Below are 114,262 nucleotides of genomic sequence, written 5' to 3'. Positions count from 1 at the left end.
CGAAGGGCTGCTGCGTCTGTCGGTCGGCATCGAGGCCGAGCGCGACCTGCTGGCCGATCTCGGTGCCGCGCTGCAGCGCGCCGAAGTCGTGATCGATGCGGCCGCACGCCGCAAACAGGTGGTGGATGCATGAGCGCACTCGCTGCTGAAATTCCGGCGCTGGGCGCGGGACGCCTGGCGCTGCTCGGTACTGGCACAGTCGGCTCGGCCTTCGTGCAGCGCTACCAGACGCTGCGGGCTCGCGGGCTGGAACTGCCGAGCGTGCAATGGCTGGCCAACTCGCGCACTGCGCTGGAGATCGATCGTGACCTGGCGTTGCCGCTGGAACTGGCGCGACGTGCGCCACGCGATGGCCAGAGTTCGCCGGCGTGGGCCAGCACCGAAGGGCTGGAGCGTGGCGATGTGGTGGTCGATGCCACCGCCAGCGAAGACGTGGCCGCACGTCACGTGCAGTGGCTGGCGCGCGGCGTGCATGTGGTGACAGCCAACAAGCTGGGCCGTGGTGCGCAGCTGTCACGCGCGCAGGCCATTGCAGACAGCTGTGCCGACAGTGGTGCGCGCTATGGTGACAGCGCCACCGTCGGTGCCGGGCTGCCGCTGCTGAGCAGCCTGCGCGCACTGGTGGCCGGTGGTGATCACATCCATGCCATCGAGGGCGTGCTGTCCGGTTCGCTGGCGTGGCTGTTCCATCGCTATGACGGCAAGTCGCCGTTCTCGGCGGCGGTGCGCGAGGCGCTGGCGGCCGGCTACACCGAGCCGGATCCGCGACTTGACCTGTCCGGCGAGGACGTGCGCCGCAAGCTGCTGATCCTGGCCCGCAGCAGCGGGCTGGCGCTGGATGCTTCGCAGGTGCAGGTGGACTCACTGGTACCTGAAACGCTGGCCGCGTTGCCGCTGGAGGTCGCAGTGGCTGCGCTGGAGCAGCTGGATGCGCCGCTGCAGGCGCGTTGGCAGCGGGCACGCGAAAACGGCCGCGTGTTGCGTTTCGTCGGCCGTGTTGACGGTGGGGGTGCGCAGGTGGGCCTGCGCGAGCTGCCGGCCGATCACCCGTTGGCGCAGGGTGCGGGGACCGACAATCGCGTCGCCATCCACAGTGATCGCTACCGTCGCCAGCCGCTGTTGATCCAGGGCCCGGGTGCGGGCGCGGAAGTCACCGCCGCCGCGTTGCTGGATGACGTGCTGCGCATCGTCGGCTGATCGCACAGTTCTTGTAGAGCCGAGCCCATGCTCGGCTGCTCCTGGCGAGATCCCCTCCTGCTGGATAAGCCGAGCATGGGCTCGGCTCTACACGAGCACGCTAGCTGATCAGCGGGATTTCAACGCCTTCAACAAGGCGCTGTTGAACTGCTTCGGGTCCTGCACCTGCGGCGAATGGCCCAGTTCGGCGAACTCGACCAGCGTCGCGCCGGAAATCGCTGCGGCCGCCGCCTTGCCGAGCGCTGGATAGTTGCCCAGCGTCGCCTTCACCGAAGCCGGCGCCAGGTCGCGGCCGATCGCGGTGCGGTCCTTCTGGCCGATGAACAGCGTGGTCGGCACCTGCAGGTTCTTCAGTTCGTAGACCACCGGCTGGTTGAACACCATGTCCGAGGCCAGCGCCTGGCTCCATGCGACGGCCTGCTTGCCGGGCCCTTCGTACATGCCTGACTGCATCCGCGCCCAGGGTTCGTAGGCCGGCTTCCATTTGCCGTCGTAGTACACATCCAGCTGGTAGCGGCGGATGCTGTCGTAGCTGATGTTCATTTCACCGGCATACCACGCGTCGACGCCGCGCCAGGGCACGCCCAGCGCCTTCCAGTCTTCCAGTCCGATCGGGTTGACCAGCGACAGGCTGCGCAGGTCCTGCGGGTACATCAGCGCGTAGCGCACGGCCAGCATGCCGCCCATCGAATGCCCGACCAGGTGCACCGGCACGTCGCCCAGTTGCAGCTGCTGCAGCAGGGCATGGGTATTGGCTGCCAGCTGTGCGAACGTGTACTGATAGCGCTCGGGCTTGCTGGATTTGCAGAAGCCGACCTGGTCCGGAGCGATCACCCGATAGCCGGCGGCAACCAGTGGCTTGATCGATTCCTTCCAGGTGGCGGCGCAGAAGTTCTTGCCGTGCAGCAGCACCACCACACCGATGGGCGCCTTCTTCGGCGCGATGTCCAGGTAGGCCATTTCCAGCGGCTGCCGCTGCGATTCCAGTGCGAAGGTCTTGACCGGATAGCCGTAGTCGAAGCCCTCAAGCCGCGGCCCGTAGGTGGGGGCGGCCAGGGCGGTCAGCGGAAGGCAGGCAAGCAGGGCGGCAGCGATCACGCGCATGGGGCAATCCGGGGTGGGGGAGCCCCGAGCCTAACCGGAACGCGGTGACGGTGTCGTCCGACCGGCCAGGGACAACGGGGTAGAGTCGACTGTCAGTCGACTGCTCTTCGATCAGACCGCGAAAATCCCGCGCTGCACGCGATAGTCGACCAGCGGTCGACTCTACCCAGGGTCATCAGCACTCGATGACGTTCACCGCCAGGCCACCGCGGCTGGTTTCCTTGTACTTGTCCTGCATGTCGCGGCCGGTATCGCGCATGGTCTTGATCACCTTGTCCAGCGACACCTTGTGCTTGCCGTCGCCACGCATCGCCATGCGCGAGGCATTGATCGCCTTCACCGCGCCCATCGCGTTGCGTTCGATGCAGGGAATCTGCACCAGGCCACCGATCGGGTCGCAGGTCAGGCCCAGGTTGTGTTCCATGCCGATTTCCGCGGCGTTCTCGATCTGGCTGGGGTTGCCGCCCAGTGCCGCGACCAGGCCACCGGCCGCCATCGAGCAGGCCACGCCAACCTCGCCCTGGCAGCCCACTTCGGCGCCGGAAATCGAGGCGTTTTCCTTGTAGAGGATGCCGATCGCCGCCGAGGTCAGCAGGAAGTCGAACACGCGCTGTTCGTTCGCGCCCGGGCAGAAGCGATCGAAGTAGTGCAGCACCGCCGGCAGCACACCGGCCGCACCGTTGGTCGGCGCAGTCACTACGCGGCCACCGGCAGCGTTCTCCTCGTTCACTGCCAGTGCGTACAGGTTGACCCAGTCCAGCGTGGTCAGCGGGTCGCGCATCGCCGCTTCCGGCTTCGACGACAGTTCGCGGTACAACGCCGGCGCACGACGGCCCACCTTCAGGCCACCCGGCAGCACGCCTTCCTCGCGGATGCCGCGCGCCACGCACGACTGCATCGCACTCCAGATCTCGCGCAGCCGCGCGCGGATCTCGTCTTCGCTGCGCCAGCACTTCTCGTTCTCGAACATCAGCTGGGCAATGCTCAGGCCGCTGCGCGCGGTCTGCGCCAGCAGCTCGTCGCCGCTCTTGAACGGGTAGGGCAGCGGGGTCTCGTCGGGCACGATGCGATCATCGGCCGCGTCGTCCTGGTTGACCACGAAGCCGCCGCCGACCGAATAATAGTCGCGGGTGGCGATCACTTCGTCGTCGGCGTTGTAGGCAGTGAAGCGCATGCCGTTGGTGTGGTAGGGCAGCTTCTGGCGCTTGTTCATGCCGAGGTCGCGCTTCTCGTCGAAGGCGATCTCGTGCTGGCCCATCAGCTGGATGCGCTTGCTGCTGCGGATGCGCTCCAGCGTGGCCGGAATGATGTCCGGATCGATCAGGTTCGGCCGCTGGCCTTCCAGGCCCAGCAGGATCGCCTTGTCGGTGCCGTGGCCGCGGCCGGTCAGTGCCAGCGAGCCATAGACATCGGCGCGGATGCGCGCGACCTCGTGCAGGCGGCCCGGGTCGAGCAGCCAGCGATGGATGAATCGCTCGGCGGCCTTCATCGGCCCGACGGTGTGCGAGGAACTCGGGCCAATGCCGATCTTGAAAACGTCGAACGTGCTGACAGCCATGGTTGCCGTACTGCGGGTACCGGAAGAGATCGCTATTCTAGCGGTTCACGCCGCACTTCCATGGCTGCGGCGCAGCATTTCCGCCACGGGAGCCCGGCCGGTGTTGACCCTTATCCAACGTGACGATTGCCACCTGTGCGACATGGCCCTGGCCGAGCTGGCCAGGGCACGGGCGCCGGAGTTCGAATCGGTGTTCCTGGACGACCAGCCGGCGCTGGAAGCGCGCTATGGCACGCGGGTGCCGGTGCTGCGTGACGAGCGCGGCGACCGCGAGCTGGACTGGCCGTTCGACGCGGCCACGGTTCAGGCGTGGTTGGCCGTCGATCGGTAGTGCCGGCCGCTGGCCGGCAACCCCTCTGTTCCCGGTGATGCCGGCCAGCGGCCGGCACTACCAGATGCGGTTTATTTCGCGTCGAACTTCACGATCGTGCTGATCGCGGTTTCGTCCGGGATGGTCTTGGTGTCGGCCCAGTCACCGCCGCCGACGCCAAAGTCCAGGCGCTTGACCGTGGCCTTGCCGGTCAGCACCGGCTGGGTGCCCGGCTTCCAGGTGAAGGTCAGCGTGACCGGCTTGCTGACACCACGAAGCTCCAGGGTGCCATCGGCGGCGAACTGGTCATTGCCCATGGCGCGGAAGCCCTTGGCGGTGTAGCGCGCGGTGGCGAACTTGCCGACGTTGAAGAAGTCGGCGCCCTGCAGGGTCGAGTCACGATCGCTGTTGCCGCTCTTGGCGCCTGCCAGCGGAATCACCACATCCAGCGAACCGGCAGCCGGGTTGGCCGGGTCGAAGCTGAGCTTGGTCGCGAAGCCAGGGAAGCTGCCGGTGAACACTTCGCCGTCGTACTTGGTGGCGAACACCAGGATCGAACCGGCGCCGGGAGCCTGCGCGTAATCGACAGCGAGTGCCGGAGCGGTGGCCAGCATGCCGGCCAGGGCGGCGGCCACGGCGGCCGGAGTGGTCAGTTTCAGGTTCATCGGTCAGTCCTTCTGAGGGGAGGCGAGCCAGCCACGCGGCAACATGCGGGACAGCGTTGCATCGCGCTGGAACAGGTGGTGGTAGAAGGCAGCGCCGGCATGGGCCAGCACCACCGCGATCAACAGCCAGAAGCCGTATTCGTGGAGGGCATGGGACACCGCGACGACCTGCGGGTCGGGGCCGCTCAGCTTGGGCACGTCGACCAGGCCGAACCAACGGAACGGGCGCAGGCCACTGGCCGAATCGTACAGCCAGCCCGACAGCGGGATGGCGAACATCAGCACATACAGCAGCACGTGGGTGGCGCTGGCAATGCGCTCCTGCCAGCTGGGCACGCCCGGCACCGGCTTCGGTGCCCCGGCGTACAGGCGCCAGCCCAGGCGGAACAGCACCAGCGCCAGCACGGTGATGCCGATCGACTTGTGCGCGGTGTAGACCCAGAAGTACTTGGGCGTCTTGGGCAGTTCGTCCATGGTCAGGCCGACCACGCCCAGGGCGAGGATCAGCAGTGCGATCAACCAGTGCAGGATCTGGCTGACGCTCCCCCAGGCGGCGGGGGTGTTCTTGGCGGTCATGAGGGGTCCTCTAGCGGGCCGTCTTGGGGTCGGAGTGTGGAAGGGGAGCGGGAGTTCCCGGGGCGTCGCTGCGGTCGAGGGTGGCTTCCGCCTCGATCCTCAGCTGTACTGCATCACCGATGACGCCCGGCCAGGCGGTGATGCCGAACGCGCGCCGGCTCAGCGTGGTGCTGCCGGAAAAACCGGCGGTGCGTCGGAACGGGGGAAGCGGATAGCGCTTGATGGCGTTGAGGGTCACATCCAGCGTGATTTCCTGGCTGACCCCGCGCAGGGTCAGCGTGCCGATCACGTGGGCGCGCCTGGCATCGATCGGTTCGACTTTGGTGGAGACGAACCGCGCGGTCGGGAAGCGCTCGCCGTCGAGCAGGCTGCGGGCCAAGGTGGCCTGGTTCCACTTGGCATCACCAAGGTCCAGCCGCGACACCGGAATATCCACTTCCACGGTGGCGTCGCGCCAGTTGTCGGGATCGAACCGCACGCGCCCCTCGCTGCCCGATACCGTGCCCATGGCCTGCGAGTAGCCTGCGTGGTCGATCGAGAACAGCACCCGCGTGTGCACCGGATCGAGGCGATAGGTGTCAGCGGCCGCCCAGGCAGGGGCGGTGGCGAGCAGCATCGGCAGCAGGGCCAGGCAGGGACGCATCGATGGCGGGCTCCGGAAGGGGACGCTGCGATCATACGCACAGCCCCCTGCCAACGTTGCGTGCATGGGTGCAACAGTTCGTGGTGGTGCCGCCGCTGGAAACAGGCTGTTGCAGCCATGACCCCGGCCCTGTGTGACAATCGGCGCAGGACAGGGGGTTCAGGATGACGAGCGGCTGGCGCCTGTGGTGCCGTGGCATCGCAGGTATGGGACTGCTGCTGGTGGCGATGGCCACGGCGGCTGCGACCCTGGACATGGCAGAAACACCACGCCTGCGCCGCTTCGGTGCCGCCGAAGGCTTGCCGTCTCGCATGGTGGTGGCGCTGGCCGAGGATCGCCAGGGCCACGTCTGGGCCGCCACCGATGGTGGACTCGCCCGCTATGACGGCAACAGCCTGCGGGTCTGGGAGCACGACCCGGAACAGCCGGGCTCGTTGCCTGGCAACGAGATCGAGACCCTGCTGATCGACCCGCTGGACCGGGTCTGGGTGGGCATCAATGGCAAGGGCGTGGCACGCCTGGATGCCGACCGCGAGCGCTTCCAGACCTTCGATACGGTCAATTCCACCTGCCAGGGGCAGTTCTGGGCACTGGCCTATGTCGACGACGCCTTGTGGATCGGGACCAACAACCATGGCGTCTGCCGTTTCGGCGAAGACGGCAGCGTGCGCCTCTACACCCATGATCCCGCGCGCCCGGGTGGCCTGCCCAGCAACAGCATCTTCACCAGCCTGGTCGACGCGCGGGGCCGCCTGTGGGTCGGCACCGAAGCCGGTGTGGCGCGTTGGAACGGCAGCGGCTTCGAGCCGGTGGCCGCGCGGGAACTGGGGAGGCTGAGCGTGCTCCGGTTGAGCCGTGATGCAGACGGTTCGATCTGGGTAGGCAGCCAGAACGATGGCCTCTACCGCATCGATGGGCAGGACCGGGTCAGTCGCCCGCGATGGGCCGACAGTGCCCAGCTGCGGTCGGCCCTGGTCCTGGCCGATCGCCAGGGGGGCTACTGGGCGGGTACCTCCGATGGCCTGTTGCGAGGGGATGCGGCGGCGTTGCGCCGGCTGGAGGGGGACCGCGGCAGCGGCTTCCTGACCGCGCACAGCGGTGTGCTTGACCTGCTGCAGGACCACGAGGGCGGACTGTGGGTGGCGTTGCTGACCCAGGGCCTGGCCTATCTGCCACCGGACTGGCGGCGCTTCTCAATCTGGAACCAGCTCGACGGCAAGCCGCTGGACAGCCAGTACCTGTTGAGCGCGGCCAGCGACGGGAAGAACTACTACGTCGGCTCGGCGCGAGGGGTGTACCAGCTTGATGCGCAGGGCACCCTGCGCCTGCTGGCCAGCGACCGGCAGCTCGGCAACGGCGTGGTGTGGTCGGTGCTGCCGCGCCCGGATGGTCGCCTGTGGCTGGGACGCGGCGGCCGCATCAGCGTCTACGATCCGGCCACCGGCGCATTGCGTGATCTGCGGATCGATGGCAGTGCCGACCTGCGCCAGCGCATCGACCTGATGCGGCAGGCCCCTGATGGCACGGTGTGGGTGTCGGTGATGGGCCTGGACCTGCAGCAGCGCGATGCAGAGGGCCGGCTGCTGCACAGTCATCCGCTGGAACATTTCCGCGGGACGGCCGATGCGCCGATCGAGCAGATCCGCTTCGACGCCCACGGCCGGCCCTGGGTGATGGGCGACATGGGCATCTGGCGTGAGCAGGCCGGACGCTTCGAGGCAGTGCCCGGCGTTTCGCGCGGCCCGATCTACGATCTGGCATGGATCGATCCGCAGCAGTTGTGGCTGGCGCGCCAAGGCGCCTTCGAGCGCTACCAGTGGGATGGCATGAGCCTGCGCCTGATCCAGCGCATCGACGGCAGTGCGGGCGTGCCGCCGGTGACCATGGGGGGGCTGGCGCTGGCCGACAATGGCCAGCTGTGGGCCACGACGCCGCGCGGCCTGCTGCGGTGGGACCCGAAGACGCGGCGCCTGCAACAGTTCAACGAACGCGATGGCCTGTCCGATGCCGAGTTCACCGGTCGGCCACCTGCGGTGAACGCCGATGGCCGCGTGTTGGCGGTTACCCAGACCGGCCTGGTCGCCTTTGATGTGAATGCCGACGACACCGTGCTGCCGCCTTCATCGCTGGTGATCGCCGAAGTGCGGGTGCGGCGCGACGACGCACGCGGCTGGCAACCGCTGCCGCTCACCGGCACCCTGCTGCTGGGACCGGACGACCGCGATCTGCAGATCGATGCGCGGCTGCTTTCCTATGCCAGCCCGCAGGGCAACCGGTATCGCTTCCGCGTGCAGGGTTACGACCAGGACTGGGTGGAGCAGGGGGGCGATGGCCAGCGCACCCTGTCGCGGCTGCCGACCGGCCGCTATGTCATCGAGGTGCAGGCCGCGACTGCCCGGGGCGCGTGGACACCTTCGCAGCAGTTGCAGGTGAAGGTGCTGCCGCCGTGGTGGCGCAGCGGCATGGCGATATTCGGCTACATCCTGCTGGGGTCGTTGCTGCTGGTGGTTCTGGTCTGGTCGATCCGCGCGCGGCTGCGCCGCCGCCAGCAATGGCAGCTGACGGTGCACAAGCAGCAGTTGGCCGAGCAGGCCTCGCAGGCCAAGAGCCGTTTCCTGGCTACGCTGGGCCACGAAGTCCGCACGCCAATGACTGGCGTGCTGGGCATGAGCGAACTGCTGCTGGCGACTCCGCTGGATCCGGTGCAGCGCGGCTACGCCGGGTCCATCCAGCAGGCCGGCAGCCATCTGCTGCGGCTGGTCAACGATGCCCTGGACCTGGCCCGGATCGAAGCCGGGCGGCTGGAGCTGGACCTGCGCCCGTTCGATCTGGGGGAGCTGCTGGACCAGGTGCAGGGCCTGATGCAGCCGATCGCGCAGCAACGCCAGCTGGTGTTCCAGCGCGGCGAAGACCCGCCCGGGCCGATCAGTGTCAGTGGCGACGAGATGCGCGTGCGCCAGATCCTGCTGAATCTGCTCGGCAACGCGATCAAATTCACCGAGCGCGGCCACGTCGGCCTGGCCGTACGCCTGGAAGAAAAGGGCGGCCTGTGTTTCGAAGTGCATGACAGCGGCCCGGGCATCAATGCCGAGCAGCAGCAGCGCCTGTTCCATCGTTTCGAACAGGCCGACGGCCCGCGTACCGCGTCGCGCTACGGCGGCAGTGGTCTGGGGCTGGCGATCTGCCAGGAACTGGCGGTGGCGATGGGGGGGCGCATCGAAGTGGACAGCCAGCCTGGCAAGGGCGCGCGGTTCCGCGTGCGCCTGCCCCTGCCCTGGACGCGCCAGGCCGCCAGCGAAGCGGGCGACGTGGCGGCCCTGCCGGAACTGCCGCCGCTGCGCATCCTGCTGGTCGAGGACGATGCCACGGTGGCCGAGGTCATCGCCGGCCTGCTGCGCGTGCGCGGGCATGAGGTGGTCCACGTGCTGCATGGCCTGGGCGCGCTGTCGGAGATCGCCACCGATGGTTTCGACGTCGGCCTGCTCGATCTCGATCTGCCCGCGCTGGACGGTACGGCCATCGCCCGCCAGCTGCGCACCATGGGCTATGAACTGCCGCTGGTGGCGGTGACCGCCCGTTCCGATGCCTATGCCGAAACCCAGGTGCTGGCCGCAGGCTTCGATGGCTTCCTGCGCAAGCCGGTGACCGGCGACCTGCTGGTGACGGCCATCGCCCAGGCGCGTGCGAAACGACAGGCGACTGCGTGACGACGCCGACGCCGGGCGTGAACGGCGCGACTTTCGGTTTACCATGCCGACGCCCGCAGCGCGGGAATCATCAGGACCAGCGTGAGGAGGCAATCGGTGGTGTATCTGCGGGCGGCGATGCTGCTGCTGGTCCTCCTGTGCTGCGCGTTGCCCGCTGCGGCACAGCCGGTGCCTCCGAGCCCGCGGCAGGTGACGGTGTTCGATGGCCTGCCGTCCAATACCGTCAACCGCATGGCCGAGGATCGCTACGGTTACCTGTGGATCGCCACCAACGATGGCCTGGCCCGCTATGACGGCCGCACCTACCGCGTGTGGCGTTCCGAGGATGGACTGCGTGACAACCGCATCTGGACGGTGCTGGTCGATGCCCGCAACCAGTTGTGGATAGGCACCGAGAACGCCGGCCTGGTGCGCATGTCGGCCGACCGCCGCCAGTTGCACTTCTACGACCGCAGCAGCCAGCCGTTGATGGGTACCAACACGGTCTGGAGCCTGGCCAGCACGCCTGATGGCTCGATCTGGTTCGGTACCCACGAAGGCGGCCTGTACCGCCTGGACAGCCAGGATCGCCTGCAGCGCTTCCTGCCCGAGCCGAACAATCCGCGCAGCCTGCCTTCGTCGTCGGTGCCCTACCTGGCCACGCTGGCCGATGGCAGCCTGTGGATCGGCACCAAGCATGGCGTGGCGCGCTGGACCGGGACCGACTTCGAGCGTGTCGGTACGGACATCATCCCCAGCCTTCTGATCAACGGACTGACCGCCGAACCGGATGGCAGCCTGTGGATCAGCACGATGGCCGGCGCCACCGTGCGCCGCCCGGATGGCCGCTTCGAAGCCCCCCCGTGGAAGCTGCCGCCGGGCGAGCAGGTGCTGGGCATGATGCTGCGCGACGAGCAGGGCGGGCACTGGCTGGATACACGCACCGGGCTGGGGCGTGCGGTCGATGGCCAGTACCAGACCGTGCCGCTGTACAGCGCGATCGCGCGCGGTCCGGTACGGCCGAACTGGACCGGTGCCTACGAGGACCGCGAAGGTGGCATCTGGTTGGCCAGCACCAATGCCGGGCTGTGGCACCTGCTGCCACGCTGGTGGCAGTTCTCGGTGCTGTCGCGCCTGGAGGACGACCCCAGCTCGCTGCGCAATGCGCTCGTGCTGGGTACCAGCCCCTCCAGCAACGGCGGCGTCTGGACGGTGGGCAGCCATGGCGCGCTGGACCGCTTCGATCCGAAGACCGGCAGGATCGAGCAGCATCGCACCTGGGTCAACGGCATGCACTGGTTGACCTCGGTGCGTGAGGACCGGCGTGGCCAGGTCTGGATTGGATCGACCGATGCGCTGGTGCGCTACGACCCGCAACGGCGCGAACTGCGTCGTTGGGGCCGTGATGCCGGTGCAGATGCGGCGATGGAAGGGGTGGTCGAAGCGATGATGACCTGCGACGGCGACAGCCTCTGGTTGATGCTGCCCGCAGGCGTGCAGCAGCGCGATCTCGACGGCCACGTGCGGCGCCAGCTGGACAATGGCCAGCGCGGCCTGCAGCAGGGCCAGCTCAACCTCGATGTGGAATGCGGTCCGCAGGACCACATCTGGCTGGCCAGCAGCCGTGGCCTGTTGCAGTGGCTGCCGGAAAGCGAGCGCTTCCAGCCGGTGCCGGGTGCGCCGGCAACGGCGATCCATGCGTTGCATGTGGGCCGTGACGGCCAGGTCTGGTTGTCCGAGGATGGTCGCCTGTCCCGTTACCGCTGGAGCCAGGGACGCCTGGAACGGCAGGCGGTGGTCGGTGCCGAACAGGGCTATCCGGCGATCTCCGCCTCCGGCCTGGTGGTGGATGCGCAGGGCGTGGCCTGGGCGACCAGCGCACGCGGCCTGGTACGTGTCAGTGCCGATGGGCAGAGCGTGCGCCTGTACGGCGTGCACGACGGCCTGCCAAGCCAGGAATTCCGCGAGCACACCTTGATCGCAGCGGCCGATGGCCATCTGGTGGCCGGAACGGCAGCGGGCGCGGTGGTGTTCGACCCGGAGCAGGTACGGCCTTCGGTCCGTCGCGCCCCGCTGGTGATCGAGCGGGTGGAAGTGCGCCGCAATGAGCAGGTGCTGGACATGACCCACGATGCGCCGTTGCAGATCGCCGATGGCGACCGCGACCTGCGCATCGTCGCGCGATTGCTGTCCTTCGCCGACTCGGCGTCCAATACGTACCGCTACCGCCTGGCCGGCTACGACCCCGATTGGGTCGAAGTCGGCCCGGCCGGCGAGCGCCTGTTCTCGCGCCTGGCGCCGGGCAGCTACCGGCTGGAAGTACAGGCCCGGTCGGCCGACCATGTGTGGTCGCGGGTGCAGAGCCTGGAATTCCGCGTGCAGCCGCCGTGGTGGCGCAGCCTGTCCGGCCTGCTGGTGCTGGCGTCGGTCGGGTTGCTGCTGACCAGCTGGTTTGCCTGGCTGTACCGACGCCGCCTGCAGCGGCGGCACGCCTACCAGCTGGCGCTGCACAAGCAGGAACTGGCCGAGCAGGCGTCGGCGGCCAAGACCCGCTTCCTGGCCAACCTTGGCCATGAGATCCGCACGCCGATGACCGGCGTGCTGGGCATGAGCGAGCTGCTGCTTGCCTCGCCACTGGACCCGCAGCAGCGTGGCTACACGCAGTCGATCCGGCATGCTGGCGAGCACCTGCTGCACCTGGTCAACGATGCGCTGGACCTGGCGCGGATCGAGTCCGGGCGCCTGGAACTGCAGTCGCGGTCGTTTGCGTTGAATGGCCTGTTGCAGGATCTGGCGGCGCTGATGGGCCCGCTGGCTGCACAGAAGGGCCTGCGCTTCGTCCTCGACAACCAGCTGCCTGCGGGCCTGCAGGCGACCGGTGATGCCATGCGCGTGCGGCAGATCCTGCTCAACCTGCTGTCGAACGCAGTGAAATTCACCAGCCGCGGCACTATCACCCTGCATGCACGTTGCGATGGCGAGCTGCGTGCGCTGCACTTCGAGGTGCGCGATACCGGCCCGGGCATCAGCCAGGAACAACAGCAGCGCCTGTTCCGCCGCTTCGAGCAGGCCGATGGTGCACGAACCGCCGCGCAGTACGGTGGCAGTGGCCTCGGTCTGGCGATCTGCCGCGAGCTGGCGCATGCGATGCAGGGGCGGATCCAGGTGGAGAGCCAGCTGGGTCGGGGCACCTGTTTCGGCGTGACCTTGCCGTTGCCGCTGGTGGTGAACAGCGATGCCGAGGCATCGGCCGAGGGGCATCGCGACGAAGCGGCGAACATGCCGCCGCTGCGGGTGCTGCTGGTCGAGGACGATGCCACCGTGGCCGACGTGGTGCGTGGCCTGTTGAGCGCACGCGGCCACGAGGTGGTGCATGCCGGCCATGCGCTGGCGGCGCTGCGCGAGATCAGTGCCGGCGATTTCGACGTCGGCCTGCTGGATCTGGACCTGCCGGGCCTGAGTGGTTTCGAGCTGGCCCAGCACCTGCGCAACCAGGGCTACATGCTGCCGCTGCTGGCAGTGACGGCGCGGACCGATCCGGACCTGCAGCAGCAGGTGGAAGCAGCCGGCATTGGCGGCTTCCTGCGCAAGCCGGTGACTGGTGAGCTGTTGGTGGAAGCGATCGCCAGGGCCACGGGTAGGTAGGTTCTGCAGGGCCTGTGGACCCACCCCGCCTTCGACAGAATTCTGCGAGCTGTTGAAATGGCGTGGGGTCAGATCCGTTTCCCGTAGGAAAACGGATCTGACCCCAGATCGATTTCGATATCTGACAGATGTGTCGACCAAGGTCGACACCTACCAAGAGCCGCCGGAATCCGTCAGAGGTGGGGCGGTGTCGCAGTGCGGGGTGTCAGCCGCATGGATGCGGCTGACAAGCCTACAGGGACGTACTTGCGGCGTCCCCGCACTGCGACACCGCCCCGCCAACCCACGGAATGCCGCTTTGGCTGTTGCTGTTGCCGGCCAGCGGCCGGCACTACCGCGGGTGCAGGGCCGCAGGCCCTGCCGAACCATCCTCACTCCGCGACGTGCTCGACCTGCCGCGGTTCGGGCTTGGTGTCAGGCAGCTGCCAGAAGATCATCGTCGAGGTCAGGGTGATCGCGCCCACGCACAGGAATGTGGCATGCAGCGCGGCGGTCGCGCTGTTGCTGTCCAGGTGATTGCCGAACGCGGCCAGCAGGCTGCCGGCCGCCGCAGCGCCGAAACCGGCGGCCAGCATCATCACCATCGACAGCAGGCTGTTGCCGGAACTGGCGAATTCGCGGTCAAGGTCGCGCAGCGTCACGGTGTTCATCACGGTGAACTGCAGTGAATTGACCGCGCCGAAGAACGCAAGCTGCACCAGGCGCCAGGCCAGGTGCTGGCCAGGTGTCATCAGGATGAAGCTGGCCATTGCCAGCCCCACCAGCACGGTGTTGGTCATCAGCACGCGGCGGTAGCCGTAACGTTCGACCAGCTTCACTGCCAGTTTCTTCGACACCATGCCAGCCGCCGCTACGGGCACCATCATCAGGCCGGCGTTCATCGGGCCGAGGCCGAGGCCGACCTGCAGCAGCAGCGGGATCAGCATCGGCATGGCACTGCTGCCGATGCGTGAGAACAGGTTGCCGAGGATGCCGATGCGGTAGCTGGGTACGCGGAACAGGGCCAGCGAGAACAAGGGTGCGGTGGAATTGGCGGCATGCAGCCAGTAGCCCACCAGCGCAGCCAGGCCCGCGACCGTCATCAGCATCACCAGCGCGTGTGGGGTGCCGAGTCCGGAGATGCCGTCCAAGGCCAGCGACAGCACCACCATCGCAAAGGCCAGCATGATGTAGCCGCGCAGGTCGAAACGGGTGCGATGGCTGGCGTAATGGTCGGGCATGATCTTCATCGCGGCGATGAAACCGATCACGCCGATCGGCAGGTTGATCAGGAACACCCAGTGCCATGAGGCGATCTCGACCAGCCAGCCGCCCAGCGTCGGGCCGATCAGCGGGCCGACCAGCGCGGGGATGGCGATGAAGCTCATCGCGCGCAGGAAATCCTCGCGCGGCACCGAGCGCATCACCGCCAGCCGACCGACCGGCAGCAGCATCGCACCGCCGATGCCCTGCAGCACGCGCGCGCCGACCAGCTGGTGCAGGTGCTGGGCCAACGCGCAGGCCAGCGAGCCGAGGGTGAACAGGATGATCGCCACCAGGAAGGTGCGCCGGGTGCCATAGCGGTCGGCGATCCAGCCCGAGGCGGGAATGAAGGTGGCGACCGCCAGCGCATAGCTGAACACCACCGACTGCATCTGCAGCGGGCTCTCGCCCAGGCTGGCCGCCATCGCTGGCAGCGCCGTGTTGACGATGGTCGAGTCCAGCATCTGCATGAAGATCGCCAGGGACACCAGCCACAGCAGGGGACGCTGGCGGTTGTAGGTCGATGGCGATGTGGACATGGGGTGTGGCCGGTGCAGCGTGGGGGCCGCCATGATCGCGCACTGCGGGTCACGGCGCGATCAACATCGCGCCGTGATGGCATGCGGAATGCTCAGCGTTGGCTGTGCGCGTGCACCGCGTCGACCAGGACCTGCACATGCGCCGGGTCCATGTCCGGCGACATGCCGTGGCCGAGGTTGAACACATGGCCTTCGCGCGAGCCGCCGTTGCCGGCGGCATAGGTGTCGAGCACGCGCGCTGCGGCCGTGGCGATCGCATCCGGCGAGGCGTACAGCGTGGTCGGGTCGAGGTTGCCCTGCAGCGCGACGCGACCACCGGTGCGGCGCATTGCTTCGTCCAGGTCCAGCGTCCAGTCCAGGCCAAGTGCATCGGCGCCGGTCTGCGACAGTGCTTCCAGGTGCAGGCCGGTGCCCTTGCCGAACAGGATCAGCGGCGTGCGCTCGCTGCCTTCGCCGCGATCCAGGCCCTGTGCAATCCGCTGCAGGTAACGCAGCGAGAACTCGCGGTACATCGCCGGGGACAGCACGCCACCCCAGGTGTCGAACACCTGCAGCGCCTGCGCACCGGCCGCGCGTTGCGCACCGAGGTAGGCGATCACCGCTTCGGTGGTGACCTCCAGCAGGCGGTGCAGCGCCTGCGGATGGTTCAGCGCCATCGCCTTGATGCGTGCGAAATCCTTGCTGCCGCCGCCTTCCACCATGTAGCAGGCCAGCGTCCAGGGGCTGCCGGAGAAGCCGATCAGCGGCACCTGGCCGTCCAGCTCGCGGCGGATCAGGCGTACCGCATCCATCACGTAGCCCAGGTCCTGCTCCATGTCCGGCACCGCCAGCTTGGCGATGGCCGCTTCATCACGCACCGGATGGCGGAACTTCGGGCCTTCGCCTTCGACGAAGTACAGCTCCAGGCCCATCGCATCGGGAATGGTGAGGATGTCCGAGAACAGGATGGCTGCGTCCAGGGGGAACCGGCGCAGCGGCTGCAGGGTGACTTCGCAGGCGATCTCCGGGGTCTTGGCCATGGCCAGGAAGCTACCGGCCTTGGCCCGGGTCGCGCGGTATTCCGGCAGGTAGCGGCCGGCCTGGCGCATCAGCCAGACGGGGGTGCAGTCCACCGGTTCGCGGCGCAGGGCGCGCAGCAGGCGATCGTTGCGGAGAGGGCTGGTCACGATGGGCATTCCTTGGACGGGAGGAGCAGCGGCGTCAGTCGCCGTGCGAAAGGATCTGGAAGCCGCGATGCAGTTCGGCATCGCGGGCCTTCTCGAAGGCGTGGCGGGCGTCGTCGGCCTGCAGGAACAGCTCGCGCCGCAGCTGCGAGCGGCTGCCGACGCGGCCGCTCTCGCGCAGCAGCTCCCAGCCGCCGAACAGGTCCGGCTGCAGGCTCAGGCGCAGGAAACGCGGTGCCTGCGCACCGGCGTCGGGATGTTGCAGGTAGACGTGCATGGCGCCGATTGTAGCGGGGCAGGGGTGACCCCTGCCGCAACGTGGTAGTGCCGGCCGCTGGCCGGCAACTTCATGCGTGGAGGAGCCGGCCAGCGGCCGGCTCTACCTGGCTGACAGCACCTTCAGTACCGCCGCCTCATCGACGTCCGGCACCACTTCGGCGCGGCCCATGCCGCGCCACAGCACCAGGCGCAGGCGGCCGGCCACGTTCTTCTTGTCCAGGCGCATGCGGCCGAGCAGGGCCTGCGGGTCCAGCCCGGCCGGGATCGCCACCGGCAGGCCGAGGCGTTCCAACAGTGCCTGCAGGCGAGCGCGGTCGGCATCGTCGGCCAGGCCGAGGTCGGTGGACAGCTTCGCCGCCAGCACCATGCCCACCGCCACCGCCTCGCCATGGTTCAGCGCATCGCGGCCTGGAGCCGAGTAGCCCTGCTCGGTTTCGATGGCATGGCCGAAGGTATGCCCGAGGTTGAGCAGGGCACGTTCGCCCTTCTCGAACGGATCGCGCTCGACGATGGCGGCCTTGTGCCGGCAGCTGCGCGCGATGGCTTCGGAAAGCACGTGGTCTTCACCGGCGACCAGCGCATCGACATGCTGCTGCAGCCATTCGAAGAACACCGCGTCGCCCAGCGCACCGTACTTCACCACTTCGGCCAGGCCTGCACGCAGTTCGCGCGGCGGCAGGGTGGCCAGCACGCGGGTATCTGCGATGACCGCACGCGGCGGATGGAAGGCGCCGACCAGGTTCTTGCCGGCCGGGATGTCGACGGCGGTCTTGCCGCCCACCGACGAATCGACCATCGCCAGCAGGGTGGTCGGCAGCTGCACGCAGTCCACGCCGCGCATCCAGCAGGCGGCGGCAAATCCGGCAAGGTCACCGACCACGCCGCCGCCGAGGGCGAAGACACAGGCGTCGCGCGTGGCGCCGAGCGCCGCAAGCGCTTCGATCGCGCGGCCGAATTCGGCCAGCGTCTTGGAGGCCTCACCGGCGGCCAGCACGTGCTCGCCGATGATCAGGTCGGGGCGCGCGGCCAGCAGGGTCTGCTTCACCGGTGCCAGATAGCGCGGGGCGACTTCGCTGTCGCTGAGCAGCAGCACGTGGCGGCCGCGAACGTGCGCGGCCAGTGCAGCGCCATCGGCCTGGACACCGGCGCCGATGGTGATGGTGTAGGGGCGGTCGCCGCCAACGGCGACCTGCAGCAGGGCGGGGGAAGTCATGCAGTCAGGTCCTGGCGCTGCCATTGCGTGGCCAGCTTGACCACCAGCTGGGCAGTCGCATCGGCAGCGGTGTACGGGTCGGTATCGAGGGTGAGGTCGGCCAGTTCGCGGTATAGCGGGTCGCGGTGTGCGGCCAGGTCGTGCAGCACCTGCTCGCGGTCCGGGCGTTGCAGCAGCGGCCGGCCCTTGTCGCGGGCCAGGCGTTCCAGCTGCGCGGTCACGCTGACCCGCAGGTAGACCACGAAGCCGCGGCGGGCGATCAGTGCACGGTTGTCGGGGTCCAGCACCGCGCCGCCGCCGGTGGAGACCAGCTGGCCGCGGCCTTCCAGCACACGGGCCAGGGCCTCGCGTTCATGGTTGCGGAAACCGGCTTCGCCGGCGTGCTCGAAGATGGTCGGGATGCTGGCACCGGCGGCATCGACGATGGCCTGGTCGACATCGACGAAGTCCAGCGTGAAGCGCTCGGCCAAGCGGCGGCCGATGCAGGTTTTGCCGGCGCCCATCGGGCCGATCAGGATCAGGTTCGGAGCAGGATTCATGCCCTCTGATGCTAACACCTCCGTGCCCTGGCCTTTACGTTCTTCACGTCAGGGTAGGCGTTCCAGCGGGGTCTCCCGCGCCAGCCGGAGTACAGGCCATGACGGTCGCCAAGGTCATCGAAATCACCGCCTCCTCGCCGAAGAGCGTGGAGGACGCCGTGCGCAGTGGGCTGAAGAAGGTCTCCGAGACGGTCAAGGGCATCCAGGGCGCCTGGGTGAACGAGACCAAGGTGGTCACCAATGGCAGCGGCGAGATCACCGAATGGCGGGTCAACCTGCGGGTGACCTTCCTGGTGGAATAGGCGTGCTCAGCGCACGTCCTGCACTTGGCGCTGGCCGTCCAGTACCACCACGTGGTCGGCGAGGGCGGGCAGGGTGTGCAGTGCCTGCCGACTGACCCGCTCGTAGTACTGCACGAAGCGCTCCAGCTGTGGCCGGCTCATGCCGTGCCGGCCCGGCTGCGCGGCTTGCAGGTTCTGCTCCTGCTGCCAGCGCCAGCGCGGTACCACCGAAAAATCCGGCGGATGAAGGAACCATAGCCGGTCGCAGCGCTGCCACAGCGCCGGGTAGTCGCGGGCCAGCGCCTGGTTGCACCAGCGCCGCCAGCGGCCATCGGCGTCGGCCTCGCGCTCCAGCGCGTTCAACGGGCTGTCCAGCGCGTTGTCATCCTGCGCGGGCGTGCCCAGAAACCAGCCTTCGAACACCAGCAGGTCCAGCGGTTGGTGCAGGCGCGGCCATTGCGCTTCGGGCAGGCGTTCGTCGGCCAGCTTGTCGAAACGCGGCATCGCGAAGGGCTGGCGCGCGGCCACCGCATCCAGCACTGCGTGGGCCAGCGGCAGGTCATGGGTTCCCGGCGGGCCCCGGGTGATCAGCAGTGGATGCACCTGGCGGGCCAGCCGCTGCCGCTGTGCGCGGGTCAGGTAGACATCATCAATGGACAGCGTGGCGGCGTTCAGGCCGCGTGCCTGGGCGCGGGCCACGACCTGCGCGGCCAGCGTCGATTTGCCGCTCCCCTGCAGGCCGCTGATCGCCAATACTGGAACCGCTGCGCCACTGCCCAGTGCGTCGTCCAGCACCTGTTCGGCCAATGTTTCGGGGAATCCTTTCACCTGGGGCATATACGCAGCAGCGGCCATGCAGCCACAATAGCCCAATCCGTGTGAGAAGAACGCAATCATGAGCGACCTGTACGCCGAAGCCCTGTCCACGTTTGCCAGCCTGTTCGAAGAGGCCAGGCAGAGCCGCGAGGTCGAGCCGAACGCCATGACCGTGGCCACCGCCGATACGCACGGCCGTCCGTCGGCGCGCACCGTGCTGCTGAAGGCGTTCGATGAGCGTGGCTTCGTGTTCTACACCCACCTGGACAGCCACAAGGGCCGGGAGCTGCAGGCCAATCCGCAGGCTGCACTGCTGTTCCTGTGGCGCAGCCTGCGCGAGGCCGGCATCCAGGTGCGCATCGAGGGTCGCGTCGAGCAGGTGGCCGATGCCGAGGCCGACGCCTATTTCGCCAGCCGCCCGCGGATGAGCCAGATCGGCGCCTGGGCTTCGCAGCAGTCGAAGACGCTGGCCACGCGCGAGGAATTCGACGCGCGCGTGGCCGAGGTCGAAGCCCGCTTCGAGGGCCAGGACGTGCCGCGCCCGGACGGCTGGAGCGGCCTGCGCGTGGTGCCTGACCGCATCGAGTTCTGGTACGGCGCGCAGTTCCGCCTGCACGAGCGCTGGTGCTATGAAGCCGGTGCTGAAGGGCGCTGGAGCAAGCGACTGCTGTATCCGTAAGTCAGGGCGGTGCCGGGGCTGCTGTAGAGCCGAGCCCATGCTCGGCTGTTGTCCCTGCAGAAGCAGCCGAGCATGGGCTCGGCTCTACAGACCCTCCGCGCGCAGCCAGCGCCATAGCGTGGTGCGTGATACGCCCAGCGCCTGTGCCATGCCCTCGCGGTCATTGCGATGTTCCTGCAGCAATGCTTCCAGCTGCGCACGCGGCGGGCGTTTGCCGTTGCTTTCCAGCGGCAGTGCCGCCGCGCCTTCGCTTGCCAGCTCGGGCGCAAGCTGCAGCAGTCGCGAAGCATCAATAGGCCCTTCAGCCGGCTGCCAGTGGATGCGTAGTCGATCCACCAGATTGCGCAGTTCGCGCACGTTTCCCGGCCACTCGGCCGCGCTCAGCAACGCCAGTGCATCCTCATCCAATGGCGCGTCGATGCCACGCAGCTGGCGGAAGAAGTGCTGTGCCAGCAGCGGGATGTCACTGCGCCGCGCACGCAGCGGGGGCAGGGCGATGCGTAGCGCGGCCAGCCGGTAATACAGGTCGCGACGGAAGCTGCCGGTCGCCGCGCGCTGCTCCAGCGACTGCAGGGTGGCGGCCACCACGCGCAGGTCGACTGCGGTCGGTTCGGTAGCGCCGACACGCAGCACCTCGCGTTCTTCCAGCACGCGCAGCAGGCGGGTCTGCAACGGCAGCGGCAGTTCGCCGATCTCATCCAGGAACAACGTACCGCCATCGGCGGCCTCGACCAGGCCCACGCGACCACCGCGCCGTGCACCAGTGAAGGCACCATCGCTGTAGCCAAACAGTTCGGCTTCCAGCAGTGATTCGCTGATGGCGCCGCAATTCAGCGCCACGAAGCGCCCGCGACGGCCGCTGGCGGCGTGCAGTTGACGCGCTACCAGTTCCTTGCCGGTGCCGGTTTCGCCGGTGACCAGCACCGTGCTGTCGTGCGGTGCGTAGAGCGCGATCTGTGCGCGCACCTGGGCCATCGCTTGGCTGTCGCCGAGCAGTTCATGCGTGTCGGCACGCGCTGCCGGGCGCCGGCGCGGGGCGGCTCGGTTGCCGCTGGAGCGGGCCAGCGCCTGGGTCAGCTCCAGCGCATGTTCAAACGCCTGCCGCACCGAGTCGGCCGAATAGAGCAGTACCCCCGGCAGGCCGGCCTGCTCGGCATGGTCGATGGCCATGCCGGTGCCGACGATGACCTCGATGCCGTTGGCGCGCAGGTCGGCGATGCAGTCGCGCGCATCCTCGCGGGTGACGAAGCGGCGGTGCTCGATATCCAGGCCGAAACTCTGCTGGAAGTTGCTGAACGCCGGTACGTCGCTGGCGTGGGTGACCAGGCCGATGCGGCTGGCGATGCGGCGGGCACGGGCCAACGCTTCCATCAGGTCGAAGCCATTGGCCTGGATCGGCACCAGTGGCAGCTCCAGCCGACCGCGCAGCCAGGCCGCGTTGGAGCCGCCGGCGATGACCACGTCGCAATGCTCGCGGCGCAGGCGTTGACCGATCACATCCACCGCTTCCTCGAAACCTAGGTTGATCTGCTCGATGCGCGCGCGTCGATCGAATTCGGGAATGACATCGCCGAGCAGGCCGGTCAGGCGCGAGACGCTGACCGTCCAAATCACCGGGCGACCGGGGTCGGTGTCGGCGTGGCGCAGGGGTGAGCGGGGCAGGTACATGGCGGCTGGAGGTCGACGTGATGTTTCATGATACATCCGTTTCAGTGTTTCATACGTTTCACTATTGCGTGGCGGTCATCCCCGTGAAATCAACGGCTTGCAGCTTGGCATGGTGCTTGCGCCTACCTATCCGTTCTCCAACCTGGATTGCCGCATGACCGCTTCCGCCCCTTTCTCCGCCGGTGCCCGCTTCCGTGAGGCGCTTGCTGCCGAATCGCCGCTGCAGGTGATCGGCGCCATCAACGCCAACCACGCCCTGCTGGCCAAGCGCGCCGGCTTCCGCGCCATCTATCTGTCCGGCGGCGGTGTTGCCGCGGGCTCGCTGGGCCTGCCGGACCTGGGCATCAACACCCTGGAAGACGTGCTGGTGGACGTGCGCCGCATCACCGATGTCTGCGACCTGCCGCTGATGGTGGACATCGATACCGGCTTCGGGCCGAGTGCGTTCAACATCGCGCGCACCGTGAAATCGCTGATCAAGGCCGGCGCGGCCGCCTGCCACATCGAAGACCAGGTTGGCGCCAAGCGCTGCGGTCACCGTCCGGGCAAGGAGATCGTCTCGCAGGGTGAAATGGTCGACCGCGTGAAGGCTGCCGCCGATGCCAAGACCGATCCGGACTTCTTCCTGATCGCGCGTACCGACGCCATCCAGGTGGACGGCGTGGACAAGGCCATCGAGCGCGCCATTGCCTGTGTCGAGGCCGGTGCCGACGGTATCTTCGCCGAGGCGGCCTACGACCTGGACACCTACCGTCGCTTCGTCGACGCGGTGAAGGTGCCGGTGCTGGCCAACATCACCGAATTCGGTGCCACCCCGCTGTTCAGCCGCGATGAACTGGCTTCGGCCGGTGTTGCGATCCAGCTGTTCCCGCTGTCGGCGTTCCGCGCGGCCAACAAGGCGGCCGAGAACGTCTACCAGGCGGTGCGCCGCGATGGCCACCAGCGCAACGTGGTGGAAACCATGCAGACCCGCGAAGAACTCTACGACCGCATCGGCTACCACGCCTTCGAGCAGCAGCTCGATGCGCTGTTCGCCGCCAAGAAATAAGCAGTACCCTGCACCATCAAGTTTCGGAGGGAAACATGAACGATACGACCGCAACCCCGACCTTCAAGCCGAAGAAGTCCGTCGCCCTGTCCGGCACCGCCGCCGGCAACACCGCGCTGTGCAGCGTGGGCCGCAGTGGCAACGACCTGCATTACCGTGGCTACGACATCCTGGACCTGGCCAACACCAGCGAGTTCGAGGAAATCGCCTACCTGCTGGTGCACGGCAAGCTGCCAACCCGCGCCGAGCTGGTTTCGTACAAGGCCAAGCTGAAGTCGCTGCGTGGCATCCCGGCCGCGGTGAAGGCCGCACTGGAAGAACTGCCGCCGTCGGCACACCCGATGGACGTGATGCGCACCGGTGTGTCCGTGCTCGGCTGCGTGGCGCCGGAGAAGGATGACCACAATCATCCGGGCGCGCGCGACATTGCCGACAAGCTGATGGCCTGCCTCGGCTCGATGCTGCTGTACTGGTACCACTGGAGCCACAACGGCCGTGCCATCGACGTGGAAACCGACGATGACTCGATCGGTGGCCACTTCCTGCACCTGCTGCACGGCGAGAAGCCGCAGGACTCGTGGGTGAAGGCGATGCACACCTCGCTGATCCTGTACGCAGAACACGAGTTCAACGCCTCGACCTTCACCTGTCGTGTCATCGCCGGTACCGGCAGCGACATGTACAGCGCGATCTGCGGTGGCATCGGCGCACTGCGTGGCCCGAAGCACGGCGGCGCCAATGAAGTGGCGTTCGAAGTGCAGAAGCGCTACGACAATCCGGATGAGGCCGAGGAAGACATCAAGGCCCGCGTCGAGCGCAAGGAAGTGGTGATCGGCTTCGGCCATCCGGTCTATACCGTCTCCGATCCGCGCAACAAGGTGATCAAGGACGTGGCCCGCGAGCTGTCCGAAGAACAGTCGAGCATGAAGATGTACGACATCGCCGAGCGCCTGGAATCGGTGATGTGGGACATCAAGAAGATGTTCCCGAACCTGGACTGGTTCAGCGCCGTCAGCTACCACATGATGGGCGTGCCGACCGCGATGTTCACCCCGCTGTTCGTGATCGCGCGCACCGCCGGCTGGAGCGCGCACATCATCGAGCAGCGCATCGACGGCAAGATCATCCGCCCGAGCGCCAATTACATCGGTCCGGAAGACCGCGACTTCGTCGCCATCGACAAGCGCGTCTGATCCACCTGCTGTCCCCATCCGGCCGGCCGCGTGCCGGCCGGATGCTTTCGCCGCCGCACCGCCGGCACCCGGCCCGCCCCAAGCATTCCGCCAGCCCATGAATACCGATTACCGCAAGAACCTCCCCGGCAGCGCGCTGGACTATTTCGACGCGCGCGCCGCCGTCGATGCAATCCAGCCCGGCGCCTATGCCACCCTGCCGTACACCTCGCGCGTGCTGGCCGAGAACCTGGTGCGCCGCTGCGATCCGGCCACGCTCGCCGATTCGCTGAAGCAGCTGATCGAGCGCCGCCGTGACCTGGATTTCCCGTGGTTCCCGGCGCGCGTTGTGTGCCACGACATCCTCGGCCAGACCGCACTGGTCGACCTGGCTGGCCTGCGTGATGCGATCGCCGACAAGGGCGGCGACCCGGCCAAGGTGAATCCGGTGGTGCCGGTGCAGCTGATCGTCGATCACTCGCTGGCGGTGGAGTGTGGTGGTTTCGATCCGCAGGCGTTCGAGAAGAACCGCGCGATCGAGGATCGCCGCAACGAAGACCGCTTCCACTTCATCGACTGGACCAAGCTGGCGTTCGAGAACGTGGACGTGATTCCGCCGGGCAACGGCATCATGCACCAGATCAACCTGGAGAAGATGTCGCCGGTGATCTACGTGCAGGACGGCGTAGCCTTCCCCGACACCTGCGTGGGCACCGACAGCCACACCCCGCACGTGGATGCGCTGGGCGTGATCGCCATTGGTGTGGGCGGCCTGGAAGCCGAGAACGTGATGCTCGGTCGTGCCTCGTGGATGCGACTGCCGGATATCATCGGCGTCGAGCTGACCGGCAGGCCGCAGCCGGGCATCACCGCCACCGACGTGGTGCTGGCGCTGACCGAATTCCTGCGCAAGGAGCGCGTGGTCGGCGCGTACCTTGAATTCTTCGGCGAGGGAGCGGCGGCACTGACCATCGGTGACCGCGCCACCATCTCCAACATGTGCCCCGAATACGGCGCCACCGCCGCGATGTTCTACATCGACGGGCAGACCATCGATTACCTGCGCCTGACCGGGCGCGAGGAATCGCAGGTGGCGCTGGTGGAAAACTATGCGCGCACCACCGGCCTGTGGGCTGACGACCTGGCCACCGCACAGTATGAGCGCGTGCTGCGCTTCGACCTGTCCAGCGTGGTGCGCAACATGGCCGGCCCGTCCAACCCGCACAAGCGCGTGGCGACCGCCGAGCTGGCCGAGCGCGGCATCGCCGACGAGGCCAAGCTGGCAGCGGGCAAGGCCGAGCAGGCACAGGGGCTGATGCCGGATGGCGCGGTGATCATCGCCGCCATCACCAGCTGCACCAACACCTCCAACCCGCGCAACGTGATCGCTGCCGGCCTGCTGGCACGCAAGGCCAATGAGCGCGGCCTGCTGCGCAAGCCGTGGGTGAAGTCATCGTTGGCGCCCGGCTCGAAGGCGGTGCAGCTGTACCTGGAAGAGGCCGGCCTGCTGCCGGACCTGGAAAAGCTGGGCTTCGGCATCGTCGCCTTCGCCTGCACCACCTGCAACGGCATGAGCGGCGCGCTCGATCCGGCCATCCAGCAGGAGATCATCGACCGTGACCTGTACGCCACGGCTGTGCTGTCGGGCAACCGCAACTTCGATGGCCGCATCCACCCGTATGCGAAGCAGGCCTTCCTGGCGTCGCCGCCGCTGGTGATCGCCTATGCCATCGCCGGCACCGTACGCTTTGACATCGAGAAGGACGTGCTGGGCGTGGACGCCGACGGCAACGAGGTGCGCCTGAAGGACATCTGGCCGAGCGACGCCGAGATCGACGCCGTGGTCAAGGCCTCGGTCAAGCCGGAGCAGTTCCGCCGCGTCTACAACCCGATGTTCAATGTGCGCGTGGAGCACGGCGCGACGGTCAGCCCGCTGTACGACTGGCGCCCGCAGAGCACCTATATCCGTCGCCCGCCGTACTGGGAGGGCGCACTGGCCGGTGAGCGCACGCTGTCGGGCATGCGCCCGCTGGCGGTGCTGCCGGACAACATCACCACCGACCACCTGTCGCCGTCCAACGCGATCCTGGCCTCCAGTGCCGCCGGTGAGTATCTGGCGAAGATGGGCCTGCCCGAAGAGGACTTCAATTCCTACGCGACCCACCGCGGCGACCACCTGACCGCGCAGCGCGCCACCTTCGCCAACCCGAAGCTGTTCAACGAGATGGTGCGCAACGACGACGGCAGCGTGAAGCAGGGTTCGCTGGCGCGCGTGGAGCCGGAAGGCAAGGTGATGCGCATGTGGGAAGCCATCGAGACCTACATGGAGCGCAAGCAGCCGCTGATCATCATTGCCGGTGCCGACTACGGCCAGGGCAGCTCGCGTGACTGGGCCGCCAAGGGCGTGCGCCTGGCTGGCGTGGAGGCGATCGTGGCCGAGGGCTTCGAGCGGATTCACCGTACCAACCTGATCGGCATGGGCGTGCTGCCGCTGGAGTTCAAGCCGGGCACCACCCGCCTGACCCTGGGCATCGATGGCACCGAGACCTTCGACGTGGTCGGCGAGCGCACCCCGCGCGCCGAGCTGACGCTGGTCATCCACCGCCGCGACGGCCAGGACGTGATCGTGCCGGTCACCTGCCGCCTGGACAGCGACGAGGAAGTGGCGATCTACGAGGCCGGTGGCGTGTTGCAGCGCTTCGCGCAGGACTTCCTGGAAGGCGCCAAGGTGGCGTGATACCGGCCTGAATGCCTGCCCCCGGAGGCCGGGGGCGGGCTTGTCCGACACCTGGGCAGGGCGCACACTGACTTGGCAAAAACTGCCAATGGAGAGTCTCATGGCCACCATGAACATTTCGCTGACTGATCCGCTCAAGCAGTTCGTGGACGAAGAAGTGCGCGAAGGCGGCTACTCCAGCACGTCGGACTATGTGCGCGACCTGATCCGCCAGCGCCAGCGCAGCAAGGCCGAAGAACTGCTCAAGCAGCTGATTGCCGAGGGGCTGTCTTCTGGTCCTTCGGCGCCTCTGGCGCCGGATCACTTCGACAAGCTCCGTGAGCGTGCTCGGAACCGCAAGTGAGACCTTCGCACTGGTCTCCTGCAGCGGTTCTAGATCTCGACCAGGCAGCAGCCTGGTATGCAGATCAGGGCGGAGAAGTGCTGGAAGTCGGCTTCATCGATGCGGTGGAGTCCGTCGTCAAGCTGGTCGAGGCTCACCCGGGTGCTGGTTCCACATTGCATGCGGATCTGTTGCCCTCGCTGCCAGCGCCGTTGCGTTTTCATCCGGTTCGTCGCTTCGACGGCTACCTGGTCTACTACGTGGAGCTACTTGCGCACGTTTCCATCGTGCGCATCTGGAATGCTTCGCGGGGTATGGAAGCACTGCTCGAAGACGAGGAGCTCAACCCCGATATTGGTTCGTCGCACCCAGGATACTGATCCATGACTTTCCTCCCGCAACTCCGTATTCCCGCCACCTACATGCGCGGTGGCACCAGCAAGGGCGTGTTCTTCCGCCTGCAGGACCTGCCCGACGCCGCGCAGGTGCCGGGCGCCGCACGCGATGCGCTGCTGATGCGCGTGATCGGCTCGCCCGATCCGTATGGCAAGCAGACCGACGGCATGGGCGGCGCCACCTCCAGCACCAGTAAATGCGTGATCATTTCCACCGCGTCGGTGCCGGACCACGATGTGGACTACCTGTACGGCCAGGTCTCGATCGACACCGCCTTCGTCGACTGGAGCGGCAACTGCGGCAACCTCAGCACTGCGGTGGGTCCGTTCGCGATCGCCAACGGCCTGATCGATCCGTCCCGCGTGCCACGCGACGGCCTGTGCACCGTGCGCATCTGGCAGGCCAACATCGGCAAGACCATCATCGCCCACGTGCCGATGCGCGATGGCGAAGTGCAGGAGACCGGTGATTTCGAGCTGGATGGCGTGACCTTCCCGGCCGCCGAGATCCAGCTGGAGTTCATCGATCCGTCCGATGACGGCGATGCGGGCGCGATGTTCCCGACCGGCAACCTGGTCGACACCCTGGACGTGCCGGGCGTGGGCAGTTTCGAGGTGACCATGATCACCGCCGGCATTCCGACCATCTTCCTCAATGCGGCCGACCTGGGCTACACCGGCACCGAACTGCAGCCTGCGATCAACGAGGACAAGGGGGCGCTGGAGCGCTTCGAGAAGATCCGCGCCTACGGCGCCTTGCGCATGGGGCTGATCAAGAACCTGGAAGATGCGGCGACCCGCCAGCACACGCCGAAGGTGGCCTTCGTGGCACCGGCGCAGGACTACGTGTCGTCCAGTGGCAAGGTCATTCCGGCCTCGGCGATCGACCTGCATGCGCGTGCGTTGTCGATGGGAAAGCTGCACCACGCGATGATGGGTACCGCTGCCGTGGCGATCGGCACCGCGGCAGCGATTCCGGGCACGCTGGTCAATCGCGCTGCTGGAGGCAGCGAACGCGAAGCGGTGACCTTCGGCCATCCCTCCGGCACGTTGCGCGTGGGTGCGCAGGCCGGTCTCGTTGACGGCCAATGGACGGTGACCAAGGCCATCATGAGCCGCAGCGCCCGCGTGCTGATGGAAGGCAAGGTGCGGGTACCGGTCGAGTGATGCGTTGGTGAACGCCAACCAAGGTTGGCGACTACCGGGCCGCAGAGACAGATTGCTTTGGTAGATGCCAACCTTGGTTGGCATGGTGCACGGGCGACCGTGCACCGCAACGAGGAGATCGATGATGTCCGACAGCCACACCCCATCCAACGAGCGTGCAGCGTGGGATGCGCTGCTGGTGGGCATCGTCGACTACGTGCGCGACGCGCGCATCGACTCACCGCTGGCGTTCCAGACCGCGCACCACTGCCTGCTCGACACGCTGGGCTGCGGCCTGGAAGCGCTGTCGTTCCCGGCCTGCAGCAAACTGCTTGGTCCACTGGTGCCGGGCATCAGCGTGGTCAACGGCGCGCGCGTTCCGGGTACGCATTACGTGCTGGACCCGGTGCAGGCCGCCTTCAACATCGGCGCGATGGTGCGCTGGCTGGATTTCAACGATACCTGGCTGGCGGCCGAATGGGGGCACCCTTCGGACAACCTGGGTGGCATCCTTGCCATCTGCGACTGGCTGGGGCGCAACGCGCAGGCTCTGCGGCGCCCACCTCCGACCGTGCGCGACGTGCTGCTGGCAATGATCAAGGCGCACGAGATCCAGGGCGTGCTGGCGCTGGAGAATTCCTTCAACCGGGTCGGGCTGGACCACGTGGTGCTGGTCAAAGTGGCCACCACCGCTGTGGTTGCGCAGCTGCTCGGCCTGGATCGCGAGCGCATGCTCAATGCGTTGTCGCTGGCCTGGGTCGATGGTCAGTCCCTGCGCACCTACCGGCACGCACCCAACACCGGCTCGCGCAAGAGCTGGGCAGCTGGCGATGCGACCAGCCGTGGCGTGCGCCTGGCGCTGATGGCGGCCAGTGGCGAGATGGGCTACCCCAGCGTGCTCAGCGCGCCGACCTGGGGCTTTGAAGCGGTGTCGATGCATGGCAAGGCACTGACGCTGGGGCGACCGCTGGGCAGCTACGTGATGGAGAACGTGCTGTTCAAGATCAGCTACCCGGCCGAGTTCCATGGCCAGACCGCAGTGGAGGCGGCCATCATGCTGCACCAGCAGTTGCGTGCGATGGGGCGGCGGGTCGAGGACATCGCGCATATCGCGATCCGGACCCAGGAAGCCTGCATCCGCATCATCGACAAGCAGGGCCCGCTGCATAACCCGGCCGACCGCGACCATTGCGTGCAGTACATGGTCGCCATCGCGCTGCTGCACGGGCGGCTGGTGGCCGAGGATTACGAGGACGACGTTGCCGCTGATCCACGCATCGATGCCCTGCGGGCGAAGATGGCCTGCCATGAGGATCCGCAACTCAGCGCCGACTACCTGGACCCGGACAAGCGCAGCATTGCCAACGGCCTGGGCGTGCGCTTCAGCGACGGTACTGAGCTGCCCGAGGTACTGGTGGAATACCCGCTCGGCCATGCCCGACGCCGGGAGGAAGGCATTCCGCTGCTGATGGACAAGTTCCGCCGGCACCTGGCCCACCGCTTCCCGACAGTCCAGCAGCAGCGCATCCTGGCGGCATCACTGGATCCGGTGGCGCTGGCGGCAATGCCGGTGACCGACTATGTGGACCTGTACCAGCCGGGGTGAGGCCGCTCTGGTAGATGCCAACCTTGGTTGGCATGTGGGGGGGCGCCAGCCAAGGTTGGCGGCTAGCGGGTCCCGGGCGGAACCGGGTTTCCGACCGCCGGGGCGCCAACGCCTTGACGCGGCCTGCCTATAATGGCCACCTCGATCAAGGAGTGACGACATGAGCGGTCCGGCACGGCGGAAGCGGTGGGGATGGGCGGCGGCGGTACTGGCAGGAGGCCTGTTGCTGGGCCTGGCCGGCTGCCGCAACGACAGCGGGCAGCTGCCCAAGGCCAGTGGCGAGGCGATCACCACCAAGGCCGAGCAGGTGAAGGAATTCACCCTGCTGCGGGCCTACCCGGACCAGAAGAATGACGGCCTGTCGCTGGCGCTGGAGTTCTCGCGCCCGCTGGTCGGCACCCAGGATTTCGACACGCTGGTGCGCTTCGAGGAGAAGGTCGGCACCGAGGACAGCAGCTGGACGCTGTCCGATGACGGCCTGACCCTGCGCTACCCGTTTGTCGAGGCCGGCAAGGAGTTCAGCCTGGTGGTCTCGCCGGACCTGCTGGCCGCCGATGGCAGCCGCCTGGGCAAGGAACTGAAGCAGAAGGTGTTCAGCGGCGAGCTGAAGCCGGTGGTTGGCTTCGCCTCGCAGGGCAGCGTGCTGCCTGCCAAGGACAGCCGTGGCCTGCCGGTGGTCTCGGTGAACGTGCCGGAAGTCGACGTCGAATTCCTGCGCGTGCGCGAGAAGGATCTTCCGACCTTCTTCAGCCAGTACCAGCGCGGCGGCCGCCGTGGCAGCTGGGAGCTGAGCAGCGACTACGAGCGCAGCCCGATCAACAAGCTGGCCGAGCCGGTCTACGTCAACCGCTTCATCCTTGGCGGCAAGCAGAACGAGCGGGTGCTGACCTACCTGCCGACCCAGGACATCAAGGAACTGCAGGAGCCGGGCCTGTACTTCGCCCTGCTCAAGCGTACCGGTGACTACGAAGGCGAGTTCGACACCGCGTTCTTCTCGGTCAGCGACATCGGCCTGCATACCCGCGCCTACAAGGACAAGCTGTTCGTGCACACCGCCGGCCTCAAGGACGGCGCGCCACTGAAGGGCATCGACCTGCGCGTGCTCGACGCCAAGGGCGAGGTGGTGCTGAAGGGCAGCACCGACGGCAATGGTAATGCGCTGCTGAACTACACCCTGGATGCCACCCACGTGCTGGTTGCCAGCAGTGGCAAGGACACCAGCTTCCTGCCGTTCAACCAGCCGGCGCTGGACCTGAGCGAATTCGCCGTGGCTGGCCGTGACAACGCCTGGTTCGATGTCTATGCCTGGTCCGGGCGCGACCTGTACCGGCCCGGCGAGACCGTGCGGCTGTCCGCGCTGCTGCGCGACAACGACGGCAAGCCGGTCAAGGCGCAACCGGTGTTCCTGCGGCTGAAACAGCCCGACGGCAAGACCTTCCGCGAGACCCGCCTGCAGCCAGGCGACCAGGGCTACATCAATTTCGAGCAGGTGATCCCCGCCGAGGCGCCGACCGGGCGCTGGCAGGTCGAGTTCCGCACCGACCCGGCCAGCAAGGAGGCGATCCAGGGCATGACCCTGCGCATCGAGGAGTTCCTGCCCGAACGCATGAAGCTGGACCTGGACAGTGCGCAGAAGACGCTGAAGCCGGGTGAGGACCTGCGCCTGCAGGCCAATGGTGCCTACCTGTATGGCGCACCGGCCGATGGCAACCGCTTCACCGCACGCATGGCGGTGGCTGCCGAACAGAAGCCGGTGGACGGCCTGCCGGGCTATTTCTTCGGTGACCCGACCCTGCAGCTGCCGCGCGAGGCCAAGGACGTGATCGATACCACGCTGCCGGCCAATGGCCAGCTGCGTGAGGATGTGGCGTTGCCGGAAGAGGCGGCCAAGGCCAAGGCACCGATCGCCGTGGTGCTGTCCGGCAGCCTGTATGAAACCGGCGGCCGCACAGTCACCCGCACCCTGAAGCGGGTGATGTGGCCGGCCAATGCGCTGGTCGGCGTGCGGCCGCTGTTCAATCCCGAAGACGGCGCCGATTCCAACGGCAATGCGCGCTTCGAGCTGATGCGCGTGGATGCTGCCGGTACGCCGCAGCCGGCCAAGGGCCTGAAGATCACCCTGGTGCGCGAGCTGCGCGACTACCACTGGACCTTCAACGACAACCGCTGGGATTACGATTTCACCCGCCGTTTCGAGAACAAGGAAACCCGCACCGTCGATGCCGGCAACAGCGCGGTCGCCTTTGATTTCCCGGTGGAGTGGGGCGAGTACCGGGTGGACGTGTTCGATCCGTCCACCGGCCTGACCAGCCGCTATCCGTTCCGTGCCGGCTGGAGCTGGGGCGATGACAACCGTGGCCTGGATGCGCGCCCGGACAAGGTCAAGCTGGGCCTGGACAAGACCGGTTACAAGGCCGGTGACACCCTGGAGGTGACGGTGACCCCGCCGCACGCCGGCAAGGGCATCCTGATGGTCGAGACCGACCGCATGCTGTATGTGCAGGACATCGAGGCCAAGCCGGGTTCGACCTTCAAGATCCCGGTCACCGCCGACTGGGAGCGCCACGACGTCTACATCACCGCGCTGGTGTTCCGTGGCGGCAGTGCGCCGAGCAAGATCACCCCGGCCCGTGCCGTGGGCGTGGTGCACGTGCCGATGGACCGCAAGGGCCGCACCGTGGCCGTCGGCCTGGTCGCGCCCAAGCAGATGCGCCCGGAGCAGGACCTGCCGGTAACCGTCAGTGCGCCGCAGCTGGCCGGCAAGACCGCGCACGTCACCGTTTCGGCGGTGGACGTGGGCATCCTCAACATCACCCGTTTCCCGGTGCCCGATGCCGGTGCACACTTCTTTGCCCAGCGTCGCCTCGGTATCGATGCCTACGACATCTACAGCCGGGTGATCGAGAGCTTCGATGGTGGCAGCGGCAAGCTGAAGTTCGGCGGCGACATGGCGCTGCAGGCATTGCCGCAGGCCAAGCGCCCGACCGCGCGCGTGCAGACCGTGGACCTGTTCTCCGGCCCGGTACAGCTCGATGCCAAGGGCAATGCCCGCATCCGGCTGAAAGTGCCGGACTTCAACGGCACCCTGCGCGTGTCGGCGCTGGTCTACAGCGATGACCAGTACGGCAAGCGCGACGTGGAAACCATAGTGCGCGCACCGATCCTGGCCGAAGCCAGCATGCCGCGCGTGCTGGCCCCGGGCGACCGCAGCACCGTGACCCTGGACGTGCAGAACTTCACCGGCAAGCCGGGGCAGTTCAACGTGAAGGTGGAGAGCGAAGGCCCGTTGAACCTGGGCGAGGGCAGCCGCAGCGTGCAGTTGAATGCCGACGCCAAGACCACGCTGAGCTTCCCATTGTCGGCTCGCGAGGGCCACAGCGTGGCCAAGGTGCGGGTGCGGGTGGACGGCAACGGCTTCAAGGCTGATCGCCGCTACGACCTGCCGGTGCGTGCGGCGTGGCCGCAGGTGCTGCGTTCGCAGGTGCGCACGCTCGATCCGCTGGCCGCGGTCAGCCTCGACAACAGCCTGACCGAGGGCCTGATGTCCGAGTCGGTGAATGCCCGCCTGCTGGTCAGCCCGCTGCCGCCGATCCCGTTCGCCAGTGCACTGCAGGGCGCGCTGAACTATCCATATGGCTGTGCCGAGCAGACCACCAGCAAGGGTTACGCCGCGCTGATCCTGGACCAGGCCACCTCGTCGATGCTCGGCGCCGATGGCCTGGATGCCAAAACCCGTAGAGAGCGCATGGAAGGTGCGTTCGGTCGCCTGGCGTCGATGCAGGTGGCCAATGGCAACTTCTCGATGTGGGGTGACGATGGCTACGTGAACCCATGGCTGACCCCGTACATCACCGAGTTCCTGCTTGATGCCAAGGACGCCGGCTTCGCCGTGCCCGACAACGTGCTGCAGAAGGCGCTCAACCGGCTCAGCGAGGATCTGCTGTCCGGCGGCAATCAGTTCTATGGCCAGGAGGATCGCGAGAAGCTGAAGTTCGCCAACCAGGCGTATTCGGGCTACGTGCTGGCCCGGGTCAATCGTGCACCGCTGGGTACCCTGCGCACGCTGTACGACAACGAACGCAGCAAGGCGGTCGGTGGCCTGTCGCTGGTCCACCTGGGCGTGGCGCTGTCGCTGCAGGGTGATGCCAAGCGTGGCCAGGCCGCGCTGGCGGCGGCCTTCGCCAAGTCCAGCAGCGAACGTCCGTCGTACTTCGGCGACTACGGCAGTGCGATCCGCGATGATGCACTGATGATCGCGCTGACCCACGAGAACAAGCTGGCCAAGCCCGCCTGGGATGCGCGTGCGGTGGATCTTGGCCGTGGCCTGGATGCGCGCCGCAATGCCGGCTGGATGTGGCTGAGCACGCAGGAACAGGTGGCGATTGCCCGCCTCGGCAAGGCCCTGGCCGCCAACCAGAAGGCGCTGGTGGCCGGTGAGCTGGTGATCGGTGGCAGCACCGAAGCCATCGGCGAGCGCAAGCTGTTCGGCCGCAACTTCAGCGCCAGCGAGCTGGCCAGCGGCGTGCGCTTCACCCCGCAGGGGCAGCCGCCGATGTTCGCCAGCATTGATGTGGCCGGCATCCCGCGCAGTGCGCCCGCACCGGACAACAGCGTAGTGGGTATTGAACGTAGCTACTTCGGTACCGATGGCAAGCCGTGGTCGCCGCGCCCGCTGAAGGAAGGCGAAGCGCTGATCGTGCGCGTCACCGTCACCGCCGACACCACGATGCCCGATGCACTGCTGACCGACCTGCTGCCGGCGGGCCTGGAGATCGAGAACTTCAACCTGGGCGATGCCAAGCAGTGGGCCGACGTGGTGGTCGATGGCATCACCATCAGCGACCGTGGTGAGGCCGCCGATACCAAGCACGAGGAGTTCCGCGACGACCGCTACGTGGCCGCGCTGAAGCTCTCGCGTGGCAGCAAGGCCAACGTGTTCTACCTGGTCCGCGCGGTGACGCCGGGAACCTACTCGGTGCCGCCGCCGCTGGTGGAGGACATGTACCGGCCGCAGCTGCGCGGCGTCGGCCGCAGCAACCCGACCACGATCACGGTGGTACAGCCGTGACCGCGCGGACGGGCCGCGACGGCGCGGCCCGTCCTGCTGGCAACCCGCAATGAAGAACACGATGACGAACCGGCTGGCGGCCCTGCGCCGCCGGTGGCGGCCGCTGTGGCCATGGCTGCGCTGGGGCATGGCCGCTACGCTGGCGCTGCTGCTGGTGCTGGATTTCGCCTTCCCGCCGCCGCTGCCGAAGCAGCGTGATACCAGCACCCTGGTGGTGGCTGCCGACGGCACGCCATTGCGCGCGTTTGCCGATGCCGAGGGCGTGTGGCGCTATCCAGCCTCGATCGACAGCGTCTCACCGCTGTACCTGCAGGCGTTGCTGACCTATGAAGACCGCTGGTTCTGGCGCCATCCGGGCATCAACCCGCTGGCGATCCTGCGGGCCAGCGGCCAGCTGCTGCGCGGCGGCCGCATCGTGTCCGGCGGTTCGACCCTGACCATGCAGGTCGCGCGCATTCTCGATCCGCACTCACGCACCCCGTGGGGCAAGCTGAAGCAGATGCTGCGTGCGGTGCAGCTTGAGGTGCACCTGAGCAAGCAGCAGATCCTGGCCCTGTACCTGGAGCGTGCACCCTACGGCGGCACCATCGAAGGCGTGGAAGCGGCCAGCTGGGCCTATCTGGGCAAGCCGGCGGCGCAGCTGTCGCATGCCGAGGCTGCGCTGCTGGCGGTGCTGCCACAGGCGCCCAGCCGGCTGCGCCCGGACCGCCATCCGGAAGCTGCGCAGAAGGCGCGCGACAAGGTGCTGTCACGCATGGCCGAGCTGGGCGCGTGGACACCGGAAGAAGTGGAGGATGCGCGCGTCGAGAACGTGGTGGCGCGTTCGCTACGCCCTCCCTTGCACGCCGCGCTGCTGGCGCAGCGCCTGCACTCGGCGCATCCGGGCCAGGCACGCATCCAGAGCAGCATCGACATCGGCCTGCAGCGCACGCTGGAAGAGCGCGTGGCCAGCTATTTCTCGACGCTGCCCGAGCGTACCTCGGCGGCCCTGCTGGTGGTCGACAACCGGACCCTGCAGGCACGCGCCTATGTCGGTACATTGTCCTTCGGTGACCGCCAGCGGCTGGGTCACGTGGACATGGTGCAGGCCTGGCGTTCGCCAGGCTCCACGCTCAAGCCGTTCCTGTACGCGATGGCGCTGGACGATGGCCTGATCCATTCGGAAAGCCTGCTGGTCGATGCACCGCAGAGTTTCGGCAGCTACCGCCCCGGCAACTTCGACATGGCCTTCAATGGGCCCATCGGTGCCTCCAGCGCATTGCGGCTGTCGCTCAACGTTCCGTCGGTGGACCTGCTGCAGCGGGTCGGCGCCGCGCGCTTCGCTGCCCGGCTGTCGCACGCCGGGATCCAGCTGCGCTTCCCGCCGGGCAGTACGCCCAACCTGTCGCTGATCCTGGGCGGCACCGGCGCGCGCCTGGAAGACCTGGTCGGCGCCTTCGCCGCGCTCAACCGGAGCGGTATCGCCGGCCGCGTGCGTTATACCGACGACGAGCCCATGATCGAGCGGCGCCTGGCCTCGCCGGGCGCCAGCTGGATCGTGCGCGAGATGCTCGAATCAAACCCGCGCCCGGGATACAGCGCCGGGACGTTCGATGTCGGTGGCCGCCCGCGCGTGGCGTGGAAGACCGGCACCAGTTACGGGTACCGCGATGCGTGGGCGATCGGCAGTACCCGCCACTACACGGTGGGCGTGTGGGTGGGCCGGCCGGACGGTACTCCGTTGCCGGGCCAGTACGGCGCGGTCACCGCGCTGCCGCTGATGTTCGAAGTGGTGGACAGCCTGCCGCGCCAGCGTGGTGATTCGGCGGCCGCGCCGATGCCGGCCAGTGTCAGCCAGGAAGACATCTGCTGGCCCACTGGCGAACGTGCCGAGGGGCTGCCGGCGGCACTGTGCCAGCGCAGGATGCCAGCCTACCTGCTCGATGGCGCCGCACCGCCGACCTTCCCGGAGCGCGAGGCGCGGCGCTGGCAGCCGGGGCGGCAGCGTTACCTGGCCGATGCGCGGACCGGTCTGCGTGTCTCCGCTGATTGCCGTTTGCCGCATGAGGAAGTCGCGCGTGAGATCGCGCGCTGGCCGGCGCTGTTGTCGCCGTGGCTGCCCAAGGCCACGCGCGACGCCTCGCAGCTGCCGGCGCTGTCGCCGGACTGCCGTGATGATGGCCGGGAGGCCAGCGTCGCGCTGCACATCGATGGCCTCAATGATGGCGCCGCACTGGCGCGTGCGCCCAACGCCGAACATGGCGTACGCCTGCAGCTGCGCGCGCTGGGCAGCGAGCAGGCGGTGGACTGGTTGCTGGATGGACGCTGGATCGCGCAGACCCGCGGCGCACAGTTGATGCAGCGCGAGTTCGCCGATCCCGGGGCGCATACCCTGACCGCCTTGGCCGCGGACGGCGCGTGGACGCAGGTGCGGTTCACTGTCCTCCGGTAGGTGCCGGGCCATGCGCGGCGGGATGGCATTGCTCCGCTTTGGTGGGTGCCAACCTTGGTTGGCACGCGAACGGCAAAGCGCCCACCAAGGTGGGCATCTACCAGAGCATCCGCAGCGCAATCATTCCCCGATCCACCCATCCAGCAGATCGGCGAACTCGTCGGCGTGTTCCTCTTCCTGCGCCAGGATCTCTTCGAGGATGCGCTTGGTGGTGGTATCGCGGTCGCCGATGAAGTTGATCATCTCGCGGTAGCTGTCGATGGCGATGCGTTCGGCCACCAGGTTCTCGCGGACCATGTCGCGCAGGTCGCTGCCTTCCTTGTATTCGGCATGCGAGCGCGCGGTCAGCGTATCCGGGTTGAAGTCGGGCTCGCCGCCGAGCTGCACGATGCGCTCGGCCAGCTTGCCGGCATGCGCCTGTTCCTGCTGTGCATGTTCAAGGAATTCGGCTTTCACCGCGTCGGCCAGCATGCCCTTGGCCATGAAGTAGTGCCGGTAGTAGCGCAACACGCACACGTACTCGGTGGCCAGTGCGTCGTTGAGCAGCTTGATCACCACCTTGCGGTCGGCGCTGTAGCTGTCGGTGATCGCACCATCCTCGATGTTGCGCCGGGCGCGCTCGCGCAGGGCCGTGCGCTCGCTGATGCCGGGAATCTGCGCGGTGGGCTTGGGGGCTTTGGCTGGCTTGCTGGACATGGCTGGCCGTTTCCTCTTGCGGTGGGAGATCAGGTGGGCAGGTGCTCCAGCACGTAGTCGGCCGAAGACACTTCGAATTGACCGGGCTGTTCAACCCAGGCGGCGCGGACCACGCCGTCGACCACGAACAGGGCGAAACGGCGCGAGCGGATGCCCATGCCCGAGGCACTGGCGTCGAGCTCCAGGCCGAGCGCACGGGTCAGTTCGGCATTGCCGTCGGACAGCATCAGCAGGCCGTCGGGCACGTGCTGATCGGCGGCCCAGGCCTTCATCACGAACGGGTCGTTGACGGCCATGCAGTAGACATCGATGCCGCGCTGGCGGAAGGCCTCGAATTTCTCGACGTAGCCGGGCAGGTGGCGGGCCGAGCACGTCGGCGTGAACGCGCCGGGCACAGCGAACAGCACCACCTTGCGCGCGTCGAACAGCGAATGCGTATCGAGCGTTTCAATGCCCTCGCGGATGCGCTTGAGGGTGACTTCCGGAATGCGGTCGCCGACATGGATGGTCATGGGGAACTCCTTGCTGGGGCAGCGTAGTGGGCCGGATGGGACAGGGACGTCAAGACATTGGAAAACCGGCGTGCAGGGCCCATCTTCAGGCTTTGCGGAGCGGGCTTCCAGCCATAGCCTGGGGCAGGGCGATGGCAACCGCATTGCGCAGGATCAGTCGGCCTCACCGGGGCCGCACGAGCGACGGCGTAGCATCGCCGGCGCGTAGAATGAACCCGGGGCGGCGCCACCGGCGCGGCCGAAGCAGATCGAGGTAGCTGGATGGAATTCAAGGATTACTACGCCACCCTGGGGGTGGAACCGAGCGCGGGCGAGGCGGAGATCAAGACCGCCTACCGCCGGCTGGCACGCAAGTACCACCCGGACGTCAGCAAGGAGGCCGGGGCCGAAGACAAGTTCAAGGCGGTCAACGAGGCCTACGAGGCGCTGCGCGACCCGGAAAAGCGTGCAGCCTACGACCAGCTGCGCGCGCAGGGCTATCGCCCGGGCGAGGAGTTCAACGTGCCGCCGAACTACGGCGGCGCCGGTGGTTTCAACTTTGAGGAAGTGTTCGGGGGTGGTGGCGCCAACGGCGGCTTCAGCGACTTCTTCGAAAGCCTGTTCGCGCGCCAGCGCGGCGGTGCCGGCCCTGGCCCGGGATTCAGCAGCCAGGGCCATGCGCCCAACCGCGACACCCGCGCCAAGCTGTCGGTACCGCTGGAAGCGGCCTACAGCGGCGACAGCCTGCGCATCACCGTCAACGGCAAGCAGCTGGACGTGCGCGTGCCCAAGGGCATCCGTCCGGGCCAGGTGATCCGCCTGGCGGGGCAGGGCAACCATGGCGGCAACCTGCTGCTGGAAGTGGAGTACGCCGCACACCCGCAGTTCGAGGTCGATGGCCGCAACATCCTCTACACCCTGCCGGTCACGCCGTGGCAGGCCGCGCTGGGCACCAGCATCAGCGTGCCGACCCTGGGCGGCGCGGTGGAACTGAAGATCCCGGCCGACTCCGATGCCGGGCGCAAGCTGCGCCTGCGCGGGCGTGGCCTGCCGGGCAATCCGGATGGCGACCAGATCGTCGAGATCGAGATCGTGGCCCCGGCCGCGACCGACGAGGCGCAGAAGAAGGCCTACCGGAACCTGGCCAAGGCGTTTGGCGAGACGATCTGAGCACGCCTTCCGGTAGTGCCGGCCGCTGGCCGGCAATCACACATCATTGCCGGCCAGCGGCCGGCACTACCGCGCGCGTCTCAGCCCTGCCCGGCGAACACGCGCTCCAGCACTTCGGACAGCTCGTCTTCCGAGAACGGCTTGGTGATGTAGGCCTTGGCGCCTTGGCGCATGCCCCACATGCGGTCGGTATCCTGGTCCTTGGTGGTCACCAGGATCACGGGAATATGCCGGGTTGCCTCGTCGCGGGCGAGGGTGCGGGTGGCCTGGAAGCCGTTGAGATTGGGCATCACCACGTCCATCAGGACCAGGTCGGGCAGCTCGGCCTTGGCGGTTTCGACCCCGGCGGCGCCATCGGTGGCGGTCAGGATCTGGTGCCCGAGCTTCTCGACGATGCGCTGTATCCCCAACAGCTGCGACGGTGAGTCGTCGACGATCAGAATGCGTGCCATGTTGTTCCCCATGTAATGCCCGCAGTGTAGTGCGGGCTCATTACCGGCGGGAGGGGCGCATCTGCCGTCCGTCGCCTGCCTGCTACGTTCAGTCGATCCGCACCACGGTGCGGCCCAGCGAGCCGCCCGCCAGCATCCGCTCGAACACGGCCGGCAGGCCATCAAGGCCAACCTCGGCGGTACAGATGCGGTCCAGGTGCTGCGGTTTCCATTCGTTGCCCAGCCGCGCCCAGACATCCTCGCGCAGCCCGCGTGGCGCATTGGCCGAGGACACGCCCAGCAGCGACACGCCACGCAGGATGAACGGCATCACGGTCATGTCCAGCGCCGGGCTGGCCGCCAGGCCGGCACTGACCACGCTGCCGTAGGGCGCGGTCTGCGCCAGCAGGCTGGCGAGCATGGCGCCGCCGGCATTGTCCAGGCCCCCACCGAAACGCGCCGATTGCAGTGGGCCGGTGTCGGCCAGGGCCTCACGCGGCAGCACCTCGGTGGCGCCGATGGCGTGCAGGAAACCGGTCTGGTCGGGTTTGCCGCTGATCGCATGCACCGTGTAGCCGGCGCGGCTGAAGATCGACAGTGCCAGCGCGCCGACGCCGCCACTGGCGCCGGTGACCGCCAGCGGTCCAAGTTCCGGGCTCTGCCGGTTGTCCTGCATGCGCAGCAGCGCCAACGCCGCGGTGAAGCCGGCGGTGCCCAGCACCATCGCCTCGCGTGGGCTCAGCCCGGCCGGCTGGGCGATCACCGCACGCGATTCCAGCCGCACATACTGGCTGTAGCCGCCGTCGCGGGTCTCGCTGAGGCCGCAGCCGGTGGCCAGCACCGCGTCGCCTTCACGCCATTCCGGATCGGTGCTGGCGACCACGGTGCCGGCTACGTCGATGCCCCCCACCAGCGGGAAGCGGCGCAGGATCTTTCCCTTGCCGGTGCCGGCCAGGGCGTCCTTGTAGTTGACCGAGGACCAGCTGGCGCGGATCAGAACCTGGCCGGGGCTGAGGTCTTCGACCTTGAGCTGGGCCAGGCCGCTGCGGTAACCGGCGTCGTCGTTTTCGATGCGGAAGGCGGTGAACGGGGTGGTGGGGGCCATCGGCATTGCCTGACTTCGAGGAAAACGCCACCTTACCCCGTTGCCCCCCTTTCGATCCTGCCGATCCGCCCCATCTTGTATGATCGGTAATGGTTTCACGGCTGGCGCCGCGGGAAGGGCCCGCGCCGCAGCCCACATCTTGATGGAGCGTGCATGGCCTGGAATACACCCGGCGGCAACAAGGGCGGACAAGGCCCCGAGGACAATCGACGCGGGCCGTTCGGGTCACGCGGCGGTGGCAATGGTGGTGGCTGGGGCGGTTTGCCCGGGCCGCTGAAGGACCTGTTCGACGGCGGCATCGTGCGTTGGGTGGTGGCGGCCGTGGTGCTGCTGGTGCTGTTCTCCAGCTTCCAGTTGATCGGCGAACAGCAGCGTGGCGTGGTCCTGCGCTTCGGCCAGTTCTCGCGCATCCTGCAGCCCGGTCCGAACTTCAAGCTGCCGTGGCCGATCGAATCGGTCACCAAGGTCAACGCCACCGAGATCAAGACGTTCTCGATCCAGGTGCCGGTGCTGACCCGCGACGAGAACATCGTCAACGTCTCGCTGAACGTCCAGTACCGCATCGACGACCCGCAGCAGTACCTGTTCGGCACCGTCGATGCCAACCAGGTGCTGGAGCAGTCGGCGCAGAGCGCGGTGCGCGAGGAAGTCGGCCGTGCCGACCTCAACGCCGTGCTGAACAACCGTGGCCCGCTGGCCGTGGCCGCCGAGGAGCGCCTGCAGGCACTGCTGAAGGCGTTCAAGACCGGCCTGACCGTGACCGGCCTGACCCTGCAGGACGCCCGTCCGCCGGAAGAAGTGAAGCCGGCCTTTGACGAGGTCAACGGTGCCCAGCAGGTCAAGGAACGCCTGATCAACGAGGCCCAGGCCTACGCTGCCAAGGTCGTGCCGGAAGCCCGGGGCCAGGCCTCGCGCGCCCGTACCACCGCCGAAGGCTACAAGCAGGCCGTGGTGTCCAAGGCCGAGGGTGACGCGCAGCGCTTCAGCCTGTTGCAGGCCCAGTACAAGGACGCCCCGGAAGTGACCCGCAAGCGCCTGTGGCTGGAGACCGTGCAGCAGGTGCTGAGCGAGAACCGCAAGGTGATCGGCGGCGATGGCCGCCAGCTGATCTACGTGCCGATGACCGGCGATACCCGTCCCACCACCTCGGCCCCGGCCGCAGTGGCGAACCCGGACGTGGTGATGCCGTCGCTGCCGGGTGCAGCGGTGGAAGCTTCCCGTGATCCGGGCCGGCCGGTGGGCCGCCCGACCGGGCGACCGAGCGGCCGTGAGGAGGGCAGCCGATGAAGAGTCCTATCTGGATCGCCGTGATCGTGGCGGTGGTGCTGGGCCTGCTCGGCTCGGTGTACGTGGTCCGTGAGGACCAGACCGCCATGGTGCTGAACCTGGGCAAGGTGGTGCGTTCGGACATCAAGCCGGGCCTGCATTTCAAGGTGCCGGTGGTGGAAACGGTGAAGGTCTTCGACCGCCGCTTCCAGGTGCTCGACACCGCGCCGGCGCGCTACTTCACCGCCGAGCAGAAGGACGTCAGCGTCGACTTCTTCGCCATCGGCTACATCTCCAACGTAGGTGACTACTTCCGTGCCACCGGCGGCGATCCGCGCATCGCCAATGCCCGCCTGGCACCGATCATCACCGACTCGCTGCGCAACCAGATCAACTCGCGCACCCTGCAGCAGCTGGTGTCCGGCGACCGCAGCGAGCTGATCGCCGAGCAGCTGAAGGGGATCAACGAGGCGGTGGCCGGCCTCGGCATGCAGATGATCGACCTGCGCATCAAGCAGGTGGACCTGCCGACTGACAGCCAGGTGATCAACGACGTGTACGAGCGCATGCGCGCCCAGCGCAAGCAGGAAGCGGCCAAGCTGCGTGCGGAGGGCGAGGAGCAGTCGCTGACCATCCGTGCCCAGGCCGACCGCGACAGCACCGTGCTGATCGCCGAGGCCGAGCGTGATGCACAGCGCCTGCGCGGTGAAGGCGATGCCGAGGCGGCCCGCATCTACGGCAAGGCTGGCTCGGCTGATCCGTCGTTCTATGCGTTCTACCGCAGCCTGGAGGCCTACCGTGGCTCCATGACCGACGGCAATGGCGTGATCGTGCTCGACAAGAACGACCCGTTCCTGCAGTACCTGAAGAACGACCGCTGAGGTCGCAGGGCACTACCCCACGGGGCCCGGCCAGACGCCGGGCCCCGTGCTTTTTCCGGAGTCCCCCATGAAAGATCTGTTCGCCGCCGTCTGCCTGGTCGCGGTGCTGGAAGGCCTGTTCCTGTTCGTGGCGCCGTTCGCCTGGAAGCGCACGGCCGAGCGCCTGCTGGACCTGCCCAGCCCGGCCCTGCGCAGCTTCGGCGGGCTGGTGCTGCTGGCCGGCCTGAGCCTGCTGTGGTGGGCGCGCCACTAGCAGGGTAGTGCCGGCCGCTGGCCGGCAACCTGGGATGCCGGCCAGCGGCCGGCACCACCGGGCGGGACGGCTGACCGGTGGGTGAAGCCGTCCGTCGGAAAGGTGGCAGCGGACCCCGGAAACCCGGATAATGCACAAAAGCCGGACGGGCCTCCCCGTTCGGCTTTTTCCGTGTCTGGGCCTTCCATCGCCGGCCGCTCCCCGTCTGGAGCCGCCCTCCAGGTGCTGGCCAGCCCCGCCACGGTTTACCCGTCCGCGGCCCCGATGGCCGCAACAAATCGAGGAGCCCGTCATGGGTCAGTCTGTCGTAGTGTTGGGTGCCCAGTGGGGCGATGAAGGCAAGGGCAAGATCGTCGATCTGCTCACTGAGGAAATCGGCGCCGTCGTGCGCTTCCAGGGTGGCCACAATGCCGGCCACACCCTGGTCATCAACGGCAAGAAGACCGTCCTGCACCTGATCCCGTCGGGCATCCTGCGTGACGACGCGCTGTGCCTGATCGGCAACGGCGTGGTGATCTCGCCGGCCGCGCTGCAGAAGGAAATCGCCGAGCTGGAAGCCTCCGGCGTGGAAGTACGTTCGCGCCTGAAGATCTCCCCGGCCGCGCCGCTGATCATGCCGTACCACATCGCCCTGGACCAGGCGCGCGAATGCGCTGCCGGTGGCAAGGCGATCGGCACCACCGGCCGTGGCATCGGCCCGGCCTACGAAGACAAGGTGGCGCGTCGCGGCATCCGCATCGCCGACCTGCATTACCCGAAGCAGCTGGAAGAACTGCTGCGCACCGCGCTGGATTACCACAACTTCGTGCTGACCAAGTATCTGAACACCGATGCGGTCGACTTCCAGAAGACCTTCGACGAAGCGCTGGCCTTCGGCGAATACGTGCAGCCGATGAAGTCCGACGTGGCCGGCATCCTGCACGACCTGCGCAAGCAGGGTAAGCGCGTGCTGTTCGAAGGCGCGCAGGGCGCGCTGCTGGACATCGACCACGGCACCTACCCGTACGTCACCAGCTCCAACACCACCGTCGGTGGTGCGCTGGCCGGTTCCGGCGTCGGCGCCGATTCGATCGACTACGTGCTGGGCATCGCCAAGGCCTACGCCACCCGCGTCGGCGGCGGCCCGTTCCCGACCGAACTGGACGACGAAGTCGGCCAGGGCATCCGTGACCGTGGCGCTGAGTACGGTGCCTCGACCGGCCGCCCGCGTCGTTGCGGCTGGATGGACATCGTCGCACTGAAGCGCGCCGTGGCCATCAACGGCATCAGCGGCCTGTGCATCACCAAGCTGGACGTGCTCGATGGCATGGAAAAGCTGAAGGTCTGCATCGCCTACGAATACAACGGCAAGCGCACCGAATATGCTCCGCTGGATGCGCAGGGCTGGGAAGAGTGCACCCCGGTGTACCTGGAGTTCCCGGGCTGGAGCGAGAACACCCACGGCATCACCCAGTGGGACGAGCTGCCGCCGGCGGCACGCGCCTACCTGCGTTCGCTGGAAGAACTGGCCGGCTGCCCGATCAGCATCGTTTCGACCGGCCCGGACCGCGACCACACCATGGTCCTGCAGGATCCGTTTGCCTGAGTGAGAGACCGGTAGCGCTGGGCCCTGCCTGGTGTTGCTGAAGGAAAAGCCCCGCGCAAGCGGGGCTTTTTCGTTTTCGGTACTGTGGCGGCACAGCCGGCAGGGCAGCGCAGCGATGACGGAGACTTCGGTATGAAGGGCGAGACGGTCGCACGGGTGACTCTGTGGCTGCTGTGGAGCCTGTGGGCGCTGGCCTGCATCGTGCTGGTGCTGGGCGCGCTCGCCAATTACCTGGCTTCGCGCACGCAGACCCTGCCGCTGGTGCTGCAGCCGGGCGCGACCGCCGAGATCACGGTGTACCGCTTCATCGACGACCCGCTGCGACTGCGTCTGCGTTATGCGGATGACGGCGCCGATCCGGCGGTCGATCCCGAGCTGCGCCTGCGCGCGGAAACCCCAACCGATCGCACCGAGTTCCGCGCGGAGAGCCGCTCGGCGGTGACCGATCCGGAGATCCATCGCGCACTGGAATCGGTCGAGCGAGACCGGGTCGCCGCCTCGTACTTCGGCTACGGCCGCAGTGACGCACTGCCGCGAGGCCGTTCCTCGCTGCGGCTGACCGTGCTGGAGGTCGATCCGGCGTTGGCCGGCCGTGCGGCCTCGGTGGACCTGCTGCCGCCGATGGACGTGCTGAAGCTGACCGACCTCGACTACCTCTGGCTGTGGCCGTTCTTCTTCTGGAAGATGGCGGCGCTGTTGCTGATGATTCCAGGAGCTGCGTTGGCCGTCTTTACTGTGGCATTGCGACGCTGGCAGCGCCGGGCATCATCGCTGCCGACTTCAGCAGTGGATAGGGATTGATCGACTCTCCCTTCCACCACTGCTTCTCTGGCCCCAGCACATGCACCTCGAAATGCAGGTGCGGGGCATGGGCGCTGGCGTTGCCCGTGCTGCCGACGTAGCCGATCACCTCGCCGCGCCTGATCACCTGCTTTTCGGCCAGGCCATCGGCATAGCGCTGCAGATGCGCGTAGTAGTAGCACCAGCGTCCACCGGGCTCGAACTGGTAGATCGTCAGTCCACCGCGCTCGCTGTCGAACAGTTTTTCCACCGTGCCATCCGCCACCGCCAGTACCGGCGTTCCTGCATCGGCCATGATGTCGATGGCATCGTGTACGCGGCCCTCGCTGCGTGCATCGGTGAAGGTATCGCGCAGCTGCGAGGGCAGGATGCCCTGCACCGGCAGCAGCAGGCCGGACGGGGCATCCGGAGCCTGCGCGGCCGGCGGCGCAGTGGAGGCGGGTGGGGCTGTTGCACCTGGCGCTACCGGTTCCGTCACCGGCGCGGCGGCCACCGTCGATGGCGCTTCCGGCAGCGCGTCGGCCACAGGCTCATCCATATCGCGGTGCAGCCACCAACCTGCACCCAATCCCAGCAGAACACCGAGCACAATCAGTTGCGGAAGACGCATCGACTCACTCCTGCATCACGACAGGCACCGAGGTGTCCACTGCGTCGGCCACGCGCAGTGCATCCCAATTGGTCATGCGTACGCAGCCATGCGACTCGGTCTTGCCCACGTGGCCGGGTTCAGGCGTGCCATGCAAGCCGTAATGCGGCTTGGACAGATCGATCCAGACCCGGCCGACCGGATTGTTCGGGCCGGGCGGCAGCGTGGCTTTCTTTTCCCCCTTGCGGGCATCCCAGAACAGCTTGGGGTTGTAGTGGAACGGCGGGTCGCGGTACACGCCCAGGATTTTCCATTCACCGATCGGCAACGGGTCGTGCTGGCTGCCGGATGACACCGGCACCTGCGCGATCAGCTTGCCCTGCGCGTCCAGTAGCTGCAGCGTGGAGTCGGATTTGTCGACCACGATCCTGGCGGCCTTCGGCAATGCGGCCGGGGCGATGTTGGGGACCTGGATGCGGCTGCCAGCCCTGGTCAGATCCACGCCGGGATTGAGCATCTTCATCAGCTCTGGGGACGCGTGGAAGCGCTCGCCCAGGGCTTCTTCCACACTGCTGTAGCCCAGCGATTTCAGCTTGGCCTGGTCGGCGGGTCCTTTCGCTATCGGCTGGAACGGGCCGGCGACATCCTCAGAAGTCAGCGTGTAGCTGGCCAGCGGCGTGATCGTATCGGCCTGCAGAGCCTTCCAGGTGGCGTCGTCCAGCTCACCCGTTACGGTCAGGCCGTGTGCCGCCTGGAAGCCTGACACCGCCCGCCGCTGGTTGCTGCCTACCTCACCATCAATCTGGCCCGGAGAGAAGTTCGCACGATCCAGCAGCACCTGGGCATGCAGTGCGGAGCGCACTGCGGTGTCCGGGCCAGCCTTCTCGGCAATGGGGGCGGGCAGGTTGGGCGGCGGCGCCTGCGCGAAGGCCGGCGACGCCAGCAGCGAGATTGCGAGCAGGGTGGATCGAGACACAGATGAGCGCATTGGGATCTCCAGCAGGTACGCCGCCACCTTGCCCGCAGGCGGCGCCGAGCCGCCGTGAAAGGGATCTGATGCCCGCATGAGCAGGCATGTCATTGCGGCCGGTTGCCAGCGGCAGGTGCCGCTGGGGACGGGGGCTCACCAAGGTGAACGGTGGCCGACGCCGTCGATGGGCGGCGATCAAGATTGCCTGCCGTGCCGCCGATAAGCCCACATCCCCCCGTTTTGGATACCCCCATGAACTACTTGAGGAACGTCAGGGTTGCCTGGCGTCTTGGGCTGGGCTTTGGCCTGTTGCTGCTGCTGGTTGCCGCCGTAGTGGCCACCGGCGCCACCGCCAGCGTCGTGCAGAAGCGCGCGATGCAGCAGGTGGTCGACGTCAGCGTGGCCAAGGTGCGCCTGTTGTCGCAGATGCTCGACGCCAACAACCAGATGATGGTGGTGCGCCGCGAGATGCTGATCCGCCAGGGCGAAGACCGCGGCAGCGATGAGAAGCGCATTGCCGATCTGGTCAAGCGCTATGAGGCCAGCTGGGCCGCCTACCAGGCGCTGCCAGGCGATGCGGAGGGCAAGGCCATCGCGGAAACCATCGCGGCCAAGCGTGCCATCGCGCGCCCGCTCAACAAGCAGACCAGCGAACTGATGGAGCAGGGCGACTACCCGGGCGCCGTGGCGCTGACCTTGGGTCCGGTGCAGGAAGCCGCCAACGGCTGGAACAAGGCGCTGTCCGATGGCGTGGACTTCGAGGAGAAGGAAAGCCGTGAGGCTGCCGCCGAGGCGATCCGCCTGGGCGAGCGCAGCCTGCTGCAGCTGCTGGTGCTGGGCGGCGTCGCGTTGCTGGTGGGCATCGGTGCCTCGGTGATGATCGGCCGCAGCCTGACCGGTCCGCTGGCGCGCGCGGTGAACCTGGCCGAGCGCCTGTCCAAGGGACAGCTGGACCAGGAGTTCCGCCTCGGTGGCCGCGACGAGCTGACCCAGCTGGGCGAGGCGATGGCCAGCGTGCGCCAGAGTGTGCAGGCGGCGATCGGCGCGCAGTTGCAGATGGCCGAGCAGCACGAGGCCGGCGCAATCCGCTATCGCATGGACGCCAGCGCGTTCCCCGGTGATTTCGGCCGCATGGTGCAGGCCACCAACAGCCTGGTCGAATCGCACGTGCAGGTGGAACTGCTGATGGCCGAGGTGATGCAGCGTTACGCCATGGGTGACCTCAGCCGCGACCTGCCGGACTACCCGGGTGAGAAGGGCACGCTGACCCGCACCCTGGCGGCGGTGAAGCAGAGCCTGATGGCGATCAACGCGCAGATCGATGAACTGGCCCGCGCCGCACGCGCCGGCGATTTCAGCATGCGTGGCGATGCCGCTGCGTTCCAGTACCAGTTCAAGACGATGGTCGAGCACCTCAACGGCATGATGGCCAGTTCGCAGGCCAGCATCGCCGATGTTTCCGACGTGCTGCGCGCGATCTCGCATGGCGACCTGACCGCACGCATGGAGGGCGAGTACGACGGCGTGTTTGCGCGCATGCGCGACGATGCCAACACCACCACCGCGCAGCTGACCGGCATTGTCCGCGGCATCCAGGTGGCTGCCGACAGCATCAACAACGCGGCCCAGGAACTGGCCGCCGGCAACAACGACCTGTCGCGCCGCACCGAGCAGCAGGCCGCGAATCTGGAAGAAGCGGCCGCGTCGATGGAGGAGCTGACCTCCACCGTACGCCAGAACGCCGAACTGGCGCGTCAGGCCGACAGCGAAGCGCATGCCGCCGGTGCCGCCGTGCGCGAGACCGAGCAGGCGATGGCACAGATGGCATCGGTGATGGGCGAAATCGATCAGTCCTCGGCGCGCATCTCGGAAATCTCCACGGTGATCGACGGCATCGCGTTCCAGACCAACATCCTGGCGCTGAATGCCGCAGTGGAAGCTGCGCGTGCAGGCGAGCAGGGCCGTGGCTTTGCCGTGGTCGCCAGCGAAGTGCGCACACTCGCGCAGCGTGCCGGTGTCGCCGCCAAGGAGATCAAGGAACTGATCGAGGACGCCGCTTCCAAGGTGAAGAGTGGCCTGGCGGTGACCGTTGAATCGGAAGCCGCGATCGCACGCGTGGCGCAGGCCAGTTCGCGCACCACCCAGCTGATGAGCGACATCGCAGCGGCCAGCAAGGAGCAGGCCGCCGGCATCGAGCAGGTCAACCAGGTGGTGGTGCAGATGGACCAGGTGACCCAGCAGAACGCCGCGCTTGTGGAAGAAGCCACTGCCGCGAGCCGCGCGCTGGAAGAACAGGCGCATGCACTGACCACGTCAGTGGCGGTATTCCAGCTGGAGCAGGGGCCGCGCATGCCGGTCATGCCGGCGCGGGCGGCGTAAGCGACCTGTAACTGGATACTGGAAGGCGCCCTGCCTGCGATGTCCCGCATGCAGGGCGTCGATGCACCCACCGGAACGATGCCGCGGGCTAGCGCCCGCGCGCTGAGCGTTCGATCAGCCAGCCGGCGGCGTACAGCAACAGCAGTGTTGGCGGAACCAGCACTGCATATGCGGTCGACCAGGGTTTGCCACGCAGCAGGCCGCCTGCGCCGATGGCATCGAGTGCGGCGGACTGCAGGGTGATGGGGAGCGCCATCAGGATATAGGTACCCTTCGGGTCCCCTTCCGACTGCGCGCCGTGAACCAGCCATGCGGTCAACAGCAGGTAGACCACGCAAAGCGCAAGACCGGTCCAGCTCAGGAGTCGCCGCATCTTCATCCGCATGCCCCGGTTCAACGGACGTCGAAGCGGGCCTGCAGCGGCAGGCTCACCTTCCGCAGCAGATCCCGGACCACCACCTGCGCAGTCCACGTGCCTTTGGGATCACCGGCCTCGGCGACGAACTTCAGGTGCAGGTTGGTCATGTACAGCAGGTTTGGCGGGCCGGTCAGGGCGGCGGTGAAACAGGGAACATCGCGTTCGTCGATACTGGTACTGCCGTCCGGGCGCAGCATGCGCAGATCGCAGTGCACCTTGGGTACGCGGTTCTCGTCCAGTTGCGGGTTGGAGAGGAATGTCAGCAGGAACAACTCACCGCCCAGGTGGACTTCGTTGGCCTCGTTGAAGCCGGGAGTGGTCTCCGGCGGGGTCTCCCACTTGGCCCGCCAGTCGGCATCGGAAGTGACCAGCAGCGATGCCGCGAAGCCGCCGCTGGATTTCATGGCATCGGTCTCCGTCAACGCCTTGCCATCCCCATTTATCCAACCATCGCTGGCGGAGCTGTTCAGTGGCAGCATCATGGCCATCATGGCCAGCGCGCAGGTCCATCGCATCAACGGCTCTCCCGGGTAGCCGCGTCCCGCGGCAGAGCGGGTAGTATTGCCCAACATTGGCCGGCAAAGCAGCAGGACAGCCGGAGCAGGGGTTCCGTTGCCTGCCGATGTGGGTGATGCTTGCCGGCAAAGGAGGTGGCATGGGAATCGGGAGCGAGGAAACGCCGATCTGTTTCCCTGCATCGGCCGCGCCGCAGCACGTGCTGATGCTGCCCGGTCTGGATGGCTCCAGCAGGCTGTCGCCCCCGTTCCTGTCGGCACTCCAGGCTTACGGTCTGACAACGCAGGCGATCACGCTGCCCGCGCAGGGACCGCAGGATCACGCCACGCTTGCCCAACGGCTGTGGTCGCAGCTGCCCAGTCGTCCCTTCATCCTGCTCGCCGAGTCTTTCTCGGGCCCGTTGGCTGTTGAACTGGCCACGCGCCATCCCACCGGGCTGCGCGGACTGGTGCTTGCAGCGACCTTTGCGCGTCGGCCGGTGCCACTGCCGGCAGTCAGCGCAGCCCTGCTGTCGCCGGCCTGGCCGCTGCCTCCCGTGGCATTGCTGGCGCGCCTGTTGCTGGGGCCGTGGTACACCCGCGGGCACACGTCGATGCTGCGCGATGCGTTGGCCAGGACTCCGACGAGCACGTTGCGGCAACGCGCCGCAGCGACCCTGCGGGTCGACGTGCGTGCATTGCTGCCAGCAATCCAGGTGCCGACGCTGTGCCTGCACGCGTGCCACGACCGCCTGCTGTGGCCGCCCAGCGTGGCCGAGCTGCAGGCCCTGTTGCCCGATGCCCGCCATGTGTCGTTGGAGGGGCCACATCTGCTGCTGCAGGCGCGTGCCGACGCAGCTGCAGCCGAAGTGGCCGCGTGGATGAGGACGTTGCCGCGTTGAGCGATGCGCTCAGCTGCGGGCGCGGGTACGTGCCGCTTTCCTGGCCGCCACCTTGCGCACGGTCTTCTTCGCCGCACGGGTCTTGGCCGCCTTCTTCGCTGCAGCACTGCGCGAGGCGGCTGTACCGGCCTTCTTGACCGCTGTCTTCTTTGCGGCCTTCTTGGTGGCGGTCTTACGAGCCGGTGCCTTCTTTGCCGCCGCCTTCTTCGCAGGCGCCTTCTTCGCGGCCGTCGCCTTGGTCGTGGCCTTCTTTGCGGCTGACTTCCTGGCAGGCGCCTTGCTGGCCGCCTTCTTGCTCGCCGCCTTCTTCGTGCCCTTGCGTGCGCTGCCGCTACGTTTGCCGCCACCGTCCTGCTTGTTCACGGTGGCCCAGGCGATGCGCTCGGCGGTGCCTTCACTCGCGCCGCGCTCGCGCTCGCTGTCCTCGATGTGCTCGGCCTGGCGCTTCTGTTTCCCGGTATATGCGGATTTGTCACCACGGGGCATGACGGTTCTCCTGTTGTAGTGGTCAGGCCAGCAGGCGCAGCTTGGGCTCACGCGCCCACTGGCGGGTGGCGGCGACTGCCAGGAAAGCCTTGGCGTCTTCCGCTTCGACGATGCCGGCATCGTTGCCGACCCGCGCCGCCTTCAGCAGCGTCTGGCCGCCTGCGTCGCTGGCGATGGCCTTCAGGTGCGCCCACGCCTGGCTGACGAATTCGACGGCTGCACTCTCTTTCGACAAGGCCTTCGCGGCTTCCGGGCTGAGCACCACGGCCACCGCATCGAACACAGCCGATGGCGTGCCCGCCAGTTGCCCATCCGCCGCCTGCATCGCCCCATCGCTCAGCGTGGCGCCTCCCACTTTTGGTGCCACCAGCTTCACCTCCGCACCTGCCTTCCGAGCGGCCTTGCTCAGGCTGGCGATCACGCGGGCATCGGAGCCCTCATCGAACAGGACGCCGATGCAGCGACCCTGCAGGATGGGCTTGTTGCGCCCGATCACGCGCACCTCGGGAGCGGGGGGCATGTCCCGCACCGGGGTAGCAGTCGGCGCCGCGTCGGGCAGTGCAGGCAACGCCAGACCATCGGCCACGCGCCGGGCCAGCGATTCGTCGATGTTGCGCAGGTGGCTGACGGTGCGCACCCGCACCTTCAGCGTTTCCACCTTGGACAACTCGAAGACCAGCGCCGATGCCAGGTGCGCCTGCTCCGGCTTTTCAAGGCTGCGGAAGAACATCCGGGCCTGGCTGTAGTGGTCGGCGAAACTCTCCGCACGCGTGCGGCCCTTGCGGCCATCGTCGGCGCTGGCATGGCTGCGGAAACCGGCCGGTGTCTCGCGCGGGGTGTCGTCCTGCAGCGAGCTGGGATCGTAGGCCACGCGGCCCTTGGGCACCTGCATCTGCATGTGGCCATCGCGCTGATGATTGGCAAACGGGCACTTCGGAGCATTCACCGGGATCTGGTGGAAGTTCGGGCCGCCAAGGCGCAGCAGCTGGGTGTCCAGGTAGGAGAACAGGCGGCCCTGCAGCAGCGGATCGTTGCTGAAATCGATGCCCGGCGGCACGTTGGCCGGGCAGAACGCCACCTGTTCGGTCACGGCGAAGAAGTTGTCGGGCCAGCGGTCCAGCACCATGCGCCCGATCACCTGCAACGGCACAAGCGATTCGGGAATGATCTTGGTCGGGTCCAGGTGGTCGAACGGAAATGCCTCGGCCTCCTCTTCCGTGAACAGCTGTACCGCCAGTTCCCACTCGGGGAAATCACCTCGCTGGATGGCCTCGAACAGGTCGCGGCGATGGAAGTCATTGTCAGCCGATTGCAGTTTCAACGCTTCGTCCCAGACCGTTGACTGGATGCCCAGCTTTGGCCGCCAATGGAACTTGACGAAGGTCGACTCGCCCGCCTCGTTCAGCAGGCGGAAGCTGTGCACCCCGAAGCCTTCGATCATGCGCAGCGAACGCGGAATGGCGCGGTCGCTCATCGCCCACATGATCATGTGCATCGACTCGGGCATCAGCGAAATGAAGTCCCAGAAGGTGTCATGGGCCGAAGCCGCCTGCGGGAACGCACGGTCTGGTTCCATCTTCACCGCATGCACCAGGTCCGGGAATTTCATGGCGTCCTGGATGAAGAAGACCGGGATGTTGTTGCCGACCAGATCCCAGTTGCCTTCCTTGGTATAGAACTTGACCGCGAAGCCGCGCACGTCGCGCGGAGTGTCCACCGACCCTGCGCCACCGGCCACGGTCGAGAAGCGGGTGAACACGGGCGTCTTCACGCCTACCTCGGTCAGGATGCGCGCCCGGGTGTGGGCGGCCAGAGACCGGGTCAACTCGAAGTAGCCATGTGCCGCGCTGCCACGTGCGTGCACGATGCGCTCGGGAATGCGTTCGTGATCGAAGTGGGTGATCTTCTCGCGCAGGATGAAGTCTTCCAGCAGCGTGGGTCCTCGAGGTCCCTGCCGCAGGGAGTTCTGGTTGTCTGCCACCGGGATGCCCTGATCGGTGGTCATCGCCGGGTGGCTGCCGCCGGCGCGCGGGTGCAGTTCATCGCCGTTGCCGCGGGGGTGGTTTTCGGTTGCGCGCTTGCCGGTCGGCTTGCTGGCGGCCATGGGGGGGAGGCTCCGGATCATCAAGGGAACCACGACACTGGAACCGAACCCGTTAAACCCAGGTCCGGCAAAGGTGAACGTACGGGCAAAAGCAGGCTCGGGTATGCTTGCCCCATGCGAGTCGAGCCCGCCGACATCGAAGCCCTGTTCGACGCCATCCCGGATGTGCTGTTCTTCATCAAGGACCGCCAGGGGCGGTATACCCACGTCAACCAGACCATGCTGCGACGGCTGGGCCTGCGCGCACGCAAGGACGTGATCGGGCGCACAGCGGCCGAGATCTACCCGACCGGCCTCAGCGCGGACTATGTCGACCAGGACGCCCGCGTGCTGTCCGGCGAGGTGATCGAGAACCTGATGGAGCTGCACCTGTTCGCCAACCGCGAACCGGGCTGGTGCCTGACCTGCAAGCGCCCGTTGCTGGTCGATGGCGCCATCGAGGGCCTGATCGGCATTTCCCGCGACCTGGGCCAGAAGGACAGCCTGGGCGCCCAGTACGAGCAGCTGCGGCTGGCCCTGGCCCACCTCAACGCGCACTACGCCGAGAACGTGCGCATGCAGACCCTGCTGGACATCACCGGCTTCTCGCTGTCCAAGCTGGAGCGCAGTTTCCGCAAGGTGTTCCAGATGACCCCGCAGCAGGTGCTGACCCGGCTGCGGATCCAGATGGCCATGCACCTGTTGCATGGCGACGACAGCATTGCCTGCATCGGCCAGGCCTGCGGTTTCAGCGACCAGAGCGCCTTCACCCGCAAGTTCAAGGCTGAAACCGGTTTCTCGCCGCGCGCCTATCGCGCCCGGATCGGCGGCAACGTCGGCGAGCCCGCACTGGCCTGAGCCCCCTGCTGCGCTGTGCCTATCCCCGCGGGCCTGGGACAGGGTAAGGTGTCGCCCCTGTAGCCCGCCGCCAGCCCCGCCGATGCCCAATTCGATTCCGACCGCTTCGCCGTCCCGCCTCGGACATTCGCTCAAGCCCCGCCAGCTGATCATGATGGGCCTGGGCAGTGCCATCGGCGCCGGCCTGTTCCTCGGCTCGGGCGTGGGTGTGCAGGCGGCCGGTCCGGCGGTTCTGGTCTCGTATCTGGTCGCTGGCGCGCTGGTGATCATCGTGATGAACGCACTGGGCGAGATGGCGGCGGCCAAACCGACCAGCGGCGCGTTCTCGGTGTACGCCGCCGATGCCATGGGCGCCACCGCTGGCGCCACGGTCGGCTGGTTGTGGTGGGTGCAGCTGGTGATCGTGATCGCCGCCGAGGCGGTCGGTGCGGCCGGGTTGCTTGCCACCGTCTGGCCGGTGGTGCCGGTGCCGATGGCTGCGTTGGCCTTCATGCTGTTCTTCACTGCGATCAACCTGCTCGGGGTGAAGAACTTCGGCGAGTTCGAATTCTGGTTCGCCATCCTGAAAGTGGCGGCGATCCTGGCCTTCATTGCCATCGGCGTGGCACTGCTGATGGGCTGGCTGCCGCAGGTCACCTCACCTGGCCTGAGCAACTTCACCGGACACGGCGGTTTCGCACCGAAGGGCCTGGCCGGGATCGGTGCGGCGCTGCTGGTTGTCGTTTTTGCCTTCGGCGGCACCGAAATCGTCGCCGTTGCGGCGGCCGAAACCGAAGATCCCGAACGCAGCATCGCCCGTGCCATCCGTACCGTGGCCTGGCGCATCCTGGTGTTCTACATCGGCTCGCTGAGCGTGATCATCGCCGTGGTGCCGTGGACCAGCGAGGCGCTGAAGTCGCCGTTTGCCGCCGTGCTGGACATTGCGCGCATTCCGGGCGCAGGCACCGCCATCACCCTGATCGCGGTGATCGCGCTGCTGTCGGCACTCAATGCCAACCTCTACGGCGCCTCGCGCATGATGTATTCGCTGGCGCAGCGCCGCGAAGCGCCGGCCGTGCTGGGCTGGACCGATCCGCGGCAGGTGCCGGTCATCGCCGTGCTGGCCAGCGTGCTGTTCGGCTTTGCGGCCACGGTGATGGAGCTGCTGTTCCCGGACCGGGTGCTGCCGGTGCTGCTGAACATCGTCGGTTCCACCTGCCTGCTGGTGTGGACGCTGTCGCTGGTTTCGCAGCTGGTGCTGCGCCGCCGCGCCGATCGCCTGGGTACCCGGCTGCCATTCCGCATGGCCGGTTTCCCGTGGCTGACCTGCTGCGCGCTGGCGATCCTGGCGCTGATCTTCGGCCTGCTGCTGAGCGAGGCGCACACCCGCCTGCAGTTCCTGTCGATGGTGGCGCTGACCGCCACCATCGCCGCCGGCAGCGCCATCGCCCGGCGCATGCGCGAGGCGTGACTGAAGCTGTAGAGCCGACCCTACGGTCGGCTGCGGTTGCTGTAGTTTCTGTAGAGCCGACCCTGTGGTCGGCTGCTGTTCGCGTAGTCGCCAGCCGAGCGCGGGTTCGGCTCTACAGCCGGCATACATCCGCCGTGCCATCCTGATCGTGTGGGCCGCCAGCGGCCCGTCGACCAGGAGTACCGCATGCTGCGCAGCCGTCCCTTCCTGATGTTCACCGGCCAGGCCGAGGCCGCGCTGGCCCTGTACGCCGAAGCCTTTGCCGATTTCCGCCTGCTGGCCCTGCAACGCCACCCCGAGGGGGCCGGCGCCGGCGTACCCGGACAGGTCCGCCAGGCCATCTTCCTGCTCGGTGGCACCCATTACCTGTGCTTCGACAGCCTGGATGTGCACGACTTCACCTTCAGCCCGTCGATCTCGCTGTTCGTCGAGTGTTCCGGTGCCGAGCAGTTCGAGCGTGCGGCACGCGTGCTGGGCGAGGGCGGCCATTGGTTGATGCCGGTGGGTGATTACGACTTCAGCAACCGCTATGGCTGGGTGCAGGACCGCTTCGGCGTATCGTGGCAGTTGAGCCTGGGACAGATGCCGGACCCGTGATCGGGTAACTGTGGGTGTGGACCCTGGTTCACACGCCCTCATGAAAACGGCCCGCTTGCGCGGGCCGTTTTTCTTTATCGATGCAGTGAGGAATCAAGCCTCGACTTCATCATCCTTGTAGGCATCGACCGGGATGCAGGCGCACATCACGTTCTTGTCACCGTACACGTTGTCGACGCGTGCCACCGGCGGCCAGTACTTGCTCTGCTTCAGGCTGGCCAGCGGGAAGGCGGCCAGTTCGCGCGGGTAGGCGTGGGTCCACTCGCTGGCGGTCACCGCGGTGGCGGTGTGCGGCGCGTTCTTCAGCGGGTTGTCCTCGCGGTCCAGGCGGCCGTCTTCGATCGCGCTGATTTCCTCTCGGATCTGGATCATCGCGTTGATGAAGCGATCCAGCTCGTGCAGCGACTCGCTCTCGGTCGGTTCGACCATCAGCGTGCCCGCGACCGGGAAGCTCAGGGTCGGGGCGTGGAAGCCGAAGTCGATCAGGCGCTTGGCGACGTCCTCGGCGCCGATGCCGCTGGTCTTCTCCAGCGGGCGCACGTCCAGGATGCACTCGTGCGCCACCAGGCCGTTACGGCCGGTGTACAGGGTCTTGAAGTGCGGAGCCAGGCGCTTGGCGATGTAGTTGGCGTTGAGCTGCGCGACCTGGGTGGCCTTGCGCAGGCCTTCGCGGCCCATCATCGCGATGTACATCCAGCTGATCGGCAGGATCGAAGCACTGCCGAAGCTGGCCGCGCTGACCATGCCGACCGGGCCGTTGTCACCCAGCTTGCCCGGCAGGAACGGGGCCAGGTGCTCCTTGACCGCGCACGGGCCCACGCCCGGGCCACCACCGCCGTGCGGGATGCAGAAGGTCTTGTGCAGGTTCAGGTGCGAAACGTCCGAACCCCACTTGCCCGGCTTGGCCACGCCGACCAGGGCGTTCATGTTGGCGCCGTCGGTGTACACCTGGCCGCCGTGCTTGTGGATGATCTCGCAGATCTCGACCACCTCTTCCTCGAACACGCCGTGCGTGGACGGGTAGGTCATCATGATCGCGGCCAGGCGGTCGCTGTACTTCTCGGCGTTGAGGCGGATGTCCTCGACGTCGACGTTGCCGTTGGCATCGGTCTTGGTCACCACGACCTTCATGCCGCACATCTGCGCCGAGGCCGGGTTGGTGCCGTGCGCCGAGTCCGGGATCAGGCAGATGTCGCGGTGGCCTTCGCCGCGCGAGCGGTGGTAGGCGCGGATCGCCAGCAGGCCGGCGTACTCGCCCTGCGCGCCGGAGTTCGGCTGCAGGCTGACCGCGTCGTAGCCGGTGCATTCGACCAGCATCGCTTCCAGCGTGTCGATCAGTTCCTTGTAGCCCAGCGCCTGGTCGGCCGGCACCAGCGGGTGGATCTGCGAGAACTCCGGCCAGGTCACCGGGATCATCTCGGCGGTGGCGTTGAGCTTCATGGTGCACGAACCCAGCGGGATCATCGTGCGGTCCATCGCCAGGTCCTTGTCGGCCAGCGAACGCAGGTAGCGCAGCAGTTCGTGCTCGCTGTGGTGGGTGTTGAACACCGGATGGGTCAGGAACGCGGACTGGCGCAGCAGGCCGGCCGGCAGCGCGTCGGCGGTGCTGGCGTCCAGCGCCTCGACGTCAGCCTGCGCGCCGAACACGGCGGCCAGCGCGACCACGTCGGCGCGGGTGGTGGTCTCGTCCAGGCTGATGCCGACCGAGTCGCTGTCGATCGCGCGAAGGTTGTAGCCGGCGGCGCGTGCCTTGGCGTGGATCTCATCGGCATGCACGCCGGTGATGTGCAGGGTGTCGAAGAAGTCGCCACCGACCTGCACGCCGGCGTTGCGCAGTGCCGCAGCCAGGATCGAGGCCAGGCGGTGGGTGCGCCGGGCGATGCGGGTCAGGCCTTCCGGACCATGGTAGACCGCATACATCGAGGCCATCACCGCCAGCAGCACCTGTGCGGTACAGATGTTCGACGTCGCCTTCTCGCGGCGGATGTGCTGCTCGCGGGTCTGCAGGGTCAGGCGATAGGCCGGGTTGCCCTGGGCATCGACGGAGACACCGATCAGGCGGCCCGGCATCGAGCGCTTGTAGGCGTCACGGCAGGCCATGAACGCGGCGTGCGGGCCGCCGAAGCCGAACGGCACGCCGAAACGCTGGCTGTTGCCGACCACGATGTCCGCGCCCCATTCGCCGGGAGCGGCCAGCAGGGTCAGCGCCAGCAGGTCGGTGGCCACGGCCACCAGGCCGCCGCGTGCATGCACGGCCTCGACCAGCGCCTTGTAGTCGCCGACCTGGCCGAAGGTGTCCGGGTACTGCAGCAGCAGGCCGAAGGCTTCCGCTTCCAGTGCTTCGGCCGGGGTGCCGACGCGCAGCACGATGCCCATCGGTTCTGCGCGGGTACGCAGCAGTTCCAGGGTCTGCGGGTGCACGGCGTCGTGCACGAAGAAGGTGTCCGACTTCGACTTGGCCGAACGCTTGGCCAGGGTCATCGCTTCGGCGGCGGCAGTGGCTTCGTCCAGCAGCGAGGCGTTGGCGATCTCCATGCCGGTGAGGTCGGCGCACAGGGTCTGGAAGTTGATCAGCGCTTCCATGCGGCCCTGCGAGATCTCGGCCTGGTACGGGGTGTAGGCGGTGTACCAGGCCGGGTTTTCCAGGATGTTGCGCAGGATCACGTTCGGGGTGTGGGTACCGTAGTAGCCCTGGCCGATGAAGCTGCGCAGCACGGTGTTCTTGTCGGCGATCGCGCGGATCTTCGCCAGTGCCTGCACTTCGGTCATCGACTCCGGCAGCGCCAGCGGCGCCGGCGACTTGATCTTGGCCGGCACGATGGCATCGGTCAACGCATCCAGCGACGCGTGGCCGACGACGTCGAGCATCTGCGCGATCTCGGCATCGTTGGGGCCGATGTGGCGCTCGACGAACGCATTGTGGTGCTCGAGCTCACGCAGGGAAGGGGTGTTCTGGGACATGGCGAAGGATCCGTCAGGAAAGGGCACACGCACGGGCACAAGCCGCCGGTCGGCGGTCTGCGGGGCGCCCCTCTGTCCTTTTGCCTGAGAGTTTGGAAGCGCGGAAAACCGCGGCTTCGTGCCCCTTCGGCGCCGGATCGAACCGGTCTCTCCAGAGTTCTGTTACGGGTGGTATCGGGCCTGAGCGATTACGGGCGTTGCGCCTTCGGCAGCGGTGTTCCGCTTCTCCCACCGTGTTGCCCGCCGATTATAGCCCGTTGCGGGCCCGCTGGCCGTCTACGGGCCTGGCCGCTGCGCCTGAATGGCCGATGGCCCGGACGTGCGTTTTGTGCATCGCTGCATGGCATCAGGCGCAATCCCCACCTATGATGGCCAGATACCCGAATTCATCTGGCGCCCTCCCTGCAGACAGGGACCGGCGCCCGCCGTGCGTGCCACGCATGGCCCTGCCGGACGCCTTTCCCATGACCGCCGCTGTTGCTCCCTCCACCCGCCGCATGGCCCTGCTGCTTGCCGGCCTGGCCATGTTCGGCCCGTTCTCGATCGACACCATCTTCCCGGCCTTCCCGCAGCTGGCCCGGCGCCTGGCGGTGGACGAGGTGGCGGTGCAGCAGACCATCAGCGTGTACCTGCTGTTCTACGGCCTGATGAGCCTGGCGCACGGCCCGCTGTCCGACGCCTGGGGCCGCAAGCGGGTGATCCTCGGTGGACTGGTGGTGTTCGTCGGCGCCTCGGTGGGCTGCGCACTGTCCACCGACCTGACCACGCTGCTGGCCTTCCGCGCGCTGCAGGGCCTGTCGGCGGGTGTCGGCATGATCGTCGGCCGCGCGGTGATCCGCGACCTGTACCACGGCCATGACGCGCAGCGGCTGATGAGCCAGGTGTCCATGCTGTTCGGCATCGCCCCGGCCATCGCGCCGATCATCGGTGGCTGGATCCTGCTCAGTGGCGCGGGATGGCCGCTGATCTTCTGGTTCCTGGTGGTGTTCGCGCTGGTCCTGCTGGCGGCCACTGCACGCTACCTGCCCGAGACCCATCCGGTCGAAGCGCGCGTGCCGTTGTCACCGCGCGCGTTGATGCGTGATTACGTGCGCATCGGTTTCAATCCACGCTTCCTGCGCCTGGCGCTGGCCGGCAGCATCGGCTTTGGTGGAATCTTCCTGTACATCTCCTCGGCGCCGGTGTTCGTGATGCAGCACCTGCACCTGGGCGAGGGCGGGTTTGCCTGGTTGTTCATCCCGACCATCGGCGGCATGACCATCGGCTCATTCCTGTCCGGGCGCATGGCCGGGCACACCACGCCCACCCGCCAGGTCTCCATTGGTTTCGGCCTGTGCGCATTGTCGGTGCTGTTGAACGTTGGCTACGTGGTGCTGTCGCCACAGTTCGTACTGCCATGGGCGGTACTGCCGATCTTCCTGGGGGGCATGGGCATGGCGCTGATCTTCCCGATCCTGGCGCTGGCGGTACTGGACATGTACCCGCATCAGCGCGGCCTGGCCTCGTCGCTGCAGGCCTTTGTGCAGCTGATGATCAGCACCGTGGTGGCCGGCGTGGTGTCACCACTGCTGAGCGGTAGCCCGCTGCACCTGGCACTGGGCCAGGCGGCGTTCTTCGGCGCCGGTTTCGTGTTCTGGTACTGGGAACACCAGCGCGAGCGTGCGGCGCAGGCAGCCTGCACGGGTCACTGAGCAGCGCGCAGGGGTAGGGCGGGCCACGATGCCCGAAACACTTGCGGCAGGGAACGGCCGGACTAGGCTGGGCACTCCAGCCAGCCGGTGCGTGGATGCACGACAGCCAGCCGATCCGATGTCGTTGCATGAGGTTTCCCCCAAATGGCTGCGCAGCAGACCTATCGCCTGTTCGAGGTGGCGCTGAAGGAGCGCCGCGTTCTTTCCCCTTCCCTGGATCGCATGGTGTTCACCGGCGCCGACGTGGCGCGGATGAAGACCGAAGGCCCGGACCAGCGCATCAAGGTGTTCTTCCCCTTGCCTGGCCAGGACCTGCCGCAGGTGCCCTGCGGCGAGGACTGGTATCCGCGCTACCGGGCGCTGCCGGACGATCAGCGCCCGCCGATGCGCACCTACACCATCCGCCAGCTGCGTGCAGAGCTGGGCGAGGTTGATGTTGATTTCGTGCTGCATGGCGAGACCGGGCCGGCCTCACGCTGGGCCATCCATGCACGCCCCGGCGACCGTGTGGTGTTGCTGGCTCCCGATGCCGACTGCGCCGACAGCAGCGAAGGTTGGGAATGGAGGCCGCCGGCCGGCGTCGGCCAGGTGCTGCTGGTGGCCGATGAAACCGCGTTACCGGCGGTGGCTGGCATTCTTGAGGAACTGGCGGCCATGGTGGATCCGCCGCGTACGCTGGCCTTGCTGGAAGTGGCGCAGGCCGGCGACGCGGTGCCGCTGAAGGCACCGGCTACCGCCGAGCTGGTCTGGCTGCCGCGCGGGCGCGCGGCGTACGGGGCGCCGCTGTTGCAGGCGGTGCAGGCGCGGCTGGCAGCCGCCTCGAGCGTGGCCGCTGGCGACGAACTGGAAGAGATCGACGTTGACGCGCAGATCCTCTGGGAACAGGCCGATGCCAGCGTGGCCGGGCCGCTGTATGCCTGGGTGGCAGGCGAGGCGGGGGCGGTGATGGCGATCCGTCGCCATCTGGTCCGCGACTGCGGGCTGGACCGCCGCGCGATCACCTTCATGGGCTACTGGCGGCACGGCAAAGTGCTGGATTGAGGGGCTGTGAAGCGGCGTGGCGGGTGGGGTGCGCTATCCTTGCGCCCCCCCTCGCAGCGGTATTGCACCATGTCCACCAGCTCCAAGACCCGCCGCGACCAGCGCCGTCGCCAGGAAAAGCAGGCCGCCAACAAGGCCGCTGCCCAGGCCTCGCCGGTGGAGCCGCATGCCGAACTGCGCGACGCGCAGCGCACCCTGCTGGCCGGTGTCGTGCGCCGCGACGGCGAATGGGTGCTGGGCATGGACGGCCGTATCGCCGGCCACAGTGACTCCGCCGCACAGGTACTGGCGCTGATCATGCAGGCCGGTGAACTGCACGAGCGCAACGGCACGCCGGTGCGCCTGATGTACTCCGATGCGCTGCGCGATGCCGCGCACGCCGAAGCGAAAGAGAAGGGCCAGACCTTCGAGGAATTCAAGGCGGAACTGGCCGCGGCGATGGCGGCGAAGAAGGACAGCTGACAGGCATTCCGGAAAAGCCGGCCGCTGGGTCTTCATCGCGTAGCTGCCGGCCAGCGGCCGGCGCTACAGAAAGGGGCGGATCCTTGCGGACCCGCCCCTTTTCTCATTTCGCCGCCGGGGCGGCGTTGGCCTGCCAGCCACACATCTGGCCTTCGTTCTGCTGCTTCAGCCACTCGTTGACCGGAGTGAAGTACTCGATCATCGGGCCGGCATCGAGCTTGTCGGTGCCGGTCAGCTCCTTCAGCGTGGCCTGCCACGGCTGGCTGGCACCCTTGCTCAGCATCGCCCAGTATTTCTGGCCGGCTTCCTTGTTGCCGTAGAAGGTGCACTCGTGCAGCGGGCCCTTGTAGCCGGCTGCATCGCACAGGCCCTTGTAGAACTGGAACTGCAGGATGCGGGCCAGGAAGTAGCGGGTGTACGGGGTGTTGCCCGGCACGTGGTACTTCGCGCCCGGATCGAAGAATTCTTCGCCACGGGTGCTGGCCGGGGCCACGCCCTGGTACTTGGCCTTCAAGTCCCACCACGCCTTGTTGTAGTTGTCGGCGGTGATCGAACCATCGAACACGCCCCAGCGCCAGCGGTCGATCATCAGCCCGAACGGCAGGAACGACACGCCCGACAGCGCCATGCGCATCTGGTTGTTGATGACCGCTTCGCGGCTCTCGGTCGGTGCATCGACCAGGCCGATCGAGCTGAGGTACTTGGGCGTCATCGCCAGCACGATGGTGTCGCCGATCGCCTCATGGAAGCCATCGTTGGCACCGCCCTGGAACAGCGGCGGCAGCGGGTTGTAGGCCAGGTCGTAATAGATGTGGCCCAGCTCGTGGTAGATGGTGGTGAAGTTCTCTTCGTTCGGCTTGATGCACATCTTGGTGCGCACATCGCCTTCCATGTTCATGTCCCAGGCGCTGGCGTGGCAGACCACGTCGCGGTCGTCAGGCTTGATGAACTGGGTCTTTTCCCAATAGGACTGAGGCAGCGACGGCATGCCCAGCGACACGTAGAAGTCCTGCGCGCGCTCGGTCATCTGCTTGGCGGTACGCAGTTCGGCCTCACGCTGCGCCTTGTACTGGGCGGCCACGTTGGCGTCCTTGCCGGCCTTGGCCAGCGCCGCGCTCAGGTTGGTCTGGTACTGCTTTTCCAGTGCCGCGGTGATGTCCAGGCTGCCGGCGCCGGGGTAGGGTTCCAGCTGGTCCCACAGGTTCGACCAGTCCTGCTGCCACATGTTGCCGAGCAGGTGCGCGGCGATCAGGCCGTTGCCCACTTCGGCCTTGTCCTTGCCGTAGGTCTTGTCCAGCTTGCCGCGTGCGTAGCAGTGCAGCTGCTCGTACATCGGCTTGACCTGTTCCCACAGGCGATCGGTTTCCGGGCCGATCTGCTCCGGCGGCATGTCGTAGCCGCTGCGCCACATCTGGCCGGCGTCGGCAAAGCCCATGCCCTTGGCGCCTTCGTTCACCAGGCCGACGAACTTCTGGTAGTCGCCGCGCATGCTCTTGGTGGTGCTGTGCCAGCCCTGCCAGGCGTCGAGCTGCTTGTCATAGTCGCGGCTGCGCGCCAGCACCTGTTCCAGCTCGCCCAGCTGGCGGCAGGAGTTCGGATCATTGGCATCGGTGCAGTACTTGCCGGCACCGTAGCTGCCTTCCATGCGGGTGGCGATCTGGGTCAGCTCGGCCAGCTTGGCCGGGTCGCGCGGCGCCGGCATCGACGACATCAGCTTCAGCAGGTGGATCGCGCGCTTGCTGTCCTCGCTCATCGGCTTGCCGTCGAACTTGGCGGCCTGTTCGATCCAGCTGTTGAGCTGGGTGAGCGAACGCTCGTTGGCTTTGGCCGCAATGCGTTCCGAATCACCGTTGATGTAGGTGGAGGACAGCCACTGCGCCGAGGTCATCTCCGGGTAAGCGGCCTTGAATTCGGCATTGATGCGGGCCACGAACTGGTCGGCGGTTTCACCGGCCGGGGCGCTGCTGCTGGCGGTATCGGTGCCTGGGGCAGCTTCCTTCTTGCAGGCGGCCAGGGCCAGCGTGGCGGCGGCGATCGCCGAGGCCAGCAGGAGATGACGGTGTTTCACGGGCGGTCCTTGGGTGGTGAACGACGGCCGAAGGCTAGTGGGCCGTCGCTGCCACCGCAAGTGGCGGACGTCAGCCGGGCGGCGCCCGGCACCCGCAGAGGCCAGAGCACAAGCAACAGCAACCGCCGAAGCAACCGCAACAGCGGGGTATCCGTGGGATGGCGCGGCGGTGTGGGCTTGCAGGACACGCCGTAAACCCATCCATGGGGGCTCGATGGCGCCATCCATGGCGCCAACGGTCCTGCAAGCCCACACCGCCCCACGTCTGACAGATCGTGGCGGCTGTTGGTAGGTGTCGACCTTGGTCGACACATCTGTCAGGTATCGACAATCAAAATGGGGTCAGATCCGTTTTCCTCCGGAAAACGGATCTGACCCCAAGATCGTTCCAACAGATCGCGGAAAACTGTCGAAGGCGGGGTGGGTCCGGTTGCGGGGGCGTGAGCCGCATGGATGCGGCGACCGAGCTTACATGGACGTACTTGCAGCGTACCCCGCAACCGGACCCACCCCGCCACCCCTCAGGAAACCCGCTTCTGCTGTTGCTTCGGCCGTTGCCGTTGCCCCTGCAGGTGCAGGGCTGCAAGCCCTGCCGAACAACCCTCAACCTTCGCAGTTGGCGAACACGTCGCGGTCGCGCTCGTACAGCGCCGTCTTCACCTGCATCAGGCCCAGCACCGACGGGAACAGGTTGTCGTGGTCGGTATACGCCGCCGAACGCTTGCGCACGCACTGCAGATCCAACCCACGGCTGCTGGCGAAGCCCGGCGAGAACCACATCGTCATCGGTACGCGGGTCTGCTCGGCCGGTGCGATCGCATACGGCACGCCATGCAGGAACAGGCCCTTCTCGCCCAGCGATTCACCATGGTCGGACAGGTAGATCATCGCCGTGTCGTAATCCTGCATGCCCTGCAGGGTACCAATGGTCTTGCTCAGGAAATGATCGGTGTACAACACCGCGTTGTCATAGCTGTTGGTGATCTCGTCGCGCGAGCAACGGCCGATGTCACGGGTGTCGCAGGTTGGCTTGAAGCGGGCAAAGGCGGGCGGGTAGCGCTCGAAGTAGGCCGGGCCGTGGTTGCCCAGCTGGTGCAGCACCACCACCCGGTCGCCGGGCTTGGCCCGCACCTGGGTGGCCAGGTCCTGCAGCAGGATCTCGTCCATGCAGCGGCCATCGGCGCACAGGCCCGGTGTAGTGGCGTCGGACAATGACTGGAAGTCCAGGCCCTCGCACACGCCCTTGCAGCCGGACTGGTTGTCACGCCACAGCGGCGCGATGCCGGCGCGATTCAGTACGTGCAGCAGCGACTGGTGCGCACGGATCTTCTTCTCGTCGTAGTCGTGGCGGCCCCACGGCGAGAACAGGCACGGCAGCGAGACCTCCGTGCTGGTGCCGCATGAGTGCATGTCCGGGAAATTGATCACGCTGGCCTGTGCCAGTTCCGGAGTGGTGTTGCGGCCACCGTTGAGGCCCCAGTTCTGCGCACGGACGGTCTCGCCCATGACGATCACCAGCAGGCGCGGCTTGCTGGCCGGGGCGCGTGGCGTGGCCTTGGCGTCGGTGCCGATCGGCAGCTTCGGTGCGCGCTGCACCGGGTTGTCGCCACGCAGCGCACGCGGCATGCCCAGCAGCACGTTGGCCGGGGTGGCGAGGTAACGCACTTCGCGCTGGTTGCGCATCAGTGCCGAAACATCCTGGAACGAGATCAACGCGCCGCCGACGGCGGTCACCGCGGCCACCGCCAGGAACCCCAGTCGCCACAGCAGGCTGCGGCCCCAGCTGCGGCGACGCAGCTGCACGCGCCACAACACCGCCATCGGCAACACCGCCAGCAACAGTACCGGCCACAGCAGCGACACGGTCATCAGCTCGCGGCTTTCCTTGGGGTCGGTCGCCAGCACGTTGCGCAGCATGTCCGCATCCAGGTAGATGTGGTAGCGGCTCATGTAGTGCGCGGCGAATGCGGTCACCAGCAGCAACAGGCTGATCACCACCTTGGCGTTCCAGCGCCAGACCAGGATGCCCAGCAGCACGCCGTGAGCGCCCAGCAGCAACAGCAGCAGCGAAAGCGCGTAGCGCAGGCTGCCTGGATGGCTGGCCATCGCGCTGTGCCAGAACAGGCCATTCCCGGCTACCGCGAAGAACAGGCTGGTCAGCGCGATCAGCGCTTCGGTGGACAGCTGCGGCCGCCAGTGGCGCAGACCCGCAAGGGCGGGGAGGCGGGCGGGCCATTGGACCGATGCACTCATGCGTTTGCCTCCTGGCGGTTGGGACGGTCCCGCTGACGGCGTGTCAGGACGCGTTTGACGATCAGATACAGGCCGAGCGAAAGCAGCCAGCAGATCAATGCGGTGGCGACGTCATGCGAGAGGAAGTGCGCGCCGCGCAGCTGCTGGCTGATGCCGAACACCAGACCGGTGCCAAGACCGATCCACAACCCGGCCCAGCGCCATGAAGGGCGCCACAGCAGGGCAAAAAAGTAAAGGGACAACCATGCATAACCCGCGCTGGCGTGGCCCGCCGGGAAGCAGGCCTGCGCGGCCATGCCTGCGGGGCGCGCCGTGAAAAGCCCGATGAAAGGCTGGTGGCCACCGTAGCGGAGCAGATCCCACGGGCATTCCATCGGCACCAGCGACTTCAGCAGGGAGATCACGCCGGTGCCCAGCGCCAGGGCAAGTACGACATAAAGCAGCGCCCACCGCAGGGTGTGATCGCGTCCTTTACGCCAGTGATGGAAGCACAGCAGGAGCACGACCAGCGCCGCCGCAGTGCTCAACCATTTACCGGCCTTGTGCACGACGCTGCGGGTGATCCAGGCGTCCTGCAATGCCCAATGGCCGCCCTCAAGACGGAACAGGTGGTCGGCCACCCACTGGTCGCCGCCGAACCCCATCAGCAGCGCAAACACGGGCAGACCGATTGCGACAGGCAGCCAAAAGTGAGTTACGGCGAATCTTGACGCCAGTGGCGATGTCGCAAGCGGCGCGATCGAATCAAGGGGACGAACGGGCATGCTGAAGGAAGGCGGGTTCGGGAATCCGCAGTCATGCTCGTCACCTGCATGTCGGAGAAGGGTCGGACGCTCGTTCGCGCCGGGTTAATGCTTGCCCGGCACGAGTCAACGTTCAGTCTTCTTCGGCGGTCGAGCCGGCCCGTTCGGCGTGGCATTGCGGATCCCAGGCCGTACCGGGAAGCAGTTGCCAACGATTCCTGTTGGCAACACCGATATCGATCACCTTGGCCGGATCCACGCAGGGGCTCATCGCCTCGTCCAGCACCAGCAGCCAGCGCTTGTCCGGCGCCTCGGCCACCCACGGGCCGGCGTCGTGCCACTGCTCGGCCCAGGGCCGCTTGAAGCCGAACTCGCGTACCGGGCGGTCAGCCTGCAGCAGGTTCTGCTCGCGCCAGGCGACCAGCGCCAGTTCGGCGTCCGGACCGATCCGTGCGCCGACGCGGCGCATCAGCGCCGATGCCGATGCGTAGGGATCCAGTGCCGGAATCAGCACCAGGCCGTAGAGCATCCACAGCATGCCGTGGGTCAACAGCACCAGTGTCGTGGCGCGGCGCACCCGCAACCAGACGACCAGCGTGGCCAGCGCGATGGCGAAGGTCAGCAGGCCATCACCCAGCACCGGCAGCAGCGCATCGGGCATGGCCCGGCGCTCCAGTTGCGCCAAGGCCCACGGGTGCTCGGTCATCAGCATCACGCCGAGCACGCCGGTGGCCAGCATCAGCACCACGCTGTAGCCGAACAGATAGCGGCGCACGCACAGCCGGCGCAGCAAGCCGGGCAACAACGGCGCACCCGCCAGTGCCATCGCAGGCAGCATCGGCAGCACATAGACCTCGCGCTTGCCCGGGCTGGCGCTGAAGAACACCAGCACCAGCAGCGCCCAGCCCAGCAGCAGCCACTGCCGGCGGTCGCCCCGGCGGATGCGGCGCCACCACGGCTTGAACAGCAGCGGCAGCAGCAGGCTGCCCGGCAGCCATAGGGTCAGGATCACCTGCAGGTAGTACCAGGCCGGTTGGCGATGGTGCCAGGCGTTGGCATAGCGGGTACCGGTCTGCTTGAACAACAGTTCATGCGCGTAGGCCTGCAGTTCGGCGCTGGGCGTGTGCAGCAGCGCCCAGCCCAGCGGGGCAAGCCACACCGACACGCCCAGCAGGAAGGCCGGGATCAGCCACAGCAGCGTTGCCGGGTGGGGGCCGTCCACGCTGCGACCGCGGCGACGCTGGTACAGCCACCAGCCGAACCACGGCAGGACCATCAGCAGCGGCAGGAAACCCACGCCTTTGGTCACCGTGCCGAGGCCAGCGGCGAACCCCGCCAGCCACAAGGCAGCCAGGTTGCGGCGTTCGCACAGGTGGCGCATCAAGCCCCACAGGGCCACCGTGGTCATGCCGACCAGCACCATGTCGATCTGCGCGCGCTTGGCCATCAGGCCAAACTGCAGGGTGCAGAACAGCGCCGCCAGGGCGTACAGGGAATGCCGCGGTGACCACAGTCGGCGTGCCAGATCCGACACCAACCACAGGCTGAGCAGGGCGCCCAGCAGCGACGGCAGCAGGAACGACCACTGCCAGCTGCCGACGATCTCGTAGGCCGCCGCCTGCAGCCACATGAAGACCGGCGGCTTCTCCGCATACAGCTCCACGCCCCGGTGCGGCAGCAGCCATTGCCCGCTTTCGACCATGGTGCGGGCCGCCAGCACGAAGCGCGGCTCGTCCGGTGGCTGCGGCTGCCGAAGGCCGATCCCCGCTGCCAGCGCAGCAACGATCAACAGCCACAACAGGGGCAGGCGCCAACGGCGGGGCAGGGCTACGGGCACGGCAGGCTCCGGGAGCAAAACGGGCATTTTGAGGTGGCGGGGGTTGGAAAAGCGTCAGAGGAGGCCGGGGCGACCGCATTCCGACATGCGCAGCGCTACCATGGTACGAACTTCCGTGGATGTTTCGTGCATGCGTCTGTTGGTGATCGAGGACAACCGCCAGCTGGTGGCCAACCTGTTCGACTACTTCGAGTCGCGCGGGCATGTGCTCGACGTGGCCCCGGACGGCATCACCGGCCTGCACCTGGCCGGCAGCCACCCCTACGACGCGGTGATCCTGGACTGGATGCTGCCACGCATGGAGGGGCCGGAGGTGCTGCGTCGCCTGCGCGCCGAGCACGCTTCGGAGGTGCCGGTGATCATGCTGACCGCGCGCGACGAGCTGCCGGACAAGATCACCGGATTCCGCGCAGGTGCCGACGACTACCTGACCAAGCCGTTCGCCCTGCCCGAGCTGGAAGTTCGGCTGGAGGCGCTGCTGCTGCGTGCGCAGGGCCGAAACCCGCGCAAGCGCCTGCAGGTGGGCGACCTGGTGCTGGACCTGGCGACCCTCGAAGCCCAGCGGGGGGGGCAGGTACTCCACCTGTACCCGGCCTGCCGCAAGCTGCTGGAGGTGCTGATGCGTGCCAGCCCCGGTGCGGTCACCCGCCAACAGCTGGAGTTCGCCCTGTGGGGCGATGAGCCACCGGATGGTGACCTGCTGCGCTCGCATGTCTACGAGCTGCGCCGCAGCGTCGACGGTCCGTTTGCCGACAAGCTGATCCACACCCTGCCGCGGGTTGGTTATCGCCTTGCGGTGACCGCGGCCGCCGGTGCAGGCAAGGATGATGATGAAGGCGCGTAGGCCGGGCCCGCTGTACCGGCGCGTGGTGTGGTGGTTGCTGGGCTACCTGGCCCTGCTGTCGATCGCCGTGTTCAGCGTCGGCAACTACGTGCACGAACACGCCGAACATGCCGCCTGGCGCGCGCTGCTCAATTCCGAACTGGACAGCATCGTCGAGCACGTCGAGCATGAGCCGCACTATCGCTGGCAGGATTCGGACACGCTCAGCCTGTACCGCTTCGATGCAGTCAACCTGCCTGACAGCCTGCGTACGCTGCATCCGGGCCTTCACGACGGCGTGATGATCAAAGGCCGGGAGACGGCGGTGATGGTGCGCGAGACCCGGTCGATGGGACGTGTCGCGCTGGCGCTGGACATCTCCGACTTCCATGACCTGGAGCAGTTCGCCACGCGCTGGGTGATGCTGGCCGGGGTGATCATGATCTTCGTCACCGTGCTGATGGCGTCCTTCGGTATGGAACGCATGGTGCGCCCGTTGAGCCTGCTGGCCCAGCACATCGGCGCATTGCGGCCGGGCGTTCAGGGCCAGCGCATCGAGGTCGACCCGCGCGGCAGTTCCGAGCTGCACACCATCGCCGATGCGCTGAACGACTACCTGGACCGCAACGAGCAGTTCGTCGAGCGTGAGCGGGTCTTCATCAGTACCGCCAGCCATGAACTGCGCACGCCGATCGCAGTGATGACCGGTGCAGCCGAGCTGGCGCTGGAGCAACCGGGCCTGCCCGAACGTGCCCGCCAGCAGATGCAGCGGGTCCTGCGCACGGCACAGAGCGTGGAGCAGCTGATCGAGCTGCTGCTGGTGCTGGCGCGTGATCCTGCGCGCCTGGCCGCGCGTGCCGAGCGCATCGCACTGGACCAGCTGCTGCCGGAGATCGTCGACGACCATCGACACCTGCTCGGCGACAAGGACCTGAGCATCGGTATCCAGGCCGCGCCGGTGGATATCGTCGCGCCGCTGGCGGTGGTGCAGGCGGCGATCGGCAACCTGCTGCGCAATGCCATCGAAAACAGCGGCCGCGGCCATATCGAGCTGCAGCTGAGTTCGTCGGCGGTACTGACGCTGCAGGACCCCGGGCATGGGATGAGCCCGGAGGAGATCGCGGCGATCCACGCGCGCATGGCCCGCGGTGAGCGTGCCGATCGAGGCAGTGGCATCGGCCTGGACCTGATCGCGCGGCTGTGCGAGCACCTGGGCTGGACGCTGCAGTTGCAGCCCTGCCAACCGCGCGGGACGCGTGTCACCCTGGACTTCGGCGCTTCGCGCCCCGCCTGATCGGACGGCCGACTTGCTTCGCGCTGCGGCATGACCCGGCGTGAAGACAGTGTTAATCTCGACCTGCGCCGCTTCATGCGGCGCTTTTTTTTCCCGCTCTTTCGATCGACAGAGGATCCCATGCCGACCGAACCCGCTACTGCCCTGATCAGCAACGATATCGTTGGACTGGGCCTGATTGCCGCCACCCTGGCCCTGATCTTCTGGGCCGCCAGTGGTCCGACCCCGCTGTTGAAGAAGATCTTCGCCTGGGTGCCGGCACTGCTGCTGTGCTATTTCATCCCCGCCATCTACAACACCGCCGGTGTCATCGATGGCCACAACACCTCGCTGTACAACCCGGTCGCGCGTGACGTGCTGCTGCCGGCCGCGCTGGTCCTGCTGACGCTGTCGATCGACCTCAAGGGCGTCATCAAGCTGGGGCCGAAGCTGTTGCTTGTGTTCTGTGCCGGTACCGCTGGCATCATGCTCGGTGCGATCGTCTCCTTCCAGCTGATGAAGCTGATCCATCCGGAAACGGTGGCCGGTGATACCTGGGCCGGCATGGCCGCACTGGCCGGCAGCTGGATCGGTGGCGGCGCCAACATGGTCGCCATGCGTGAGGTGTTCGGCACCGATGCCACCACCTTCGGCCAGTTCGCCGTGGTCGACGTGGCCTGCGCCAGCCTGTGGATGGCGATCCTGCTGTTCCTGGCCAACCGCGCGCAGCAGATCGACACCCGCAACGGGGCCGATACGCGCGCCATCGACGAGATGAAGGCACGCATCAGCGCCTACGAGGCACAGAACGCGCGCATTCCCAGCATGACCGACCTGATGGTGATCGTCGGCGTGGCACTGGGTGGCGTCGGCCTGGCCCACGCCATCGCCGCACCGCTGTCGGGCTGGTTCAAGGCCAACGTCAGCTGGGCCAGCCAGTTCAGCCTGGACAGCCAGTTCGTGTGGGTGATCCTGCTGTCCACGGCGATGGGGCTGGGCCTGAGCTTCACCCGTGCGCGCCGGCTGGAAGCCGCAGGCGCTTCGCGGTTGGGCACGGTGTTCCTGTACTTTCTGATCGCCTGCATCGGCATGCAGATGAACCTGCTGTCGCTGCTGGATCGGCCGTGGCTGTTCCTGCTCGGCGCGATCTGGATGGCCACGCATGTGCTGGTGCTGTGGGTGGTGGCCAAGCTGCTGCGCGCGCCGCTGTTCTTCTTCGCGATCGGTTCGCAGGGCAACATCGGGGCGGCCGCCTCGGCACCGGTGGTTGCTGCGGCGTTCCACCCGACGCTGGCGCCGGTGGGGGTGCTGCTGGGTACGGTGGGCTATGCCACCGGTACCGGGTTGGCTTATGTCACCGGCCTGATCCTGAAGTGGATGGCCGGCGCCTGAGTTCTGACCGGACGATCCTGTTGCGGGTTCGCGGCGTGCGCCGCGAACCCGCTCTGCCCGTGTAGTGCCGAGCCCGCGCTCGGCATTCTTTCAAAGAAGGGGTCAGATCCGTTTCCCGGAGGAAACGGATCTGACCCCGGACACCATTCGATCAGCGGCGGTCTTCATCCACGCATGGCGTGAATCTACTGAAGGCCGCTGCAGCGCTGTCGAACCCGAGCATCAACAGCAGCGGCCACCATTGCGCCCGCCGTAGCGCGCTTCCTGGCGCTCGCGGAAGAACGTCTTGTAGTCCATCGGCTCCTGGTCCGGATGCTTTTCCAGCATATGCCGGACGTAGTTGTCGTAATCAGGAATGCCACAGCACAGTCGTGCGGTCTGCACCAGGCGCCGCCAGATGCGGCGGTGCGCCTGGTACTGGCCGGCGGGAACCAGTTGCGTACTCATCACAGATCCACCATTTCATGCGGCTTCAGCGCCACGTAAGGGGTCTCGCGGTCGCTGCGCTGCGGATTGCGGCGTGCCGCCAGGATGGTCTTGATCGAATACACCAGGACTGCGCCCACCACCAGCAGGAACAGCGCGGTCAGGCCGGTATTGACGTAGGCGTTGACCACGATCTGCTTCATCTGCGCCACCGACTTGGCCGGCGCCGTGATCGTGTCGCTGGCGAGCGCGGCCTGGAACTTGTGTGCCTGTGCCAGGAAACCCTGCGCCGGGTTGCTGTCAAAGATCTTGATGAAGCCGGCATAGGTGGTGCAGATCAGCAGCCACACCGCCGGTACCGCAGTGACCCACGCATAGCGGTCGCGCTTCATCTTGAACAGCACTACCGTGCCCAGCATCAGCGCGATACCGGCCAGCATCTGGTTGGAGATGCCGAACAACGGCCACAGGGTCTGGATGCCGCCGAACGGATCGACCACACCGGTGTAGAGCAGGTAGCCCCACAGCGCCACGCAGCCGGCGGTACCGATGATGTTGGCGGTCCACGACTCGGTCTTCTTCAGCGCCGGCACGAAGTTGCCCAGCAGGTCCTGCAGCATGAAGCGTCCAGCACGGGTGCCGGCGTCCACCGCGGTCAGGATGAACAATGCTTCGAACAGGATCGCGAAGTGGTACCAGAACGCCATCATTGCGTCGCTGCCACTGGGGATTGCTTCGTGCAGGATCTGCGCGATGCCCACCGCCAGTGTCGGCGCGCCACCTGCACGATGCAGGATGGTCGGCTCGCCGATCGCCGCCGCGGTCGCGGTCAGCTGCTCCGGCGTGATGGTGAAGCCCCAGGTGTTGGTGATGTAGTGCGCCGCCGACGCAGCATCGGCACCGATCACCGCGGCCGGGCTGTTCATCGCGAAGTAGATGCCCGGGTCGATGATCGATGCGGCCACCAGTGCCATCACCGCCACGAACGATTCCATCAGCATGCCGCCGTAGCCGATGTAGCGCATGTGCGCTTCATTGGCCAGCAGCTTCGGCGTGGTGCCGGAGGAAATCAGCGCATGGAAACCAGAGACCGCACCGCAGGCGATGGTGATGAACAGGAACGGGAACATGCCGCCCTTCCACACCGGGCCGTCGCCACTGGCGGCGAACTGGGTCAGCGCCGGCATCTTCAGTTCCGGCATCACGATCAGGATGCCGACGGCCAGCGCGATGATCGTGCCGATCTTGAGGAAGGTCGACAGGTAGTCGCGCGGGGCCAGCAACAGCCACACCGGCAGCACCGATGCGACGAAGCCGTAGCCGATCAGCATCCAGGTGATCTGGGTGCCAGTGAACGTGAACGCCGGGCCCCACACCGGGTCGGCGGCGACCTTGCCGCCGTACCAGATCGCGGCCAGCAGCAGGATCAGGCCGACCACCGAGATCTCGCCGATCTTGCCGGGGCGGATATAGCGCATGTACACGCCCATCAGGATGGCGATAGGCATCGTCGCGATTACCGTGAACATGCCCCACGGGCTTTCGGCCAGCGCCTTGACCACCACCATCGCCAGCACCGCCAGGATGATGATCATGATCAGGAACGCACCGAACAACGCGATGGTGCCGGGTACCTGGCCCATCTCTTCTCGTACCAGGTCGCCCAGCGAACGGCCGTTGCGACGGCTGGACAGGAACAGCACCATGAAGTCCTGCACCGCACCGGCCAGCACCACGCCCACCACCAGCCACAGCAGTCCAGGCAGGTAGCCCATCTGCGCGGCCAGGACCGGGCCGACCAGCGGGCCGGCGCCGGCGATGGCGGCGAAGTGGTGGCCGAACAATACGTGCTTGTTGGTGGGCACGTAGTCCAGGCCATCGTTGTTGATCACCGCCGGCGTGGCCCGGGTCGGATCGAGCTGCATCACCTTGTTGGCGATGAACAGGCTGTAGAAGCGGTAGGCCACCAGGTACAGCGACACCGCGGCGACGACGATCCACAGCGCATTGATGTGTTCGCCGCGGCGCAGGGCCACGGTGCCCAGACAGAAGGCGCCGAGCAGGGCGAGGACCGCCCAGCCTATTTTGGAAAACCCTTTCATGAGGTGCTCTCTCCCGGAAAGACAGTCAAAGAGTCCCGCGTGCCCTCGACAGGGTCAATTGGCACAGGACGAATCGGCGGTAGTACTTTGGTCGTACGCTTGTTGTGCTGACGTGCAGCGAACATCAGGGATGGAACAATCGGTTGCGGCGCCGTCCATTGGCGTGTGGCCGTGCGGCGTCCATCTTCAGTGGCATCCATCCAACAGGAGTCGCCATGAGCTTTCCCGAACCGGTCCGCGTGCTGCGGACCATCCGTGGCATGCCCACCTCCGACGGTGCCGGCGTGCGCCTGACCCGCGTCATCGGTGGCCCGACGCTGCCCGACCTCGATCCGTTCCTGCTGCTCGATGAATTCGGCACCGACCGCGCCGAGGACTACATCGCCGGTTTCCCGGAGCATCCGCACCGCGGATTCGAGACCGTCACCTACATGCTCGACGGGCGCATGCGGCATCGCGACAACCATGGCAACGAAGGCCTGCTGACCCCGGGCAGCGTGCAGTGGATGACCGCTGGCCGTGGCCTGGTGCATTCGGAGATGCCCGAGCAGGAGAGCGGGCAGATGCGCGGTTTCCAGCTGTGGGTGAATCTGCCGGCGAAGGAGAAGATGACCGAGCCGAAGTACCAGGAGTTCGCGCCTGAGCGGATTCCGGTGGTGCACCCGGAAGCGGGCGTGGAGGTGAAGGTGATTGCTGGCACGGTCGATGGCACCCGCGGCCCGATCGTGCAACCGGCCACCGACCCGCTCTACCTCGACATCACGCTGGCGCCCGACCGTGCCTGGACCTATGCGCTGCCGGAAGGGCACAACGCCTTTGCGTACGTATTCGAAGGTGGCGTGACCGTGGGTGAGCAGGACGCCGCGCGCGACGTCGCCCGCCAGGAACTGGCGGTGCTGGGCGGTGGCGAGCAGTTGCACATCTCGGCCGGCAATGAAGGCGCGCGCCTGATCCTGGTGGCCGGCCGTCCGCTGCGCGAACCGGTGATGCGCCACGGGCCGTTCGTGATGAACACGCGGCAGGAACTGATGCAGGCCTTCGTCGATTTCCAGGAAGGCAAGTTCTGACGTAGTACCGGCCGCTGGCCGGCAACTGCCTCGCATGGAGGCGGATCGGGGTGCCGGCCAGCGACCGGCACAACCGTTGGATGGGGTCGCGCTGCGGGGATGCTGCCAGGCAGTCATCCCCGTCATCCTCAGCGCCCGGCGGCCACGGCCGACGGGGTCAGGCTCATGCCCTGCGCCAGCTGTTGCAGTGACCCCAGCTCCTGCGCGCTGTCCGGATACAGCGAAATCTGCGCGTAACGCCCCTTGTCGAGCTTGACCACGCTGATGCGCCGTTCGGCATACCCCGGCGGTTGCTGGCCGCCCAGGTCGGGCTGGTACCAGTACAGCGATTCACCGCCGAAGCTGCCTTTTTCCTGCCGCAGCGAGCGGTTCAGCGGAATGGACGGGTCACGCGCGCTGAGCATCAGGCTCAGCACTTCGCGGCCATCAGGGGTGCTGGCGCGGCAGACCAGGAAATCGGCCTGCACCTGCTGCTGCCACTGCAGACCGCTGCTGGCCGGCAGCGAAGGACATTCGGACGGCGCCTGCGCGGCGGCGTGGGCCGCAGCGAAAAGCAGGCTCGACAACATGACAGGCACGAACTTCATGCATCCCCCAAGGTGATGAATTGGTTGGCTTCGCCAGCAGAGCCGGCGACCATGGCATCCCATCCCCGGACGCCCCCCATCCGGCATGTGCACGGACGGTCAACTCAACCTTAACGGAACGTGAGCAATCGCACAATTCGCGGTTGCAAGCGCAACCATTGCGGCCGAGGGTCGGCCGCAATGGTTGCTGCGGGGATCAGCGGTCGTTGCCGATCCACTTGTAGATCAGGCCGCCAATCGCGCCACCCAGCAACGGGGCGACCCAGAACAGCCACAACTGGCTGACCGCACCGCTGCCGGCGAAGAAGGCAACGGCCGTGGAGCGGGCCGGGTTCACCGAGGTGTTGGTGACCGGGATGCTGATCAGGTGGATCAGGGTCAGCGACAGGCCGATCGCCAGCGGGGCGAACCCGGCCGGTGCCTTGCCGTGGGTGGAGCCCATGATCACGATCAGGAACACCGCGGTCAGGACCACTTCGCACAGGAAGGCCGCAGCCACGCTGTAACCACCGGGCGACAGCGCGCCATAGCCATTGCTGGCGAACGCTCCGGCCTGGCTGCCATCGATGGCGAAGCCGCTGGCGCCGGAGGCGATCTGCAGCAGGATGAAGCCGGCCAGCAGGCCGCCCGCAACCTGGGCGATGATGTACGGCACCAGGTCCTTGGTCGGGAAACGACCACTGGCCCACAGGCCGACGCTGACCGCCGGATTGAAGTGCGCACCGGAGATATGGCCGAACGCATAGGCGCCGGTCACCACGGTCAGGCCGAAGGCGAGCGCCACGCCGAGGAAGCCGATACCCAGCGGATTGCCGTCACCACCGAACTTGGCGGCCAGCACTGCACTGCCACAGCCACCCAGAACCAGCCAGAACGTGCCGAGGAACTCGGCGGACAAGCGTTTACCCATGCTCATGTGTTGCACTCCTTTGACGGTCGAAAGTGTGATTTATGTCACATTTCAATGATCAGCGGGTGACTGTAGCGTCAACGCCGGGTGCAGGAATACACCCTCGGATGTGTGCAACACGCGATGCTCAGTACTGCGGCAGCGGGATGAACTCCTTGTCGTCGCCGGGGATGGTGCCGAAGCGACCGGCTTCCCAATCGTGCTTCGCCTGCTCGATACGCTCTTTCGAGCTGGACACGAAGTTCCACCACAGGTGGCGCGGGCCATCCAGCGGCTCGCCACCGAACAGCATCGCCTTCACCGGTGTCTTTGCGCGCAGGCGGCCGCGTGCGCCGGCTTCGGGGATGACCAGGTGCTGTGCGGGAATGTCCACGCCATCCAACTGCGCGTCGCCCTCAAGGATGTACAACGCGCGCTCGCGGTGACCGTCGTCGATGTCGATTTCCGCGTCCGGGTCCAGATCGATCGCCACATTGAGCGTATCGGCGAACACTTTCACCGGCGATTCCTCGCCATAGGCGCGGCCAGCGATCACCCGAAGCCAGGCACCCTTGCGGCGCTGCTCGGGCAGGGTGGCAGCGGCATGGTGATAGAACGCCGGCTCGATTTCCTCATGCGACTTCGGCAACGCGACCCAGGTCTGCATGCCGTGGATCGGGTTGTCATGGTCGCGGTCCGATTGTGGCGTGCGTTCGGAATGGGCGATGCCGCGGCCGGCGGTCATCCAGTTGACGTCACCGGGACGAATCACCTGATCCGAGCCCAGGGTGTCGCGGTGGCCGATGGCGCCCGACCACAGATAGGTAACCGTGGCCAGGCCGATGTGCGGATGCGGGCGCACGTCGATGGCGGTGCCGGGGTGCATCAGTGCCGGGCCCATCTGGTCGACGAACACGAACGAGCCGATGCTGCGCGCCTGCAGGGTGGGGACGGCGCGGCGGACTTCGAGGCCGCCGATGTCGTGCACGCGCGGGGCGATGATGGTGGTCATGCGGGCGTTCTCGCTGGCAGGGATCAGGTGGTCAGCATCGCATGCGGCTGTGACGGGGACATGCCTCGTATGGGTAACAGGGTGTTCCAGCCAACGGCGCAGCCCCTCGTGGCTGGTTGCTTGGTCGCTGAAGGCAGAAGCAAAAGCAGAAACCGCGCTTGGCCGGGCGGGTGGGTGGCGCAGGACACGCCGTAAACCCGTCCATGGGGGCTCGATGGCGCCATCCATGGCGCCAACGGTCCTGCGCAACCCACCCGCCCGACCTCTGACAGTTTCCGTGTGCGTCCAGCCACGGAGAAGAAAATAGAAAATCAAACGCCGGTCGCTTCGCTCTTGGTGTCGACCAAGGTCGACACCCGCCAGTTCGTAATGATCCGTGCTGAACAAGGTCGACACCTACAGCCATCGCAGTTCACCCACCGTCACCGGGAAACTGTCAGGGGTGGGGCGGAGTCGGGTTGCGGGGTGTCCGCGGCATGGATGCCGCGGCCAAGCCCCCAAAGACGGGTTTACGGCGTCCCCGCAACCCGACACCGCCCCGCCCAACAAACAGAAAAGCCAGAGCCGGCTGTTGCTCTGGCTCTGGCTCTGGCTCTGGGTTTGGCTTTTGCTTCGGCGGTTGCCTCTGCGGGTACCGGGCCGCAGGCCCGGCCGATCAACTCAAACCACTGGTTCGCGCAGGGCGGGGTTGTCCCAGCCCGGGCGCGGGGCGAAACGGTCGCCGTGGCGCTGCTGCAGCGCCTTCAACCGCTCGACGATCGCATCGGCACCGACCGCACGGATGTGCTGGATCGGACCGCCGCGGAACGGGGCGAAACCGGTGCCGAAGATCACGCCGGCATCCAGCAGGTCCGCATCGGCCACCACGCCTTCGTGCAGGCACGCCACTGCCTCGTTCAACAGCGGCAGGATCAGGCGGTCTTCCAGGTCGGCCGGGGCCTGGTAGTCGCTGGCCACGTCCGGCTTCTTCGGCTTGCCGTTTTCCCAGGTGTAGATGCCCTGGCCATCCTTCTTGCCACGCTTGTCCGGTTCCACCGTCTGCAGCGCGGCCGGAATCTGCAGGCCCAGGAACGGTGCCAGTTCGCGGCCGACTCCGGCGGCCACGTCCAGGCCGACGGTATCGATCAGTTCGATCGGGCCCATCGGCATGCCGAACTTCACTGCGGCCTTGTCGATCACCGGGCCCGGGACGCCTTCGGCGTAGGCGGTGGCCGCTTCCAGCATGTACGGGAACAGCACGCGGTTGACCAGGAAGCCCGGACTGCCGGCCACCGGCACCGGGAACTTGCCCAGCGCCTTGCAGAACGCGGCCAGGCGGCGCTGGGTCTCCGGCGCCATGCCATCGTGGTGGATGATTTCCACCAGCGGCATCTGCGCTACCGGGTTGAAGTAGTGCAGGCCGGCGAACTGCGCCGGGCGCTGGATGTGATCGCGCAGTTCCACCAGTGGGATCGACGAGGTATTGGTGGTCAGCAGGGCGTCCTGCTTCATCTTCGGTTCCAGCGTCTGGTACAGCGCACGCTTGGCTTCCGGGTTCTCGATGATCGCCTCGATCACCAGATCCGCTTCGGCAACCCCATTGCCTTCCAGGTCGGCACGCAGGCGTGCGGCCACGGCGGGGCGCTTGCTTTCGTCGCGCACCTTCTTGGCGAACAGCGCCTGCGCGCGTTCCATGGCCGGGTCGATGAAGCGCTGCTCGCGGTCCTGCAGGGTCACCTCGAAGCCCTTGTAAGCGGCCCACGCGGCGATGTCGCCGCCCATCACGCCGGCGCCGACCACGTGCACGTGACGGATGCCGGAATCACCACTGCCCAGGCCCTTCAGTCGCTCGGTGAGGAAGAAGATACGGATCAGATTGCGCGCGGTCGGTGTACTGGCCAGCTTGACCACGGCGCGCCGCTCGGCGTCCAGGCGGGCCTGGATGGGCTTGCCGCCACTGCGTTGCCAGGTGCTGATCAGCGCGTACGGCGCCGGGTACTGGTCCTTCTTCGCCTTGCGTGCGACCTGCTTGACCATCTGCGGCGCCAGCAGCCTGCGTGCCAGCCAGGTGTTGGTGGCCCATGCCGTCGCGCGCTGCTTGAACGGGCGGGTGGTGCCGGACAGCGCCAGCGCGACGGCGGTGTCGAGCACCACCGCTGGCGCCACCACCTTGTCGACCAGGCCGATGCCACGCGCGGCCGAGGCCGACAGGGTGCGGCCGGTCAGCATCAAGTCCATTGCCGCCGGCGCGCCCACCAACTGCGGCAGGCGGGCGCTGCCGCCCCAGCCCGGGAAGATGCCAAGCTGGGTTTCCGGCAGGCCGATGCGGGTGCTGCTGTCATTGGACGCCACGCGGTAGCGGCAGGCCAGCGCCAGTTCGGTGCCGCCTCCCAGGCAGTGGCCGTGGATCGCCGCAACGGTGGGGCAGGGCAGCTCGGCCAGCTTCTGATAGGTGGCCTGGCCACGACGGATCGCGTCATTGACGGTGCCGCGACGGTCGAATTCCTGGAACTCCTTCAGGTCGGCACCGGCAATGAAGCCGGCCTTCTTCAGCGACTGGACCACCACGCCCTTGGGTGGGTCCAGCGCGATGCGCTCAAGCAGGTCGCCCAGCTCCAGCAGCACGTCCTGCGACATCGCGTTGACGCTGCTGTCCTGACGATCCAGGGAGAGAACCACCACGCCGTCGTCGCGGATCTCGGGGTGCCAGTGGCTGAAGCGGAGACCATCGAAGCCTGAAAGCATGGACGTTCCATCCGGTTGTGTATGGAGAAGCGGCTATGATCCAGAGGTTGTTTCCCTCGCGTCAAATCCCAATAGCAGGGGAGTGGCGCCCCCGGATCCATGGCCGTGGACCGGGACGCTAACGGAACGGTGGTTAAAAGCTGGTGCGGCGCCAGGTGATCGGCGACTGAACTTTTCCCGGGATTGGCAGTCTCATTGCCCGACGTCGGTTGGGCTGACAGGAGTGCGGCCCCTCATGGCCGAGGTTGATACACCACAGGAGCTGGATCTGGAACTGGTCCGGCGCGTGCAGCACGGCGAGAGTGCCGCCTTCGATGTCCTGGTGCGCAAGTACCAGCATCGGGTGGTGGCCCTCGTCGGTCGCTACATCGCCGACTGGAGCGAATGTCAGGACGTCGCCCAGGACACTTTCATCCGTGCCTACCGCGCGATCGGGAGTTTCCGTGGCGATGCCCAGTTCTCAACCTGGTTGCATCGAATCGCCGTGAATACCGCCAAAAACTACCTGGCTTCACACAATCGACGGCCGCCGACCGATGACATCGACATCGGCGATGCCGAACAGTTCGACAGTGGTACGCGCCTGCGTGACACCGACACGCCCGAACGCGAGTTGATGCGCCAGGAGCTGGAACAGACGGTGATGAAGGCCGTCAACGCGCTGCCGGAAGAACTCCGGTCAGCGATCACCCTGCGCGAGGTGGAAGGCCTGAGCTACGAGGATATCGCGCAGAAGATGGGGTGCCCGATCGGCACGGTGCGTTCACGGATCTTCCGGGCGCGCGAGGCGATCGACACCGAACTCCGGCCGCTGCTGGACATCGGCAGCGCCACCCGTGAGAAGAGCCGCGTATGACCAGTAACCCGTTCAACGAATCGCAGAACCATCAATCGCCCGCCGGGCAGCGCCTGGACCAGCGCCATCGCGAGCAGCTGTCGGCCCTGGTCGATGGCGAGCTGGGCGCCGATGAAGCGCGTTTCCTGCTGCGCCGGATGGAGCACGACCCCGAGCTGGCCGGTTGCCAGGAGCGCTGGCAGCTGCTGGGCGACGTGATGCGCGGGCAGGCGTCGGCACTGGCTCCGGCCGGGTTCAGTGCCGCCGTGGCTGCCGCCATCGCGGCCGAGCCGACGCCGCAGGCCGAGCCGCGTCGCCAGGTACGTCGCAGTGGCTGGCGGGCCTGGGGCGGCGGCGCGGCTCTGGCCGCATCGGTTGCTGCGGTCGCCCTGTTCATGGGGGGCGAGAAGCTGAAGGAGGCCACTCCCGGCGAGCCATTGGCCCCCCAGGTGATCGCCAGCCAGGCGGAACTGCCGCCGGCGCCGACCTCGCCGGCCCCGGTGACTGAAGCATCGGTGGATACCGCCGCGATGGCCGTGGCGGCGGCGCCGGCTGTGGCGATGGCTGCTACCAGCCGTCGCCAGGACGCCCGCCGCGCCAGTGCAACCCGCAGCCAGCAGGCCGCGCGTGCCGCCCAGCGCGATGACGCTCCGCAGCGCGCCATCGCCGCCGTGCAGGCACCGCTGGCTCCGACCGTACCGGCCAACGCCAACCGCAACCTGCCATTCGGCGAGGTCGGCGGGCTGCAGGCCCGGCCGTGGCCGCGCTCCAGCCTGGCGCCGACCGCAGGTGGCGCGCTCAATGCCAGTTTCCCGGCCCGCGCCGGCGGTGCCGCGTTCTACCCGTTCGAGCCGCGCCTGCAGGACGACCTGCCGGTGCCGCCGCGCCCGCGCGACTGAGCCGGGCGCCTTCACGCCCCGCCGTCGGCGGGGCCCGTATTCCTCTTTCCATCCGACCCGGAGGTTGCCGTCCGATGACTCCCCGACTTCGCACGCAGGCCATTGGCCTGCTGGCTCTGACCCTTCCCCTGGTGGCCTGCGCGCAGGCGCCGGCGCCTGCCGCCCCGGCCCAGCCTGCGCCGGCCGCGGCGCCGCGGGCGCCTGCACAACCGCTGGTCAGCGGCCTGCCCGACTTCACCAACCTGGTCGAACAGGTCGGCCCGGGCGTGGTCAACGTCGACACCACCATCGTCCGCAACAACCGCCAGGCCTCGCGCGGCCCGATGGGCGACGATGACATGCCCGAGTTCTTCCGCCGCTTCTTCGGCCCTGACTTCCCGATGCCGGGGCAGGGGCCGGGTGGGCAGGATGGCGGTCCCAGCATCAAGGGGCGTGGCATGGGATCGGGCTTCATCATCTCGCCCGATGGCTATGTACTGACCAACTACCACGTGGTGGCCGACGCCAGCGAGGTGAAGGTCAAACTGGGCGACAGCCGCGAGTTCACCGCCAAGGTGGTGGGCAGCGACCAGCAGTACGACGTGGCCCTGCTCAAGATCGATGGCAAGAACCTGCCCACCGTGCGCGTGGGTGATTCCAACACCCTGAAGCCGGGCCAATGGGTTGTCGCGATCGGCTCGCCGTTCGGCCTCGACCATTCCGTTACCGCCGGCGTGGTCAGCGCCGTCGGTCGCAGTACGGGGGGGCCTGACCAGCGCTACGTGCCGTTCATCCAGACCGACGTGGCGATCAACCAGGGCAATTCCGGCGGTCCGCTGCTGAACACCCGCGGCGAAGTGGTCGGCATCAACTCGCAGATCTTCTCGGCCTCCGGCGGCTACATGGGCATCAGCTTCGCGATCCCGATCGACCTGGCGATGAGCGCGGTCGAGCAGATCAAGAAGAGCGGCAAGGTCACCCGCGGCCAGCTCGGCGCGGTGGTCGAACCGATCGATTCGCTGAAGGCGCAGGGACTGGGCCTGCCGGACAGCCGCGGCGCGCTGGTCAACCAGATCGTGGCCGGCAGTGCGGCCGCCAAGGCCGGCGTGCAGGTGGGCGATGTCATCCGCTCGGTCAACGGCAGCGCGGTCAACAGCTGGTCCGACCTGCCGCCGCTGATCGGTGCGATGGCGCCGGGCAGCAAGGTGAACCTGGTGGTTTACCGCGACGGCAAGCCGCATGAGCTCAGTGCCACGCTGACCGCACTGAGCGAGGACGGGCAGGGCAATGCCCGCGGGCCGTCGGCTGGCGCTGGCGAGGCGGCTCCGCAGACCGGTGCCAACGCCCTGCTGGGGCTGGACGTCAGCGACCTGAACGCGGCCCAGCGCAAGCAGCTGGGGCTCAACGGCAATGAAGGCGTGCGCATCACCGGGGTCAAGGGCCAGGCAGCACGCGATGCCGGCCTGTCGCCGGGCATGGTGATCCTGCAGGTCGGCCGCACTGCGGTCGGCAGCGTGGATGCCCTGAACCGGGCGTTGTCCAGCTTCAAGAAGGACGACGTGGTGATGCTGCTGGTCCGCACGGCCAACGGCAACAGCGCCTTCGTGGCGGTGAAGGCCGGCCAGTAAGGCCCCTGCCAGGGCCGCTTCGGCGGCGCCGGCGCCGCCCCCGAAGCCCCGCCCCGGCGGGGCTTCGTCCGTTCTGGACCCGGTCCGATGAGGCAGTTTTCGCGGCCGGGCGCCGGGCGTGCGATAATCGACCGTTACCCTGACGACGCCGCGCGCCGCCGCCACCTATGTCTTCTGATTCGATGCGGAACATCCGCAACTTCTCCATCATCGCCCATGTCGACCACGGCAAGTCCACGCTGGCCGACCGCATCATCCAGCTCTGTGGTGGCCTGCAGGCCCGCGAGATGGAAGCGCAGGTGCTCGACTCCAATCCCATCGAGCGCGAGCGTGGCATCACGATCAAGGCGCAATCGGTGTCACTGCCGTACTTGGCCAAGGACGGGCAGACCTATCACCTGAACTTCATCGACACCCCCGGCCACGTCGACTTCTCCTATGAAGTCAGCCGCTCGCTGGCCGCCTGCGAAGGCGCGCTGCTGGTGGTCGATGCGGCGCAGGGCGTGGAAGCGCAGTCGGTGGCCAACTGCTATACCGCAGTGGAGCAGGGCCTGGAAGTGGTGCCGGTGATCAACAAGATCGACCTGCCCACCGCCGACATCGAGCGCGCCAAGGCCGAGATCGAGGCCGTGATCGGCATCGACGCCTCCGACGCCGTGCCGGTCAGTGCCAAGACCGGCCTCAACGTGCAGGACGTGCTGGAGGCGATCGTCCATCGCATCCCGCCGCCGGTGCCGCGCGACACCGACAAGCTGCAGGCGCTGATCATCGACTCGTGGTTCGACAACTACCTGGGCGTGGTCTCGCTGGTGCGCGTGATGCAGGGCGAGATCAAGGCCGGTGACAAGCTGCAGGTGATGTCGACCGGCCGCAACCACCAGGTCGACAACGTCGGCGTGTTCACTCCCAAGCGCAAGGTGCTGCCGGCGCTGCGTGCCGGTGAAGTGGGCTGGGTCACCGCCAGCATCAAGGACGTGCATGGTGCGCCGGTCGGCGACACCCTCACCCTGGCCGGCGATCCGGCGCCGAAGCCGCTGCCGGGCTTCCAGGAAATGCAGCCGCGCGTGTTCGCCGGCCTGTTCCCGGTCGATGCCGAAGACTATCCGGACCTGCGCGAAGCGCTGGACAAGCTGCGCCTGAACGATGCCGCGCTGCGTTTCGAGCCGGAAAGCTCCGAAGCGATGGGCTTCGGCTTCCGCTGCGGCTTCCTGGGCATGCTGCACATGGAGATCGTGCAGGAGCGCCTGGAACGCGAATACAACCTGGACCTGATCAGCACCGCGCCGACGGTGGTGTATGAGGTCCTGAAGACCGACGGCTCGGTCATCAACATGGACAACCCGGCCAAGCTGCCGCCGGTGAACCAGGTCGAGGAGATCCGCGAGCCGATCATCCGCGCCAACGTGCTCACTCCCGAGGAGTACATCGGCAACATCATCAAGCTGTGCGAAGAAAAGCGCGGAAGCCAGATCGGCATCAACTACCTGGGCAGCCAGGTGCAGATCAGCTACGAGCTGCCGATGGCCGAGGTGGTACTGGACTTCTTCGACAAGCTCAAGTCGGTCAGCCGTGGCTATGCCTCGCTGGATTACCACTTCGTGCGCTTCGACGCGGGCCCGTTCGTGCGCGTTGACGTGCTGATCAACGGTGACAAGGTCGACGCACTGTCGCTGATCGTGCACCGCAGCCACGCCGACCGCCGCGGCCGCGAGCTGTGCGAGAAGATGAAGGACCTGATCCCCCGCCAGATGTTCGACGTGGCCATCCAGGCTGCCGTCGGCTCGCAGATCATCGCCCGCACCACGGTCAAGGCGATGCGCAAGAACGTGCTGGCCAAGTGCTATGGTGGCGACGTCTCGCGCAAGAAGAAGCTTCTGGAAAAGCAGAAGGAAGGCAAGAAGCGCATGAAGCAGGTCGGCCGCGTGGAGATCCCGCAGGAAGCGTTCCTGGCCGTGCTGCAGATGGACAACAAGTAAGCCCGCACCGGCCTCGCGGGGCCGGTCGTCTGGTGACGTTGCAAAGGACCCTGAATGAAACTGTTTGAGATCCTCCTGGTCGTGCTGACCCTGGCCTCGGGCCTGATCCTGCTCGCCGACAAGCTGTACCTCGCCAAGCGCCGCGCCCAGCGCGCGGGCCTGCTCGACACCGAGCCGGTGCTGGTGGACTACTCGCGTGCATTCTTCCCGGTGCTGGCGATCGTGCTGATCGTGCGCAGTTTCATCGCCGAGCCGTACAAGATCCCGTCCAGCTCGATGATGCCGAACCTGCTGATCGGCGATTTCATCCTGGTCAACAAGTTTTCCTACGGCCTGCGCCTGCCGATCAGCAACACCAAGATCGTCCCCTTCGGCGAGCCGTCGCGCGGCGACGTGGTGGTGTTCCACTTCCCCGGCCACAGCGACAACGATCCGGCCAAGGGCGAGAACTTCATCAAGCGCGTGATCGGCGTGCCGGGTGACACCGTGGTCTTCGAAGGCGACGGCGTGATCCTCAATGGCGAACCGCTGAAGTACGACAACAAGGGCATCTATGCCGGGCACAAGGGCCAGGGCGAGGGCGCCAACCTGCTGGTCGAGCACCTGCCGGGCCGTACCCATACCGTGCTGGAGACCGACTATCCGCGTGGCCAGGGCCAGTGGACCGTACCGGCCGGCAAGTACCTGGTGATGGGCGACAATCGTGACAATAGCGACGATGGCCGCTTCTGGGGCCTGCTGCCGGAAGAAAACCTGCGCGGCAAGGCCTTCCTGATCTGGCTGAACTGCCAGGGCTGGTTCTGCAAGGATGGCTTCGAGCCGTCGCGGATCGGCTCGAGCATCAACTGAGTACCTTCACATCCAACGCGTATCTGGGGAGAACGCAATGAAGACGATGAACACGCAGCGTGGCATGACCCTGACCTCGTTCCTGGCGGTCCTGATCGTGGTGGGTTTCTTCCTTTACATCGGCATGAAGCTGTTCCCGATGTACCAGGAGTATTACGCGGTGCGCTCGGCGATGAAGAGCCTGGCCAAGGAGCCGGGCGTGGGCAGCATGGAGCCGGCCCGGATCCAGGATCTGTTCTTCAAGCGCCTGTACATCAATTACTCGGAAAACGTGAAGCCGGCCAACGTGAAGTTCGACCGTCGCGACAATGGCTGGACCCTCAAGGTCAACTACGAAGTGCGCCGTCCGCTGGTCGGCAACCTGGACGTGGTTGGCAAATTCGATTCATCCCAGGACCTGACTCGAAGCGGTGCCGAATAAACCTTTCCAACGTGGTGACCTGATCGGTCATCCCTTCCGCGACCCGGCGCTGCTCAAGCAGGCGCTGACGCATCGTAGCGCCGGTGCGCCACACAACGAGCGCCTGGAATTCCTGGGCGACAGCATCGTCAACATGATGGCGGCCGAGGCGTTGTACCGACGCTGGCCCAAGGCTGACGAGGGCGCGATGACCCGTGCCCGCGCCGAACTGGTGCGTGAGGGCGCGCTGGCGGTGATTGGACGTAGCCTGGAGCTGGGCGAGCGGCTGATCCTGGGCCCGGGCGAAATGAAGTCCGGTGGCCACCGTCGTGATTCGATCCTGGCCGACGCGGTGGAAGCCGTGGTGGCTGCGATCTACCTGGATGCCGGTTTCGAGGCCTGCCGGGCGGTGGTACTGCCCTGGTTCAGCGCTTCGATCGAGGCACTGCCGGCCTCCGGCCGGCCCGAGAAGGACCCCAAGACCCGCCTGCAGGAATGGCTGCAGGCCCGACAGAAGGCGTTGCCGCAGTATGAACTGGTGTCAGAATCCGGTGACGACCACGCCAAGCATTTCCGGGTACGCTGCAACGTAGCCGACCCGGCCGCCAGCACCGAGGGCGAAGGCGCCTCGCGGCGGCTTGCCGAACAACAGGCGGCTGCGGCCGTCCTAGAACAACTGGATTCCAAGTGAGCGAACAAACTCCCCATCATTGCGGCAGCGTGGCCGTCATCGGCCGCCCGAACGTGGGCAAGTCGACCCTGACCAATGCTCTGGTCGGCGCCAAGGTCAGCATCGTCTCCAACCGTCCGCAGACCACGCGCCATCGCCTGCTGGGCATCGCCACCTATCCGGAAGGCCAGCTGGTGCTGGTCGACACCCCCGGCCTGCACAAGGTGCAGAAGCGGGCGATGAACCGGGTGATGAACCGCGCCGCGCGTGGCTCGCTGGAAGGCGTCGATGCCGGCCTGCTGGTGATCGAAGCCGGTCGCTGGGATGAAGAGGACAGCCTGGCGTTCAACGTGCTGCGCGACGCCGGCATCCCGGTGGTGCTGGTGGTCAACAAGATCGATCGCCTGAAGGAAAAGGGCGCGTTGCTGCCGTTCCTGCAGCAGGTGACCGAGGGTCGCGACTTCGCCGCCGTGCATCCGATCTCCGCGCAGAAGCGCAATGGCCTGGAAGCGCTGGTGCGCGACGTGCTGAAGCTGCTGCCGGAAGCCCCGCCGATGTTCGGCGAGGATGAGATCACCGACCGCAGCCAGCGTTTCCTGGCCGGTGAACTGGTGCGTGAGCAGCTGATGCGCCAGCTCGGCGAGGAACTGCCCTACGCCACCACTGTCGAGATCGAGCGCTTCACCGAGGACGGCAACCTGCTGCGCATCGGTGCGGTGATCTGGGTCGAGCGTGAAGGCCAGAAGGCCATCGTGATCGGCAAGGGCGGCGCCCGCCTGAAGGAGATCGGCGCCAAGTCCCGCCTGCAGATGGAGCGTCTGTTCGGGGCCAAGGTGTTCCTGGAAACCTGGGTGCGCGTGCGTGAAGGCTGGTCCGACGACGAGGCCGCGCTGAAGGCCTTCGGTTACGAGTAAGGCGTTGTAGTCGCTTCGATGATGATCGAGGACGACACCGGCTTCGTGCTGCACGCACGGGCCTACCGCGAGACCAGCCTGCTGGTCGAAGTGTTGAGCGCACAGCATGGCCGTATTGGGCTGCTTGCGCGTGGCGTGTCCACTGCCAAGGGCCAGGTGCTGCGCGCCGCCCTGCAGCCGTTGCAGTGGATCCGCTTCAGTGCCCAGCAGCGGGGGGAACTGGCCCAGCTGCGTAGCGCCGAGGCGCTGGATGCCGCGCCACGCCTGGTCGGGCAGGCCATGCTGGCCGGTTTCTACCTGAGCGAACTGACCCTGCGCCTGGCCCCGCGCCAGGACCCGCTGCCGGAGCTGTACCTCGCCTACGGCGAGGCGCGTGCGCGGCTGGCGGTGGGCGCTGGCCTGGCCTGGACCCTGCGCCGTTTCGAACGCGAGCTGCTGTCTGCGCTGGGCCTGGGTTTCGAGCTGGACAGTGCCAGCGATGGCCAGCCGATCGATCCGGCGGCGCGCTACGAACTGGACCCGCAGGAGGGTGCGCAGCGCCTGCTGAGCGAGCGCGGCGGGGAGCGCCGGGCAGCCGCCACCGGGTCGGCGCTGTTGGCGCTGGCGGCTGACGAAGAGCCGGATGCCGCCGATCTGGCCAGCCTGCGCCTGCCGATGCGGCGGGTGCTGGCCCATCACCTGGGGCCGCGCGGCCTGAAGTCCTGGGAAATGCTCGAGCAGCTGGCGCCCCGCAGGTAGGAGGTGTTGAGCAGGGCTTGCAGCCCTGCACCTGCCGAGGCCAAAGCAACAGCAACAGCGTGCATTCCGTGGGATGGCGGGGTGGGTCCGGTTGAGAGGGGCGCTGCAAGTACCCCTCCGGGGCCCGGCCCAGCCGCCAGCGGCTGTGCGTTCGGGCGCTTGCGAAGCAGTGCTTCGCAAACAAAGCGCCCTCACCCATGTAAGCTCGGTCGCCGCTTGCTCGTGTGCGCTGTCCTGCGCACACGGCAAGACCGGGGTTGGGCGTCCTGCCCAACCCGCCCGAGGCATGCCTCGGGCCCATGCGGCTCACGCCCCCTCAACCGGCCCCACCCCGCCTTCGACAGATTCTTGCGAGCTGTCGGACATGCCGACGGGGTCAGATCCGTTTTCTTTCGGAAAACGGATCTGACCCCAGTTTGAATTTCGATATCTGACAGATGTGTCGACCAAGGTCGACACCTACCAACAGCCGAGTGAACCTGTCGAAGGCGGGGCGGTATCGGAGGGCGGGGTGTCAGCCGCATGGATGCGGCTGCCAAGCCCCCATGGACGGGTTTACGGCGTCCCCGCACTCCGATACCGCCCCGCCAACCCACGGGATGCCAGCTTTTGCTTTTGCTGTTGCCTTGGCTTGAAGCATCTGCGGGTGCAGGGCGCAGCCCTGCCGAGCAACCCTCAGTGCAGCAGGGCAGCCACCGCGTCGCGGAACCCCGCCTGGGCCTGCCCGGACTCGGGCGCATGATGCAGCTGGCGCACCGCCCGTCCCAACCGTGCCGCCCCCACGAAGCCACAGCTGGCCTGCAATCGGTGCAACTGGCTGCGCAACTGGCGCTCGTCGTGCTGGTCGACCGCCTGCTCGACCGCGTCGCGCACGCCCGGCAACTCGGCCAGGAACAGTTCGCGCAGTGCGATCAGGTGGTTGCGCTGGCCATTGAGCGCTGCCAGGGCTGCGGTCTCGTCCCAGTCCTGTACGGCCAGTTCGACCGCGGCCGGGGCCTGTGCCACGAAGATCCCCGCCGGGCTGTTGACCAGCGCTCGGCGCACGGCCTTCAGCAGCTGGTCGCGGCCCAGTGGCTTGACCAGGGTGTCGCTGAAACCAGCTTCGCGCAGGCGGGCGTGAATGGAGGCATCGCCGTCGGCGGTATGTGCCAGCGCCGGCGTGTCGGGATGTGAACGGCGCAACTCACGCAACAGCTGCGCGCCATTGCCGTCCGGCAGGTTGACGTCGATCAGCCACAGGTCATGCGAGCCGGGCTCGGCACTGGCCAGGGCACTGGCCAGCGAATCTGCGGTGTCCACATCCGCCGGTAACGTTTCCAACGCCGCCTTGAAAAAACCGCGGCTGATGATGTCGTCCTCGACAAGCAGGAAGCGGGGCCGTGCGGCCCGCGGGGTCATCTGCATCAGGGCTGCCTCCATGTCAGCTGTCCCAATCATCAAGCACGGCGGCCACGGGCGCAAGCGGGTCCGGACCCCATCGGTCAGGATCTGCGACAATACGCCCCCATTTTTGCCCGCAGCCTGTTGCCACGTGGCCCGATCCCGCTCCCGCACCGACCGTACCCCGTTCCAGACCGAGATCCTCGACCTCAGCCATGATGGTCGCGGTGTCGCCCGCCGTGAAGGCGAGGGCGGCAAGGTCACCTTCGTCAGCGGCGCCCTGCCCGGCGAGATGGTGATGGCTGAACAGACTGCCCGCAGCCGCCATTTCGACGAGGCGCGCACCCTGGAAGTGCTGCAGGCCTCGCCGCAGCGGGTGACCCCCAAGTGCCCCCATTTCGGTACCTGCGCCGGCTGCGTGCTGCAGCACCTGGACGAAGACCAGCAGATCGTCGCCAAGCAGCGCGTGCTGATGGATAACCTGGAGCGGATTGGCCATGTGAAGCCGGGCACCGTGCTTGCGCCGCTGATCGGCGAGAGCTGGGGCTACCGCCGCAAGGGCCGCTTCTCGGTGCGCCGGGTCGAGAAGAAGGACAAGACCCTGGTTGGCTTCCGTGAACAGGATCCGCGTTTCGTCGCCGACCTCAGCCAGTGCCTGACCGTGATTCCGGAGATCGGCACCAAGGTCGAGGCGTTGTCCACCTTCATCGAAACGCTCGATGGCAAGCGTGACATCCCTCAGATCGAATTCATCGCCGGTGACCAGGCCGTGGTCCTGACCGTGCGCCACCTGCAGCCACTCAGCGATGCCGACCGCGCGGCCTGGGCCGCCTTCGGCCAGCAGCATGGCTTCGTGATCTACCTGCAGTCCGGTGGCGTGGACACCGTGCAGCCGCTGGACGGGCAGGGCGTGGCGCTGTCGTTCCGGCTGGCGCCGTGGGATGTCGAGCTGGCGTTCCGCCCGCTGGATTTCATCCAGGTCAACGCCAAGCTCAACGAGAAGATGATCGCCCACGCCCTGGACCTGCTGCAGCCGGGTGAGGACGAGCGCGTGCTGGACCTGTTCTGCGGCCTGGGCAACTTCACCCTGCCGTTGGCCCGCCGTGTGCGTGAAGTGGTGGGTGTGGAAGGCGATGCCGGCCTCGTCGCGCGTGCGCGTGAGAACGCGGAGCGCAACGGCCTGGCGAACGCGCAGTTCTTCAGCGCCGACCTGACCCAGGACCAGCGCAGCACGGCGTGGATGCGCCAGGGCTTCGACAAGCTGCTGCTGGATCCGCCGCGCTCGGGCGCGATCGAAGTGCTGCAGCAGCTGCCGCTGAAGCAGTTCAAGCGCATCGTCTACGTCAGCTGCCACCCGGGCTCGCTGGCGCGCGATGCCGGCTATCTGGTCAACGAACAGGGCTTCACCCTGGTCAGCGCCGGTGCCATGGACATGTTCCCGCACACCGCGCACGTGGAAAGCATCGCGGTATTCGAAAAGCGCTGAGCAGCTGTCATCACCCGTGGCGCATAATTGCGCCATGGGCATCGAAATCGAACGCAAATTCCTGGTCAGCAGCGATGGCTGGCGCACCGCCGCGCATCGGGTGATCCCGATGGCGCAGGGCTACATCAACGACATGGGCGCGCTCGACCGCGGCACCCAGAACGCCTCGGTGCGCGTACGCATCGAAGGCGACCACGCCGCGCTGAACCTGAAGTCGCGCACCCTCGGCCATACCCGGCAGGAGTTCGACTACCCGATCCCGGTGGAGGACGCGCGCGCACTGCTGGCGCTGTGTGTCGGCGGCCTGATCGACAAGCGCCGCCATCTGGTCGAACACGCCGGCCTGACCTGGGAAGTGGACGAATTCCTCGGTGACAACGCCGGTCTGGTGGTGGCCGAAGTCGAACTGGAAAGCGCCGATCAGGCCATCGACCTGCCGGACTGGGTCGGCGCCGAAGTGACCGATGACGCCCGCTACTACAACGTTGCCCTGGCCAGCCGCCCGTATTCACAGTGGTGAACCCCCAAAAAGGGGACGGAGGGGATTAAGTCGTCTTTACCCCGCCTGTGCGGAAAGCGACTTAATCCCCTCCGTCCCCTTTTATCGAGGAAGGCGGTCCCCATGTCGTGGACATGAGAATCGACATCTACTCCGACGTGGTCTGCCCCTGGTGCTGGATCGGCAAGCATCGTTTCCAGCAGGGCGTGCAGTTGCTGGGCGCCAATGCGCCTGAACTCGATATCCACTGGCAGCCGTTCCAGCTGGACCCGGATGCGGACGACACCCCGGTGCCGCTGCGCGAGGCCTATGCGCGCAAGTTCGGGGGCGTCGAGCGCACCGAGCAGATCCTCGGCCAGACCCAGACCACCGCGCGCGCGGAGGGGCTGTCGATGGATTTCAACCAGGGCCAGGTGCGGGTGACCACACTGCCGGCGCATCGGGTGTTGTGGCTGGCCGGCCAGCATGGCGTGCAGGATGCGGTGGGTGAAGCGCTGTTCCGCGCCCACTTCGAACATGGCCAGAACCTGGCCGACAACGCTGTACTGGTGAAGGCCGGCGTGGCGGGCGGCCTGGACGGTGGTGAAATCGCGCAGATGCTGACCTCCGACCGCGGCCTGGCCGAGGTCGAAGCCAAGCTGGCGCAGGCCCATGCACTGGGCATTTCTTCGGTGCCGACCTTCGTGATCGATGGGAAGTGGGCGATTTCCGGGGCGCAGCCACCCGAGGCGTTCGCCCAGGCCCTGCGGCAGATCGCGGCAGAACAGGGCGCCCCGGCTGACGGCGACGAGGCCTGCGGCCCGGACAGCTGCAAGGTCTGACCGGCTCCTCAAAAGGGGACGGAGGGGATTAAGACGTATCCAACCCCTTGGGGCCGATTGCGCCTTAATCCCCTCCGTCCCCTTTTTCTGACCACTGCGCCTGTCGGCCGGTTCTGCGACAATGCGGCACTGCGCCATGCGGGCGCGCGTTGTGGAGATCGACCATGCTGCTGATCGGCGTTGCCGGCACCGAACTGACCGCCCAGGAACGTGACTGGCTGCAGCACGACGCCGTGGCCGGAGTAGTGCTGTTCAAGCGCAACTTCGCCTCGCGCCAGCAGGTGACCGATCTGAGCGCGGCCATCCGTGCCGCTGCCCCGCGCCCGCAGCTGATCTGCGTGGACCAGGAAGGCGGCCGTGTGCAGCGCTTCCGCGAGGGTTACAGCGATCTTCCGCCGCTGCAGGACATTGGTGCCCTGTACGCCACCGACCCGCAGCAGGCCCTGGCGCTGGCCGAGCAGCACGCCTGGCTGATGGCCAGTGAAGTCCGCGCCAGCGGCCTGGATCTCAGCTTCGCCCCGGTGGTCGACCTTGGCCGCGGCAACCGCGCCATCGGCAACCGCGCCTTCAGTGAAGACCCGCAGGTCGTGGCCGCGTTCACTGCAGCCTATGTGCGCGGCATGCACGCGGTCGGCATGGCCGCCACGCTCAAGCATTTTCCTGGTCACGGCACCGTGCTGGAAGACACCCACGTCGATACCGCGATCGATCCACGCGCGCTGGACGAACTGCGCGCGCAGGACCTGGTGCCGTTCCAGGCCGGCATCGCCGCCGGTGCCGATGCGGTGATGATGGCGCACGTGATCTATCCGCAGGTGGCAGCGGAGCCCGCCGGCTATTCCCCACGCTGGATCCAGGACGTCCTGCGCGGCGAACTCGGCTTCCGCGGCGTGGTGTTCTCCGATGACATCGGCATGGCCGCCTCGCACAGCGCCGGCGGCGTGCCGGCACGCGTGCACGCGCACCTGGACGCCGGTTGCGACGTGGTGCTGGTCTGCCATCCGGAACTGGTCGATGAAGCCCTGCATGCGGTGCAGGGACGTTCCCTCAATACTGCTGCGCTGCTGGGCCTGCTCGGCCGCGGCGCGCTCGGCTGGGACGGCCTGCTGGCCGATGCCCGCCATGGCGACACCCAATCCCGTCTGCTTGAAACCCTTGGAAGAACCGTCTGATGCCCAACCTCACCATTTCCCAGGCCCTGGCCCAGGCTGACCTGCTGGTCGACCGCCCCACCATCGACAAGGCCATCGCTGCTATCGCCGACGCCATCGCGCGCGATTACAAGGGCGAGGTGCCGTTGTTCCTGTCGATCATGCATGGTGCGCTGCCGTTCGCCGGCCAGCTGGCGCTGGAACTGGGCGCGCGCGGCCAGGACGTGCAGTTCGATTACCTGCACGCCACCCGCTACCGCGGCGAAACCACCGGCGGTGACCTGGTCTGGAAACACAAGCCGGCCACCTCGCTGTTCGGCCGCCGCGTGCTGCTGGTCGACGACATCCTCGACGAGGGCTACACCCTGCAGGGCGTTCGCACCTGGTGCCTGGAACAGGGCGCGACCGATGTGCGCATCGCTGCGATGACCGTGAAGAAGCACGACCGTGCGCTGCCCGATGTGACCGCCGATTACGCGGGCATCGAGCTGCCGGACCGCTACGTGTTCGGCTTCGGCATGGACGTCAACGAGACCCTGCGCTGCGTGCCGGCCATCTACGCAATGAAGGAATAACGGCGCGGCCGCCCGCAGCGCGTTTTTTCCATCGCCGGCATCCTCGGGTGCCGGCGTTCGTCTTTTCATGGAGTGCTTCCAATGCAACAGATCGCCCTGGCCGTGATCGGCGGTACCGGTGTCTACAACCTGGCCAAGCTTGACGACGTGCAGACCCACGAGGTCGACACCCGCTTCGGCCGCCCATCGGGCCCGGTGCGCGTGGGCACGCTGCTCGGCCATCGCGTGGCGTTCCTGGCGCGGCATGGCGAGGGGCATTCGCTGCCGCCGCACAAGATCAACTACCGCGCCAACCTGGCTGCGCTGCAGCAGTTGGGCGCGCAGCGGGTGCTGGCATTGAACACCGTGGGTGGCATCACCGAGAACTTCGGTCCGCGCGTGCTCGCCTGCCCGGACCAGATCATCGACTACACCTGGGGCCGCATCAGCACGATCTGTGAAGAAGAAGGCTCCGACGTGGTCCACGTCGATTTCGGCCATCCGTACACGCCGATGCTGCGCAGCAAGATCCTGGCGGCAGCCAAAGTGACCGGTGTCACGGTCCATGACGGTGGCTGCTATGGCGCAACGCAGGGCCCGCGCCTGGAAACCATCGCCGAAATCGCCCGCATGCGCCGCGACGGTTGCGATCTGGTGGGCATGACCGGCATGCCGGAAGCCGCACTGGCGCGGGAGCTGGGGCTGGATTATGCCTGCCTGGCGATCATCGCCAACTGGGCCGCCGGCTGCGGTGATGGCGAGGAGATTACGATGGCCGAAGTGCTGGCCAATGTGCAGGCGGCCAGCAACGGACTTCCGGAACTGGTGGGCGAATTGGCGCGGGGGTGATTGTCTTCCCCGAGCAAGCTTTGCATACTCAGCTTGTGCGCGGGTTCAGCGTACACCACCCATTCATTGCATAAGGTCTCGCATCACCATGCCGAACGGTACCGTCAAGTGGTTCAACGACGCCAAGGGATTTGGCTTCATCTCGCCGGAGGATGGCAGCGCCGACGTGTTCGCGCACTTCTCCGCCATCAACTCCAAGGGCTTCCGCAGCCTGCAGGAAGGCCAGCGTGTCACCTATGACGTGACCCAGGGCCCGAAGGGCGCCCAGGCTTCGAACATCACGCCGGCCGAGTGATCCACTCGACAGTGCGTTGAAAACCCCGCTCCGGCGGGGTTTTTTTTGCCCTGCGACAAGAATTGCGCTGCCGTGGGCGGAGGCCCCGCTGGGCATCCGGATTTGTGCTCGGGCACAATGCGCCCATGAAGGAACGACTGCGCATCGCCGTGATCGGCTACGGCACCGCTGGACAGGCATTGTCCATCCTGCTCTCCCGTGATGGCCACGAGGTGGAGATCTTCGAACGTGTGCCCACGCCGGGACCGGTTGGCGCCGGTTTCCTGCTGCAGCCCAGCGGCCTGCAGGTGCTGTGGCAGATGGGCCTGCTTGACGCCGTGCGCGCGCATGCCGCGCCGGTGCATCGCCTGTACGGCGATACGCCGTGCGAACGCGCAGTGATGGACATGCGCTACGCCGGCCTGGACGCGCGCCTGCACGGCCTTGGCATGCAGCGCGGCGCCCTGTTCTCGTTGCTGGATGATGCGCGTGCAGGTGCGGGCCAGCTGCATGCCGGCGTCAGCATCGCTGCAGTGGATGCCGAGCACGGCCGCCTGCGTGACAGCGAAGGGCGCCTGCACGGTGCGTTCGACCTCGTGGTGGCCGCCGATGGTGCGGCCTCGACGCTGCGCGGCACGATCAAAGACGGTAACGGACTGGATCGCGTGTATCCGTGGGGTGCGCTGTGGTGCCTGTTGCCGGCCGAAGACTGGCCACACCTGCAGGAGCTGCGGCAGCGCTACGTGGCCGCACGCAAGATGATCGGGCTGTTGCCGGTCGGTACGCGGCCCGGTGATGACACGCCGCGCCTGAGCTTTTTCTGGAGCCTGCCACGCGACGATTTCGAACGTTGGCAGGCCGACGGCATGACGCCCTGGCTGGACGAACTGCATGCGCTGTGGCCGCAGGCCAGTGCACGCTTCGCGCATCTGCGTGACGCCGGCCAGCTGGCACGGGCCGTCTACCGCGACGCAGTGATGACGCGCTGGCATCACGGCCGCATGGTGCTGGCCGGCGATGCCGCGCATGCGATGAGCCCACAGCTGGGCCAGGGCGTGAACATGGCGCTGCTCGATGCGCTGGCGCTGCGCGATGCCTTGCGCGCGCATGGTGGCGGTGCCACGGCATTGCAGGCCTACCAGGCGCAGCGCAGGGCACACGTTGCGGTCTACCAGCGCTGGAGCCGTTGGCTGACGCCGCTGTTCCAGTCCGATCGCGATGCCTGGGCCAAAGCGCGCGACGTGCTGCTCGGCCCGATGGGGCGCCTGCCGGGTGGACGTGGTCACATGCTGCGTGTGCTCAGCGGTACCCAGCATGGCTGGTTCGGTTCGCTCGCGCTGGATCCGGCTTTCGTCGACGCGCTGGCCACTGCGGCGCAGGTGCCTCGCATCAACGCGATCACAGCCACTGCGTGAAACGCGTCGTCACGTGAATTAACGGTTGCCTCACTGCGCATATGCGAGAAGTAGGTTGCACGCGATTGCGCGTCGCCCGTTTTCCTTTCCGTGATCAACATCGCGCGTGGCCCGGGAGGCGCTGCCGTCGCGGCCTGTTGCGGCCCGGATGTGCCGCCTGTTGTCGAAGAGGAGGATGCCATGTTGTTCGCGGTCGAGGAGCTGGAATCGGAAATCTGCAAGCTGCGCGGTCTGTTGCAGATGCTGCACGAGGACCAGCCCGACGTACTGGAGGACGTGTTCGAGTTCCATGTCGGCAGCCTGATCAGTCATGCGTCGCCTGAGCACCACACGCGCATCCGCACCTGCGCGCAGGAGATGCTGGCGGCGATCCAGGCATTGCCGCGGCGACGGGAAGAGGACACGCCTGAGTTCCAGCTGATGCCGCAGCTGGATATCCGTCCGGCCTGATTCAAGCCAGGGGCAGTGCCACCAGGCCGTTGTCCACGCAGGCGACCATCTGTTCGCCGGCAGCGGGAACAGGAACGATTCCGGCGGTGAACGCGGAGAAGGCCGGCAGGAGCGTCATCCTGTCACGCAGCCAGAATGCGGGGAAGCGCCGCCGCAACGGAGGCAAAGCGATCTGTGGATGCAGATGCCCGGCGATCACATGCAGCTCCGCATCGGGCACCGGCTCATGCCGAAGCAGGAACGGTGGCAACCGTACTTCGTCGTGGATCTGCACCTGCAGCTCGGCATGCGGCAGCTGCCGGTCATGATTTCCGCGCAGGACATGCACGTCCAGTGCGGCATTGCGTTCGCGCCATCCCAGCCATTGCTGGTACCACGCAGCACGATGCGCCGGGCCATGCAGGATGTCGCCCAGGATCCACAGCTCGCGGCAGGCATGCCTGTCCAGCAGCCCCTGCAGGCGTTGCAGGTCCTTGCCGGTACCGCCGCTGGGCAGCGCGATGCCTGCGCGGCGGAATACATCGGCCTTGCCCAGGTGCAGGTCGGCGAGCAGCAGTGCCTGCCGCGCGGGCCAGTACAGTGCACGCGCGCCAAGCAGAACCAGCGACTCGCCTGCGCGCAGCAGCGGCAGTTCATCGGCCATGCCGACGCTCCAGCTGCTGGGCCGCGCGTTGCACCCGGGTACGCCAGTCTTCGTTGCTGAACTGCCCGCGCAGGCGTTCGGCCCACAGCGGGAAACCCAACGGCGTGAGTGACGCCGGGCGCTGCACCGAGAGGGTCTGCATCCGAACCTTGGCCAGTACCTGTTGCAGCCCCGGCATGTCGAGGCTGTCATTCAGCACTTCCTGTTCCGCCAGCGCCAGCAGCAGGTGATCCGGGTCGTGCTCGCGCAGTACGTCGTAGAGCAGTCCCGCGGACGCCTGCAGCTGGCGCAGTGCCCGTGGCATGCCACCGGGCAGGCTGGGGACCAGCAGGCCGGCGACGCGTGCGATGCCGCGGAACTGGCGACGCGCCAGCTCGCCCAGGTTCACCGCAGCACGCAGATCATCCAGCAGCTGATCGGTGGAGAACAGCGCCCGCCATTGCGCCGCATCCAGATCGATGGCCTGTGCCGGTGCCAGCACCAGGCCGTGATCGTTCACCGCATAGCCGATGCTGTTGCGCTGCCGGCGGGTACAGCGCAGCGCCAGCAGGGCGGCCAGCGCCTCATGCACGTGGCGGCCGGCAAAGGGATAGACGAACAGGAACTGGCCTTCGCGACGACGCACATCCTCCACCAGCAGATGGGCTGGGCCGGGAAGCGCCGACAACCGCTGCTGCAGTGCCAGCAGGGGTGACAGCCAGCGTGACTCGGCGCTGTCGTCAGCACCGGACAGTACCCACTCCAGCTCGCGGCCCAGCGGCATCGACAGCGGCAACTGGCCGCCCTGCCAGCGCGGCACGATCCCCTCACCGCGTCCTCGTGCCAACCGGACGAAGGCAGTCATGTCGCGCAGCTGCACCAGCTCCAGCAGGCGCCCGGCGAACTGGAAGCGGTCGCCACGGCGCAGGCGGCTGGCGAACTGTTCCTCCACGGCGCCCAGGCTGCCGCCGCGCAGGAACTGCACGCGCACGCTGCCATCGCTGCTGATGGTGCCGATCGACAGCCGATGACGCAGCGCCTGGCGACGGTCGTGCATGCGGTACCACCCATCGGCATCACGCACGACCTTGTGGAAATCGGGGTACTGGGCCAGCGCTTGGCCACCCTGCACGACGAATGTGAGCACGGCCTGCCACTGGTCGTCGCCGAGCGACGCGAAGGCATGGGTACGCCGCACCTGCGCCAGCAGGTCGGCGCTGTCGAAGCCGCCCGCCAGGGCGCGGCTGACCGCATGCTGGGCCAGCACATCCAGCGGCAGCGTCGGCGGCCTGCGCGCTTCGACCACGTTCCCGGCCAACGCACGGCGCACGGCGGCGTACTCGGCCAGTTCCAGCGCATGGCTGGGCACGCACAGGATGGAACCGCTGGCACCCGGGCGGTGCCGTGCGCGTCCGGCGCGCTGGCGCAGGCGCGCCACGCCCTTCGGGCTGCCCAGCTGCAGTACCTGCTCAACCTCGGGGAAGTCGACGCCGAGGTCGAGGCTGGAGGTGGCAACCACGCAGCGCAGCGCGCCCGCGCGCAGGCCATCCTCCACCTGCTGGCGCAGCACCGGGTCCAGCGAGCCGTGGTGCAGCGCAAGCGTGTCCGGTTCTTCCGGCCAGACTGCGGCCAGCGCCTGATGCCACAATTCAGCTTGCGCGCGCGTATTGGTGAACAGCAGGCTGCTGCGTGCCTGCATCAGTGCATCCAGCACGCGTGGCAGCTGCGCCAGGCCCAGATGCCCGGCCCAGGGGAAATGTTCGCCAGGGTCCGGCAGCACGCTGCGCACGCTCACTGCGCGAGGGCGTACGCCCTGCACGATCGGTGCATCCGGTTGCCCGGGCAGCAGTACATCGCGCGCCTCATCCAGATTGCCCAGCGTGGCCGACAGTCCCCACAGCTGCGATGCAGGCGCGGCCTGGCGCAACACTGCCAGGTTCAACTGCAGCAGCACACCGCGCTTGTTGCCCAGCAGTTCGTGCCATTCGTCCACCACCATGCAGCGCAGCCGCTGCATGCGCGGCAGCGTATCCGGATAGCTCAGCAGCAGCGCCAGTGATTCCGGCGTGGTCACCAGTACGTCGATGCGGCCCTCGCGCGCCTGGCGCCGCTCGCGGTTGCTGGCGTCACCACTGCGCAGGCCGACACGCCAACCCAGCCCCAGCCCATCGACCACGGTCTGCAGCGCGCGCGCGGTGTCGCTGGCCAACGCGCGCAAGGGGGTCACCCACAGCACCTGCAGCGGGCGGACCGCGCTGGCGCGGCGGGGGGAGGGTGGCGGGTCGATCATGGCCTGCAGCAGCGGTCCGCCGAACATCGCCAGTGTCTTGCCGCTGCCTGTGGGTGTATGCAGCAGCCCGGATTCGCCGGCGAGATAGTGACGCCACATCGCGCGCTGGAACGGCAGTGAGCGCCAGCCTCTGGACGCGAACCAGTCTTCCAGCCGGCGCAGTGCCTGGCTGCGGTTCATCGTGCCAACGCCTGCAGCGTGGCCAACTGATCGGCTTCGCTGGCGGGCTTGTCGTGGCGCCAGCGCAGGATGCGCGGAAAACGCACGGCGATGCCCGACTTGTGCCGGCTGCTGCGGTTGACCGCCTCGAAGCCCAGCTCGAAGACGTGTTCGGCGCGAACGCTGCGCACCGGGCCGAAGCGCTCGCGGGTGTTGGCGCGGATCCAGCGATCAAGCGCGAGGATTTCCTTGTCATCCAGGCCCGAATAGGCCTTGGCGACCGGTACCAGCGTGTCGCCGTCCCAGACGCCGAAGGTGTAGTCGGTGTACAGCGTGCTGCGCCGCCCATGGCCGGCCTGCGCGTACAGGAGCACCGCATCGATGGTGAGCGGATCGACCTTCCATTTCCACCAGTCACCGCGGCGGCGTCCGGCCTGGTAGGGCGAGGCATGCCGTTTCAGCATCAGTCCTTCCACGCCGCGTTCGCGTGCCACGTCGCGCATTGCCGCCGCCTGGAGCCAGTCGTCGGCGTCAACGCCCGGTGAGAGCTGGATCCGTGCATCGTTCAGTGCACCGACGACCTCGGCGAGACGCGCGCGCCGCTGCTGCAGCGGACGTTCGCGCAGGTCTACGCCATCGAGTTCAAGCAGGTCATAGGCGAGCACCCGCACCGGCGTGTTGCGCAGGGTGGCCGCACCGGGTTTTCGGCGCTGGATGCGCGTCTGCAGCGCAGTGAAGGCACGCGGCAGGTCCGCGGCTTCGTCCCAGGCCAGCAGCTCGCCGTCCAGCACGCAGCCATCGGGAAGCGCCATCGCTGCCTGTTCGATCTCGGGGAAGCGGCCATCCAGCCGCTCTTCGCCGCGTGACCACAAGGCGACCTCGCCGCGCCGGCGCAGCAGCTGCAGGCGGATGCCATCCCACTTCCATTCCAGCAGCCAGTCATCGATCGGGCCGAGTCGTTCGGCAGGGGATCCCTCCAGTGGCGAGGCCAGGAAGAACGGATAGGGCTGCTGCCGGTCCAGCGGCAATTCATCCGGCGACAGCAGCTGGGCCAGAACGCCGGGCGAGGGCACCCACTCGCCCAGCATGCGCTGGGCGATGCGTGCGATGTCCAGGCCGGACCACTCGGCCAGCGCCTGCTGCACCAGTCGCTGCGACACGCCAACGCGCAGGGCGCCGGTCAGCAGCTTGTTGAATACCAGGCGTTCGCCGCTGCACAGTTGCTGCCAGCCGGCGACGATCGCCGCGCGACGCACCGCCTCGGGTTGGTTGGCGACCGCCAGCAGGTGCTGTTCGATCCATTCGGCCAGGGGCCGGTCAGGCGAGGGGTGTGGTGGGTCGTCCAACAGCAGGGTCAGCGTTTCGGCCAGGTCACCCACCTGCGCATAGCTGTCTTCCACCAGCCACGGTGGCAACCCTGATTGCTCGGCGATCCACGCGCGCAGTTCGCCACTGGCGGCGATCTTCCTGCGCGCGCCGCCCACCTTGCCACCACTGAGCAGGTACAGCGCCCACGCCGCATCGTGTGCGCCTGCCTGGCGGAAGTAGTCGACCAGCGCTGCGCGCTTGTCCAGCGTGGCAGTGCTGCGGTCCAGGCGTTGGTAGAGCGCTGCGAAGGACTTCATTCCTCGCTCCCGAAATCGGTACGGAAGGCTTCGGCAGCCACGCCGCGCTCGCGCAGGAACGGAATCAACGCATCGGTATTGCCATGGGTGGCGATCACCCGCTGCGCGCCGGTCTGTTGGATCGTCTGCAGCAGTGCTGGCCAATCGGCGTGGTCGGAAATGACGAAGCCTCGATCGACGTTGCGGCGGCGACGGTTGCCGCGCAGTTGCATCCAGCCCGAGGCGAAGCCCAGCTGGTGACGGCCGAAGCGGCGCATCCAGGGCGTGCCCGCAGCCGAGGGCGGGGCCAGGATCAACTGGCCGGCGGCATCGGGCCGGCGGCCCTGTTCGGCCACGGTGAGCGTCTCCAGCATCGGTACGCCGGCCTGCCGGTACACCGCCACGCCATTGGCGATGGCGCCATGCAGCCAGGCCGGCCGATCGTCCAGTGGCCGCAGCTCTGCCAGCACCCGCTGTGCCTTGCCCAGCGCATAGCACAGCAGGATCGCAGCCTCGCCGCGTTGTTCGCATTCGCGGCGCCACGCCACGATTTCGGCAGCGACGGCCGAAGTGTCCGGCCAGCGGTAGATCGGCAGGGCGAAGGTGGCTTCGGTGATGAAGGTATCGCAGGGCACCACTTCGAACGGCGCGCAGGTTGGGTCAGGCTGCCGCTTGTAGTCGCCGGAGGCGACCCAGACCTGCCGCCCGTCGTCGATGCGCACCTGCGAAGATCCCAGGACGTGACCGGCTGGATGCAGCGATACCTGTACCCGGCCCAGGCGGAACGGCACGCCCTCGACGTGCGCCTGCACCGGAACATCGCCCAGGCGCCAGCGCAGGATCGGCAGGCTGCCTTCGCTGCAGTGGTACTCGCCCATGCCCGGGCGGGCGTGATCCCCGTGGCCATGCGTGATGACCGCGCGCGCTACCGGTCGCCAGGGATCAATGTGGAAATCGCCGGCGGCGCAGTACAGCCCTTCCGGGCGCAGCACCACCAGATCGTCGTTGGCTGCCATGCGATCACTGTGGCCTGCTGCTCGTGCAGACGGTGAGAACCGGCCTGAACACGGGCTTGGCAAGTCATGCGGCACAATCGGACCGCATACCTCTTGCCGCCAGGATGGACCGGATGAGTGGACCAAGCTTCAGCAGCGACGCGCCCTACGAAACCCATGTGGTGTTGAACCAGCCGCCACCGTTCGCGGGGCGCCAGTTGTGGACTGACGACGTGGCGCTGATGGAAGCCGTGCAACGCGAAGGCGCTGGCAGCTTCGCGCCACGCCTGGCGGTCTATGGCGCGCTGGCCGGCGACGAGCTGTACCGGCTCGGCTTCGATGCCAACCGCGATCGCCCACGCCTGCGCACGCATGATGCGCAGGGTCATCGCATCGATACGGTGGAGTTCCACCCGGCCTATCACCAGTTGATGGAGACGGCGAAATCGCACGGTGTCGCCGGCTTGTCCTGGCATGAACCGCAACCCGGCGCGCATGTCGCGCGTGCGGTGTTGAGCTACCTGCACCACCAGGCCGAGGCCGGCACCAGTTGCCCGTTGACGATGACCCATGCAGCAGTAGCGGTGCTGCACACGCAGCCGCATCTGGCCGAGTGGGCACGCAAGGCCGCAGCGCCGGTGTATGACGCGCGCGACGTGCCGGTGGCTGACAAGGCCGGCATCACCCTGGGCATGGGCATGACCGAGAAGCAGGGCGGCTCGGATGTGCGCTCCAACAGTACGCGCGCCGAACCGATCGATGGTGAGCGCTATCGCCTTGTCGGCCACAAGTGGTTCTTTTCCGCACCGATGTGCGATGGCTTCCTGGTGCTGGCGCAGGCGCCGGGAGGACTGACCTGCCTGCTGATGCCGCGCCGACTGGCCGACGGTGACCGCAACGCATTCCGGTTGATGCGGTTGAAGGACAAGCTTGGCGACTGGGCCAATGCCTCCAGCGAAGTCGAGTTCTGCGGCGCGCAGGCATGGCGGGTGGGCGAGGAGGGGCGTGGCGTGGCCACCATCATCGGCATGGTGATGATGACCCGCCTGGATTGCATGCTGGGCGCAGCGGCGGAAATGCGCATGGCGTTGGCGCAGGCGTTGCACCACGCACGCCATCGCCGCACCTTCGGCAAGCTGCTGGTCGAGCACCCGTTGATGACCAATGTGCTGGCCGACCTGGCACTGGAATCGGAAGCGGCCACGGTACTTTCGATGCGCATCGCACGCGCGGTGGATCGCGCCGCCGTGGATGCCAACGAAGCTGCGCTGGCACGGGTGGGAACGGCGCTGGGCAAGTACTGGCTGTGCAAGCGCGCGCCGGCCTTCGTCAACGAAGCGCAGGAATGCCTCGGCGGCGCAGGCTATGTGGAGGAATCGATGCTGCCGCGGCTGTACCGGCAGGCGCCGTTGAATTCGATCTGGGAAGGCAGTGGCAACATCCAGTGCCTGGACGTACTGCGCGCGCTGGCACGTGAACCGGAGGCACTGGCGGCGCTGCGCGCCGAGCTGGCAGCGGTGGCCGATCATGATGCGCGCTACGCGGCGGCGCTGCAGCGTTGGGCAGCGGCGCCGGCACCGGATGAGTCGCAGGCGAGGCTGTTCTGCGAGCGCACTGCGCTGCTGTTGCAGGCAGCGTTGATGTTGCGGGCGGGCAGTCCAATGGCTGAAGCGTTCGTGTCCAGCCGGCTGGAAGGGCAGCATGGGCTGGTGTTCGGGACGCTGCCGGCGGGTGTGGATCTGTCGGCAATGCTGGCGCGCGCGCTGCCGTAGGGCGGCCAACGGCGAAGCCCCTCGTGGTGGCCGCTGATACTGATGGGTGGGCCGCGCGGGCGCCGTGAATACGTCCTTGTAGGCTCGGGCGCGCCATCCATGGCGCCTACGCCCCTGCGCAACCTACCCGCGCGTCCTTGGACACTTTCCGTACGCGTCCAGCACGGAATCAACAGAAAGAGCAGAGAGCGAAAAGCAGAAAAGCCGCGGCAGTGCCGCGGCTTTTCCTGTAGCGCCGAGACGATGCCCGGCTGCCGGTAGGCCTTAGTGCTTGGCTTCTTCCTTGGCGGCGTTGGCCTTGGCGTCATTGGCGACATCACGGGCCTTGTCAGCAACCTTCTGTGCTGCGTCCGCAGTGGCGTCGCTGGCATGTGCAGCGGCGTCGGTGGCCGCAACCTTGGCCTTGTCTGCGGCGTTTGCGGTGGCGTCTGCGGCCTTGTCCAGTGCCTGCTGGGTATCGGCGGCGGCCTGCTCGGAAGCGGCAGCGGTCTTGTCGGCAGCGTTGCGGGTGGCTTCGGCGGCCCTGTCCACGGCGTCACGGGCGGCAGCGCCGGCGCTGTCGGCGGCCTGCTGCGCGTCCTGCTTGGCCTGTTCGGCTTCCGGACCCTTGCAGGCGGCCAGGGCCAGCAGCAGGGAGGCGGCCAGCAGCGTGGTGGTGATCGGGCGAATCTTCATGGCGGTCTCCGGTACTGCAATGGATGGGGACGCCAGCCTATTCATGCCGTTGTGAAGACGGGGTCGCGATCCGAGGCGCGCGCAGGCAGCAGGCCAAAGAAAAAGCCGCTGGCGAACCAGCGGCTTTTCCAGAACAGCCTGAAGAAAGAAGTTATTACTTCTTGGCTTCTTCAGCAGCGTCCTTGGCCTGCTCAGCGGTAGCTTCGGCAGCCTTGGCAGCGTCCTTGGCTTCGCCAGCAGCAGCGTCGGTCGCGGCAGCAGCGGTGTTGGCAGCAGCGTCGGTCGCAGCGTCAGCAGCGGTGGCGGCGGTGTTGGCAGCCTGCTGGGCAGCGTCGGCGGTCTGGGCGCCGGCAGCGGCGGCCTGGTCGGCAGCAGCCTGGGCTTCGGTGGCGGCTTCGTTGGCCGAAGCAGCGGCGTCCTGGGCAGCTTCCTGCTTCGAGCAGGCGGCCAGGGCCAGAGCCAGGGACATCGCGACCAGCAGCTTGTTGATGCTCATTGTGTAAATCCTCGTCGTTAGAATTAGGCAACGCGCATGCTGCGCGCCGACAACATGATGACAAGCCAAGATTGGGTGTCAAGCGATCCCGCATTCATTTTTGCGAAATCGTCGTTAAATCTTTTTAAATCAATTCGATGGCGATGGCTGTTGCTTCACCGCCACCGATGCACAGGGTGGCAATGCCGCGCTTGCCACCGCGCGTGCGCAGGGCGTTGACCAAGGTCACCACCAGGCGTGCACCGGAGGCACCGATGGGATGGCCCAGTGCGCAGGCCCCGCCATTCACGTTGAGCTTGTCGTGCGGGATGCCCAGTTCACGCATCGGTGCCATCGCCACCACGGCGAAGGCCTCATTGATTTCGAACAGGTCGATCTGGTCCAGCGACCATCCGGTCTTGGCCAGCAGTGTGTGGATCGCGCCGATCGGGGCGGTGGTGAACCATTCCGGTTCCTGCGAATGGGTGGCGTGGCCGACGATGCGCGCCAGCGGGGTAATGCCACGTGCGTTGGCGTCTTCCTCGGTCAGCAGGACCACCGCAGCGGCGCCGTCGGAGATGCTGGAGGAGCTGGCGGCGGTGACGCTGCCGTCCTTCTTGAAGGCCGGGCGCAGGGTCGGGATCTTGGCGATGTCGGAGCGGCCGGGTTGCTCATCGGTGGCGACCTCGACCTCACCCTTGCGGGTGGCCACCTTCACCGCGACGATCTCATCGGCGAATGCCCCATTGGCCTGTGCGGCCTGTGCGCGCTTGACCGATTCGATCGCGTAGGCGTCCTGTTCCTCGCGGCTGAACTGGTACTTGTCCACGGCGCATTCGGCGAACTCGCCCATGGCCTTGCCGTCGTAGGCGTTGACCAGGCCGTCGTGGGCCATGTGGTCGATCGCCTGGAAGTTGCCGAAGCGGTTGCCCGTGCGCGAGTTGGGCAGCAGGTGCGGGGCGTTGGACATCGATTCCATGCCACCGGCGACCACGATGCTGGCCGAACCGGCCTTGATCAGGTCATGGCCGAGCATGATGGTCTTCATGCCCGAGCCGCACACCTTGTTGAGGGTGGTGGCACCGGTCGACAGCGGAATGCCGGCGGCGATCGCCGCCTGGCGGGCGGGCGCCTGGCCGAGGTTGGCCGGCAACACGCAGCCCATGAGGACTTCAGAGACGTCGCTGGCCGGCACGCCCGATTGTTCCAGGGCGGCCGCGATGGCGGCCGCGCCGAGGGTCGGGGTCGGCACGCCGTTGAACTGGCCGAGGAAGGAGCCGATGGCGGTGCGCTTGGCGGCGGCGATGACGATGTTGGACATGGCAATCTCGTTGATGCGTAAGCAATGTTCGGAAAGGAGACCGAGGACGTTGGAAGCGCCGCGATTTCCCGGCAGACTGCGTGGGGGTCGACCCAAGTATAGAGGGTCGGGGAGGGCCGCCGCTGGGCGGCACCGCACGCCTGCCGGGATGTAGGCAGGCCAACGTTCATGGGAAGGAATCGATGGAACGCACGATGATGGTGAGGTCGGCGCTGGCGTCGGCGCTGGCGATGGCATTGACGGCATGTGGTGGCGGCGGAGGCGGCGGAAATGTCCGCATCGATCCCCCCCCGACCACCCCGACGCCCCCGACCACGCCACCGCCGACCACACCGCCTCCGGCCAAGCCGCAGGAGCCGGCCTTCGACGCGCACCTGTCCGTGACCAATGCGCGTGCCGCACAGGCCGCCGGCCTGACCGGGCAGGGGGTGCGCATCGGCATCGTCGATTCGGGCGTGCAGCGCAACGCAGTGGCGCTGAACGGGCGCGTGGTCGCCAACCTCAATTACATCGACCCCGCCCGCAACAACCTGCAGGTGGACGACGTGGTGGGCCACGGCACGGCGGTGGCCAGCCTGGCCGCGGGTGCTTCGGTGGGGTCCTGGCCGGGCGGCATCGCCCCCGGCGCACAGATCGTTTCGGCGCGGATCATCGCCGACAAGCCGCCCGTCGATGACGGCAGCGGCAAGGGCAATTCCTTCAGCGGCCCACTGGGCGTGGCGCAGGTCCACCAGGACCTGATCAGCTACAACGTGAAGGTGATGAACAATTCGTGGGGCGGCCTGTACTGGACCGACCTGCCGACCACCGCGCAGGTGGCGGCCGAGTACCGGCCGTTCGTCATCAACCATGGCGGCCTGGTGGTGTTCGCGGCCGGCAACGATGCGCGTCCCGAGCCGAGCAGCCTGGCCGCGCTGCCCAGCCAGCTGGGCGTTGCCGGCTCGCTGCCGGCGGCCGATCTGGAGCGCGGCTGGCTGGTGGCCACTGCGGTGGATCCGTATGCACCGGGCACGCTGGCCAGCTACGCCAATGCCTGCGGCCAAGCCGCGCGCTACTGCCTGGCGGCGCCGGGCAGCGCGGTCTATCCCGATGCCAACGGCGGCAGCTATTACTGGAACTACGGCACGTCCTTCGCCGCCCCGCTGATTTCCGGCGCCGCCGCCCTGGTCTGGCAGCGCTACCCGTACTTCGACAACGACCTGGTGCGGCAGACCCTGCTGGGCACCGCCAAGGACATCGGTGCGCCCGGCGTGGATGCGGTGTTCGGCTACGGCCTGCTCGACATCTCGCGGGCGATCAAGGGGCCGGGGCGCTTCGACTGGGGCGATGTGGTGGCCAATGTCGATGCGCCATCGAGTGGCTCGCTGTGGAGCAATGACATCGTCGGCAGCGGTGGCTTGGTCAAGCAGGGCGGGGGAACCCTGGTGCTGGGGGGCAACAACAGCTACAGCGGTGCCACCCGCATCGAGCGCGGCATCCTGTCACTGCAGAACGGCAGCGTGATCCGCTCCAACGTGACGATCCTGGCGCAGCCCGATCCGGATTCGACCGGCCTGCAGTTCAATGGCGGTACGCCGCGCGTGATCGGCAATGTGGTCAACGGCAGCAGCGTGTTCCTGACCACCGGCAACACCACCGGCACCATCGAGGGCAACTACACCCAGCAGGCCGGCGCGCAGCTGATGATCGCGCTCGGTGCCAATGCGCTGCAGGTCACCGGCAACGCCACGATCAACGGGGGCGTGCGCGTGCACGGCTTCGTCTCCGGCTATGTGCCGCAGAACGGCAGCCGCCAGGACCTGATCCACGCCGCCGCCGGCCTCAGCGGCACCTTCAGCAGCCCGGCCACCTCCAGCGGCCTGCAGGGCCTGTCGCTGCTGCAGAGCAGCTATGGATATGACAGCAACAACGCTTGGTTGAACCTGACCCAGGTCAGCGTCACGGCGGCCGCGACCGGGCTCACGGCCTCGGCGCAGTCGGCTGCGCAACGCGTGGACAGTGCGTTCAGCGTGCTTGATGGCGATACGACGCTGCAGGGCTCGGCCTTCGGTACGGCCGCCGGTGCGCTGCAGTGGACCGGCGGTGGCAGCAAAGGCCTCGAGGCCAGTTTGCAGAGCCTGTCCGGACAGGCGCATGCGCGGGCCGAGTCGGCCACCTTCGACAGCATCGACATGTCACGCCGCGCGATCGCCGAGCGCTTTGATCGCGTGCAGACGGCGCCGCGCCTGCGCGGGGCCTGGCAGAGCGCGCTCGGCGAAGCCGGGCAGGGCAGTTTCGCCGGCAATGCCGCCGACAGCCGCGGTTGGATGGCCGGCCAGGACCTGCCACTGGGCAGCAATGGGCTGATGGGCGTGGCCTTTGGCGAAACCCGCAGCAATGGTGGCAGCAGCGTCGGTGGTGATCGTGGGCGTGATCGCCAGGCGCAGGCGCAGCTGTATGCCGGCTGGAACCTGGGCCGGGGCTATGCGCTGGCGCAGGTCGGCAGCGGCCAGTTCACCCGGGCGCTGGATCGCCAGTTGCTGCTGGGCGCCGGCGCCTACGGTGTCTCTGCACGTTACGGCGGACGTTTCAGCAGTGCCAGTGTCGAAGGCGGCTATCGTTTCGGCCGCGCGGGTGCGTCGTTCACACCCTACGTGGGCGCCAGCAGCACGCGCGTGGATACCGATGCCTTCAACGAACTGGGCGGGTTCGGCTTCGGCCTGCGTGGCGATGCCAACCGCGTACAGCGCAGCCAGATGCTGGCCGGTATCCGCGGCGAACGTGGCTGGGGGCGCTGGACCCTGCGCGGGCATGCCGAATGGCAGCAGCGGCTCGATGGTGCCGATGCGGACTGGCAGGCCAGTTTCGTCGGCGTTGATGCATGGGCGCCACTGGCGGGCTGGAACGCGCCGCGCGGCAGTGCGCTGTTCGGCGTGGCGCTGGAGTCGTGGTGGGGCCGCAACGGCCGCCTGAGCCTGGGCTTCGACCAGCGCGTCGGCGGCGAAGGCGCGCGGCAGGCGGCGTTGCGCTACAGCACCGGGTTCTGAACGGGCGGTCGCGCCGGGTCGAAAGGCCCGGCGCGACATCGGCAGGCTCAGCCGCCGCGCAGGTTGCCCAGGCGCGGGGTGCTGCGACCCAGCGGCATCTTCAGCTTGCCGATCGACAGGATACGGCTTTCGGCGATGCGGTCGGCTGCCCGCTGCGGCGCGATGTTCTCGCGTTGCGACAGTTCGAAGATGCGGGTGAGGTTGTGGTAGATGCTGCGGATCAGGCGCATCGCGCGTTCGCGGTTGTAGCCATCGATCTCCAGCGACACGTTCATCACGCCGCCCGCGTTGACCGCGTAGTCAGGTGCATACAGGATGCCGCGCGCATGCAGTTCATCGCCGATTTCCAGGCTCGACAGCTGGTTGTTGGCGGTACCGCAGATGATCTTCGCCTTGATCCGCGGCAGGGTGTCGGCGTTGATCGCGCCTTCCAGCGCGCACGGTGCGAACACATCGGCGTTCACTTCGTGGATCTCGTCGGGCTTGACCGCTTCGGCGCCGAAATCGCTGACCGCGCGATCAACCAGCGCGCTGTCCAGGTCGGTGACATACAGTTTGGCGCCGCGATCGCG

General features: G+C 67.2%; 96 protein-coding genes and 1 riboswitch (2 of these 97 only partly in view). Of the genes, 54 read left to right on the top strand and 42 right to left on the bottom strand.

All coding sequences use genetic code 11. From position 1 onward, the window contains the following. Positions 1–133: the end of an O-succinylhomoserine (thiol)-lyase gene (locus ACEPA4_RS15100; RefSeq protein WP_065185433.1), read on the top strand. Its footprint begins 1,103 nt before the window's first position; only the last 133 of its 1,236 coding nucleotides appear in the window; the start codon falls outside the window, past its left edge; its stop codon occupies positions 131–133. Beyond that, positions 130–1,197 carry a homoserine dehydrogenase gene (locus ACEPA4_RS15095; RefSeq protein WP_065178203.1) on the top strand — a complete coding sequence of 356 codons (1,068 nt, stop codon included), beginning with the start codon at positions 130–132 and terminating at the stop codon, positions 1,195–1,197. The genes ACEPA4_RS15100 and ACEPA4_RS15095 overlap by 4 nt, the downstream gene beginning before the upstream one ends. A gap of 108 nt (positions 1,198–1,305) precedes the next feature. On the opposite strand, the gene ACEPA4_RS15090 is transcribed toward ACEPA4_RS15095, so the two are convergent. Both ACEPA4_RS15090 and ACEPA4_RS15085 read right to left on the bottom strand, forming a co-directional pair. Beyond that, the gene (locus tag ACEPA4_RS15090) at positions 1,306–2,301 is read right to left on the bottom strand and encodes an alpha/beta fold hydrolase (RefSeq protein ID WP_065185434.1); all 996 of its coding nucleotides are present in this window, start codon (positions 2,299–2,301) and stop codon (positions 1,306–1,308) included. Between the two features lie 175 nt (positions 2,302–2,476). After that, the gene (locus tag ACEPA4_RS15085) at positions 2,477–3,859 is read right to left on the bottom strand and encodes an L-serine ammonia-lyase (protein ID WP_065178205.1); all 1,383 of its coding nucleotides are present in this window, start codon (positions 3,857–3,859) and stop codon (positions 2,477–2,479) included. Between the two features lie 100 nt (positions 3,860–3,959). Between ACEPA4_RS15085 and ACEPA4_RS15080 the strand changes: the two genes are divergently transcribed. Further along, positions 3,960–4,190 carry a glutaredoxin family protein gene (locus ACEPA4_RS15080; protein WP_032954410.1) on the top strand — a complete coding sequence of 77 codons (231 nt, stop codon included), beginning with the start codon at positions 3,960–3,962 and terminating at the stop codon, positions 4,188–4,190. Between the two features lie 71 nt (positions 4,191–4,261). On the opposite strand, the gene ACEPA4_RS15075 is transcribed toward ACEPA4_RS15080, so the two are convergent. Genes ACEPA4_RS15075 through ACEPA4_RS15065 form a run of 3 tightly spaced genes read right to left on the bottom strand, consistent with a single transcriptional unit; the run spans position 4,262 to position 6,053 of the window. Next, positions 4,262–4,834, bottom strand: coding sequence for a YceI family protein (locus tag ACEPA4_RS15075; protein WP_262220389.1), 573 nt, complete (start codon positions 4,832–4,834; stop codon positions 4,262–4,264). A 3-nt stretch (positions 4,835–4,837) separates the two neighbouring features. After that, positions 4,838–5,410, bottom strand: coding sequence for a cytochrome b (locus ACEPA4_RS15070; RefSeq protein WP_065185435.1), 573 nt, complete (start codon positions 5,408–5,410; stop codon positions 4,838–4,840). A gap of 10 nt (positions 5,411–5,420) precedes the next feature. Next, on the bottom strand, positions 5,421–6,053 hold the full coding sequence (locus ACEPA4_RS15065; protein WP_053499626.1) for a YceI family protein: 633 nt from the start codon (positions 6,051–6,053) through the stop codon (positions 5,421–5,423). A 164-nt stretch (positions 6,054–6,217) separates the two neighbouring features. Between ACEPA4_RS15065 and ACEPA4_RS15060 the strand changes: the two genes are divergently transcribed. Both ACEPA4_RS15060 and ACEPA4_RS15055 read left to right on the top strand, forming a co-directional pair. Next, complete coding sequence (locus ACEPA4_RS15060; RefSeq protein ID WP_164229823.1) at positions 6,218–9,760, top strand: ATP-binding protein; 3,543 nt, start codon at positions 6,218–6,220, stop codon at positions 9,758–9,760. Positions 9,761–9,856: 96 nt separating this feature from the next. Further along, positions 9,857–13,384: an ATP-binding protein gene (locus ACEPA4_RS15055; protein ID WP_374082881.1), complete on the top strand. Its 3,528-nt coding sequence runs from the start codon at positions 9,857–9,859 to the stop codon at positions 13,382–13,384. Positions 13,385–13,755: 371 nt separating this feature from the next. On the opposite strand, the gene mdtD is transcribed toward ACEPA4_RS15055, so the two are convergent. The 5 genes from mdtD to ACEPA4_RS15030 form a co-directional block, all read right to left on the bottom strand. Further along, positions 13,756–15,165: a multidrug transporter subunit MdtD gene (mdtD, locus tag ACEPA4_RS15050; protein WP_005418383.1), complete on the bottom strand. Its 1,410-nt coding sequence runs from the start codon at positions 15,163–15,165 to the stop codon at positions 13,756–13,758. Between the two features lie 92 nt (positions 15,166–15,257). Next, entirely contained in the window at positions 15,258–16,340 is a 1,083-nt protein-coding gene (hemE, locus tag ACEPA4_RS15045) for a uroporphyrinogen decarboxylase (protein WP_032954409.1), read from the bottom strand. A 25-nt stretch (positions 16,341–16,365) separates the two neighbouring features. Further along, positions 16,366–16,605: a WGR domain-containing protein gene (locus ACEPA4_RS15040; RefSeq protein ID WP_053498927.1), complete on the bottom strand. Its 240-nt coding sequence runs from the start codon at positions 16,603–16,605 to the stop codon at positions 16,366–16,368. Between the two features lie 102 nt (positions 16,606–16,707). Then, entirely contained in the window at positions 16,708–17,820 is a 1,113-nt protein-coding gene (gene aroB, locus ACEPA4_RS15035; RefSeq protein ID WP_262090301.1) for a 3-dehydroquinate synthase, read from the bottom strand. Continuing rightward, positions 17,817–18,359 (bottom strand): shikimate kinase, encoded by a 543-nt coding sequence (locus tag ACEPA4_RS15030; protein ID WP_005418375.1) that lies wholly within the window; start codon positions 18,357–18,359, stop codon positions 17,817–17,819. Before ACEPA4_RS15030 ends, aroB begins: the two co-directional genes overlap by 4 nt. A gap of 98 nt (positions 18,360–18,457) precedes the next feature. On the opposite strand from ACEPA4_RS15030, the gene ACEPA4_RS15025 reads away from it, so the two are divergent. Continuing rightward, complete coding sequence (locus ACEPA4_RS15025) at positions 18,458–18,661, top strand: dodecin family protein (protein ID WP_005410663.1); 204 nt, start codon at positions 18,458–18,460, stop codon at positions 18,659–18,661. Between the two features lie 6 nt (positions 18,662–18,667). Here ACEPA4_RS15025 and ACEPA4_RS15020 read toward each other — a convergent pair whose 3' ends face one another. Continuing rightward, positions 18,668–19,495, bottom strand: a complete 828-nt coding sequence (locus ACEPA4_RS15020; RefSeq protein ID WP_139727511.1) for a kinase — start codon at positions 19,493–19,495, stop codon at positions 18,668–18,670. A 40-nt stretch (positions 19,496–19,535) separates the two neighbouring features. Here ACEPA4_RS15020 and pdxH point away from each other — a divergent pair, with 40 nt between their 5' ends. Next, a complete protein-coding gene (gene pdxH / locus ACEPA4_RS15015; RefSeq protein WP_065178210.1) occupies positions 19,536–20,135 on the top strand; it encodes a pyridoxamine 5'-phosphate oxidase in 600 nt (199 codons plus the stop codon). An 84-nt stretch (positions 20,136–20,219) separates the two neighbouring features. Here the strand turns inward: pdxH and prpR are convergent, their stop codons facing one another. Beyond that, positions 20,220–21,803: a propionate catabolism operon regulatory protein PrpR gene (prpR, locus tag ACEPA4_RS15010; protein ID WP_139727509.1), complete on the bottom strand. Its 1,584-nt coding sequence runs from the start codon at positions 21,801–21,803 to the stop codon at positions 20,220–20,222. A gap of 154 nt (positions 21,804–21,957) precedes the next feature. On the opposite strand from prpR, the gene prpB reads away from it, so the two are divergent. From prpB to pbpC, 9 genes are all read left to right on the top strand, one after another. After that, the gene (gene prpB, locus ACEPA4_RS15005; protein ID WP_005418360.1) at positions 21,958–22,851 is read left to right on the top strand and encodes a methylisocitrate lyase; all 894 of its coding nucleotides are present in this window, start codon (positions 21,958–21,960) and stop codon (positions 22,849–22,851) included. Between the two features lie 35 nt (positions 22,852–22,886). Then, entirely contained in the window at positions 22,887–24,044 is a 1,158-nt protein-coding gene (prpC, locus tag ACEPA4_RS15000) for a 2-methylcitrate synthase (protein ID WP_005418357.1), read from the top strand. Positions 24,045–24,141: 97 nt separating this feature from the next. Continuing rightward, positions 24,142–26,760 (top strand): Fe/S-dependent 2-methylisocitrate dehydratase AcnD, encoded by a 2,619-nt coding sequence (acnD, locus tag ACEPA4_RS14995; protein ID WP_065178213.1) that lies wholly within the window; start codon positions 24,142–24,144, stop codon positions 26,758–26,760. A 100-nt stretch (positions 26,761–26,860) separates the two neighbouring features. Then, positions 26,861–27,103, top strand: coding sequence for a type II toxin-antitoxin system ParD family antitoxin (locus ACEPA4_RS14990; RefSeq protein ID WP_139727505.1), 243 nt, complete (start codon positions 26,861–26,863; stop codon positions 27,101–27,103). Continuing rightward, positions 27,100–27,462: a type II toxin-antitoxin system RelE/ParE family toxin gene (locus ACEPA4_RS14985; protein WP_139727503.1), complete on the top strand. Its 363-nt coding sequence runs from the start codon at positions 27,100–27,102 to the stop codon at positions 27,460–27,462. The genes ACEPA4_RS14990 and ACEPA4_RS14985 overlap by 4 nt, the downstream gene beginning before the upstream one ends. Before the next feature lie 3 nt (positions 27,463–27,465). Continuing rightward, entirely contained in the window at positions 27,466–28,644 is a 1,179-nt protein-coding gene (prpF, locus tag ACEPA4_RS14980) for a 2-methylaconitate cis-trans isomerase PrpF (RefSeq protein ID WP_065196951.1), read from the top strand. Between the two features lie 124 nt (positions 28,645–28,768). Then, complete coding sequence (locus ACEPA4_RS14975; RefSeq protein ID WP_139727501.1) at positions 28,769–30,229, top strand: bifunctional 2-methylcitrate dehydratase/aconitate hydratase; 1,461 nt, start codon at positions 28,769–28,771, stop codon at positions 30,227–30,229. Between the two features lie 160 nt (positions 30,230–30,389). Then, positions 30,390–35,297 (top strand): alpha-2-macroglobulin, encoded by a 4,908-nt coding sequence (locus tag ACEPA4_RS14970; RefSeq protein ID WP_374082880.1) that lies wholly within the window; start codon positions 30,390–30,392, stop codon positions 35,295–35,297. 49 nt (positions 35,298–35,346) lie between these two features. Next, the gene (gene pbpC, locus ACEPA4_RS14965) at positions 35,347–37,728 is read left to right on the top strand and encodes a penicillin-binding protein 1C (RefSeq protein ID WP_065178219.1); all 2,382 of its coding nucleotides are present in this window, start codon (positions 35,347–35,349) and stop codon (positions 37,726–37,728) included. Between the two features lie 120 nt (positions 37,729–37,848). Here pbpC and ACEPA4_RS14960 read toward each other — a convergent pair whose 3' ends face one another. Next, positions 37,849–38,424, bottom strand: a complete 576-nt coding sequence (locus ACEPA4_RS14960; RefSeq protein WP_005418343.1) for a bacterioferritin — start codon at positions 38,422–38,424, stop codon at positions 37,849–37,851. Between the two features lie 29 nt (positions 38,425–38,453). Next, positions 38,454–38,936, bottom strand: a complete 483-nt coding sequence (locus ACEPA4_RS14955) for a peroxiredoxin (protein WP_005418341.1) — start codon at positions 38,934–38,936, stop codon at positions 38,454–38,456. A 261-nt stretch (positions 38,937–39,197) separates the two neighbouring features. On the opposite strand from ACEPA4_RS14955, the gene ACEPA4_RS14950 reads away from it, so the two are divergent. Continuing rightward, positions 39,198–40,085 (top strand): DnaJ C-terminal domain-containing protein, encoded by an 888-nt coding sequence (locus ACEPA4_RS14950; RefSeq protein ID WP_005418339.1) that lies wholly within the window; start codon positions 39,198–39,200, stop codon positions 40,083–40,085. A gap of 80 nt (positions 40,086–40,165) precedes the next feature. Here the strand turns inward: ACEPA4_RS14950 and pilH are convergent, their stop codons facing one another. Both pilH and ACEPA4_RS14940 read right to left on the bottom strand, forming a co-directional pair. Further along, complete coding sequence (gene pilH / locus ACEPA4_RS14945) at positions 40,166–40,537, bottom strand: twitching motility response regulator PilH (protein ID WP_005410644.1); 372 nt, start codon at positions 40,535–40,537, stop codon at positions 40,166–40,168. 88 nt (positions 40,538–40,625) lie between these two features. Continuing rightward, positions 40,626–41,621, bottom strand: a complete 996-nt coding sequence (locus ACEPA4_RS14940) for a YhdH/YhfP family quinone oxidoreductase (protein WP_374082879.1) — start codon at positions 41,619–41,621, stop codon at positions 40,626–40,628. 153 nt (positions 41,622–41,774) lie between these two features. Here ACEPA4_RS14940 and hflK point away from each other — a divergent pair, with 153 nt between their 5' ends. The 5 genes from hflK to ACEPA4_RS14915 all read left to right on the top strand — a co-directional run bounded on the left by hflK (position 41,775) and on the right by ACEPA4_RS14915 (position 46,407). After that, complete coding sequence (gene hflK / locus ACEPA4_RS14935; protein ID WP_005418335.1) at positions 41,775–42,908, top strand: FtsH protease activity modulator HflK; 1,134 nt, start codon at positions 41,775–41,777, stop codon at positions 42,906–42,908. Continuing rightward, positions 42,905–43,768, top strand: coding sequence for a protease modulator HflC (hflC, locus tag ACEPA4_RS14930; RefSeq protein WP_005414169.1), 864 nt, complete (start codon positions 42,905–42,907; stop codon positions 43,766–43,768). The genes hflK and hflC overlap by 4 nt, the downstream gene beginning before the upstream one ends. Before the next feature lie 67 nt (positions 43,769–43,835). Beyond that, the gene (locus ACEPA4_RS14925; RefSeq protein ID WP_065185447.1) at positions 43,836–44,021 is read left to right on the top strand and encodes a DUF2065 family protein; all 186 of its coding nucleotides are present in this window, start codon (positions 43,836–43,838) and stop codon (positions 44,019–44,021) included. A 292-nt stretch (positions 44,022–44,313) separates the two neighbouring features. Further along, positions 44,314–45,606, top strand: coding sequence for an adenylosuccinate synthase (locus ACEPA4_RS14920; protein WP_374082878.1), 1,293 nt, complete (start codon positions 44,314–44,316; stop codon positions 45,604–45,606). Between the two features lie 132 nt (positions 45,607–45,738). Then, positions 45,739–46,407 (top strand): hypothetical protein, encoded by a 669-nt coding sequence (locus tag ACEPA4_RS14915; protein WP_374082877.1) that lies wholly within the window; start codon positions 45,739–45,741, stop codon positions 46,405–46,407. On the opposite strand, the gene ACEPA4_RS14910 is transcribed toward ACEPA4_RS14915, so the two are convergent. Beyond that, positions 46,337–47,017: a M23 family metallopeptidase gene (locus ACEPA4_RS14910; protein ID WP_374082876.1), complete on the bottom strand. Its 681-nt coding sequence runs from the start codon at positions 47,015–47,017 to the stop codon at positions 46,337–46,339. The genes ACEPA4_RS14915 and ACEPA4_RS14910 overlap by 71 nt on opposite strands. Positions 47,018–47,021: 4 nt before the next feature. Continuing rightward, positions 47,022–47,984 carry a L,D-transpeptidase family protein gene (locus ACEPA4_RS14905; protein WP_374082875.1) on the bottom strand — a complete coding sequence of 321 codons (963 nt, stop codon included), beginning with the start codon at positions 47,982–47,984 and terminating at the stop codon, positions 47,022–47,024. Between the two features lie 234 nt (positions 47,985–48,218). Between ACEPA4_RS14905 and ACEPA4_RS14900 the strand changes: the two genes are divergently transcribed. Beyond that, positions 48,219–50,345, top strand: a complete 2,127-nt coding sequence (locus tag ACEPA4_RS14900) for a methyl-accepting chemotaxis protein (protein WP_005418317.1) — start codon at positions 48,219–48,221, stop codon at positions 50,343–50,345. An 88-nt stretch (positions 50,346–50,433) separates the two neighbouring features. Here ACEPA4_RS14900 and ACEPA4_RS14895 read toward each other — a convergent pair whose 3' ends face one another. Next, a complete protein-coding gene (locus ACEPA4_RS14895) occupies positions 50,434–50,724 on the bottom strand; it encodes a hypothetical protein (protein ID WP_032954416.1) in 291 nt (96 codons plus the stop codon). A gap of 14 nt (positions 50,725–50,738) precedes the next feature. Further along, on the bottom strand, positions 50,739–51,251 hold the full coding sequence (locus ACEPA4_RS14890) for a hypothetical protein (RefSeq protein WP_231111973.1): 513 nt from the start codon (positions 51,249–51,251) through the stop codon (positions 50,739–50,741). 167 nt (positions 51,252–51,418) lie between these two features. On the opposite strand from ACEPA4_RS14890, the gene ACEPA4_RS14885 reads away from it, so the two are divergent. After that, entirely contained in the window at positions 51,419–52,159 is a 741-nt protein-coding gene (locus ACEPA4_RS14885; protein WP_329889658.1) for a serine aminopeptidase domain-containing protein, read from the top strand. Positions 52,160–52,168: 9 nt separating this feature from the next. Here ACEPA4_RS14885 and ACEPA4_RS14880 read toward each other — a convergent pair whose 3' ends face one another. Together ACEPA4_RS14880 and ACEPA4_RS14875 are read right to left on the bottom strand one after the other, a co-directional pair. Then, positions 52,169–52,645 carry a hypothetical protein gene (locus ACEPA4_RS14880; protein ID WP_164229807.1) on the bottom strand — a complete coding sequence of 159 codons (477 nt, stop codon included), beginning with the start codon at positions 52,643–52,645 and terminating at the stop codon, positions 52,169–52,171. A gap of 22 nt (positions 52,646–52,667) precedes the next feature. Next, positions 52,668–54,749 (bottom strand): catalase, encoded by a 2,082-nt coding sequence (locus ACEPA4_RS14875; RefSeq protein ID WP_164229806.1) that lies wholly within the window; start codon positions 54,747–54,749, stop codon positions 52,668–52,670. A gap of 114 nt (positions 54,750–54,863) precedes the next feature. Between ACEPA4_RS14875 and ACEPA4_RS14870 the strand changes: the two genes are divergently transcribed. The 3 genes from ACEPA4_RS14870 (at position 54,864) to ACEPA4_RS14860 (ending at position 57,633) form a co-directional block, all read left to right on the top strand. Then, on the top strand, positions 54,864–55,586 hold the full coding sequence (locus tag ACEPA4_RS14870) for an AraC family transcriptional regulator (protein WP_005418296.1): 723 nt from the start codon (positions 54,864–54,866) through the stop codon (positions 55,584–55,586). An 82-nt stretch (positions 55,587–55,668) separates the two neighbouring features. Next, complete coding sequence (locus ACEPA4_RS14865; protein ID WP_061478840.1) at positions 55,669–57,036, top strand: amino acid permease; 1,368 nt, start codon at positions 55,669–55,671, stop codon at positions 57,034–57,036. Between the two features lie 186 nt (positions 57,037–57,222). Then, positions 57,223–57,633 carry a VOC family protein gene (locus ACEPA4_RS14860; protein WP_005418291.1) on the top strand — a complete coding sequence of 137 codons (411 nt, stop codon included), beginning with the start codon at positions 57,223–57,225 and terminating at the stop codon, positions 57,631–57,633. A 93-nt stretch (positions 57,634–57,726) separates the two neighbouring features. Here the strand turns inward: ACEPA4_RS14860 and gcvP are convergent, their stop codons facing one another. Next, positions 57,727–60,594 (bottom strand): aminomethyl-transferring glycine dehydrogenase, encoded by a 2,868-nt coding sequence (gcvP, locus tag ACEPA4_RS14855; protein ID WP_374082874.1) that lies wholly within the window; start codon positions 60,592–60,594, stop codon positions 57,727–57,729. Between the two features lie 62 nt (positions 60,595–60,656). Then, positions 60,657–60,759: riboswitch (glycine riboswitch) on the bottom strand. A gap of 299 nt (positions 60,760–61,058) precedes the next feature. Here gcvP and ACEPA4_RS14850 point away from each other — a divergent pair. The 3 genes from ACEPA4_RS14850 (at position 61,059) to ACEPA4_RS14840 (ending at position 63,788) form a co-directional block, all read left to right on the top strand. Beyond that, positions 61,059–62,285: a multidrug effflux MFS transporter gene (locus ACEPA4_RS14850; RefSeq protein ID WP_374082873.1), complete on the top strand. Its 1,227-nt coding sequence runs from the start codon at positions 61,059–61,061 to the stop codon at positions 62,283–62,285. A gap of 144 nt (positions 62,286–62,429) precedes the next feature. Beyond that, positions 62,430–63,326, top strand: coding sequence for a siderophore-interacting protein (locus tag ACEPA4_RS14845; RefSeq protein WP_065178232.1), 897 nt, complete (start codon positions 62,430–62,432; stop codon positions 63,324–63,326). A 69-nt stretch (positions 63,327–63,395) separates the two neighbouring features. Further along, positions 63,396–63,788, top strand: coding sequence for a hypothetical protein (locus ACEPA4_RS14840; RefSeq protein ID WP_005418286.1), 393 nt, complete (start codon positions 63,396–63,398; stop codon positions 63,786–63,788). Between the two features lie 103 nt (positions 63,789–63,891). On the opposite strand, the gene ACEPA4_RS14835 is transcribed toward ACEPA4_RS14840, so the two are convergent. From ACEPA4_RS14835 to ACEPA4_RS14820, 4 genes are all read right to left on the bottom strand, one after another. Next, complete coding sequence (locus ACEPA4_RS14835; RefSeq protein WP_164093579.1) at positions 63,892–65,856, bottom strand: M2 family metallopeptidase; 1,965 nt, start codon at positions 65,854–65,856, stop codon at positions 63,892–63,894. A gap of 603 nt (positions 65,857–66,459) precedes the next feature. Then, the gene (locus ACEPA4_RS14830) at positions 66,460–68,109 is read right to left on the bottom strand and encodes a phosphoethanolamine transferase (RefSeq protein ID WP_065179478.1); all 1,650 of its coding nucleotides are present in this window, start codon (positions 68,107–68,109) and stop codon (positions 66,460–66,462) included. Next, positions 68,106–68,873 (bottom strand): phosphatase PAP2 family protein, encoded by a 768-nt coding sequence (locus ACEPA4_RS14825; RefSeq protein WP_065179477.1) that lies wholly within the window; start codon positions 68,871–68,873, stop codon positions 68,106–68,108. Before ACEPA4_RS14825 ends, ACEPA4_RS14830 begins: the two co-directional genes overlap by 4 nt. Before the next feature lie 112 nt (positions 68,874–68,985). Next, positions 68,986–70,689, bottom strand: coding sequence for a glycosyltransferase family 39 protein (locus tag ACEPA4_RS14820; RefSeq protein ID WP_065179476.1), 1,704 nt, complete (start codon positions 70,687–70,689; stop codon positions 68,986–68,988). A gap of 130 nt (positions 70,690–70,819) precedes the next feature. Here ACEPA4_RS14820 and ACEPA4_RS14815 point away from each other — a divergent pair, with 130 nt between their 5' ends. The 3 genes from ACEPA4_RS14815 to ACEPA4_RS14805 all read left to right on the top strand — a co-directional run bounded on the left by ACEPA4_RS14815 (position 70,820) and on the right by ACEPA4_RS14805 (position 74,177). Beyond that, entirely contained in the window at positions 70,820–71,533 is a 714-nt protein-coding gene (locus ACEPA4_RS14815; protein ID WP_005418278.1) for a response regulator transcription factor, read from the top strand. Further along, complete coding sequence (locus ACEPA4_RS14810) at positions 71,520–72,806, top strand: HAMP domain-containing sensor histidine kinase (protein WP_005418277.1); 1,287 nt, start codon at positions 71,520–71,522, stop codon at positions 72,804–72,806. The genes ACEPA4_RS14815 and ACEPA4_RS14810 overlap by 14 nt, the downstream gene beginning before the upstream one ends. Positions 72,807–72,926: 120 nt before the next feature. Further along, a complete protein-coding gene (locus ACEPA4_RS14805) occupies positions 72,927–74,177 on the top strand; it encodes a DUF819 domain-containing protein (RefSeq protein WP_005418276.1) in 1,251 nt (416 codons plus the stop codon). Between the two features lie 222 nt (positions 74,178–74,399). Here ACEPA4_RS14805 and ACEPA4_RS14800 read toward each other — a convergent pair whose 3' ends face one another. Both ACEPA4_RS14800 and ACEPA4_RS14795 read right to left on the bottom strand, forming a co-directional pair. Beyond that, positions 74,400–74,624 (bottom strand): YbdD/YjiX family protein, encoded by a 225-nt coding sequence (locus ACEPA4_RS14800; RefSeq protein WP_005410613.1) that lies wholly within the window; start codon positions 74,622–74,624, stop codon positions 74,400–74,402. After that, positions 74,624–76,705, bottom strand: a complete 2,082-nt coding sequence (locus tag ACEPA4_RS14795) for a carbon starvation CstA family protein (protein ID WP_005418274.1) — start codon at positions 76,703–76,705, stop codon at positions 74,624–74,626. The genes ACEPA4_RS14800 and ACEPA4_RS14795 overlap by 1 nt, the downstream gene beginning before the upstream one ends. 215 nt (positions 76,706–76,920) lie before the next feature. Between ACEPA4_RS14795 and ACEPA4_RS14790 the strand changes: the two genes are divergently transcribed. Next, entirely contained in the window at positions 76,921–77,772 is an 852-nt protein-coding gene (locus tag ACEPA4_RS14790; protein ID WP_053499689.1) for a pirin family protein, read from the top strand. A gap of 128 nt (positions 77,773–77,900) precedes the next feature. Here the strand turns inward: ACEPA4_RS14790 and ACEPA4_RS14785 are convergent, their stop codons facing one another. From ACEPA4_RS14785 to ACEPA4_RS14770, 4 genes are all read right to left on the bottom strand, one after another. Next, entirely contained in the window at positions 77,901–78,359 is a 459-nt protein-coding gene (locus ACEPA4_RS14785; protein ID WP_032954397.1) for a hypothetical protein, read from the bottom strand. 196 nt (positions 78,360–78,555) lie between these two features. Further along, positions 78,556–79,275 (bottom strand): aquaporin Z, encoded by a 720-nt coding sequence (gene aqpZ / locus ACEPA4_RS14780; RefSeq protein ID WP_139727487.1) that lies wholly within the window; start codon positions 79,273–79,275, stop codon positions 78,556–78,558. Positions 79,276–79,396: 121 nt separating this feature from the next. Next, positions 79,397–80,260: a pirin family protein gene (locus ACEPA4_RS14775; RefSeq protein ID WP_005418267.1), complete on the bottom strand. Its 864-nt coding sequence runs from the start codon at positions 80,258–80,260 to the stop codon at positions 79,397–79,399. Between the two features lie 660 nt (positions 80,261–80,920). Next, a complete protein-coding gene (locus ACEPA4_RS14770) occupies positions 80,921–82,984 on the bottom strand; it encodes a 3-hydroxyacyl-CoA dehydrogenase NAD-binding domain-containing protein (RefSeq protein WP_262090257.1) in 2,064 nt (687 codons plus the stop codon). A gap of 235 nt (positions 82,985–83,219) precedes the next feature. Between ACEPA4_RS14770 and rpoE the strand changes: the two genes are divergently transcribed. From rpoE to recO, 9 genes are all read left to right on the top strand, one after another. Beyond that, positions 83,220–83,840 (top strand): RNA polymerase sigma factor RpoE, encoded by a 621-nt coding sequence (rpoE, locus tag ACEPA4_RS14765; protein WP_005418256.1) that lies wholly within the window; start codon positions 83,220–83,222, stop codon positions 83,838–83,840. After that, the gene (locus ACEPA4_RS14760) at positions 83,837–84,718 is read left to right on the top strand and encodes a sigma-E factor negative regulatory protein (protein WP_065179471.1); all 882 of its coding nucleotides are present in this window, start codon (positions 83,837–83,839) and stop codon (positions 84,716–84,718) included. The genes rpoE and ACEPA4_RS14760 overlap by 4 nt, the downstream gene beginning before the upstream one ends. A gap of 74 nt (positions 84,719–84,792) precedes the next feature. Beyond that, positions 84,793–86,325, top strand: coding sequence for a DegQ family serine endoprotease (locus ACEPA4_RS14755; protein ID WP_065185459.1), 1,533 nt, complete (start codon positions 84,793–84,795; stop codon positions 86,323–86,325). A gap of 182 nt (positions 86,326–86,507) precedes the next feature. Continuing rightward, positions 86,508–88,301 carry a translation elongation factor 4 gene (gene lepA / locus ACEPA4_RS14750; RefSeq protein WP_005418237.1) on the top strand — a complete coding sequence of 598 codons (1,794 nt, stop codon included), beginning with the start codon at positions 86,508–86,510 and terminating at the stop codon, positions 88,299–88,301. 54 nt (positions 88,302–88,355) lie between these two features. Continuing rightward, positions 88,356–89,150 carry a signal peptidase I gene (gene lepB, locus ACEPA4_RS14745; protein WP_005418234.1) on the top strand — a complete coding sequence of 265 codons (795 nt, stop codon included), beginning with the start codon at positions 88,356–88,358 and terminating at the stop codon, positions 89,148–89,150. 37 nt (positions 89,151–89,187) lie between these two features. Further along, a complete protein-coding gene (locus ACEPA4_RS14740) occupies positions 89,188–89,571 on the top strand; it encodes a DUF4845 domain-containing protein (RefSeq protein ID WP_014038086.1) in 384 nt (127 codons plus the stop codon). Continuing rightward, positions 89,561–90,241: a ribonuclease III gene (rnc, locus tag ACEPA4_RS14735; protein ID WP_005418230.1), complete on the top strand. Its 681-nt coding sequence runs from the start codon at positions 89,561–89,563 to the stop codon at positions 90,239–90,241. Before ACEPA4_RS14740 ends, rnc begins: the two co-directional genes overlap by 11 nt. After that, a complete protein-coding gene (gene era, locus ACEPA4_RS14730) occupies positions 90,238–91,134 on the top strand; it encodes a GTPase Era (RefSeq protein WP_005410599.1) in 897 nt (298 codons plus the stop codon). Before rnc ends, era begins: the two co-directional genes overlap by 4 nt. A gap of 18 nt (positions 91,135–91,152) precedes the next feature. After that, on the top strand, positions 91,153–91,872 hold the full coding sequence (gene recO, locus ACEPA4_RS14725; RefSeq protein WP_053499700.1) for a DNA repair protein RecO: 720 nt from the start codon (positions 91,153–91,155) through the stop codon (positions 91,870–91,872). A 675-nt stretch (positions 91,873–92,547) separates the two neighbouring features. On the opposite strand, the gene ACEPA4_RS14720 is transcribed toward recO, so the two are convergent. Next, on the bottom strand, positions 92,548–93,276 hold the full coding sequence (locus tag ACEPA4_RS14720) for a response regulator (protein WP_005418228.1): 729 nt from the start codon (positions 93,274–93,276) through the stop codon (positions 92,548–92,550). Positions 93,277–93,403: 127 nt separating this feature from the next. On the opposite strand from ACEPA4_RS14720, the gene rlmD reads away from it, so the two are divergent. The 9 genes from rlmD to ACEPA4_RS14675 all read left to right on the top strand — a co-directional run bounded on the left by rlmD (position 93,404) and on the right by ACEPA4_RS14675 (position 100,751). Next, entirely contained in the window at positions 93,404–94,738 is a 1,335-nt protein-coding gene (rlmD, locus tag ACEPA4_RS14715) for a 23S rRNA (uracil(1939)-C(5))-methyltransferase RlmD (RefSeq protein ID WP_139727483.1), read from the top strand. Between the two features lie 34 nt (positions 94,739–94,772). Next, complete coding sequence (locus ACEPA4_RS14710) at positions 94,773–95,258, top strand: CYTH domain-containing protein (protein ID WP_053500339.1); 486 nt, start codon at positions 94,773–94,775, stop codon at positions 95,256–95,258. A 113-nt stretch (positions 95,259–95,371) separates the two neighbouring features. Then, positions 95,372–96,058: a DsbA family oxidoreductase gene (locus ACEPA4_RS14705; RefSeq protein WP_139727481.1), complete on the top strand. Its 687-nt coding sequence runs from the start codon at positions 95,372–95,374 to the stop codon at positions 96,056–96,058. A gap of 164 nt (positions 96,059–96,222) precedes the next feature. Then, the gene (gene nagZ / locus ACEPA4_RS14700; RefSeq protein ID WP_139727479.1) at positions 96,223–97,230 is read left to right on the top strand and encodes a beta-N-acetylhexosaminidase; all 1,008 of its coding nucleotides are present in this window, start codon (positions 96,223–96,225) and stop codon (positions 97,228–97,230) included. Beyond that, positions 97,230–97,784 (top strand): hypoxanthine-guanine phosphoribosyltransferase, encoded by a 555-nt coding sequence (locus ACEPA4_RS14695; protein ID WP_005418223.1) that lies wholly within the window; start codon positions 97,230–97,232, stop codon positions 97,782–97,784. Before nagZ ends, ACEPA4_RS14695 begins: the two co-directional genes overlap by 1 nt. 81 nt (positions 97,785–97,865) lie before the next feature. Beyond that, positions 97,866–98,612, top strand: coding sequence for an S-methyl-5'-thioinosine phosphorylase (locus ACEPA4_RS14690; protein WP_005418222.1), 747 nt, complete (start codon positions 97,866–97,868; stop codon positions 98,610–98,612). Between the two features lie 88 nt (positions 98,613–98,700). Further along, positions 98,701–98,907, top strand: a complete 207-nt coding sequence (locus ACEPA4_RS14685; protein ID WP_005410590.1) for a cold-shock protein — start codon at positions 98,701–98,703, stop codon at positions 98,905–98,907. 125 nt (positions 98,908–99,032) lie between these two features. Then, complete coding sequence (locus ACEPA4_RS14680) at positions 99,033–100,301, top strand: NAD(P)/FAD-dependent oxidoreductase (protein ID WP_139727478.1); 1,269 nt, start codon at positions 99,033–99,035, stop codon at positions 100,299–100,301. Between the two features lie 180 nt (positions 100,302–100,481). Further along, positions 100,482–100,751, top strand: coding sequence for a hypothetical protein (locus tag ACEPA4_RS14675; RefSeq protein ID WP_053500349.1), 270 nt, complete (start codon positions 100,482–100,484; stop codon positions 100,749–100,751). 1 nt (position 100,752) lies between these two features. Here the strand turns inward: ACEPA4_RS14675 and pdeM are convergent, their stop codons facing one another. Genes pdeM through ACEPA4_RS14655 form a run of 4 tightly spaced genes read right to left on the bottom strand, consistent with a single transcriptional unit; the run spans position 100,753 to position 106,442 of the window. Beyond that, entirely contained in the window at positions 100,753–101,394 is a 642-nt protein-coding gene (pdeM, locus tag ACEPA4_RS14670; protein ID WP_262090255.1) for a ligase-associated DNA damage response endonuclease PdeM, read from the bottom strand. After that, the gene (locus ACEPA4_RS14665) at positions 101,384–103,843 is read right to left on the bottom strand and encodes a ligase-associated DNA damage response DEXH box helicase (protein ID WP_164230454.1); all 2,460 of its coding nucleotides are present in this window, start codon (positions 103,841–103,843) and stop codon (positions 101,384–101,386) included. Before ACEPA4_RS14665 ends, pdeM begins: the two co-directional genes overlap by 11 nt. Further along, the gene (locus tag ACEPA4_RS14660; protein WP_111178635.1) at positions 103,840–105,447 is read right to left on the bottom strand and encodes an ATP-dependent DNA ligase; all 1,608 of its coding nucleotides are present in this window, start codon (positions 105,445–105,447) and stop codon (positions 103,840–103,842) included. The genes ACEPA4_RS14665 and ACEPA4_RS14660 overlap by 4 nt, the downstream gene beginning before the upstream one ends. Further along, positions 105,444–106,442, bottom strand: a complete 999-nt coding sequence (locus ACEPA4_RS14655) for a ligase-associated DNA damage response exonuclease (RefSeq protein WP_262090251.1) — start codon at positions 106,440–106,442, stop codon at positions 105,444–105,446. The genes ACEPA4_RS14660 and ACEPA4_RS14655 overlap by 4 nt, the downstream gene beginning before the upstream one ends. Before the next feature lie 113 nt (positions 106,443–106,555). On the opposite strand from ACEPA4_RS14655, the gene ACEPA4_RS14650 reads away from it, so the two are divergent. Beyond that, a complete protein-coding gene (locus ACEPA4_RS14650; RefSeq protein ID WP_262090249.1) occupies positions 106,556–108,193 on the top strand; it encodes an acyl-CoA dehydrogenase family protein in 1,638 nt (545 codons plus the stop codon). 264 nt (positions 108,194–108,457) lie between these two features. Here ACEPA4_RS14650 and ACEPA4_RS14645 read toward each other — a convergent pair whose 3' ends face one another. The 3 genes from ACEPA4_RS14645 to ACEPA4_RS14635 all read right to left on the bottom strand — a co-directional run bounded on the left by ACEPA4_RS14645 (position 108,458) and on the right by ACEPA4_RS14635 (position 110,664). Further along, positions 108,458–108,868 carry a hypothetical protein gene (locus ACEPA4_RS14645; RefSeq protein WP_005418205.1) on the bottom strand — a complete coding sequence of 137 codons (411 nt, stop codon included), beginning with the start codon at positions 108,866–108,868 and terminating at the stop codon, positions 108,458–108,460. Positions 108,869–109,022: 154 nt separating this feature from the next. Beyond that, on the bottom strand, positions 109,023–109,364 hold the full coding sequence (locus tag ACEPA4_RS14640; RefSeq protein WP_005418203.1) for a hypothetical protein: 342 nt from the start codon (positions 109,362–109,364) through the stop codon (positions 109,023–109,025). A 124-nt stretch (positions 109,365–109,488) separates the two neighbouring features. Next, entirely contained in the window at positions 109,489–110,664 is a 1,176-nt protein-coding gene (locus tag ACEPA4_RS14635) for a thiolase family protein (RefSeq protein WP_005418201.1), read from the bottom strand. A gap of 182 nt (positions 110,665–110,846) precedes the next feature. Between ACEPA4_RS14635 and ACEPA4_RS14630 the strand changes: the two genes are divergently transcribed. Beyond that, positions 110,847–113,690: an autotransporter serine protease gene (locus ACEPA4_RS14630; protein ID WP_171955663.1), complete on the top strand. Its 2,844-nt coding sequence runs from the start codon at positions 110,847–110,849 to the stop codon at positions 113,688–113,690. Between the two features lie 47 nt (positions 113,691–113,737). Here ACEPA4_RS14630 and ACEPA4_RS14625 read toward each other — a convergent pair whose 3' ends face one another. Further along, positions 113,738–114,262: the end of a Glu/Leu/Phe/Val dehydrogenase dimerization domain-containing protein gene (locus tag ACEPA4_RS14625; protein WP_004153019.1), read on the bottom strand. Its footprint extends 573 nt past the window's final position; 525 of the gene's 1,098 nt are visible here — the last part of the coding sequence; its start codon lies beyond the right edge, outside the window; it ends in the stop codon at positions 113,738–113,740.

Source organism: Stenotrophomonas sp. P2112, from assembly GCF_041897515.1.
In the GTDB taxonomy this organism is placed as follows: domain Bacteria; phylum Pseudomonadota; class Gammaproteobacteria; order Xanthomonadales; family Xanthomonadaceae; genus Stenotrophomonas; species Stenotrophomonas sepilia.
Note: the sequence above shows the minus strand (reverse complement) of the source record. Positions and strands in the feature narration are given on the sequence as shown.

Excerpts from the sequence above, each read along its gene's own strand:
- pdeM (WP_262090255.1), bottom strand. The coding sequence starts at position 101,394 with ATGGCCGATGAACTGCCGCTGCTGCGCGCAGGCGAGTCGCTGGTTCTG.
- ACEPA4_RS14675 (WP_053500349.1), top strand. The coding sequence starts at position 100,482 with ATGTTGTTCGCGGTCGAGGAGCTGGAATCGGAAATCTGCAAGCTGCGC.
- prpR (WP_139727509.1), bottom strand. The coding sequence starts at position 21,803 with ATGTACCTGCCCCGCTCACCCCTGCGCCACGCCGACACCGACCCCGGT.
- ACEPA4_RS14795 (WP_005418274.1), bottom strand. The coding sequence starts at position 76,705 with ATGAAAGGGTTTTCCAAAATAGGCTGGGCGGTCCTCGCCCTGCTCGGC.
- ACEPA4_RS15020 (WP_139727511.1), bottom strand. The coding sequence starts at position 19,495 with ATGGCCGCTGCTGCGTATATGCCCCAGGTGAAAGGATTCCCCGAAACA.
- hflC (WP_005414169.1), top strand. The coding sequence starts at position 42,905 with ATGAAGAGTCCTATCTGGATCGCCGTGATCGTGGCGGTGGTGCTGGGC.
- aroB (WP_262090301.1), bottom strand. The coding sequence starts at position 17,820 with ATGACTTCCCCCGCCCTGCTGCAGGTCGCCGTTGGCGGCGACCGCCCC.
- lepA (WP_005418237.1), top strand. The coding sequence starts at position 86,508 with ATGCGGAACATCCGCAACTTCTCCATCATCGCCCATGTCGACCACGGC.
- ACEPA4_RS14845 (WP_065178232.1), top strand. The coding sequence starts at position 62,430 with ATGGCTGCGCAGCAGACCTATCGCCTGTTCGAGGTGGCGCTGAAGGAG.
- ACEPA4_RS14925 (WP_065185447.1), top strand. The coding sequence starts at position 43,836 with ATGAAAGATCTGTTCGCCGCCGTCTGCCTGGTCGCGGTGCTGGAAGGC.
- ACEPA4_RS14680 (WP_139727478.1), top strand. The coding sequence starts at position 99,033 with ATGAAGGAACGACTGCGCATCGCCGTGATCGGCTACGGCACCGCTGGA.
- ACEPA4_RS14710 (WP_053500339.1), top strand. The coding sequence starts at position 94,773 with ATGGGCATCGAAATCGAACGCAAATTCCTGGTCAGCAGCGATGGCTGG.
- ACEPA4_RS14940 (WP_374082879.1), bottom strand. The coding sequence starts at position 41,621 with ATGGCCCCCACCACCCCGTTCACCGCCTTCCGCATCGAAAACGACGAC.
- ACEPA4_RS14910 (WP_374082876.1), bottom strand. The coding sequence starts at position 47,017 with ATGCGTCTTCCGCAACTGATTGTGCTCGGTGTTCTGCTGGGATTGGGT.
- ACEPA4_RS14775 (WP_005418267.1), bottom strand. The coding sequence starts at position 80,260 with ATGACCACCATCATCGCCCCGCGCGTGCACGACATCGGCGGCCTCGAA.
- acnD (WP_065178213.1), top strand. The coding sequence starts at position 24,142 with ATGAATACCGATTACCGCAAGAACCTCCCCGGCAGCGCGCTGGACTAT.
- ACEPA4_RS14885 (WP_329889658.1), top strand. The coding sequence starts at position 51,419 with ATGGGAATCGGGAGCGAGGAAACGCCGATCTGTTTCCCTGCATCGGCC.
- ACEPA4_RS14955 (WP_005418341.1), bottom strand. The coding sequence starts at position 38,936 with ATGACCATCCATGTCGGCGACCGCATTCCGGAAGTCACCCTCAAGCGC.
- ACEPA4_RS14695 (WP_005418223.1), top strand. The coding sequence starts at position 97,230 with ATGCCCAACCTCACCATTTCCCAGGCCCTGGCCCAGGCTGACCTGCTG.
- ACEPA4_RS15040 (WP_053498927.1), bottom strand. The coding sequence starts at position 16,605 with ATGCACGTCTACCTGCAACATCCCGACGCCGGTGCGCAGGCACCGCGT.
- ACEPA4_RS14865 (WP_061478840.1), top strand. The coding sequence starts at position 55,669 with ATGCCCAATTCGATTCCGACCGCTTCGCCGTCCCGCCTCGGACATTCG.
- ACEPA4_RS15065 (WP_053499626.1), bottom strand. The coding sequence starts at position 6,053 with ATGCGTCCCTGCCTGGCCCTGCTGCCGATGCTGCTCGCCACCGCCCCT.
- ACEPA4_RS14790 (WP_053499689.1), top strand. The coding sequence starts at position 76,921 with ATGAGCTTTCCCGAACCGGTCCGCGTGCTGCGGACCATCCGTGGCATG.
- prpB (WP_005418360.1), top strand. The coding sequence starts at position 21,958 with ATGACCGCTTCCGCCCCTTTCTCCGCCGGTGCCCGCTTCCGTGAGGCG.
- ACEPA4_RS14720 (WP_005418228.1), bottom strand. The coding sequence starts at position 93,276 with ATGCAGATGACCCCGCGGGCCGCACGGCCCCGCTTCCTGCTTGTCGAG.
- hflK (WP_005418335.1), top strand. The coding sequence starts at position 41,775 with ATGGCCTGGAATACACCCGGCGGCAACAAGGGCGGACAAGGCCCCGAG.
- ACEPA4_RS15030 (WP_005418375.1), bottom strand. The coding sequence starts at position 18,359 with ATGAATCCTGCTCCGAACCTGATCCTGATCGGCCCGATGGGCGCCGGC.
- ACEPA4_RS15085 (WP_065178205.1), bottom strand. The coding sequence starts at position 3,859 with ATGGCTGTCAGCACGTTCGACGTTTTCAAGATCGGCATTGGCCCGAGT.
- ACEPA4_RS14705 (WP_139727481.1), top strand. The coding sequence starts at position 95,372 with ATGAGAATCGACATCTACTCCGACGTGGTCTGCCCCTGGTGCTGGATC.
- ACEPA4_RS14850 (WP_374082873.1), top strand. The coding sequence starts at position 61,059 with ATGACCGCCGCTGTTGCTCCCTCCACCCGCCGCATGGCCCTGCTGCTT.
- ACEPA4_RS14635 (WP_005418201.1), bottom strand. The coding sequence starts at position 110,664 with ATGTCCAACATCGTCATCGCCGCCGCCAAGCGCACCGCCATCGGCTCC.
- mdtD (WP_005418383.1), bottom strand. The coding sequence starts at position 15,165 with ATGTCCACATCGCCATCGACCTACAACCGCCAGCGTCCCCTGCTGTGG.
- ACEPA4_RS14890 (WP_231111973.1), bottom strand. The coding sequence starts at position 51,251 with ATGGCCATGATGCTGCCACTGAACAGCTCCGCCAGCGATGGTTGGATA.
- lepB (WP_005418234.1), top strand. The coding sequence starts at position 88,356 with ATGAAACTGTTTGAGATCCTCCTGGTCGTGCTGACCCTGGCCTCGGGC.
- ACEPA4_RS14650 (WP_262090249.1), top strand. The coding sequence starts at position 106,556 with ATGAGTGGACCAAGCTTCAGCAGCGACGCGCCCTACGAAACCCATGTG.
- ACEPA4_RS14870 (WP_005418296.1), top strand. The coding sequence starts at position 54,864 with ATGCGAGTCGAGCCCGCCGACATCGAAGCCCTGTTCGACGCCATCCCG.
- ACEPA4_RS14655 (WP_262090251.1), bottom strand. The coding sequence starts at position 106,442 with ATGGCAGCCAACGACGATCTGGTGGTGCTGCGCCCGGAAGGGCTGTAC.
- pilH (WP_005410644.1), bottom strand. The coding sequence starts at position 40,537 with ATGGCACGCATTCTGATCGTCGACGACTCACCGTCGCAGCTGTTGGGG.
- ACEPA4_RS14685 (WP_005410590.1), top strand. The coding sequence starts at position 98,701 with ATGCCGAACGGTACCGTCAAGTGGTTCAACGACGCCAAGGGATTTGGC.
- ACEPA4_RS15060 (WP_164229823.1), top strand. The coding sequence starts at position 6,218 with ATGACGAGCGGCTGGCGCCTGTGGTGCCGTGGCATCGCAGGTATGGGA.
- pdxH (WP_065178210.1), top strand. The coding sequence starts at position 19,536 with ATGAGCGACCTGTACGCCGAAGCCCTGTCCACGTTTGCCAGCCTGTTC.
- recO (WP_053499700.1), top strand. The coding sequence starts at position 91,153 with ATGATGATCGAGGACGACACCGGCTTCGTGCTGCACGCACGGGCCTAC.
- ACEPA4_RS14915 (WP_374082877.1), top strand. The coding sequence starts at position 45,739 with ATGAAGGGCGAGACGGTCGCACGGGTGACTCTGTGGCTGCTGTGGAGC.
- ACEPA4_RS14760 (WP_065179471.1), top strand. The coding sequence starts at position 83,837 with ATGACCAGTAACCCGTTCAACGAATCGCAGAACCATCAATCGCCCGCC.
- pbpC (WP_065178219.1), top strand. The coding sequence starts at position 35,347 with ATGAAGAACACGATGACGAACCGGCTGGCGGCCCTGCGCCGCCGGTGG.
- ACEPA4_RS14815 (WP_005418278.1), top strand. The coding sequence starts at position 70,820 with ATGCGTCTGTTGGTGATCGAGGACAACCGCCAGCTGGTGGCCAACCTG.
- ACEPA4_RS14640 (WP_005418203.1), bottom strand. The coding sequence starts at position 109,364 with ATGAGCATCAACAAGCTGCTGGTCGCGATGTCCCTGGCTCTGGCCCTG.
- ACEPA4_RS14960 (WP_005418343.1), bottom strand. The coding sequence starts at position 38,424 with ATGTCCAGCAAGCCAGCCAAAGCCCCCAAGCCCACCGCGCAGATTCCC.
- ACEPA4_RS14665 (WP_164230454.1), bottom strand. The coding sequence starts at position 103,843 with ATGAACCGCAGCCAGGCACTGCGCCGGCTGGAAGACTGGTTCGCGTCC.
- ACEPA4_RS14920 (WP_374082878.1), top strand. The coding sequence starts at position 44,314 with ATGGGTCAGTCTGTCGTAGTGTTGGGTGCCCAGTGGGGCGATGAAGGC.
- ACEPA4_RS14660 (WP_111178635.1), bottom strand. The coding sequence starts at position 105,447 with ATGAAGTCCTTCGCAGCGCTCTACCAACGCCTGGACCGCAGCACTGCC.
- ACEPA4_RS14825 (WP_065179477.1), bottom strand. The coding sequence starts at position 68,873 with ATGCCCGTTCGTCCCCTTGATTCGATCGCGCCGCTTGCGACATCGCCA.
- ACEPA4_RS14800 (WP_005410613.1), bottom strand. The coding sequence starts at position 74,624 with ATGAGTACGCAACTGGTTCCCGCCGGCCAGTACCAGGCGCACCGCCGC.
- ACEPA4_RS15070 (WP_065185435.1), bottom strand. The coding sequence starts at position 5,410 with ATGACCGCCAAGAACACCCCCGCCGCCTGGGGGAGCGTCAGCCAGATC.
- ACEPA4_RS14830 (WP_065179478.1), bottom strand. The coding sequence starts at position 68,109 with ATGAGTGCATCGGTCCAATGGCCCGCCCGCCTCCCCGCCCTTGCGGGT.
- ACEPA4_RS15095 (WP_065178203.1), top strand. The coding sequence starts at position 130 with ATGAGCGCACTCGCTGCTGAAATTCCGGCGCTGGGCGCGGGACGCCTG.
- prpF (WP_065196951.1), top strand. The coding sequence starts at position 27,466 with ATGACTTTCCTCCCGCAACTCCGTATTCCCGCCACCTACATGCGCGGT.
- ACEPA4_RS14905 (WP_374082875.1), bottom strand. The coding sequence starts at position 47,984 with ATGCGCTCATCTGTGTCTCGATCCACCCTGCTCGCAATCTCGCTGCTG.
- ACEPA4_RS14740 (WP_014038086.1), top strand. The coding sequence starts at position 89,188 with ATGAAGACGATGAACACGCAGCGTGGCATGACCCTGACCTCGTTCCTG.
- ACEPA4_RS14785 (WP_032954397.1), bottom strand. The coding sequence starts at position 78,359 with ATGAAGTTCGTGCCTGTCATGTTGTCGAGCCTGCTTTTCGCTGCGGCC.
- hemE (WP_032954409.1), bottom strand. The coding sequence starts at position 16,340 with ATGCCCATCGTGACCAGCCCTCTCCGCAACGATCGCCTGCTGCGCGCC.
- ACEPA4_RS14970 (WP_374082880.1), top strand. The coding sequence starts at position 30,390 with ATGAGCGGTCCGGCACGGCGGAAGCGGTGGGGATGGGCGGCGGCGGTA.
- ACEPA4_RS14950 (WP_005418339.1), top strand. The coding sequence starts at position 39,198 with ATGGAATTCAAGGATTACTACGCCACCCTGGGGGTGGAACCGAGCGCG.
- ACEPA4_RS15075 (WP_262220389.1), bottom strand. The coding sequence starts at position 4,834 with ATGAACCTGAAACTGACCACTCCGGCCGCCGTGGCCGCCGCCCTGGCC.
- prpC (WP_005418357.1), top strand. The coding sequence starts at position 22,887 with ATGAACGATACGACCGCAACCCCGACCTTCAAGCCGAAGAAGTCCGTC.
- ACEPA4_RS15025 (WP_005410663.1), top strand. The coding sequence starts at position 18,458 with ATGACGGTCGCCAAGGTCATCGAAATCACCGCCTCCTCGCCGAAGAGC.
- ACEPA4_RS14990 (WP_139727505.1), top strand. The coding sequence starts at position 26,861 with ATGGCCACCATGAACATTTCGCTGACTGATCCGCTCAAGCAGTTCGTG.
- aqpZ (WP_139727487.1), bottom strand. The coding sequence starts at position 79,275 with ATGAGCATGGGTAAACGCTTGTCCGCCGAGTTCCTCGGCACGTTCTGG.
- gcvP (WP_374082874.1), bottom strand. The coding sequence starts at position 60,594 with ATGTCCCAGAACACCCCTTCCCTGCGTGAGCTCGAGCACCACAATGCG.
- ACEPA4_RS15090 (WP_065185434.1), bottom strand. The coding sequence starts at position 2,301 with ATGCGCGTGATCGCTGCCGCCCTGCTTGCCTGCCTTCCGCTGACCGCC.
- ACEPA4_RS14895 (WP_032954416.1), bottom strand. The coding sequence starts at position 50,724 with ATGAAGATGCGGCGACTCCTGAGCTGGACCGGTCTTGCGCTTTGCGTG.
- ACEPA4_RS14875 (WP_164229806.1), bottom strand. The coding sequence starts at position 54,749 with ATGGCCGCCAGCAAGCCGACCGGCAAGCGCGCAACCGAAAACCACCCC.
- ACEPA4_RS14690 (WP_005418222.1), top strand. The coding sequence starts at position 97,866 with ATGCAACAGATCGCCCTGGCCGTGATCGGCGGTACCGGTGTCTACAAC.
- ACEPA4_RS14860 (WP_005418291.1), top strand. The coding sequence starts at position 57,223 with ATGCTGCGCAGCCGTCCCTTCCTGATGTTCACCGGCCAGGCCGAGGCC.
- nagZ (WP_139727479.1), top strand. The coding sequence starts at position 96,223 with ATGCTGCTGATCGGCGTTGCCGGCACCGAACTGACCGCCCAGGAACGT.
- ACEPA4_RS14805 (WP_005418276.1), top strand. The coding sequence starts at position 72,927 with ATGCCGACCGAACCCGCTACTGCCCTGATCAGCAACGATATCGTTGGA.
- ACEPA4_RS14840 (WP_005418286.1), top strand. The coding sequence starts at position 63,396 with ATGTCCACCAGCTCCAAGACCCGCCGCGACCAGCGCCGTCGCCAGGAA.
- rpoE (WP_005418256.1), top strand. The coding sequence starts at position 83,220 with ATGGCCGAGGTTGATACACCACAGGAGCTGGATCTGGAACTGGTCCGG.
- ACEPA4_RS14770 (WP_262090257.1), bottom strand. The coding sequence starts at position 82,984 with ATGCTTTCAGGCTTCGATGGTCTCCGCTTCAGCCACTGGCACCCCGAG.
- ACEPA4_RS14630 (WP_171955663.1), top strand. The coding sequence starts at position 110,847 with ATGGAACGCACGATGATGGTGAGGTCGGCGCTGGCGTCGGCGCTGGCG.
- ACEPA4_RS14755 (WP_065185459.1), top strand. The coding sequence starts at position 84,793 with ATGACTCCCCGACTTCGCACGCAGGCCATTGGCCTGCTGGCTCTGACC.
- ACEPA4_RS14900 (WP_005418317.1), top strand. The coding sequence starts at position 48,219 with ATGAACTACTTGAGGAACGTCAGGGTTGCCTGGCGTCTTGGGCTGGGC.
- ACEPA4_RS14810 (WP_005418277.1), top strand. The coding sequence starts at position 71,520 with ATGAAGGCGCGTAGGCCGGGCCCGCTGTACCGGCGCGTGGTGTGGTGG.
- ACEPA4_RS14645 (WP_005418205.1), bottom strand. The coding sequence starts at position 108,868 with ATGAAGATTCGCCCGATCACCACCACGCTGCTGGCCGCCTCCCTGCTG.
- ACEPA4_RS14880 (WP_164229807.1), bottom strand. The coding sequence starts at position 52,645 with ATGCCCCGTGGTGACAAATCCGCATATACCGGGAAACAGAAGCGCCAG.
- ACEPA4_RS14975 (WP_139727501.1), top strand. The coding sequence starts at position 28,769 with ATGTCCGACAGCCACACCCCATCCAACGAGCGTGCAGCGTGGGATGCG.